This window comes from Nocardia sp., from assembly GCF_025465275.1.
In the GTDB taxonomy this organism is placed as follows: Bacteria; Actinomycetota; Actinomycetes; order Mycobacteriales; family Mycobacteriaceae; genus Nocardia.
Genome location: NZ_JAODNK010000043.1, coordinates 1 through 85,876, shown reverse-complemented (window position 1 = coordinate 85,876; position 85,876 = coordinate 1). Strand labels below are relative to the sequence as shown.

The 85,876-nt window shown below is 66.1% G+C and carries 71 protein-coding genes and 3 pseudogenes; 37 read left to right on the top strand and 37 right to left on the bottom strand.

Annotated elements, in window-relative coordinates; translation table 11 throughout:
* The coding region (locus tag JWN03_RS09825; RefSeq protein WP_297612913.1) for a TetR/AcrR family transcriptional regulator at nucleotides 1-729 on the bottom strand (729 nt) is incomplete at its 3' end.
* A gap of 45 nt (nucleotides 730-774) precedes the next feature.
* Between JWN03_RS09825 and JWN03_RS09820 the strand changes: the two genes are divergently transcribed.
* The gene (locus JWN03_RS09820) at nucleotides 775-2,361 is read left to right on the top strand and encodes an FAD-dependent oxidoreductase (protein WP_297612910.1); all 1,587 of its coding nucleotides are present in this window, start codon (nucleotides 775-777) and stop codon (nucleotides 2,359-2,361) included.
* Here JWN03_RS09820 and JWN03_RS09815 read toward each other — a convergent pair.
* Nucleotides 2,282-2,728 carry a YdeI/OmpD-associated family protein gene (locus tag JWN03_RS09815; RefSeq protein ID WP_297612906.1) on the bottom strand — a complete coding sequence of 149 codons (447 nt, stop codon included), beginning with the start codon at nucleotides 2,726-2,728 and terminating at the stop codon, nucleotides 2,282-2,284. The two genes, JWN03_RS09820 and JWN03_RS09815, sit on opposite strands and share 80 nt — an antisense overlap.
* Before the next feature lie 367 nt (nucleotides 2,729-3,095).
* On the opposite strand from JWN03_RS09815, the gene JWN03_RS09810 reads away from it, so the two are divergent.
* The 5 genes from JWN03_RS09810 (at nucleotide 3,096) to JWN03_RS09790 (ending at nucleotide 10,227) form a co-directional block, all read left to right on the top strand.
* Nucleotides 3,096-6,824 (top strand): nitrate reductase subunit alpha, encoded by a 3,729-nt coding sequence (locus JWN03_RS09810; protein WP_297612903.1) that lies wholly within the window; start codon nucleotides 3,096-3,098, stop codon nucleotides 6,822-6,824.
* A gap of 10 nt (nucleotides 6,825-6,834) precedes the next feature.
* Nucleotides 6,835-8,505 (top strand): nitrate reductase subunit beta, encoded by a 1,671-nt coding sequence (gene narH, locus JWN03_RS09805; RefSeq protein ID WP_297612950.1) that lies wholly within the window; start codon nucleotides 6,835-6,837, stop codon nucleotides 8,503-8,505.
* Entirely contained in the window at nucleotides 8,502-9,182 is a 681-nt protein-coding gene (narJ, locus tag JWN03_RS09800) for a nitrate reductase molybdenum cofactor assembly chaperone (protein WP_297612900.1), read from the top strand. The genes narH and narJ overlap by 4 nt, the downstream gene beginning before the upstream one ends.
* Nucleotides 9,179-9,913 carry a respiratory nitrate reductase subunit gamma gene (gene narI / locus JWN03_RS09795; protein ID WP_297612898.1) on the top strand — a complete coding sequence of 245 codons (735 nt, stop codon included), beginning with the start codon at nucleotides 9,179-9,181 and terminating at the stop codon, nucleotides 9,911-9,913. Before narJ ends, narI begins: the two co-directional genes overlap by 4 nt.
* A gap of 119 nt (nucleotides 9,914-10,032) precedes the next feature.
* On the top strand, nucleotides 10,033-10,227 hold the full coding sequence (locus tag JWN03_RS09790) for a hypothetical protein (RefSeq protein ID WP_297612895.1): 195 nt from the start codon (nucleotides 10,033-10,035) through the stop codon (nucleotides 10,225-10,227).
* Nucleotides 10,228-10,408: 181 nt separating this feature from the next.
* On the opposite strand, the gene JWN03_RS09785 is transcribed toward JWN03_RS09790, so the two are convergent.
* The 5 genes from JWN03_RS09785 to JWN03_RS09765 are packed head-to-tail and all read right to left on the bottom strand — an operon-like array spanning nucleotide 10,409 to nucleotide 17,153.
* Complete coding sequence (locus JWN03_RS09785) at nucleotides 10,409-11,188, bottom strand: SDR family NAD(P)-dependent oxidoreductase (protein WP_297612892.1); 780 nt, start codon at nucleotides 11,186-11,188, stop codon at nucleotides 10,409-10,411.
* Between the two features lie 15 nt (nucleotides 11,189-11,203).
* Nucleotides 11,204-12,949: an N-acyl-D-amino-acid deacylase family protein gene (locus JWN03_RS09780; RefSeq protein WP_297612947.1), complete on the bottom strand. Its 1,746-nt coding sequence runs from the start codon at nucleotides 12,947-12,949 to the stop codon at nucleotides 11,204-11,206.
* 5 nt (nucleotides 12,950-12,954) lie between these two features.
* Nucleotides 12,955-14,613 (bottom strand): class I adenylate-forming enzyme family protein, encoded by a 1,659-nt coding sequence (locus JWN03_RS09775; RefSeq protein ID WP_297612889.1) that lies wholly within the window; start codon nucleotides 14,611-14,613, stop codon nucleotides 12,955-12,957.
* 4 nt (nucleotides 14,614-14,617) lie between these two features.
* Entirely contained in the window at nucleotides 14,618-15,769 is a 1,152-nt protein-coding gene (locus JWN03_RS09770; protein ID WP_297612887.1) for a serine hydrolase domain-containing protein, read from the bottom strand.
* A 16-nt stretch (nucleotides 15,770-15,785) separates the two neighbouring features.
* Nucleotides 15,786-17,153, bottom strand: a complete 1,368-nt coding sequence (locus JWN03_RS09765) for a flavin-containing monooxygenase (protein ID WP_297612884.1) — start codon at nucleotides 17,151-17,153, stop codon at nucleotides 15,786-15,788.
* A gap of 205 nt (nucleotides 17,154-17,358) precedes the next feature.
* Here JWN03_RS09765 and JWN03_RS09760 point away from each other — a divergent pair, with 205 nt between their 5' ends.
* Complete coding sequence (locus tag JWN03_RS09760) at nucleotides 17,359-18,012, top strand: TetR/AcrR family transcriptional regulator (RefSeq protein ID WP_297612881.1); 654 nt, start codon at nucleotides 17,359-17,361, stop codon at nucleotides 18,010-18,012.
* A 36-nt stretch (nucleotides 18,013-18,048) separates the two neighbouring features.
* Here JWN03_RS09760 and JWN03_RS09755 read toward each other — a convergent pair whose 3' ends face one another.
* From JWN03_RS09755 to JWN03_RS09720, 8 genes and pseudogenes are all read right to left on the bottom strand, one after another.
* Nucleotides 18,049-18,459, bottom strand: a complete 411-nt coding sequence (locus JWN03_RS09755) for a nuclear transport factor 2 family protein (RefSeq protein ID WP_297612878.1) — start codon at nucleotides 18,457-18,459, stop codon at nucleotides 18,049-18,051.
* A 71-nt stretch (nucleotides 18,460-18,530) separates the two neighbouring features.
* The gene (locus tag JWN03_RS09750) at nucleotides 18,531-18,752 is read right to left on the bottom strand and encodes a hypothetical protein (protein WP_297612875.1); all 222 of its coding nucleotides are present in this window, start codon (nucleotides 18,750-18,752) and stop codon (nucleotides 18,531-18,533) included.
* 91 nt (nucleotides 18,753-18,843) lie between these two features.
* Nucleotides 18,844-19,683 (bottom strand): sirohydrochlorin chelatase, encoded by an 840-nt coding sequence (locus JWN03_RS09745; RefSeq protein ID WP_297612872.1) that lies wholly within the window; start codon nucleotides 19,681-19,683, stop codon nucleotides 18,844-18,846.
* A 383-nt stretch (nucleotides 19,684-20,066) separates the two neighbouring features.
* Nucleotides 20,067-21,212: pseudogene (locus tag JWN03_RS09740) on the bottom strand (uroporphyrinogen-III synthase); the annotation flags it as partial.
* The gene (nirD, locus tag JWN03_RS09735) at nucleotides 21,209-21,622 is read right to left on the bottom strand and encodes a nitrite reductase small subunit NirD (protein WP_297612869.1); all 414 of its coding nucleotides are present in this window, start codon (nucleotides 21,620-21,622) and stop codon (nucleotides 21,209-21,211) included. The gene nirD and the pseudogene JWN03_RS09740, both read right to left, overlap by 4 nt.
* Nucleotides 21,623-21,767: 145 nt before the next feature.
* Complete coding sequence (nirB, locus tag JWN03_RS09730; protein WP_297612867.1) at nucleotides 21,768-24,305, bottom strand: nitrite reductase large subunit NirB; 2,538 nt, start codon at nucleotides 24,303-24,305, stop codon at nucleotides 21,768-21,770.
* Nucleotides 24,306-24,330: 25 nt separating this feature from the next.
* Complete coding sequence (locus JWN03_RS09725) at nucleotides 24,331-25,800, bottom strand: nitrate/nitrite transporter (protein WP_297612864.1); 1,470 nt, start codon at nucleotides 25,798-25,800, stop codon at nucleotides 24,331-24,333.
* 275 nt (nucleotides 25,801-26,075) lie between these two features.
* Nucleotides 26,076-27,227: an MFS transporter gene (locus tag JWN03_RS09720; RefSeq protein WP_441342961.1), complete on the bottom strand. Its 1,152-nt coding sequence runs from the start codon at nucleotides 27,225-27,227 to the stop codon at nucleotides 26,076-26,078.
* 218 nt (nucleotides 27,228-27,445) lie between these two features.
* Between JWN03_RS09720 and JWN03_RS09715 the strand changes: the two genes are divergently transcribed.
* Both JWN03_RS09715 and JWN03_RS09710 read left to right on the top strand, forming a co-directional pair.
* On the top strand, nucleotides 27,446-28,117 hold the full coding sequence (locus tag JWN03_RS09715; protein WP_297612863.1) for a FadR/GntR family transcriptional regulator: 672 nt from the start codon (nucleotides 27,446-27,448) through the stop codon (nucleotides 28,115-28,117).
* Between the two features lie 191 nt (nucleotides 28,118-28,308).
* A complete protein-coding gene (locus JWN03_RS09710; RefSeq protein WP_297612860.1) occupies nucleotides 28,309-29,775 on the top strand; it encodes an MFS transporter in 1,467 nt (488 codons plus the stop codon).
* Between the two features lie 69 nt (nucleotides 29,776-29,844).
* On the opposite strand, the gene JWN03_RS09705 is transcribed toward JWN03_RS09710, so the two are convergent.
* The 3 genes from JWN03_RS09705 to JWN03_RS09695 all read right to left on the bottom strand — a co-directional run bounded on the left by JWN03_RS09705 (nucleotide 29,845) and on the right by JWN03_RS09695 (nucleotide 33,255).
* Entirely contained in the window at nucleotides 29,845-30,699 is an 855-nt protein-coding gene (locus tag JWN03_RS09705; protein WP_297612939.1) for a TIGR02569 family protein, read from the bottom strand.
* A gap of 228 nt (nucleotides 30,700-30,927) precedes the next feature.
* The gene (moeZ, locus tag JWN03_RS09700; protein ID WP_297612857.1) at nucleotides 30,928-32,115 is read right to left on the bottom strand and encodes an adenylyltransferase/sulfurtransferase MoeZ; all 1,188 of its coding nucleotides are present in this window, start codon (nucleotides 32,113-32,115) and stop codon (nucleotides 30,928-30,930) included.
* Nucleotides 32,116-32,283: 168 nt separating this feature from the next.
* Complete coding sequence (locus JWN03_RS09695) at nucleotides 32,284-33,255, bottom strand: DUF3152 domain-containing protein (RefSeq protein WP_297612938.1); 972 nt, start codon at nucleotides 33,253-33,255, stop codon at nucleotides 32,284-32,286.
* Between the two features lie 505 nt (nucleotides 33,256-33,760).
* On the opposite strand from JWN03_RS09695, the gene JWN03_RS09690 reads away from it, so the two are divergent.
* Together JWN03_RS09690 and JWN03_RS09685 are read left to right on the top strand one after the other, a co-directional pair.
* Complete coding sequence (locus JWN03_RS09690) at nucleotides 33,761-34,426, top strand: TetR/AcrR family transcriptional regulator (RefSeq protein WP_297612854.1); 666 nt, start codon at nucleotides 33,761-33,763, stop codon at nucleotides 34,424-34,426.
* Between the two features lie 120 nt (nucleotides 34,427-34,546).
* Nucleotides 34,547-34,774: a DUF3107 domain-containing protein gene (locus JWN03_RS09685; RefSeq protein ID WP_297612851.1), complete on the top strand. Its 228-nt coding sequence runs from the start codon at nucleotides 34,547-34,549 to the stop codon at nucleotides 34,772-34,774.
* A 194-nt stretch (nucleotides 34,775-34,968) separates the two neighbouring features.
* On the opposite strand, the gene JWN03_RS09680 is transcribed toward JWN03_RS09685, so the two are convergent.
* Nucleotides 34,969-35,670, bottom strand: coding sequence for a ferritin-like fold-containing protein (locus tag JWN03_RS09680; RefSeq protein WP_297612848.1), 702 nt, complete (start codon nucleotides 35,668-35,670; stop codon nucleotides 34,969-34,971).
* 106 nt (nucleotides 35,671-35,776) lie between these two features.
* Here JWN03_RS09680 and JWN03_RS09675 point away from each other — a divergent pair, with 106 nt between their 5' ends.
* Nucleotides 35,777-36,532, top strand: coding sequence for a hypothetical protein (locus tag JWN03_RS09675; protein ID WP_297612845.1), 756 nt, complete (start codon nucleotides 35,777-35,779; stop codon nucleotides 36,530-36,532).
* Here JWN03_RS09675 and JWN03_RS09670 read toward each other — a convergent pair.
* Nucleotides 36,529-37,587 carry an alpha/beta fold hydrolase gene (locus JWN03_RS09670; protein ID WP_297612842.1) on the bottom strand — a complete coding sequence of 353 codons (1,059 nt, stop codon included), beginning with the start codon at nucleotides 37,585-37,587 and terminating at the stop codon, nucleotides 36,529-36,531. The genes JWN03_RS09675 and JWN03_RS09670 overlap by 4 nt on opposite strands.
* A gap of 528 nt (nucleotides 37,588-38,115) precedes the next feature.
* Here JWN03_RS09670 and JWN03_RS09665 point away from each other — a divergent pair.
* From JWN03_RS09665 to JWN03_RS09650, 4 genes and pseudogenes are all read left to right on the top strand, one after another.
* A pseudogene (locus tag JWN03_RS09665) lies at nucleotides 38,116-39,660 on the top strand (DEAD/DEAH box helicase); the annotation flags it as partial.
* Between the two features lie 2,130 nt (nucleotides 39,661-41,790).
* Nucleotides 41,791-43,014 (top strand): Rv3212 family protein, encoded by a 1,224-nt coding sequence (locus JWN03_RS09660; RefSeq protein WP_297612840.1) that lies wholly within the window; start codon nucleotides 41,791-41,793, stop codon nucleotides 43,012-43,014.
* A gap of 96 nt (nucleotides 43,015-43,110) precedes the next feature.
* Nucleotides 43,111-43,719 carry an acid phosphatase gene (locus JWN03_RS09655; protein WP_297612837.1) on the top strand — a complete coding sequence of 203 codons (609 nt, stop codon included), beginning with the start codon at nucleotides 43,111-43,113 and terminating at the stop codon, nucleotides 43,717-43,719.
* A complete protein-coding gene (locus JWN03_RS09650) occupies nucleotides 43,716-44,201 on the top strand; it encodes a GNAT family N-acetyltransferase (RefSeq protein ID WP_297612834.1) in 486 nt (161 codons plus the stop codon). Before JWN03_RS09655 ends, JWN03_RS09650 begins: the two co-directional genes overlap by 4 nt.
* Before the next feature lie 89 nt (nucleotides 44,202-44,290).
* On the opposite strand, the gene JWN03_RS09645 is transcribed toward JWN03_RS09650, so the two are convergent.
* Nucleotides 44,291-44,728: a hypothetical protein gene (locus tag JWN03_RS09645; protein ID WP_441342958.1), complete on the bottom strand. Its 438-nt coding sequence runs from the start codon at nucleotides 44,726-44,728 to the stop codon at nucleotides 44,291-44,293.
* 206 nt (nucleotides 44,729-44,934) lie between these two features.
* Here JWN03_RS09645 and JWN03_RS09640 point away from each other — a divergent pair, with 206 nt between their 5' ends.
* Entirely contained in the window at nucleotides 44,935-45,873 is a 939-nt protein-coding gene (locus tag JWN03_RS09640) for a diacylglycerol/lipid kinase family protein (RefSeq protein WP_297612831.1), read from the top strand.
* Between the two features lie 259 nt (nucleotides 45,874-46,132).
* Nucleotides 46,133-46,387: a WhiB family transcriptional regulator gene (locus JWN03_RS09635; RefSeq protein WP_067659745.1), complete on the top strand. Its 255-nt coding sequence runs from the start codon at nucleotides 46,133-46,135 to the stop codon at nucleotides 46,385-46,387.
* 279 nt (nucleotides 46,388-46,666) lie between these two features.
* Here the strand turns inward: JWN03_RS09635 and JWN03_RS09630 are convergent, their stop codons facing one another.
* Nucleotides 46,667-48,181, bottom strand: a complete 1,515-nt coding sequence (locus JWN03_RS09630; RefSeq protein WP_297612823.1) for a sensor histidine kinase — start codon at nucleotides 48,179-48,181, stop codon at nucleotides 46,667-46,669.
* 178 nt (nucleotides 48,182-48,359) lie between these two features.
* Nucleotides 48,360-48,575 (bottom strand): biotin/lipoyl-binding carrier protein, encoded by a 216-nt coding sequence (locus JWN03_RS09625; RefSeq protein ID WP_297612820.1) that lies wholly within the window; start codon nucleotides 48,573-48,575, stop codon nucleotides 48,360-48,362.
* Nucleotides 48,576-48,664: 89 nt separating this feature from the next.
* On the opposite strand from JWN03_RS09625, the gene JWN03_RS45780 reads away from it, so the two are divergent.
* The gene (locus JWN03_RS45780) at nucleotides 48,665-48,739 is read left to right on the top strand and encodes a 50S ribosomal protein bL37 (protein ID WP_371865352.1); all 75 of its coding nucleotides are present in this window, start codon (nucleotides 48,665-48,667) and stop codon (nucleotides 48,737-48,739) included.
* A 180-nt stretch (nucleotides 48,740-48,919) separates the two neighbouring features.
* Here the strand turns inward: JWN03_RS45780 and rsrA are convergent, their stop codons facing one another.
* Together rsrA and JWN03_RS09615 are read right to left on the bottom strand one after the other, a co-directional pair.
* The gene (rsrA, locus tag JWN03_RS09620; RefSeq protein WP_297612932.1) at nucleotides 48,920-49,189 is read right to left on the bottom strand and encodes a mycothiol system anti-sigma-R factor; all 270 of its coding nucleotides are present in this window, start codon (nucleotides 49,187-49,189) and stop codon (nucleotides 48,920-48,922) included.
* Nucleotides 49,190-49,197: 8 nt separating this feature from the next.
* Nucleotides 49,198-49,890: a sigma-70 family RNA polymerase sigma factor gene (locus tag JWN03_RS09615; RefSeq protein WP_297612929.1), complete on the bottom strand. Its 693-nt coding sequence runs from the start codon at nucleotides 49,888-49,890 to the stop codon at nucleotides 49,198-49,200.
* A 257-nt stretch (nucleotides 49,891-50,147) separates the two neighbouring features.
* On the opposite strand from JWN03_RS09615, the gene ybaK reads away from it, so the two are divergent.
* The 4 genes from ybaK (at nucleotide 50,148) to JWN03_RS09595 (ending at nucleotide 53,472) form a co-directional block, all read left to right on the top strand.
* Entirely contained in the window at nucleotides 50,148-50,639 is a 492-nt protein-coding gene (gene ybaK / locus JWN03_RS09610) for a Cys-tRNA(Pro) deacylase (RefSeq protein ID WP_297612817.1), read from the top strand.
* A 125-nt stretch (nucleotides 50,640-50,764) separates the two neighbouring features.
* Nucleotides 50,765-51,316: a MarR family winged helix-turn-helix transcriptional regulator gene (locus JWN03_RS09605; protein ID WP_297612814.1), complete on the top strand. Its 552-nt coding sequence runs from the start codon at nucleotides 50,765-50,767 to the stop codon at nucleotides 51,314-51,316.
* A gap of 14 nt (nucleotides 51,317-51,330) precedes the next feature.
* Nucleotides 51,331-53,001, top strand: a complete 1,671-nt coding sequence (locus tag JWN03_RS09600; protein WP_297612926.1) for an MDR family MFS transporter — start codon at nucleotides 51,331-51,333, stop codon at nucleotides 52,999-53,001.
* A 159-nt stretch (nucleotides 53,002-53,160) separates the two neighbouring features.
* On the top strand, nucleotides 53,161-53,472 hold the full coding sequence (locus JWN03_RS09595; RefSeq protein ID WP_297612810.1) for a hypothetical protein: 312 nt from the start codon (nucleotides 53,161-53,163) through the stop codon (nucleotides 53,470-53,472).
* Nucleotides 53,473-53,494: 22 nt separating this feature from the next.
* Here the strand turns inward: JWN03_RS09595 and JWN03_RS09590 are convergent, their stop codons facing one another.
* Nucleotides 53,495-54,271, bottom strand: coding sequence for an SOS response-associated peptidase (locus tag JWN03_RS09590; protein WP_297612924.1), 777 nt, complete (start codon nucleotides 54,269-54,271; stop codon nucleotides 53,495-53,497).
* Between the two features lie 146 nt (nucleotides 54,272-54,417).
* Here JWN03_RS09590 and JWN03_RS09585 point away from each other — a divergent pair, with 146 nt between their 5' ends.
* Nucleotides 54,418-55,926 (top strand): aldehyde dehydrogenase family protein, encoded by a 1,509-nt coding sequence (locus JWN03_RS09585; protein ID WP_297612807.1) that lies wholly within the window; start codon nucleotides 54,418-54,420, stop codon nucleotides 55,924-55,926.
* Between the two features lie 49 nt (nucleotides 55,927-55,975).
* Here JWN03_RS09585 and JWN03_RS09580 read toward each other — a convergent pair whose 3' ends face one another.
* Nucleotides 55,976-56,275 carry a hypothetical protein gene (locus JWN03_RS09580; protein WP_297612805.1) on the bottom strand — a complete coding sequence of 100 codons (300 nt, stop codon included), beginning with the start codon at nucleotides 56,273-56,275 and terminating at the stop codon, nucleotides 55,976-55,978.
* 162 nt (nucleotides 56,276-56,437) lie between these two features.
* On the opposite strand from JWN03_RS09580, the gene aroA reads away from it, so the two are divergent.
* The 4 genes from aroA (at nucleotide 56,438) to JWN03_RS09560 (ending at nucleotide 59,800) form a co-directional block, all read left to right on the top strand.
* Nucleotides 56,438-57,721, top strand: a complete 1,284-nt coding sequence (aroA, locus tag JWN03_RS09575; RefSeq protein WP_297612802.1) for a 3-phosphoshikimate 1-carboxyvinyltransferase — start codon at nucleotides 56,438-56,440, stop codon at nucleotides 57,719-57,721.
* Nucleotides 57,682-58,731: a ribosome small subunit-dependent GTPase A gene (gene rsgA / locus JWN03_RS09570; RefSeq protein ID WP_297612800.1), complete on the top strand. Its 1,050-nt coding sequence runs from the start codon at nucleotides 57,682-57,684 to the stop codon at nucleotides 58,729-58,731. The genes aroA and rsgA overlap by 40 nt, the downstream gene beginning before the upstream one ends.
* Before the next feature lie 77 nt (nucleotides 58,732-58,808).
* On the top strand, nucleotides 58,809-59,270 hold the full coding sequence (locus JWN03_RS09565) for a YbaB/EbfC family nucleoid-associated protein (RefSeq protein ID WP_297612798.1): 462 nt from the start codon (nucleotides 58,809-58,811) through the stop codon (nucleotides 59,268-59,270).
* A 5-nt stretch (nucleotides 59,271-59,275) separates the two neighbouring features.
* Complete coding sequence (locus JWN03_RS09560) at nucleotides 59,276-59,800, top strand: nitroreductase family deazaflavin-dependent oxidoreductase (RefSeq protein WP_297612796.1); 525 nt, start codon at nucleotides 59,276-59,278, stop codon at nucleotides 59,798-59,800.
* Here the strand turns inward: JWN03_RS09560 and JWN03_RS09555 are convergent.
* Nucleotides 59,739-61,175 (bottom strand): hypothetical protein, encoded by a 1,437-nt coding sequence (locus JWN03_RS09555; RefSeq protein ID WP_297612794.1) that lies wholly within the window; start codon nucleotides 61,173-61,175, stop codon nucleotides 59,739-59,741. The genes JWN03_RS09560 and JWN03_RS09555 overlap by 62 nt on opposite strands.
* Before the next feature lie 148 nt (nucleotides 61,176-61,323).
* On the opposite strand from JWN03_RS09555, the gene JWN03_RS09550 reads away from it, so the two are divergent.
* Nucleotides 61,324-61,641, top strand: coding sequence for a hypothetical protein (locus JWN03_RS09550; RefSeq protein WP_297612792.1), 318 nt, complete (start codon nucleotides 61,324-61,326; stop codon nucleotides 61,639-61,641).
* 4 nt (nucleotides 61,642-61,645) lie between these two features.
* Here the strand turns inward: JWN03_RS09550 and JWN03_RS09545 are convergent, their stop codons facing one another.
* Nucleotides 61,646-64,312 (bottom strand): helix-turn-helix transcriptional regulator, encoded by a 2,667-nt coding sequence (locus JWN03_RS09545; RefSeq protein WP_297612790.1) that lies wholly within the window; start codon nucleotides 64,310-64,312, stop codon nucleotides 61,646-61,648.
* 730 nt (nucleotides 64,313-65,042) lie between these two features.
* A complete protein-coding gene (gene secA / locus JWN03_RS09540; RefSeq protein ID WP_297612787.1) occupies nucleotides 65,043-67,874 on the bottom strand; it encodes a preprotein translocase subunit SecA in 2,832 nt (943 codons plus the stop codon).
* A gap of 434 nt (nucleotides 67,875-68,308) precedes the next feature.
* On the opposite strand from secA, the gene JWN03_RS09535 reads away from it, so the two are divergent.
* The 6 genes from JWN03_RS09535 to bluB all read left to right on the top strand — a co-directional run bounded on the left by JWN03_RS09535 (nucleotide 68,309) and on the right by bluB (nucleotide 75,661).
* The gene (locus JWN03_RS09535) at nucleotides 68,309-69,724 is read left to right on the top strand and encodes a WS/DGAT/MGAT family O-acyltransferase (RefSeq protein ID WP_297612784.1); all 1,416 of its coding nucleotides are present in this window, start codon (nucleotides 68,309-68,311) and stop codon (nucleotides 69,722-69,724) included.
* 22 nt (nucleotides 69,725-69,746) lie between these two features.
* Nucleotides 69,747-70,295, top strand: coding sequence for a DUF6912 family protein (locus JWN03_RS09530; RefSeq protein WP_441342960.1), 549 nt, complete (start codon nucleotides 69,747-69,749; stop codon nucleotides 70,293-70,295).
* A 237-nt stretch (nucleotides 70,296-70,532) separates the two neighbouring features.
* The gene (locus JWN03_RS09525; RefSeq protein WP_297612781.1) at nucleotides 70,533-71,693 is read left to right on the top strand and encodes a ferredoxin reductase; all 1,161 of its coding nucleotides are present in this window, start codon (nucleotides 70,533-70,535) and stop codon (nucleotides 71,691-71,693) included.
* Nucleotides 71,694-71,920: 227 nt separating this feature from the next.
* Nucleotides 71,921-73,339 carry a fatty acid desaturase family protein gene (locus tag JWN03_RS09520; RefSeq protein WP_297612778.1) on the top strand — a complete coding sequence of 473 codons (1,419 nt, stop codon included), beginning with the start codon at nucleotides 71,921-71,923 and terminating at the stop codon, nucleotides 73,337-73,339.
* A 95-nt stretch (nucleotides 73,340-73,434) separates the two neighbouring features.
* Nucleotides 73,435-74,685, top strand: coding sequence for a fatty acid desaturase family protein (locus JWN03_RS09515; protein ID WP_297612775.1), 1,251 nt, complete (start codon nucleotides 73,435-73,437; stop codon nucleotides 74,683-74,685).
* A 340-nt stretch (nucleotides 74,686-75,025) separates the two neighbouring features.
* Nucleotides 75,026-75,661: a 5,6-dimethylbenzimidazole synthase gene (gene bluB / locus JWN03_RS09510; RefSeq protein ID WP_297612919.1), complete on the top strand. Its 636-nt coding sequence runs from the start codon at nucleotides 75,026-75,028 to the stop codon at nucleotides 75,659-75,661.
* 171 nt (nucleotides 75,662-75,832) lie between these two features.
* On the opposite strand, the gene JWN03_RS09505 is transcribed toward bluB, so the two are convergent.
* The 7 genes from JWN03_RS09505 to JWN03_RS09475 form a co-directional block, all read right to left on the bottom strand.
* Entirely contained in the window at nucleotides 75,833-77,125 is a 1,293-nt protein-coding gene (locus tag JWN03_RS09505; protein WP_297612773.1) for an acetyl-CoA C-acyltransferase, read from the bottom strand.
* A 236-nt stretch (nucleotides 77,126-77,361) separates the two neighbouring features.
* Nucleotides 77,362-78,042 carry a ribosome hibernation-promoting factor, HPF/YfiA family gene (hpf, locus tag JWN03_RS09500; protein WP_441342959.1) on the bottom strand — a complete coding sequence of 227 codons (681 nt, stop codon included), beginning with the start codon at nucleotides 78,040-78,042 and terminating at the stop codon, nucleotides 77,362-77,364.
* A gap of 232 nt (nucleotides 78,043-78,274) precedes the next feature.
* Nucleotides 78,275-78,919, bottom strand: a complete 645-nt coding sequence (locus JWN03_RS09495; RefSeq protein WP_297612767.1) for a ComF family protein — start codon at nucleotides 78,917-78,919, stop codon at nucleotides 78,275-78,277.
* 15 nt (nucleotides 78,920-78,934) lie between these two features.
* Complete coding sequence (lpqB, locus tag JWN03_RS09490; protein ID WP_366914381.1) at nucleotides 78,935-80,845, bottom strand: MtrAB system accessory lipoprotein LpqB; 1,911 nt, start codon at nucleotides 80,843-80,845, stop codon at nucleotides 78,935-78,937.
* A 161-nt stretch (nucleotides 80,846-81,006) separates the two neighbouring features.
* Nucleotides 81,007-82,932, bottom strand: coding sequence for an MtrAB system histidine kinase MtrB (gene mtrB, locus JWN03_RS09485; RefSeq protein ID WP_297612764.1), 1,926 nt, complete (start codon nucleotides 82,930-82,932; stop codon nucleotides 81,007-81,009).
* Nucleotides 82,929-83,606 carry an MtrAB system response regulator MtrA gene (mtrA, locus tag JWN03_RS09480; protein WP_029931579.1) on the bottom strand — a complete coding sequence of 226 codons (678 nt, stop codon included), beginning with the start codon at nucleotides 83,604-83,606 and terminating at the stop codon, nucleotides 82,929-82,931. The genes mtrB and mtrA overlap by 4 nt, the downstream gene beginning before the upstream one ends.
* Nucleotides 83,607-83,683: 77 nt before the next feature.
* Nucleotides 83,684-84,331 carry a dTMP kinase gene (locus JWN03_RS09475; RefSeq protein WP_297612753.1) on the bottom strand — a complete coding sequence of 216 codons (648 nt, stop codon included), beginning with the start codon at nucleotides 84,329-84,331 and terminating at the stop codon, nucleotides 83,684-83,686.
* Between the two features lie 107 nt (nucleotides 84,332-84,438).
* On the opposite strand from JWN03_RS09475, the gene JWN03_RS09470 reads away from it, so the two are divergent.
* Both JWN03_RS09470 and JWN03_RS09465 read left to right on the top strand, forming a co-directional pair.
* Nucleotides 84,439-85,542, top strand: a complete 1,104-nt coding sequence (locus JWN03_RS09470) for a glycerophosphodiester phosphodiesterase (RefSeq protein ID WP_297612751.1) — start codon at nucleotides 84,439-84,441, stop codon at nucleotides 85,540-85,542.
* Nucleotides 85,543-85,613: 71 nt separating this feature from the next.
* Nucleotides 85,614-85,876 (top strand): annotated as a pseudogene (locus JWN03_RS09465) (hypothetical protein); the annotation flags it as partial.

Below are 85,876 nucleotides of genomic sequence, written 5' to 3'. Positions count from 1 at the left end.
GGTGGGGAGGTTCAGGCGGGTGGTGATGCCGTCGAGTAGGCAGGTGAGGGTCCAGGCGACGGGGTCGGTGAGGTCGGTGAGGGTTCGGGCGGCTAGCCAGCGGGTGAAGGCGGGGTGGCGGTCGGCGGCGAGGATGGGCTGTAGGAGGGGGGCGGCGGCTTCGGCTAGTTGCTGGTCGGTGTGCAGGCCGGTGCGGGTGCGCATGCGTTGTTCTTCGGCGAGTTGCAGGGCGGTGCCTATGAGGTGGCCGTCGATGGCGGTGGTGATGCGGGTCATCTCGTCGGCGGTGATGCCGAGGGGTTCGAGCAGGGCGAAGCGGAAGTCGAAGTAGCGCAGGGCATTCGGGCCGAGCGGGGGGCGGGTGTGGACCAGGTGGCCGAACCACAGGTGGCGCCCGATGACGGTCCAGGTGTCCAGGGACAGCTTCTCCAAGGCGGTGCGCCAGGGGCCGGAAGGTGCTGTGGGGAGGGGGATTTCGCCGTAGACGGCATCGATCATGAGGTCGACCAGGCCGTCTTTACTGCCCACGTAGCGATAGAGGGACATGGGGGTCGACGCACCCACCGCGGTCGCCACCCGGCGCATGGTGAGGGCGTGCGCACCTTCGGCATCGGCGATGGTCAGCGCGGCTCGCAGGATATCGGCGCGGCTCAGCGTGGTGGTGGGGCGGCCCGGGGGTTCGGGCAGCGACCAGATCAGTGGGCCGGGTGCGGTCGTGTCGTCGTTCATGTCACCTCCTTGCGGGAGATTCAATCATTCGTGTACAACGTACACATGATGTACGACGTACACGAACAACGAGTAGTGGTGGTCGGGGGCGGATTGGCAGGACTGTGCGCGGCGCTGTTCCTGCGCCGGCACGGAGTCGAGGTGACGCTGGTGGAGCGGCGCACCACAACATCGCCGCAGCCCAAGGCGCGGCGCATCAATATCCGGACCATGGAGTTGTTCCGGCAGCTCGGCATCGCCGACGAGGTCCTGGACGCGGCACGCGACCTGGCGAGTTACCAGTTCATGGCCGCCGGACCGACCCTCGCCGAGGCCGAGCGGCTGCCGTTCACGCTGCCCGGCGGCCTGCCGGACTGGGATGCCATCACACCCGCGACAGCCTGCCTCTGCGCACAGGATCACCTCGAACCCGTGCTGCGCGGCCTGGCCGAGGCGCGCGGCGCCGACGTGCGATTCGGTGTGGAACTCATCGACTTCCACGACGACGGCACCGGAGTCGACGCCACCTTGCGTACCGCCGACGGCACCGTGCAGCAGTTGCACGCCGACTACCTGATCGCCGCCGACGGGTCCGGTAGCCCGATTCGGGAGCGGCTGGGCATTCCCCGCAGCGGTCGCGGCACCCTGGGCCGGGCGGTGAATGTCTACTTCCGCGCCGAGCTCGCGGAGCTGGTGCGCGGGCGCGAGTTCAATCTCTGCCAGATCGAGAACGACAGTGTGCCAGGCGCTTTCGCTTCCATCGACGGCTCGTCGCGATGGATATTCTCCAGTGCGACAGGCCTGGATCGCGCTGCCCGGGAGTGGCCGGACGCCCTGCGCACCGCCATCGGCGATCCCACGGTCGATATCGAGATCATGAGCGTAATGCCCTGGGAGCCCGGGATGTTCGTCGCCGATACCTATGGCCGCGGCCGCATCTTCCTGGCCGGGGACGCCGCCCATGTCATGCCGCCGTTCGCCGCAGCGGGCGCGAATACCGGAATCGAGGACGGACACAATCTCGCCTGGAAGCTGGCCCGCGTCCTGCACGGCACCGCGGACCCGGCGCTGCTGGACACCTATCAGTCCGAACGCCACCCGATCGGATGGTTCATCGCCGACCAATCGAGCATTCGAACCACCAACCTGCGCACCATGAATCGCAAGTCCATCGATGCCACACCGTTGGCCGATCCCCTCGCCCTCATACTCGGAAACCGCTATCCCACAGGCGCATTCGTCGACGATGCCAGCACACACAGCATGGATCACCTCGATATCGCAGGCCAGCCGGGAACTCGCCTGCCACATGCCTATCTCACACCAGGCCGATCGACCCTCGATCTCATCGACACCGACTTCGCACTGCTCGTCGGCCCCTCCGGAGCGGCGTGGCACGCGACCGCGACCGGCATTCCGGATTTGAGAGTTCATGAAATACCTGAGACTTATTGCAGGACAGCAAATCTCACACCAGATGGCGCACTACTGGTTCGCCCTGATCAGATAATCGCCTGGCGCGCACCGCAGCTGCCCACGGATCCCGCAGGCGCACTCCAGACTGCCCTGGCGCTCACCCTCGGCCCGGCAGCACGTCCTCGACTGCCTTGGCAATCCGGCGCGCACGAGTCTCCGGCCGCTTCGCATCGGTGATGGCCTTGACGGCCTCGCGGCGGCGAGAATAGGAGAGCGCGTCGAACGCCGCCCGCGCATCCGCGTCCGCCAGGGCCGCAGCCAGGTCATCAGGCACGTCGACGGCGCGCTCGGCGGCATCGCGCTCCACGGTCACCGACACCGCGTCGCCGGGCCCCTTCCCCAGATCGGCCCGAATGGACTTCAGCAGGCCCAGACAGGGGCCGCCGCCCATGGACATGATGGAACCGATGTACGGAATACCGTCGAAGGTGGCATGCACGGGGATGCGACCGCCGCCGCCGAGCGCTTCGAGGATCGCGGCGGGAACGGGGATATACGCGCCACCCCCGTCGGCGGAGTGAATCGAGCCCTCGAATCGATGCATGCGAGCACAATATTCGAACGATCCCGGAGTGATCCGGATATTCCTCCGCGATTTCCCGGCAATCCATATTGCCGGGAAAGTGTGTTAACAAATGTAAAGCGCGGGAGAACCGACCGTTTCCAAAGCATCACCGCGAGCGGCCCGGAAGTCCTCGAATGTAGCCTCCTTCACCGCGTGAAAGTGAATCACCGCAGGTCACGCCCGAATGCACAAGGTAGTGTCGCGACTAACCAGTGACCGGCAGGTTGCCGCGATCTCACAGCTCACAAACACCTCACGCGCACTGTGAGAGAAGCGTTTTGCTGCCCGCGTCCACGTCCTTACAGTCGAGCCAGCAGCCCAGTTCTTCTCTCTCGATGGGGGCGTCATGCCTGAAACGCACACCGGATCTTCCTCCGGCGATGCACTGCTTCGATTGGGAAAGTACTTCAATCGCGGTGAGGTTTCCGCAGACCTGCGCACGCTGCATCAGGTGGGCGGGCGCGAAGCGGACGAGTTCTACCGGGATCGGTGGTCGCACGACAAGGTGGTGCGCTCCACGCACGGTGTGAACTGCACCGGGTCGTGTTCGTGGAAGATCTACGTCAAAGACGGTGTGATCACCTGGGAGTCACAGCAGACCGATTACCCGTCGGTGGGCGCGGACAAGCCGGAGTACGAGCCGCGCGGCTGCCCGCGTGGTGCGTCGTTCTCCTGGTACACGTATTCGCCTGCCCGCATTCGGTATCCGTACGTGCGCGGCGTGCTGCTGGAGATGTACCGGGAGGCCAAGGAGCGGCTGAAGGATCCGGTGCTGGCGTGGGAGTCCATCGTCGAGGATCCGGAGCGGGCCAAGACCTACAAGTCCGCACGCGGCCGGGGCGGGTTCGTCCGGGCCGAGTGGTGGGAAGCGTCCGAAATCGCCGCTGCCGCACACGTTTACACCATCAAGCAGTACGGGCCGGATCGGGTCGCGGGCTTCTCCCCCATTCCCGCCATGTCGATGGTCAGCCATGCCGTCGGCGCGCGCTTCATCTCCCTCATCGGCGGCTCCATGCTGTCGTTCTACGACTGGTACGCCGACCTGCCGGTAGCCTCGCCGCAGGTGTTCGGCGACCAGACCGACGTACCGGAATCGGCGGACTGGTTCGATGCCGGCTACCTGATCATGTGGGGCTCCAATGTCCCGGTCACCCGAACCCCGGACGCCCACTACATGACCGAGGCCCGGTATCGCGGCCAGAAGGTCGTGGTGGTCTCCCCCGATTACGCCGACAACACCAAGTTCGCCGACGAATGGGTGCCCGCACGCCCGGGCACCGATGCCGCGCTCGCCATGGCCATGGGGCACGTGGTGCTCAAGGAATTCTTCGTCGACAAGTCGACCTCGTATTTCGACAACTACATCAAGCAGTACACCGACCTGCCCTACCTCGTCACCCTCGACGAGAACAACGGCGTCTGCGTACCCGGCAAGTTCCTCACCGCCGCCGACCTCGGCCACACCGCGGAAGCGGTGGAATTCCAGCCCGTACTACTCGATGCCGACGGAAATCCGCAGGTGCCCAATGGATCCCTGGGACATCGCTTCACCGAAGCGGGCAAGGGCCGCTGGAATCTGGACCTGGGAGGCGTCGATCCGCTGCTGACCCTGCACGGCCGCACCGATGATGCTGCGGCCGTGCAGTTTCCCCGCTTCGACGGAACGACCTCGGAGGTGCTCACCCGCGGCGTTCCCACGACTGTTGTTGCGGGCAAACGGGTGACGACGGTATTCGATCTATTGCTCGCCCAGTACGGCGTGGCACGTCCCGGCCTGCCCGGCAGCTGGCCGACGGGATACGACGACCCGAACGAGCCGTACACCCCGGCCTGGCAGGAGACGATCACCGGCGTTCCCGCCAAGCAGGCCGAACGCATCGGCCGCGAATTCGCCGACAATGCCGAACGTTCGAACGGCCGGTCCATGATTCTCATGGGCGCGGGCACCAACCACTGGTTCCACTCCGACCAGATCTACCGCGCCTTCTTCACTTTGACACTGCTCACCGGCTGTCAGGGCGTGAACGGCGGCGGCTGGGCGCATTACGTGGGCCAGGAGAAGTGCCGGCCGGTAACCGGTTGGTCCACACTGGCTTTCGCCGCCGACTGGCAGCGCAACCCGCGCCAGATGCAGGGCACCGTGTTCTGGTACCTCACCAATGATCAGTGGCGGTATGACCCGTTCACCTCGGAGACCTTCTCCTCACCGCTGGGCAAGGGCAGTTTCGCGGGACGGACGGCGGCCGACAATATCGCGCTCGCAACACGATTGGGCTGGATGCCGTCCTATCCGACGCTCGATCGCAACCCGCTCGATCTGGCCGATGAGGCGGAGGCCGCGGGCAGGAGCGCGGCCGACTACGTCGTCGACGGTCTCAAAACCGGCGCCCTGCGCTTCGCCTGCGAAGATCCGGACGCACCCGAGAACTTCCCGCGCGTACTGACGGTCTGGCGGGCCAATCTGCTCGGCTCGTCCGGCAAGGGCAATGAGTACTTCCACAAACATCTGCTGGGCGCGGATTCCAATCTGCAGACCGCCGAGGCCGCCGGGGTACGGCCGCAGGAGCTGGTGTGGCGCGATCAGGCCGCCACCGGAAAGCTGGATCTGCTGCTGTCCCTGGACTTCCGGATGACCAGCACCACCATGTTCTCCGATATCGTGCTGCCCGCCGCCACCTGGTACGAGAAGCACGATCTGTCCTCCACGGATATGCATCCGTTTGTGCACGCCTTCTCTCCGGCGATTTCGCCGCCGTGGGAGACCCGCACCGATTTCGAGGCATTCCATCGCATTGCCCGGGGATTCTCCTGGCTGGCGGAGAAGCATCTCGGTATCCGCAAGGACATCGTGATGGTGCCGCTGCAGCACGACACCGCCGATGCGCTGGCACAGGCGAGCGGCCGGGTACTCGACTGGAAGAAGGGCGAATGTGAGCCCATCCCCGGAAAGACGATGCCGAAAATCGTTGTGGTCGAACGTGATTATCCGAAGGTCGCGGAGAAGATGGCCGCACTCGGGCCGCTCGTCGAGCAGCTCGGCCTCACCACCAAGGGCGTCACCACCTATCCCGGTGCCGAGGTCGAGTATCTGAAGGGCATGAACGGGGCGGTGGTCTCGGGTATCGCGCAGGGGCGGCCGTCGCTGGCCAAGGACACTCATGCGGCGGAGGCCATTCTGGCGCTGTCCGGCACCACCAATGGCCGGCTCGCGGTGGAAGGTTTCGAGGCGCTGGAAAAGCGCACCGGTACCCGGCTGGCCGATCTGGCCGCCGAGCACGAGGGCAAACGAATCACGTTCGCCGACACCCAGGCTCGGCCCGTTCCAGTCATCACGTCCCCGGAATGGTCTGGCAGTGAGACCGGTGGACGCCGGTACTCCCCGTTCACCATCAATACCGAGCGGCTGAAGCCCTGGCACACGTTGACGGGGCGGCAGCACTTCTACCTCGATCACGATTGGATGATCGAACTCGGTGAGCAACTGCCGATTTATCGTCCCCCACTGGACATGTCGGCGCTGTTCAGCGAACCCGGTATCGGCAAGGTGACCGAGAACGGAGTGACGGTGCGGTATCTGACGCCGCACTCGAAGTGGTCGATCCACTCCGCGTACCAGGACAATCTGCACATGCTCACGCTCTCGCGCGGCGGCCAGGCCATCTGGATGTCGGAGGTCGATGCAGCCAAAATCGGTGTGGCCGACAATGATTGGATCGAGGCGGTGAACAGAAACGGTGTGGTCGTGGCGCGCGCCATCGTGTCACACCGCATGCCCGAGGGCACGGTGTTCATGTACCACGCCCAGGACCGCACGGTGAACGTGCCGCGCATCGAGGGACCGCCCGTCGCATCGAACGGCAAGAGCGGCAACGTGACCGACGCGCCCGACGACTTCAAGGGCCGGGGCAAACGCGGCGGTATCCACAATGCGCTGACTCGCATCATGATCAAGCCCTCGCACCTCATCGGCGGGTACGCCCAGCAGTCTTTCGCCCTGAACTACCACGGGCCCACCGGAAATCAGCGCGACGAGGTCACCACCATTCGTAAGCGCTCGCAGGAAGTGGAGTACTGACATGCGTGTCATGGCGCAACTGTCGATGGTCATGAACCTCGACAAATGCATCGGCTGCCACACCTGCAGCGTCACCTGCAAGCAGGCCTGGACCAATCGCGGCGGCACCGAGTACATGTGGTTCAACAATGTGGAAACCCGGCCGGGACAAGGGTATCCGCGGCAGTACGAGGATCAGGAGAAGTGGAAGGGCGGCTGGGTACGCAATCGGCGCGGCAAGCTGACGCTCAAATCCGGGTCGCGAATGAAGCGGCTGCTCAATATCTTCGCCAATCCGGACCTGCCCACCGTGTCGGACTATTACGACCCGTGGAGCTACGACTACGAAAACCTGCTGGCCGCACCACACATGGACACCAGCCCGGTAGCACGCCCCAAATCGCTGATCACCGGCAAGGACACCAAGGTCACCTGGGGGCCGAACTGGGACGACTCGCTCGGCTCCGGTCCCGAACAGGTCGGCAAGGATCCACTGCTGGCCAAGCTGTCCGAGCAGGTGAAGCTCGAATTCGAGCAGACGTTCATGTTCTACCTCCCACGCATCTGCGAACACTGCCTCAACCCCTCGTGCGCGGCGGCATGTCCGTCCGGGGCGATCTACAAGCGAGCCGAAGACGGCATCGTGCTGGTCGATCAGGACAAGTGCCGCGGCTGGCGGCAATGCGTCACCGGCTGCCCGTATAAGAAGATCTACTTCAACCACAAGACGGGCAAGGCGGAGAAGTGCACCTTCTGCTACCCGCGCATCGAGGTCGGCATTCCGACCGTGTGCTCGGAAACCTGTGTCGGGCGGCTGCGCTACATCGGGGTCATGCTCTACGACGCCGACGCGGTGCTGGAAGCGGCGTCGGTCGAGAACGACAAGGATCTGTACCCGGCGCAGCTGGGCGTGTTCCTCAACCCGCACGACCCACGCGTGATCGCCGAGGCGGAGCGTGCCGGGATCTCGCCGGAATGGATTGCCGCGGCACAGGATTCACCCTGCTACAAGCTCATCGTCGACTACAAGATCGCGCTGCCGCTGCATCCGGAATATCGGACCATGCCGATGGTCTGGTACGTGCCGCCGCTGTCGCCGGTGGTGGATGTGCTGTCGGAGACCGGGCACGACGGCGAAGACCACTCGAATCTGTTCGGCGCGATCGATGCGCTGCGTATTCCCCTGGAGTACCTGGCCGAACTGTTCACCGCCGGTGATGTAGGGCCGGTGCGGGATTCGCTGCAGCGACTGGCCGGGATGCGGTCGTTCATGCGCTCGATCAATCTCGGGCAGGAACCCGATATGCGTATCCCGGACTCGACCGGGCTGGCGCCGGAAGAGATCGAGGCGATGTACCGCCTGCTGGCCATCGCCAAATACGAGCACCGGTATGTGATTCCCTCCGGGGCGACCTCCCGTGCCCACGAACTCGATTCGCTCGCCACCGGATGCTCACTGGATACCGACGGTGGGCCCGGCATGACCGCCTTCGAGGTCGTGGCCGAGAAGTTCCACCTGACTGACTCCAATATTGCTGCGCCGGAAGAGAAATCGGCGCGCATCAATTTGCTGAACTGGGACGGAAAGAGCGCCGAGGGGCTCATCCCGACCCGCAATGGCAACGGTAATGGCGACGGCCACAACGGCGATGGCACAACAGCCGAGCCGGAAGCTCCCTTCCCCAGCGGGGCAGTGCGATGAGCCTGCTGAAGATCCGTAAACGCCCCGAACCCACGGTCCAGCTCTCGGACCGGGACCGCCGGCTGGTATGGCGGCTGGCCGCGCTGCTGCTGGACTATCCGAGCACCACCATGCTGGCCGCTCTCGACGATCTATCCAGTGCCACAGCGGAATTGCCCGATACCATGCGGCCGTTCCTCGAACCGATCCTCACCCACCTGCGCACCGGCAACCCGATCGCCCTGGCCCAGGAGTACGTCGAGACCTTCGATATGCGCCGCCGCGCCGCCCTGCACCTGACCTTCTACGCCTACGGTGACACCCGCAAACGCGGAATGGCCCTGCTGCGCTTCAAACACGCCTACCGGCACGGTGGCGTCGAACTCGGCGACGAGGAACTCCCCGACCACCTGCCGGTGCTGCTGGAATTCGCCGCCACCGTCGACCCCGTCGGCGGCGAACGCCTGCTCGGCGAACACGTCCCGGTGCTGGAACTACTGCGACTGTCGTTGTCCGACATCGATTCTCCCTACTCGGGCATACTCGCCGCCGTCACCGCCACCCTGTCCCCGCTCACCACCGCCGACCGCCGCCGCATTGCCGAACTGGCCGCCCAGGGCCCACCCGACGAGGAAGTCGGCTTGGACCCCTTCGCCATGGACCCGATCACCTTCGCCGAAACGGACAGCCGCCGATGACCTCCACGGTGTGGATGACACTCCCCTATATCGCCTGCACCTCGTTCCTGCTCGGCCACCTCTGGCGTTACCGCAACGACCAGTTCGGCTGGACCACCCGGTCCTCGCAGATCTACGAATCGCGGCTGCTGCGCCTGGGCAGCCCGCTGTTCCATTTCGGCATGCTCGGCGTCATCGGCGGTCATGTTCTGGGCGTGCTCATCCCCGAATCGTGGACCGCTGCCGTCGGCATCTCCGAACACCTCTATCACGTGGTTGCCGTGTCGGCAGGCACCGTCGCGGGCGTCGCCGTCATAGCGGGCATCGCCATCCTGCTGTACCGCCGCGTCACTGTCACCGCCGTCCGCATGGCGACCACCCGCAACGATTTGCTCATGTATGTGCTGCTCGCCGGCGCACTCGTCACCGGCCTGCTCAATACCATCGGCAGCAATCTGCTGTGGGGCACCTACAACTACCGCGAGACCGTCTCCCCGTGGTTCCGCAGCCTCTTCACCCTGCATCCCCACCCGGACCTCATGGTCGGCACGCCCTGGACCTTCCAGGTGCACGGCCTCATCGTGCTGACCCTGATCGGCATCTGGCCCTACACCCGCCTGGTCCATATGTTCAGCGCCCCTGTCGGCTACCTGGTCCGCCCCTACGTCGTTTATCGCAGCAAGGAGACCAACGCCACCGACAAACGCCGCTTCGCCCGGGCCTGGGAATCCCCCGCCCTCCCACCTCGCTGAATGCCGCCGCGCCCCCCATTTCATTTCTATAACCATCCTCACCCCGTAGGGTGAGGTATAGACGGAGTTGACCCGAGTCATTCGGATACGGCAACCCGACACACCCCGGGAAGTTTTCTATGACCTCGGCACGACAGACGATCCTTGTAGAAGAGCAGAGCGAATTCGGTGCCGCACGGGCCGCCGAAAAAGCCGCCACGATCAAGCAGAACGCCATGGCCACCCGGACAGTCGCAGGTCACGCCCTCGATGTAGCCGATTGCGAATACCTCCTCCAGATGCTCGGCCTCGACGCGGCCAGCAAAGAGGAATAACCCTCCCGCTCGACCTCCACCACTTCCGGATCGGCCGATGACCCTGCGGGCAGAATGCCCGCGCAGGTCGGCTCGAGCTGTGGGCAGGCCGCGTGGTGCGGTCTCTGTGAACCCTGGGGACCACGTCGGCCGGCCACCAGCTGTTGCTGACGACCGGCGTTGATGGGACGGGTGACGACGGTCAGCCGGCGAGCTTGGCCAGGTTGGGGAAGTTGCTGATTTCCCAGCCGCCGTCTACCACCAGTTCGGTGCCGGTGATGTACGAGGCATCGTCACTGGCCAGGAAGAGGCAGGGTGCCGCTATCTGTTCGGCGGTAGCGGCGGCGCCCATCGGGATTCGGTCGAGGAACATCTGCTTTGCCGGTTCGTAGCCCATGACGGCGGCGGTCAACGGGGTGTCGACCAGGCCGGGCAGGACCGAGTTCACTCGAATGCGGTACTGCGCGAGCTCGAGGGCTGCGTTCTTGCTGAACATGACCACACCCGCTTTGCCGGTGGAGTACGGGCTGCCACCGGGCATCGGGACACGGCCGTCCAGGGACGAGATATTGACGATGGCGCCGCCGCCGCTGTCGCGCATCAGGCGGGCTTCGTGTTTGGTGCACAGGAAAACACTCTTCTGCACCAGGTCGATGGTGAAGTCCCAATCGGCCTCCGCGAGATCGGTCACGGCGCCGATGCGGGAGCCGCCCGCCACATTGAAGGCCGCGTCGAGCCGGCCGAAACGTGCTGCGGCAACTTCGATTCCGGCGGCGACCTGAGCCTCCACCGTCACATCCGCCACCACCGGCACGAAGGCGTCGCCGAGTTCGGCGGCCTTCTTCTGCAAGCCGGCCTCGTCGATATCGAGACCTACCACATTCGCGCCCTCGGCGATCAGCGCATCGGCGATTGCCGCTGCGATACCGGAGGCCGCGCCCGTCACCACGGCGGTCTTGCCGCCGAATCTACCTGTGCTCATTACGAACTCCTCTTGTCAGCGTCGACCGGCGCGCAGGAACTGCCCGGTGCGCTCTTTGCCGAGGGCCGGGGATTTCTCACCCAGGCCGAATACGTATTCACCGTTCACCAGTACCGCGGTAATGGTGTCGTCATTGCGATTGACCATGCGGGAGAGATTGTCGAATTCCGGAATCGGGTTCTCCGCGTAGGCATCCAGGCTGTCGTCGAGATGCGCCGGATCGAGCACGACCACATCGGCGCGATCACCCACGCGCAGGTGCCCGGCATCCAGGTCGTACCAGTCGGCCAGTTCACCGGTGACGCGGTGCACGGCATGCTCCACGCTCATGAACGGCCGCCCGTCCTGCTGCGCGCGGTGCACGCGCTTCAACAGCCGCAGCCCGAAGTTGTAGAAGGCCATATTGCGCAAATGCGCTCCGGCATCCGAGAAGCCCAGTTGCACACTGGGATCGGCGGCCAGCTTGTCCAGCACCTCGGGCCGGTGGTTGGAGATGGTGGTGCGCCAGCGCACCTTCGGCCCGTACTCCACCACCAGGTCGAGGAAGGCGTCCACCGGGTGCACACCGCCGCGATCCACGCCGACCTGACCGAAGGTCTTGCCGATCACGCTCGCATCGGGGCATTCGGTGATCTCGGCATCGAAGAAGTCCCGATGCCAGACCCGCGGGCCCCACTTCTTGTCGTAGTCCTTGCGGAAGGAACGCCGGTAGCTCTCGTCGGCCAGCAGCTCACGCCGCTGCTCCAACTGGTTCGACAGGTGCAGAGCCGCTGCGCCGGAACCGAATTCCTCGAACACCGGCAGATCGATACCGTCGGAGTACACCTCGAACGGCACCGGCAGATGCTGCCAGCGGAAGTCACCGCCGAGCCGGTTGAGCACCTTGCCGATGAGCGGGAAGATCTGCACCACACCGGGAATCGCCTTGATATCGGCGGCCGAGAGCAGGCTCACCTTCAAATTCGGCCGGAAGATGCCGAGGCTGCTCGCGGCCATGGCGACCAGGCTCTGCGGCCGGGCCACATCGGGACCACCCTGCAGCGTCCGCTTGCGGTCGCGCAGAATCCGATTGAGCCGGCGCCGCTCCTTGGGCTTGGCATACGTCGAAGGCAGGGTGCGCGAACGGCATACCTCACCGTCGAGCTTGTCGAAGAGCAGCTGCTGCGAGGACATGCCGACGAAGCCGGCATCGAGGGCCTCACTCAGCTTGTGCTCCATGGCCTTCAGCTCGGATTCGGTGGGCGCCACATCCGGGCGGGTGGCGCGGTCCAGGCCCATCTGCGCGGCGCGAATATCCGAATGCCCGATGAAGGCAGCGAGATTCGCGCCCAGCGGCAGTGATTCCAGCGCGGCCACATAGCTGTGTGCGCTGTTCCACGTCTTCAGCCCGTCGATCGCCGCCACCACATGCTTGCGCGGAATCGCCTCCACCCGCCCGAACAGGTCGCCCGCATCCGTACCGCCCACATGCACGGTGGAGAGCGAGCAGGACCCCAGCAGAATGGTGGTGACGCCGTGCCGCAGCGATTCCGACAGCGTCGGATCCAGCAGCACCTCCACGTCGTAATGGGTATGGATATCGAGCATGCCCGGCAACACCCACTGCCCGGCGGCGTCGATCACCCGGGCGCACTCGGTTTCGTCGAGCGCCTCGGTGGTGACGGTCGCGATCCGGCCGTCACGAATACCGATATTGCGGATGGCCGACGGCGCACCGGTGCCGTCGAACCAGCGCCCGCCCTTGATGATGGTGTCGTACACGGTCTTCACTCCCCGAGGGATAGGTCGCGGCGCAGCACCTTGCCGGTCGCATTGCGCGGCAGCGCATCAGCGGTGATGAGCCAGCGGGCGGGCACCTTGAAATAGGCCAGCCGCTGCGCCACATGGTCGCGCAGCTCGTCCTCGGTGACCGAATCCGGGTCCGCGACAACAACAATGGCCGCCACCTCCTGACCCAGATCCTCGTGCGGAACCCCGATGATGGCCGATTCCTGGACCAGCGGATGCGCGTCGAGCGCATTCTCGATCTCGGTCGGGTAGACGTTCTCACCGCCGCGCAGAATGAGATCCGAACGGCGACCGGCCATTTGCAGGACACCGCCGGAGACGAATCCGAAGTCGCCGGTGCGCAGCCAGCGGTCCGCATCGATCGATGCGGCGGTGGCCACCTCGTCGTTCCAGTAGCCGAGCATGACGTACGGACTGCGAATGCAGATCTCGCCCTCCACGCCGTCGGGCACGACAGTGCCCTCCGGATCACGGATTTCGACGGAGACGGCAATGATCGGACGCCCCACCGCTTCCGGATTGGCCAGCAGATCCGCCGGCGCCGCGATGGTGGCGGCGGTGCCGCTCTCCGTGCATCCGTAGCTGGTGGTCAATGCCACCTGCGCCACCGGGAGCCGCTCGCGCAGTCGCTGCTGCAGAGCGGGCGAGGAGGGCGCGGCATTGAGCGAGAACCCCGACAGTGAGGACAGGTCGTACTTGGTGATATCCGCGTCGAGCAGGCGGCTGGCCATGGTCGGCACCGCACCCCAGTTGGTGATGCGCTCGGATTCGATGAGCCCCAGGATCTTGTCGGCGTCGAACCCGCCGGCCGGGAAGATCACCGCGTCACCGGTGTTCAGCCGCGGCACCGCGAGATTGTGCAGGCTCGCGATGTGGAAAAGCGGTGAGGTGGTGAGGAACCGGCGACTGGTCGGCGACCCGTCCCACGGCAGCCCGCGGAAGCCCGCCATCAGCGCATCGGTGAAACGGTGATAGTCGGCGACCGCCACCATGTTCCGGTGCGAATGCACCACACCCTTGGGCCGGCCGGTGGTGCCGCTGGTGTAGAGGATGCATGCCGGATCATCTTCTGCCACAGCGGTAACCGGGTACTCGCCCGCGTATTCCGCGACCAGGTCAGGAAGGTCTTTCTCCATGGTGAGGACCGGCACCCGGGCACCCGCATCGGCCAGCGCCTGCGCCCGCTTGGCGTCGGCGATCACCACCACCGGCTGGGTGTGCTCGAGACCGTAGGCGATCTCCAGCGGCGCCCACCAGGCGTTGTAGCCGACCGGAATCGCGCCCAGCCGCTGCGCCGCCCAGAAGGTCAGCACCCACTCCGGGGTATTGGCGGCCAGGATGCCGACCCGGTCGCCCTTGCCGATGCCGTAGCGCTGCTGCAGCGCCGCCGCCAGCGCACCCGCCGCCTCGTAGTGCTCGGCGAAGGTGATGTGCTTGTCGGCACTGACCAGGTAGTCCCGGTCGCCGAGGTCGCGGGAGGCCTCCAGCAGCTCCAGCAGGGAGCGGCGGCGAGTGCGGAAGACCGGAATCTGCGCGCCCAGCACCTCCTCGACCGTCATCTCGAACGGCCCGCCCGGACCGGTGAGTTTCGCGGCCACCTGCGCGGCAAGGGCCTGGAGGTCAACGGCTTGCGTCATAAATTCAAATCCTCGAATCTCGTACCGCTGCGAAGGCTGCCTTCAGATAGGCGTCGGCACGATCGGAGCCGATCAGGCCGGGCGCCATTCGGTTCATGGTGTAGGCGAAGGTGACCCGGTGATCCAGGTCGTTGACGACCATGGACCCACCCAGTCCACCCCACCAGCACACCCGGCCGTCCGGGACCTGCGGAGCCGTCTCCGGCTTCGGCAGACCGTAGCCGATGCCGAAGCGCAGCGGAAGCAGGATGGCCAGATCGACGCCGTCGATCTGCTGATCGAAGATCAGATCGATCGTCTTCTCCGACAAGTACTTCCGGCCGCTCAGCTCCCCGCCATTACTGATGAGCGACTGCACCCGGGCCACCGAGCGGGCATTGCCGTGGCCGTTCATGCCGCCCAGCTCCGCCTGCCGCCACCCGGGGGTGGAGCACATATCGAAGTCCAGCAGCGGCTGGAACAATGTCTTGAACATGACACTGTCCTGCGGCAGCAGCGACTGATCGAACTCCGGATACTCGGGCGGAACGATGGTGGCGATGCGATCGAAATGCTCTGCCCCGGTGCCGATATGGAAATCCGCGCCGAGCGGGCCGGCGAGCTCCTCGGCGAAGAAACGGCCCAGCGTGCGGCCGTCGATCCGGCGGATGAGCTCGCCGACCAGATGCCCGTAATTGAGCGCGTGATATCCCGAGGCCGTGCCCGGCTCCCACCAGGGCGCCTGCTGCGCCAGGCGTGCCGTCGAGGACTCGAGCTCGTAGATATCGGGAATCTCGATCGGCGCTTCCCAGCCGGAAACCCCGGAGGTGTGCGAAAGCAGGTGCCGCACTTCGATATCGGCCTTGCCATTGGCCGCGAACTCCGGCCAGTAGTGCGCCACCTTCTGGTAGACATCCAGGCCACCCTGGTCGACCAGCAGTAGCGCACTCAGCGCCGTCATGGTCTTGGTGATGGAGAAGCAGTTCACCAGGGTGTCCGCACGCCAGCGCGTGGTTTGCTCCGGATCGGCGTAACCGCCCCAGAGATCGACCACCGGATCGCCGTTCACCGTCACACAGAGTGCGCCGCCGAGTTCGGCCCCGGACTCCACCTGTTCGGTGAAAGCCGCCCGGACCGCGGCGAATTCGTCGGTACAGAATCCAGCCACATTGCTCATTCCGTTCCGCCCTTTCTCAGACTCTGGCCGAGGCGCGCGGCGGCACGGGCAGTGCGTGCCCGCGATCGGCGGCCCGCTTGGCTCCGCGCGCCATTTCGCGCTGCAGATCGCGGACGTACGGCTCGAATTCGATCTGAATGGTGTGCCGCGGCGAGTCGTAGAACGTCCCGCTGCGCAGCGCTTCCGCCGCGCGCATGGTCTCGGTCATCTCCGTCTCGGACGGCAGGGCGTAATTGCCGGACAGGTAGGCGGCGACCAGCTTCGACTGCTGCTCAGCGAAGTTCACCAGGGTCGGCATGGGCTGCGCCAGGCCCAGGTAGAAGAGATTGTCCACGCCGGGCTTGATCATCTGCCGGTACAGCGGGATCATATTGCGCGCATCGGGCAGCAACTCCGGATCGGAGAAGAACGGGAAGCTGATGTGATAGCCGGTGGCGCACACCACCACATCCACCTCCTCGACGCTGCCGTCGGCGAAATGCACATTCTTGCCGTCGAGACGGGTGATGGCGGGCTTGAACACCATGTCACCGCAACCGGCCCGGTGCAGGAACTCCTCACTGGCCGACGGATGCGCCTCGAACGGCAGATGATCCGGCTTCGGGAGGCCGTAATCCTCCATATAGCCGCGATTCTTGACCACGAAGCGCTGTTTGAGCTTGAGCCCCAGCTTCTTCGGCATCCAGGCGGGCATGGAGGCCTTGTCACCGACCTTGCCGTTCACATACTTCGGCAGCACCCACACACCGCGGCGGGCGGAGAGGAAGAACTTCGAGGCGATGAACTTCTGCGAGAGTTCGGAGGCGATATCCAGCCCCGAATTGCCCATGCCGACCACCACAATGCGCTTGCCGCGCATATCGATCGGATCGAACGGGTCGTTGTAGGCATGCGAATGCATGAGGACGCCGTCGAATTCACCCGGGTAGTCGGGGATGCGCGGGTCCCAGTGGTGACCGTTGCAGACCAGCAGCGCGTCATAGGTTTCGGTGCGGCCGGTATCGGTGGTGATCTCCCACAGGCCCTCGGCGTCGCGCTTGGCCGAGGTCACCTTGGTATTCAGGATGATTCGATCGCCGATGCCGAAGTGCTCGACATAGTCCTTGAAGTACTGGTGCAGCTGCGTGTGGTGCGGAAAGTCCGGCCACTCGTCGGGGGCCGGGAAGTCCTCGAACGCCAGCCGGAACTTCGACGTATCGATGTGCAGGCTCTGATAGCAGGCCGACATGCCGTTCGGGTTCTTGAAGTACCAATTGCCGCCCACCTGATCGGAGGCTTCGTAGCAATCGAAGGGGATGCCGTATTCGGCGAGGCGCTTTGCGGTGGTGATGCCGGACGGGCCGGCGCCGATGACGCACACCCTGGGCAACTCACGGGTTTCCAATTCACTCTCCTGCTTCGGCGGTGGGTCACATTGCCCGGCCGGACGTGATGTGACACACACGCTAGCATTCACTAGACACAGTGTCTAGTGAATGAACAAACGTCTATCATCGAAGCGAAAACCCCCGACAGACGTAGACTCGAGCATCGGAAAAGGCCGCCGCACGGGCGCCTTTCGCTCACCGGAACCAAGGCGGCCAGCACCCATGCAGACCGAACCGGCCACAGATCCCGCGCAGCCCGCGGAAGTGACCACCCGGCGCACCTCCCTGCGCGACGAGCAGAAACGACTCACCCGCAGCCGTCTGATCGAGGCCGCCAAGGGACTGTTCACCACCCAGGGATACGCACCGGTGCGAGTGGACGACATCGCCGCGGCGGTCGGTTGCAGCCGCGCGACCTTCTATCTGCATTTCACCGGCAAACCGGATGTGCTGCGCGCCATCGCCGAACAGGGGGCGCTGCCCAGCGTCCAGTACTTCTACGAAGACCTCGACCATGTGCTCGACACCGGATCACGCGAGGAGTTCGCGGCCTGGATGCGGCGGTCCATCGACTGGTTCCAGGAATACAAGGATCTACTGCCCGCCTGGGACGAGGCGACGGCATTGGAACCGGAGTTCCGTGAGGTGGCGCGCGAGGGCATTCTCGCGGTGCCGAATGTGATGACCTCGTATCTCTCGCGCTGGCCGGCCGATCAGCAGGACGAGGCGCGCTTGCGGATAGAACTGCTCGTCGCGCAGCTGGAGCGGTTCTTCACGCGCTGGGCCATGCAGGGGACGATCGATGTATCCGCGGATCAGGCCGCGACCGTGCTGACCGATATCTGGTTCCCGGCGCTGCAAACCCCGGGCGCCTGAACCGATTTCGACGAGTCCGGCAAATGTCGAGCGGGCTCAGTTCGGCAAGAATGTGGTGCGCGCCTGTTTCAATTCCCAGAAGGCGCGCAATGCCACGATTTTCCCGGCCGAGTTCACGCGATAGGTGAACACGCCGTCGACCTCGACGGCCCGGTCGCCGCGCTCACTGCGAATGGTTCCGACGAAGGCCACCTCGTCGCCGCAGGCATAGGAATCGGCGAGCCGGAAGTCGATGCGGCTGTCGGCAATCGCCATATCCCAGAACGCCGCTATGGCCTCGGGCCCGGCATGGCCATCCCCCACCGGGTCATACGGTGAGACGCCGATCGGGTCTTCCACCCGGGCCTCGGGCGCGAACAATGCCAGCCATTCGGCCTTACGCCTGCCGCGCACCGCGGCCTGCGAGGCGAGTCCGGCACGGCGAGCGGGATGTTCGGCATCGAGCATGCCGCCATCCTCGGCTCGCCGCGAATGATGGTCACCCATCAATTCCGGTCAGTGGTCACCCACCGGGTCGATCAGTGCGCCGCCGCGGAACCCGTCCAGCCGAAGCCGGTGCCGGGCGCCGCCGGATCATTGGCGTTGACCTGCTGGCTGCACGCTTCGTCCGAGAGGCCGGAAGCCTTGCACGCGGTCCACGGGTCGTACAGACCGGAAACGGCGGACGCGGTAGACGCGGTGGCGAAAGACCCTGCGGCACAGGCGACAATCAGACCGGCGGTGACGACAAGCTTCTTCAACAGAAAACCCTCCGAGCGCAATGGAATTTGATTTGCACATTGCCACGGCAATGCGGAAACCACCAAACACTCGGCAATTTCGGCGATTCGGTCAGGCGACGCGAACGGCCGCGAGAGTATCGGCTGCGGTGCGGTAGCGATCCACCAGCAAACGAACAATGGCGGGATGCACACCGATCGGCTCGGCCACCCCGTCCGCGCCCGCCGTATGCAGCCGCTCATGGAACAGACCGTGCGCCAGCAGGTACGAGGCAATGAATACGCGCCGCGCACCGGCCGCGCGGGCCTCGGCCACCATCTCCGGAACCCGGGGCTCACCGGTGGCGATGTACGCCAGCCGGACCGGCGCCGCGATCTGCTCCGCGAGCAGACCGGCCGCCCGCCGCACATCCTGTCGCGCACGGGGATCCGACGAACCGGCGGCAGCGAACACCACCGCATCGCCGCGGCGCCACCCCGCCGCCCGCAATCGCATGCGCATCACCGCGGCCAGCGCCGGATCCGGACCCATCGCCTGGGTGACCGCGACCGCCACATGGGCACTCGCGGCCACCTCTCGCGGCACATCCTGATACACGTGATAGCCCGAGGCCAGGAAGGCCGGAACCACCACGGCGGGAACAGCATTCAAATCCCGCAACACCTCTGCGGGCGAAGGCCCGAGCACATCCACGAATGCCGTGCGCACCCGCGGGCCGGACGCTACGTCCGGCTCGCCGACAGCACGCAACGATGCCGATGCGGCCCCGAACGCGGCACCGGCACCTGTCTCTGGGTGTGACGTAGCCACGGAATCAACTGCGCTGGAGCCGAAATCAGGCGCGGCCGCCCCCAGCTCCCGCGCAACAGCCTCAGCCAATGCGGCGATCATCTCCACGCCGCGTGTACTCCTGGTGCCGTGCGCCACCAGCACCAGCGCCGGGCTGGTCACCAGACCTCCGCAACGGGCGCGGGCCGACTGGGGCGCACCGGTACACCGGAACCGGTCGCCGGAGGCTGCGTACCGGCGTGCGGCACAGTCGCGGACCGTCCCGGAAAGCCCTGGCGGGCAACGGCAGTGGGAGCGGGAACAGGTTCGGCAGGACGCGGTGTGCTCACGGGTGCGGGCGGGAAGCCCGGGCGGCTACCGGAACCCACCGCAGGATCCGCAGAGGTGCGCGGCGGGAGGGCCGGGCGAGCGGAGCCGTTGAGCGGCGGGTCGGACGAGCGCACTGCTGCCGGGTAGCGGGAGGGGATGTCCTGGCGGGTGCCGAGGCCGGAGGTGCGGTTCGGGAACTGCTGGCGGACTGTGGGACTCGGGGCGACGGGGCGCGGGTTGTCGATGCATTCGGCCGGGTCCAGGGCGAGGCGGTAGCCGCGCTTCACCACGGTTTGGATGGCTTTGGGGCTGCCGAGGCCGGCGCGGAGACGAGCGATGGCGGTTTCCACGGCGTGGGTGTCGTCGCCACCGCCGGGGAGGGCGGCGAGCAGGTCTTCGCGGGACACGACGCGGCCGGGCTGGCGGGCCAGGGAACGCATGAGCGCCATAGGGGCGGGGGCCAGCTGGCGCACCGCACCGTCCACGACGACGCAGCTGCCACGGACGCTCAGAATGTGGCCGGCGGCCTGAATTCGATTGGCGCGGCGCGGAAGTTCTTCGGCCACGTGGCGAGCCAGCGCACCGAGGCGGGCGCGACCGGGCATGGTGGTGGCCACGCCGAGCTCTTCCAGGGGTGCGGCGGTGATGGGACCGACGCAGGCCGCGAGCACCCGGCCGCGCAGGGCGTGCAGCACGGCCTCGAGCAGTCCGGTTTCCTTGGCGCGCATGAGAAGTGATGCCACAGCGGGGGCGCTGGTGAAGGTGACGCAGTCGATGCCTGCGGTCACGATGGCCTCGATCATGCGGTCCATCGGAATGCGATCCTGCGGCGGAGTCCACCGGTAGACCGGTACCGGCACCACATCGGCTCCGGCGCAACGCAATACCTCGCAGAAGTCCGGCACCGGCTCCCACTCGGTGGTGGCGCCGTGCAGCTGCACGGCGATCCGCACACCCTCGACCCCTTCGGCGAGCAGATGATCCAGCACCTCCGCGGAGGATTCCGAGGCGGGCGACCACTCTTCGCGCAGTTCAGCGGCACGAATTGCGCCCTTGGCCTTCGGGCCTCGGGCCAGCATGCGGGTGGCTGCCAAGGTGGCACGCAGGTTTTCGGCCAGGCCCCAGCCCTCTGCCGCCTCCATCCAGCCCCGGAAACCGATACCCGTGGTGGCGACGGTAATCTGCGGCGGCTCGGCCACCAGCTGACGCGTCACGCGCTCCAGCTCATTGTCGTCGGCCAGTGGGATGATCCGAATAGCAGGAGCCATAACAACATTCGCGCCACGACGGGTGAGCAGCGTACCGAGCTCATCGGCCCGCCGCGCCGCCGTGATGCCCACCGTGAAACCGGCCAGTGGCGTGCCGGCGTCGGGCTCGGTCATGCCGTACCGCCGTCGAACGATCCAGGACCATCGGCGAAGAGCGTGGGCTCGTTGGACAGCGACACCACACCGTCCACCACCTGCACCCCGTACACCGGTAGCCAGACGCCCGAATCGTCCAGGCAGCTGCCGTCGATGAGCGAGAAACTCTGCTTGAGCAGCGGGGAGGCCACCACCGGCACGCCGCCGCGGTCACCGACGATGCCGCGTGACATCACTGCGGCCCGGCCGAACGGATCGATATTTCCCACGGCATACAGCGTGCCATCGGCGGTCAGGAACAGGGCGGCCTGGCGACCACCCTTCAGAAGCACCGCCACGCCGCGGCCGGGAATCAGGTAATCCAGTCGGCACGCTCGAGTCCAGCCGCTGAGGCTGGTCACGGTGCCGGGTGTGTCGATCACGGTCATCGGTACTCTCCTCCGAACGCCCTCACCTATTGGTACCGACGTCCTGTTTCCGTGCGGTTAAGCAGTCATTTCCCGTGCGTGGCGGCGGCAACGTCGCTGGTCACAGCGTTGATCAGCTGGTCACAGTAGCGATGCCACGCCATATTCAGAGCGCCTGGCGGGCCGGAAGCTCCGGAACACCCAGCAGCACGGGCACCTTGCGCTCGCCGCTGTCGTCGAAGCCGATGGTCGGGTCGGCCTCCTCCGGCGCATTGACGAAAGTGACGAAGCGCGAGAGCTTCTCCTCGTCGTCGAGCACCGCCGCCCACTCGTCGCGGTAGCCCGCGACATGGCGTTCCATGGCCGCTTCCAGATCCTCGGCAATGCCCAGGCTGTCTTCGCAGACCACCTGCTGGAGGTAGGTGATACCGCCCTCGAGGGCCTCCTGCCAGGGCGCGGTGCGCTGCAGACGGTCCGCGGTGCGGATGTAGAACATCAGGTAGCGGTCGATGTAGCGGATGAGCGTCTCGTCGTCCAGCGCGCCGGCCAGCAGCACCGCGTGCTTCGGAGTGAGACCGCCATTGCCGCCGACGTACAGGTTCCAGCCGTTCTCGGTGGCGATGACGCCGACATCCTTGCCACGCGCCTCCGCGCACTCCCGGGCGCACCCGGAAACGCCCAGCTTCAACTTGTGCGGGGACCGCAAGCCGCGGTAGCGCTTCTCCAGCAGCACTGCCATGCCGACCGAATCCTGCTGGCCGTAGCGGCACCAGGTGGAACCGACGCAGCTTTTCACGGTGCGCAGCGATTTGCCGTACGCGTGACCGGATTCCATGCCCACATCGACCAGGCGCTTCCAGATCAGCGGCAGCTGCTCCACCCGCGCGCCGAACAGGTCGATGCGCTGACCGCCGGTGACCTTCACGTACAGGCCGAAGTCCTTGGCGACCTGACCGATGGTGATGAGCTGATCGGCGGTGACCTCACCGCCGGGCATGCGCGGCACCACCGAATAGGTGCCGTTCTTCTGCAGATTCGCCAGGAAGTGGTCATTGGTGTCCTGCAGCGACGCCTGCTCGCCGTCGAGAATGTGATCGCTCGAGGTCGAGGCCAGGATGGACGCGACGGTCGGCTTGCAGATATCGCAGCCGGATCCGGTGCCGTACTTGGCAATCAGCGCCGAGAAGGTGCGGACGCCGGCGGACTGGACGATGTGGAAAAGCTCGGCCCGCGATTGGGTGAAGTGCTCACACAGCGCCTTCGACTGAGCTACACCGGACTGCTCCAGCAGCTTCTTGAGCATGGGAACACAACCGCCGCAGGAGGTTCCGGCATTGGTGCAGCTCTTGACGGCCGGCACATCGCAGGCGCCGTCGGCGATCGCGCCGCAGATGGCGCCCTTGGTCACATTGTTGCAGGAGCAGATCTGCGCATCGTCGGGCAGCGAATCCGCGCCCAATTCCGCACCGGCCGGGGAGATCAGCGCGGCAGGCTCGGCCGGGAGCGCGCGGCCCACCAGCGGACGCAGCGCCGAATACTGGGTGGCATCGCCGACCAGGATGCCGCCGAGCAGCGTCTTGGCATCATCGGAGACAACAAGTTTCGCGTAGGTGCCCTTGGCTGCATCGTGCAGCACCACCGAGAGCGCGCCCGCGGTCTTGGCGTGCGCGTCACCGAAGCTGGCCACATCCACACCGAGCAGCTTGAGTTTGGTGGACATATCCGCACCCGGGAATTCGCCTGCGCCACCGAGCAATCGGTCCGCGACGACCTCGGCGGTGCTGTAACCCGGTGCGACCAGGCCGTAGCAGACGCCCTCCACCGCGGCGACCTCACCGATGGCATAGATGCTGGGATCGGAGGTCTGCAACCCGAGATCGGTGATGACACCGCCGCGTGGCCCGACCTCCAGCCCGGACTCACGGGCGATCTCGTCACGCGGGCGGACACCGGCGGCGAAAACCACCAGCGCGGTGCGCAATTGGGTGCCGTCCGAGAGCGTGACGTTCAAGCGCTCGGAAAGCGGTGCGTCCACCATGGTTTCGATGGTCGAGGTGCCCACGCCGGTGTGCACGTGCAAGCCCAGCTCGGTGACCAGCTGCGCCAGGATCGCGCCGCCGCCCTCGTCGATCTGGGCGGGCATGAGCCAGTTGTTGTACTCGACGACGTGCGGGGTCATGCCCAGCAGCCGCAGCGCGTTGGCGGCCTCCAGACCGAGCAGACCACCGCCGACCACCACGCCGACCGCGCCCGGACCGGCCGCCTCGGCGGCGGCGCGAATGCCGTCCAGGTCCGCGAGCGTCCGATAGACGAAGCATTCGGGAGTGTCGTGGCCCGGCACCGGCGGCACCCAGGCATACGAACCCGTGGCGAGAACCAGTGCGTCGTAACCGATTACGTCACCGGTGGAGGTGGTGACCTTGCGTGCCGCCTTGTCCACGCTGTCGGCGCGCACGCCCAGGCGCACCTCCACCAGCGTGTCGCCCTCGTAGGCATTGCCCGGCAGCGCCAGCGCGGAGGTCTCCCACAGACCCACGTACGAGGAGAGCCCGACACGGTCGTAGGCCGCCAGCGGCTCCTCGCTCAGCACGACGATCTGCCAGGCATCGGCTTCGTCACGGGAGCGCAGTGCCTCCACGAAACGGTGTCCCACCATGCCGTGGCCGACGACAACCGCTGTCTTGCGTCCGACTGTGTGCGTCATGACAGTCCTTTCGAGAAGATGCGAGTCAGGCCCGGGCCGATGCGGTGGACGAGGAATCGGTCTCTGCGGCTTCGGCTTCCAGCACCAATGCCTCGGCCTCGACGACGACCCCGGTATCTGTGGGAGCCAGTGCCGGCAGGCTCGGACGGCGCATGAAGACCATCCAGCAGACCGCCCCGCAGAGCACGTAGAAGGCCATGAAAACCCAGAAGGCGGTGGTGGCGGACTGTGTGGAGGCGTAGGAGGAGCGCAGCACCAGATTGATGCCGACGCCGCCCAGCGCGCCGATGGCGCCGACAAAACCGATGAGTGCACCAGAGCTGTTCTGCGCCCAGGCCGCGCGGGTCGCCGAATCACCGGGCAGGCTACGGGATTTCGCCTCGAACACCGACGGGATGAGCTTGGTGACCGCGCCGTTGCCGAAACCGGAGATGACGAACAGTGCGGTGAAACCGATGATCAGCGCCACCAGCACGCCGCCCTTCGGGCTGCCGGTGCTGTCGCCCATGGTGCTGGCGACGGCCACCACCGCAGCCGCCGCGGTCATGGCGACGAAGGTGTAGAGCGTGACCTTGCTGCCGCCGACACGGTCGGCCCACTTACCGCCGTACGGACGAGCCAGCGAACCGAGCAGCGGTCCGACGAAGGCGATCTGCGCGGCATGCAGCGCGGCGGCAGCGGCGGTCGCCCCGCCCGCCTTGAAACTGATCTGCAGCACCTGGCCGAAGGCGAAGCTGTAGCCGATGAACGAGCCGAAGGTGCCGACGTACAGGAAAGCGATCGCCCACGACTGCGGTACCCGCAGCGCCTTGAGCATGTAGGACAGGTCGGCCTTCTGGTTCTTGACATTGTCCATGTTCAGCGCCGCGCCCAGGGCTGCCACCACGATCAGCGCCAGATACACCAGGCACACCGCCGAAGCATTGCCGTACGCGCTGCCGAGGGTCGCGATGACCACCAGCCCGACCACCTGAATGACCGGCACACCGATATTGCCGCCACCCGCGTTCATACCCAGCGCCCAGCCCTTGAGCCGCTGCGGGTAGAAGACATTGATATTGGACATCGACGAGGAGAAGTTCCCGCCGCCCAAGCCCGCGAAGGCCGCGATAACCAGGAACGTCGTGTACGAGGTGCCGGGCTTATTGATGAAATACAGGGTCAGCAGCACCGGCGCCAGCAGCGCCAGCGCGCTCACAATGGTCCAGTTGCGACCGCCGAATTTCGCAGTGGCGACGGTGTACGGAATCCGCATGATGCCGCCGACCAGCGTGGGCACCGCGCCCAGGAAGAACTTGCCCGCCGTATCGATATGGAAGACCGCGGTGGGCATGAACAGCACCATGACCGACCAGATCGACCACACCGAGAATCCCACGTGCTCGGCGAAGACCGACCAGATCAGATTGCGGCGCGCAATGTTCTTGCCACCGGCTTCCCAAGCATCGACATCCTCGGCATCCCAGTGTTCGATGTCGCGATTGCGCGTCAGCATCTGCACGGCCCTCCTGAAATCTGAATGACTTCAAGGTAGGAAACCGGTATTGCCGCGATGCTGCGCAGAATGACCGCTTGATCAACGGTTGCTCACGTTTCCCGGGACCACACGGTGAGAACCGAAGCTATGTTTCGGCTATATGACGCAACGGTTTCCGCGCGTCACGAATACCCCAACTCGGCGAATGCCGATCGTGAGGTGAGAGCGTCGCCACACAGCATGGCGAATAGCTCACCCGTCGGCAACTCGGGAAGTGAATTCGCCGAATTCGCTCAGTCCCAGGTGTCTTCGAGCATGCGCGGCTTGCACGCCAGCCAGGCGCCGGCGAGCAGCACCAGCACCGCGACCGACAGCAGCGCGAACGGCGCCAGCCAGCCGCCGGTCATCGAGTGCAGTGCACCGAAGAGCACTGGACCCAGGCAGGCCACGGCATAGCCGACGCCCTGGGTGAAGCCCGACAGCGCGGCCGAACCGACGGAGGTGCGGGTGCGCAGATTGATCAGGGTCAGCGCCATCGGGAAGGTCGACGGACCCAGGCCCAGCAGCAGCACCCACACCAGCGGCGCGGCCATCGGGGCGATCAGCAGCCCGGCGAAGCCCGCGAAAAAGAAGCCGGCACAGGCGATGACGACCGGGAACGGATTGACCATGCGGCCCACCACAATCGGTGCGCTGAGCGCCGCGACCAAGCCGATGAGCGCGAAGATGCCGACCATGCTGCCGCCGAAGGAGGCGGTCGCACCGGCATCGGAGAAGATCTTCGGCATCCAGGTGAACATGGAATAGGTGATCAGCGAGGTCATGCCGAACATCAGCGCCATGCCCCAGGCCAGCGAGGACTTCCACACCCTACCGGTGGATTCGACTGCTTCGGCGGGCATTTCGGTGCTGTCCGCGCGGGCGTGATCGCGGCGGATACGCAGCACACCCAGCCACGGCAGCATGGCGATGAGCGGCAGAATCGCCCACCACCCCAGCGAAATCCGCCAGCCGTGCGACTGCGCGATCGGCACGGCCACCAGCGCGGGGACCACCGTGCCCAGCTGCACCATAACGATGTAGACCGAGCTCAGCAGTGCCAGTCGATCGGAGAAATACCGCTTGACCAGCGGCGGAATCACGACATTGCCGATGCCCATACCGGTCAGCGCCAGCGCCGAGAAAACCAGCAGCTCCCAGGTCTCGGGGACCACCGCGCGAATCGCGGACCCGGCGGCGGTCATGCCCATCGCGACCAGGGCCGTGGTCTCCAGGCCGAGTCGCCGCGACAGGATCGGGGTGAGCAGGCCGGCGAGGGCGAACATGGCGGTCGGGATCATGCCGAAGACGCCGACGATGGCGGTCCCGTAGCCGATATCCGAGCCGATGCGGTCGGCCAGCGGGGTGAATGCGGTGACGGCGATACGCAGGGTGAGCGCGGACATGACGATCGCGGCGAGTACGAGCAGCCGGCCCTCGACGAGGGAGCGCTTGCGGATCGTGCGATCGACGACGGTCTCCTGCGGTTCCGCAGCGGAACGGCCCCGGGAGGGGGCCGTCTCGTCGTGCAGCGTCTCAGCACTCAGCGTCACAGTCACTACGAAATCATAGGATGACCCGATGATGTGATGCAAAGAATGTGAGGCACGGTACGCTGTCTCCCGTGCAACCAGTCCGGCGCACCAGCCTCATCGCCCAGGTAACCGAGCAGCTGCGTGCCGAAATCCGTTCCGGCCGTTGGTCCGTCGGCTCGCGTATCCCCACCGAGCCGGAGTTGACCGAACTCACCGGAACCGGCCGCAATACCGTCCGCGAGGCCGTCCAGGCACTCGTGCATGCGGGCATGCTCGAACGCCGCCAGGGCTCGGGGACCTATGTGATCTCCACCTCAACGCTCGGCGGCACCCTCGCCGAATATTTCGCCGATGCCCAGCAGCGCGACATTCTCGAATTGCGGCAGGCCCTGGACACCACGGCAGCGGCCCTCGCCGCCCAGCGCCGCGACGCCGGCGATATCGCCGACCTCGAACGACTGCTGGAGGATCGCCGCGCGACCTGGGACGACAATTTCGACGCCGCCATCGAGGCCGATGTGCAGTTGCACCGCGCCATCGTGGTCGCCAGCCACAATGCGGTGTACCTCGAGTTCTACGACTCGCTGCTGCCCATCATCGAGGCCGTCATCCGCTCCCGCTCCGAAAAGGCGGGGGCGGCCTACCATGACGAACACGCCGAACTGGTGCTGGCCGTCATCGACGGCGACCCGGAACGCGCTGCCCGCGCGGCCAATTGCTTCCTCAGCTCGCTGATCGCCGAATTTCCGGACGCCCGATAAATCCTCCGGGTAACCGGAAGGTCACCGTGTGCGGCACCGGAAGGTGAGCCGGAATTACCTCTGACGTCACCGAAAAACCCCTGCCCGTAACCAGTACTTCGTACGGTGAACGCGACCGCAGGGACCTTCTCCCGGAACACATTCGGAAGAACACGATGAGGGCGGTCGACAGTGCGAGAGGAACACTGCTGATGGCAACCGTAGAGGCGCCGGAGTCCACTTTCCGATATCAGCAACGAGGTCGGTGGATCGATCACTGGGAGCCGGACAATAATGAATTCTGGGAGAACGGCGGACAACAAACTGCCCGCAAGAATCTGATCTTCTCGGTATTCGCAGAAAATCTGGGGTTCAGCGTCTGGGTGCTGTGGGCCAGCGTCGTCACGGTCATGGGTTCGGCCGGATTCGACTTCCTCGCCGGACTCGGCAAGGGCAATCCCACCGCGGTGAGCAATGCCCTGCTGCTCACCTCCATGCCGACCCTAGTCGGTGCGGCACTGCGCATTCCGTACACCTTCGCCATCCCGCGCTTCGGCGGCCGCGCGTTCACGATCTTCAGCGCCGGCATGCTGCTGATCCCTACCCTCGGCCTGGCCTGGTTCATCAACCAGCCGCACACTCCCATGTGGGTGTTCGTGGTGCTGGCCGCGATCGCCGGTGTCGGCGGCGGCAACTTCTCCTCGTCGATGGCGAACATCAACTTCTTCTTCCCCGAGGGCAAGAAGGGTACGGCGCTGGGCATCAATGCCGCGGGCGGCAATCTCGGTGTCGCACAGACACAGCTGTTCGTACCGCTGATCATTACCCTCGGCACACACATCATGGCCAAGAACGCGGGCGGTTACCGGTTCGGCATCACGCTGGCGGTGCTGATGTGGATTCCGTTCATCCTCATCGCCATGGTCGGCGCGATGCGCTACATGGACTCCCTCTCCGGCGCCAAATCCGATGGGACGTCGTACAAACTGGCGCTCGTCAACCCGCACACCTGGGTGATGGCCGTGCTCTACGTCGGCACCTTCGGGTCCTTCATCGGCTACTCCTTCGCCTTCCCGACACTGCTCAAGTCCAATTTCCCGGACCTGGCCAAGATCGGCTGGATGGGAACGCTCGGCAATCTCGCCTTCCTGGGCGCGCTCGTCGGCTCCATGAGCCGGCCGTTCGGCGGCTGGGTCTCCGACAAGCTCAGCGGAGCGAAGATCACCCTCTACGTATTCGGCGGAATGGCGGTCGCGACCCTGCTCATTATGGCGTCGCTGTCGGCGAAAAGCTTTCCGCTGTTCCTGATTTCGTTCCTGTTGCTGTTCGCGCTCTCCGGGGTCGGCAATGGTTCCACCTATCGGATGATCCCGATGATCTTCACCGCGGAGGCTCGTCGCCGGGCCTCGGAGACCGGGCAGGACATCAGCGTCGCCCTGACCTCGGCCAAACGGCAGGCCGGCGCGGCCATCGGTGTCATCGGCGCGGTCGGGGCCGCGGGCGGCTGGGTACTGCAGCAGGCCCTGCGCCTGTCGGGCCTGCACTACGGCAATATGAACCCGGCCTTCTGGGGCTACGTTGTCGCCTATCTCGCCATGGGCGGGCTGACCTGGTGGTTCTACCTGCGCTCCTCCTTCGCCACCAGTCGCGCACCCTCGCTGGCACACGCCAACGTGTAGCACTTCGTCTGGAAATGACTGTCGCGCCGAGCAATTCGCTCGGCGCGACAGTCGTTTCGGCGGATTCGCCTACAGCAGCAGGCGGATTCGATCGGCGGTGCGGCCCAGGCCCGGGAAGGCCTCCGGGGTCGAGCGGGGGTGCAGCGCATGCACCGCGAGGCGGAACATGACCGCGCGCACCAGCATTTGCGGCCACTCGGGCAGACTCCCCCAGCGCTCCAGCAGTCCGTCGTCGGCGCCGCCCCACGACAGCGCGTCGACCACTATCACCGCCGCGGCCCAGGGGGCTGGCCGCCAGTACGGGGTGATATCGGTGAGACCGGGCGCGAGCCCGCCGCCGGCGAACAGCACGGTGCCGAAGAGATCGCCGTGCACCAGCTGCGGCGGCGTCGCCACCGGCTTGCGCAGGGTCGAGAGCTGAGTGATCAGGTGCAGGCTGCGGTCACCGTCGGGTGAGGTGGCGGGCAGCATGCCGCCGACCTTGAGGCTGCGCAGCGGCACCGCCTCCCAGGCGGCGCGATCGGCCGCGGCGAAGACATCGACATCCACCCACGGTGCGACCGGCGCCTGCGCCAGGAACCGCGGGCGTTCCAGCTGCTGCGTCACCTTGTGCAGTCGCAGCGACAGCGACACCACCTCGTCGTGCCGCGGCTCCGGCACGCCGTCCAGGTAAGTGTCACCACGCCAGCCGGAGACAACATATCGACCGTCGGTGGCTCGCACGGGGCGGGCCAAACGCAGCCCGTCCACCCGCAAGGTCTCACGCACCTTCGCCGACCATGCCGCACGCGCATGGTCGGTCACCGGGCTCAGCACCACATCGCCGCACCGCCAGCCGCCGTCCCAGTTCCCCAGCGGAACCGGCGCGACCTCACGCAACCCGAAGGTCGCGCGCACGTGCTCGGGAGGTTCCACAGCAGTCATGGTCACGCGCGTACGCTACCGCCGCAACACATACCGAATCGGATGCCGCGCCGGGCGACCGCTCGGTCTCATTGCCCGAGTGCCGGCAGCATCCGACGACGTTCTGCCCCTTCGCGATTCCGGCGCTGTTTCGGCCGAAATCTCCGGGTGACGCGGTTGGTCACCGTGGATCCCGGCCAAAAGCATGCCGGGATGACGGAGTGGGTCAGCACCGCAGGACGGGGCTGGTCAGTAGACGGGGAGCGAGGGATCTACCTGGTTGGCCCAGGCGATGATGCCGCCCTGCAGGTGGGTGGCGTCGGAGAAGCCCGCGTTCTTGAGTGCGGCAAGGGCTTCCGCGGAACGGATACCGGTCTTGCAGTGCAGCACGATCGGGCGGTTCTGCGGGAGCTCGGCCAGCGCCTCACCGGTGAGGATGCGGTCCTTCGGGATCAGGGTCGCGCCCTCGATGCGGACGATGTCCCACTCCACGGGCTCGCGCACGTCGATGATCGCCACATCCTTGCCCGCGTCGAGCATTTCCTTGAGCTCGCGGGCGGTGATGGTGGAACCGATGGCCGCCAGCTGACCTTCCTCGGACACCACGCCGCAGAAGGCGTCGTAGTCGATGAGTTCGGTGATCGGCTGCCGCTCGGGATCGCGGCGCAGCTTGATGGTCCGGTAGGTCATATCGAGTGCGTCGTAGACCATGAGGCGGCCCAGCAGCGGGTCACCGATACCGGTGAGCAGCTTGATCGCCTCGGTCACCATGATCGAGCCGATGGACGCGCACAGCACGCCCAGTACGCCGCCCTCGGCGCAGGACGGGACCATGCCCGGCGGCGGCGCTTCGGGGTACAGATCGCGGTAGTTGAGGCCACGACCGTCGGGGGCGTCCTCCCAGAACACCGATACCTGACCCTCGAACCGGTAGATCGAGCCCCACACGTACGGCTTGTGTGCGAGTACCGCGGCATCGTTGACCAGGTAGCGGGTGGCGAAATTATCGGTGCCGTCCACGATCAGGTCGTACTGCTCGAACAGCTCGATGGCGTTCTCGGGCTCGAGGCGAATCTTGTGCAGCCGCACGGTGATTCCGGAGTTGATCTCCAGAATCGAATCACGCGCGCTGTCGGCCTTGGAACGGCCGATATCGGATTCGCCGTGAATGATCTGCCGCTGCAGATTGGAGGCGTCCACCTCGTCGAACTCGACGATGCCGAGCGTGCCCACACCGGCGGCCGCCAGATACAGCAGGGCCGGGGAACCGAGGCCACCGGCGCCGATCACCAGCACCCGGGCGTTCTTCAAACGTTTCTGCCCATCCACCCCGAGATCGGGAATGATCAGATGGCGGCTGTAGCGGGCGACCTCGTCCTTGGTCAGCTCCGCGGCCGGTTCCACCAGGGGCGGCAGGGACTGATGCGATGCTGTCACGCTTGCGGACTCCTCAATCGAATTCGCCGACTACTCGCGGCCACACGTGCAACACCGAGGACCGGGCCGTTCTTCCCCAGCCTAGGTCGCACCTGCCGAGCCGATACTCCCGGGCCAGCCCTCCGCCTGATCTCTTTCAGTTCCCGAATGCGGCAGCGGGGACCGGGCCTAACCGCGCGGGTACGGCCAGGGGTTGAAGCGGCACTTCTTGCCGTCCATGGGCACGACGCCCGCGGGGTCCAGGGTCGCGATGTCGTTATTGCGGGTGCCGAAGGTCTGCTGCATCATCACCGGGGCCAAGCCGCCGTCGGTCTCACACGGCTGATGCTCGTGATAGCCGATGGCGTGGCCGACCTCGTGGTTGATCTGGTACTGCCGGTACGAGCCGACATCACCTTCGAAGGCCAGTGCGCCGCGCACCCAGCGCACCTCCGAGAGCACCACGCGACCGAGATCGGTGTTGTAGCAGGAGGAGTCGATGGGGATTTCGAATCCGCAGGCCTTGCGCGTGGTGTCGCGCGAGGTGAGTGAGACGCGGAAATCCGGATTGCCGTTGTCGATGCGGTGGAAGCCGAAGCGCGAATCATGGGTCCAGCTCTTGGGATTCGACAGCGTGGCATCGACCATATGGCCGATCGCATCGTCACCTCCGAGGCTGGAGGTGTCCACGCCGTCCTCGATCTCCACCGTGTAGGAGAAGACGTGCTCGGAACCGGTGCCCACCTGGCCGGTGCTGCCCGGCACCACATGCCAAGCGCCCGTACCGATATCGGTGTACGGGCCGCCGCCGGGCACCGCGCCGGTGGGCAGGTCGGCGGCGAACTTGCCGTCGCCCTTGGGCGCACCGCCGATGATCCCGGCGGGCTTGTCGGTGTGATCGCTCAGCCGGCCGAAACCGGGCAGATCCGCGACACTGTCCGGGCCGCTGCGGAAGGCGTCCACCGCCACCAGCACCGTGACCGCCAGCAGTACCGGCAGCGCGTAGGCACGCCAGCCGTAAGTGGAGACGAAGCGGCCGAGCCCGCTCTGCTTCTTGGCCTCACGGTCCGGGCGCTCACGGGTGCGGGCATCGTCGGGTGTCGCGGTCGGGTCCCAACTGGCCCGCAGCGGTTCGTGCGGGAGCGGCAGACGGTCGCCGATGGTCGCCGGAAGTCCGGATTGTCCGGGCTGCGGTTCGCCGCGCTCGGCGTACAAACCGAGCGGATCGTAAATCGGGCCGGTCGGTCTGCCTTTTCGTTTCGATGCACTCTTCGAGCCACCGGAAACCGCTGGGCGTGGCGCACCGGCTGCTACGGGTCGGCGTGAATCGCGCCCGCCGGAGTATCTGCCCCCATCGTCGGTCACGCTCACAGACTCTCACAGAGCGCGCGGACGCGGTCAGCTGCCGTCGCACGGACAGCGACAGATCTCACAAATCGGGACAAGTGCTTCACATTTGTGACCGGGCTCGCATAATCAATCCAGCACGCGCATTTGCCGGAGCAACGGCCACCACCGCGCGTATCGACAAATATCCGGTGCGGATCGCCAACATCCAGCACACCAATATTCGGAACCTGGATCAGCACGGACCCCTCGAGCGAGTATCGTTCGGGGGATACCCGGCGACATCCTTTCCGCCGGTAATCGACTGGGAGATCGGAAAATGACTGACCTCGTGGACCGGATGACCGCTCACCGCACGTCATCCGAGGCTACGGCGCCGACAAAGCGCGGCACCCGACTGCCCCGCGAGGCCCGTCGCGCACAGCTGCTGGCCGCTGCGGGTGAGGTTTTCGTACTCCGCGGCTACCACGCCGCCGGCATGGACGAGATCTCGCAATGTGCAGGCGTCAGCAAACCCGTGCTGTACCAGCACTTCTCGAGCAAACTCGAGCTGTACCTGGCCGTGCTGCAGAACTATGTCGACGCCCTCGTATCGAGCGTGCGCCAGGCGCTGCGCTCCACCACCGAGAACCGGTTCCGCGTCCGCGCGGCCGTGCAGGCGTACTTCGACTTCGTCGATCACGAAACCCAGGGTTTCCGACTGGTATTCGAATCGGACCTCACCAATGAGCCGCAGGTTCAGCGGCGCGTGGAACAGGCCACCGAAGCGTGTGTGGACGCGGTCTTCGACCTCGTCGCGCATGACTCCGGCCTGGATCCGTACCGCGCCCGCGTGCTCGCGGTCGGTCTGGTGGGCGCCAGCCAGTTCAGTGCCCGCTACTGGCTCGAGGCCGATCGGCCGATCCCCAAGGACGAGGCTGTGGACACCACGGTCGCGCTCTGCTGGGGTGGCCTCTCGCACATCCCGCTGCATCCGATCGACTGAGCATCCGATCGACTGAGCAGGCTCGTTCGCTCAGAGCGCAGGGCGGTGTCTGCCGGAGCTCCATGCGGCTGCACTAGCCTTGGCGTGGACAGCACAGGACTCTAGGTTCGGAGGTTGGCCGTGGAGGTCAAGATCGGTATTTCGGATAGCCCACGTGAGCTGATCATCAACAGCTCGCAGACGCCCGCCGAGGTGGAGGCACTGGTTTCCGGTGCACTGCAGGGCGAGACCGGCGTAGTGGCGCTGACCGACGAGAAGGGCCGCAAGTACCTGATCCAGGCCAACAAGGTCGCGTACGTCGAGATCGGCGCTGCGGCCGCCGGCCGGGTCGGCTTCGCCGCCGTCTGACGAGCACAAAGCAATTGCACTCCCCCGCCTCTCCGAACCTTTTGCCGACCGGATAGTGCCGGAAGACTTGCGTTGCGGACTGGCGGGTAGCGAGTGGGGCGCTTTTGCCCGTACCCGGGGAGTTACCCAGCCCTTGCGAAATAAGTTGCCCCGCTGAGAATCTCAGCGGGGCAACTTGTTTCGGGAGGGGGTCGCTAACCCAAACCCAGGACGCGCATGCGCTCGGCGTGGCTGTCCTGCATGTGCTCGAAGAGCACGGCGATGCCGTTCAAGTCTCCGGTCGCGGTGAGCACCAGTTCGGTCAGCTCGTCGCGCTGGGCCATGACGTACTGCGCCTGGGTGATGGCCTCACCGAGCAGGCGGCGTCCCCACAGGGTGAGCCGGTCGCGCTCGGAGCGATTCTGCTCGACCGCGGTGCGCACCTCTTCGATGACGAATTCCGAATGGCTGGTCTCGGCCAGCACATCGCGCACCACATCGGCGACCTCGGGAGCCAGGGCGCCGGCGATCTCGGTATAGAAGTCGGCGGCGATACCGTCACCGACATAGAACTTGACCATCGACTCCAACCAGGTGGAGGGGTCGGTGGAGGCGTGATAGGCGTCCAGGGCGCGGACGAACGGGGCCATGGCGTCGAATACTTCGGCGCCACGGGCGGCGAGTGCCAGTTCGAGCGTCTCGAAATGGCCCATTTCATTGGCGGCCATCTTGGCGACGGCGACCTTGCCGCGCAGTGAGGGCGAAAGTTTCGCCTCTTCGGCCAGACGATAGAAGGCGGAGATCTCACCGTAGGCGAGAACCGCGAAAAGGTCGGTGACTCCGGGGTGACTGGCGGCGACCCGGTCGTCGGCCGATTCCGACGCGGCGCCCAGCGCAGTAGACGAGTTTGCTCCCATGGCCCCCACCCTAGTCCGCGTTCCTGAACGCCAATCACCCATCGGCGAGACATTGCGCGGCGTACCCTCGAAATATTCGGAAGGCCTTGCGCCACTGGAGAACTCCATGCCATCCGCAATTCAGAACCTGGTAGTCCTCGGCGACTGCCTGGACGGCGAGAACTGGGCCGATTTCCTGGTCGAATGGATAGGCGGCGAACCGCAACGGAGCCGCACCGACGGCTCACCGGTGCTCGGCACCCACACCGCGAATCTCGCGCCCGTGCGCTATGCCAACTATGCCGTGGGCGGCGCCTTCGCGCTCTGCTGTTTGAAAGATCAAGTGGCCGAATACATCGCGGCCCGCCGGGCGTTGACGGCGAAAACGAAGGCGCGCACCGCGCAGCACCGGTTCACCGGGCAGACGCTGCACATCATCTGGATCGGACTCGATGATCTGATCACCGGTACCGGTGTCGGGCCGCTGATCGAGGACATCTATCGGCTGGTCAATTCCATTCCGAATTCTGTCCCGACGAATCCCGGGAACGAGCACTTCATCCTCATCGATCTGCCCAGTCCCATGGTGTCTGTGCCGGTGCCGGTGAAGAAGGTCTCCGAGTTCAACGATGCTCTCGGCCACTTGGCCACGCACTGGCCGCCGCCCGGCCCCGGCCCGGGAGACGGACCGGGCGCGACGCCGGCCAATATCTCGCTCGTGCGCATGTCCGACTGGATGCAGGTCGTCTCGGACAATGCGAAGACCTTCGAACTCATCGCCCGGCAGATCACCGATGTGCTGGTCGCCAAATACACCCTGGGCACACTGAATCGGCAGTCCTGGCCCGAAATACGGCCGTTCCCAACGATTCCCGGGATCTAGGACTGATCGCGGAGGAACTTGTCGAGGTAGGTCCAGGTGGTGTCGCGAGCCGAGAGCAGGCCGAGGTGGGAACCGGGTGCGGTCTCGTATCGCACCTCCGGCGATCCGGTCAGCGTGGTGCGGCCGTGCTCCACCGCCGCGGCGGGGGTGATCACATCGGCAGGTCCGCCGACCAGCAGCACCGGCACGGTGACATCGGCGAGGGCGATGCGACGATCGCCGAAGTGCACTACGCCCTTGCCGATATCGTTGTTCAACATGAACCGGCCCCACAGCTGGTTGTAGAACCGGCCCGGATAGCCGGGCAGCGAATTCTGGAAACGGTCGATGGTTTCCATGCGCGCCAGCGTCGCGGTATCGGCCAGATTGCTCGCAATGAAGAAGGGGCGCTTGAGTTCCCGGTCCCACGCGGTGGCGCGGTAGGCGATGCGGGTCAGCTGCGCGGAGACGCCGCCGGTGGCGCGAATGGCGGCGGTGGCGGTGCGGCCGCCGTCCAGCCGGGCCAGTGCGCGCAGTTCCCGCACGCCCACCATGTGGTCGTAGCTCAGCGGTGCGCCGACGGCGGTGATGGAACGGATCGGCAGCGTCTGATCCGCGGCGGCGGTCAGCAGCGCCAAGACGCCGCCGATGGACCAGCCCACCAGATCGACCGGGCGGCCGCCACGATCGGCGGAGACCTGCCGGATGGACTCGGGCAGGAGGTCGTCGATCCAGTCCTCGAAGCCCATGCGGCGGTCCTCGAAGCCGATATCGCCGTAATCGACCAGGTAGGTGGCCCGGCCGGTGTCGCGCAGGAAGCGCGCCATGCTCTGGTCGGGGCGCAGATCGAAGCAGAAGGCGGGCGCGGCCAGCGGCGGCACCAGCAGTACGGCCGGATCGTCCACCCCGGCACCGGCCGGAAAGTCCGCGTCGATACCGTCGTAGCGGCGCAACTCCCGATGCGGTGCGACCGATACCACCGTCGACGGGGTGGATTCGGGTTCACCGATGCCGGTGCCGAAGGTCAGGGCCCACGCATTGCGTGCGGCGGTGCTCACGGTGTCTGCCAAGCTCACTCGCACAACTTCGCACATACTGCTACAGCTTGTAACACCTATGTGAGCAATCCAACTGTCGACCAGGCCGGGTATACTGGACCTGCGGGCCAATTGTGGTGCGGCGCAATCCTTAACGCGGCTGCGAAGTTCCCTCGAGGCGGCGGCGATATGTCGCAATCGCGCCTACCAGCGTTATCCCGCCGGCCAATTGCGGTGGCGGAAAAAGGGGCGAAGACCGTATCACGCTACAATCTCCGCAGACAACGGAAATTTTCGCCCGAACGAGTTTGCCGGATACACCGTGAACCGGTGCTCGGGCGGCCGTAGTCCACGGAAAATGTGCGCGCACTCCGATCCGCAACAGTGTCCGCCGCGCCAGGTCGATGCCAGTCCGATCACCGGATGGGTATCCCGCAGCGGCGACAGAAACCCGGATCAAGTGGTCGTCGCGGACCGACCGGTCCGCCCCACCTCGTGCGCGCGAGACGCGATAAAACGAGGAAGGCACGAACCCTGAGCAAGATCACCGTAGAGCAGGAGCCGGGCGTGGCGGACACGCTACTGACGGCGGAGCTCGACGAAACCCACACTGCCCCCACTTTCGCCGAACTGAATGTCAACCCGGATATCGTTCGCGCGCTCAGCGAGATGGGCATCGAACGCACCTTCGCCATCCAGGAACTCACCCTGCCGCTCGCGCTGGCCGGTGAAGACCTCATCGGCCAGGCCCGCACCGGCATGGGCAAGACCTTCGGATTCGGTGTGCCGCTGCTGCATCGCATCGGCTCCGCCACGTCGGGGACCATTCCGCTGGACGGCACCCCGCGTGCGCTGGTCATCGTGCCGACGCGTGAGCTGTGCATGCAGGTCACCTCGGATCTGGAGAACGCCGCCAAGTACGCCACGTCGCAGGACGGTGTCCCGCTGCGGGTGACCTCCATCTACGGCGGCCGGCCCTACGACACCCAGATCGCGGCCCTGCGCGCCGGTGTCGATGTGGTCGTCGGCACCCCGGGCCGCCTGCTGGACCTCGCGGAACAGCAACACCTGATCCTCGGCAAGGTCCAGGTCCTGGTCCTGGACGAGGCCGATGAAATGCTCGATCTGGGCTTCCTGCCCGATATCGAGCGCATCCTCAATATGGTTCCGGACCAGCGGCAGACCATGCTGTTCTCGGCCACCATGCCGGGACCGATCATCACCCTGGCGCGCACGTTCCTCAACCGGCCGACCCACATCCGGGCCGAGGAGCCGCACGACTCCACGATCACCGACCGCATCACGCAGTTCGCCTACCGGGCGCACGCGCTCGACAAGAGCGAACTCGTCGCCCGCATCCTGCAGGCCGAAACCCGCGGTGCCACCATGATTTTCGCCCGCACCAAGCGCACCGCGCAGAAGGTGGCCGACGATCTGGCCGAGCGCGGATTCTCCGTCGGCGCCGTACACGGCGACCTCGGGCAGGTGCAGCGCGAGAAGGCGCTGAAGAAGTTCCGCGAGGGCAAGATCGACGTGCTCGTCGCCACCGATGTCGCCGCACGCGGTATCGATATCGACGACGTCACCCACGTGATCAACTACCAGTGCCCCGAGGACGAGAAGACCTACGTGCACCGGATCGGCCGTACCGGCCGCGCGGGGCGCAGCGGTGTCGCCGTCACCTTCGTCGATTGGGACGAGCTGCGGCGCTGGGCCTCTATCGATCAGGCGCTCAAGCTCGGCATACCCGAGCCGGTGGAGACGTACTCCAGCTCCAAGCACCTGTTCGAGGAACTCGGTATTCCTGCGGGCACCACCGGCATCGTGCGCAAGCGCCCGGTCGTCCGTGAAGAAGAGGCCGTGGTCGTGGAGCGCGAACCCCGCGCCCCGCGCAACCGCAATCGCAAGCGCACCCGTGGCGCTCACACCGGCGAGGCGGGCTTCGAGGTCAATACCGTCGAGACCGATTCGACTGCGCCCGAAGGCAATTCGGCCAATGCCGAGGGTTCCTCGGAGCGGCCGGGTCGTCGTCGCCGCCGTCGCGGACGCGGCGGCGCGGACACTGCCGCCGTGAACGGCGCCGGTAGTGGCGCCGTCACCGGTGATGGTGCGGCCCAGGCCGATACCGCCCGGGCAGTCACCGAAGCCGCTCCGCCTTCGGACACTGACGGGGTGCGGAGCGAAGGCCGCAGCCGCAAGCGCAACCGTCGTGGACGTGGGCGTGGGCAGGCCGATACCAATGGCTCGGGCAGCACCACCGAGGTTTCGGACAATAGCGGCACGGAGTCCGGCAGCGTGGTTTCCGACCACACCGCCGAGGTCCCTGCTGTCGCCGAAACCGCCGGCACCGCAATCGCTTTCAGCCATGCCACGGAGAGCCCGGCAGCTGTGACGGCCGACTCCACCGAGCCGGCCAAGCGCTCCGCCCGCACTCGCACGCGCCGCAGCGGCTCGGACGAGACCGTGCGCAGCACCGCGGACACCAACGGCGCGGCCGACGCCACCGCCGATGCCGCAACCGTCGCAGTCTCGGACGGCACCGCCGCTTCCGTTGCCGCCCCGGTGAATTCGACTGCCGCCACCAACGGTTCGGCCGAAGCCGCGGCGGAGCCCGCGAAGCGCACTCGCACCCGGCGCGCCAAGGGTTCGACCGGGACCGGAAACGGCTCGGCCGATGCGCTCGGCACGTCCACCGGTGATTCGCACGCTGCCGACGTCGTGGTGAATTCGACTGCTACCGCGGTCGATTCGGCCGAGGCGACAGCACCGGCGAAGCGCACCCGCCGCACCGCCAAGACCGCGGTCGACACGGCCGCCGTCGAAGCGACCGCGGCTGCCACCGCCGCCGAGGCACCCGTCGTCACAGCCCCCGCCGCGGGGGTCACGACAGCCGATGCGGGCGTCGTGACAGCTGATGTAGCGGCACCGGTGCAACGCGCCGGTCGCCGCCGGGCCAGCCGCCCGGCTTTGGCTCCGGGCGACGTCGCCACCGATACCGCAGCTGCCGCAAGCGATTCCACCATTGCGGCCGACACGGTGGAAGCAACCGCGAGCGAGCCGGTCAAGAGCACAGGCCGACGGCGCGCCAGCCGTCCGGCCCAGGCACCCAGCGATGCGGTGAGCGGATCCGCGACTGCCGCAGGCAGTTCCGTGGAATCCACTGCCGTGGTCGCCGGTGGCGAACCCGCCCCCGCCAAGGGTCGCCGTCGGTCCGCATCGACGCCTGCCACTGAATCTGCTGCTGCGGCAAATGGTTCCGGCGAGCTCGCGGCTGCCGCGATCGTGGAGAGTGCGGCTCCCAAGCGCACTCGCCAGAGCGCCAAGTCTGCCGCTGACTCGAATCCTGTTGCGGCCGAACCTGCGAAGCGGGCGGGACGTACCAAGTCCGCCGCTGCGGCCGACGTTTCCGAGACCGCTGCGGCCGAGACCGTTGCGGCCGAGACCGTTGCGGCCGAGACCGCGAAGGCCCCGGCACGCAAGAAGGCCGCCAAGGCCGCGGTCGAAGTTGTTGCGGCCGAACCGGTGAAGACTGCCGGACGTAAAAAGGCTGGCAAGGCGGCAGCCGAGGACAGCAGCACGGCCGAAGCTGTCGCCACCGTGCCTGCCAAGGCTGCCGGAGCCAAGAAGTCGGGCAAGGCCGCGATCGAGAGTGCTGCCGAGGTTGCTGCCGAACCGGTGAAGGCTGCCGGGCGCAAGAAGGCCGCCAAGACCGCCGAAGCTGTTGTGGCCGAACCGGTCAAGGCTCCGGCGCGCAAGAAGGCCGCCGCCGAAGCTCCGGCCGAGGTTGTCGTGGCCGAACCGGTCAAGGCTCCCGCACGGAAGAAGGCCGGTAAGGCTGCCGAGGCTCCGGCCGAGGCTGTTGTTGCCGAACCGGTCAAGGCTGTTCGCAAGCGGGCGACCAAGCCCGCCACGGAAGCTGCGGCGAGCCCTGCCGTGGTGGAGGCTGCCGAGCCGGTAAAGCGGGCCAAGCGCGCCACCAAGGTCGCGGCTGAGGTTGCCGTCGAGGCGGAGGCCGTCAAGGCTCCGGCGCGGAAGCGGGCCGCGCGCAAGGTCGCTACGGCGGATGTCGAGCCCGTGCATGCGGTGGCCGACTCGGCCGCTGCCGGCAACGGCTCCGGCGAGACCGCTGCCAAGCGGCCGCGACGGCGCAAGGCCGAGGTGAACGGCGAATCCTCCGGGGCCGCAACCGACACCGCTGTCGCCGCCTCGGCGTAGCGGCACGGATCGGCTAGTCTCGCTGTCGTGCTCGCACCAGAGCGGCGAACGCGCGCCGATATTCTGACCGCTGTCGCGATCGTCGCCCTGGTGGCGATCGCGACAGCGCTGGTCTGCTGGCGCAGTGATGTGCGTGGCACCGCATCGGCGACCACGAGTCAGACCCTCACCGCACCATCCACTCCCGAGCAGCTCCCCAAGGGAATGCGCGAGCTGTGGCATGCGCCGGATGCGGCGACCGCCCGCGCGATCGCCGTGGGCGGGGTCGCGGTCACCGCCGACGACGGCGATGTGACCGGTCGCGATCCGCAGACCGGGCAGCAGGTGTGGAAGTACCACCGCGATATGCCGCTGTGCGCAATGGAATCCCAGTTCGGCACGGTCATCGCCACCTATCGGGACCAGCGCGGCTGCAGCCAGACCACCATGCTCAATGCGGAGACCGGCACCCGGATCACCGCGCGGTCCAGCTATATGGACGAGTCGATCGAACTGTCCGTGGACGGCACCTACACCCTGGCGCAGGGCAGCGACCGGCTCGAGATGTGGCGTTCGGATCTGGTGCGCACCCTCGAATACGGCAAGGTCGACGCCCCGGTCAATCCGCGCACCCAGCCGCGCTCCGGCTGCACGCTGGTCTCGGCGTCCTCGGCGCCGAGCCGGCTCGCGGTCCTGGAGCGCTGTCCCAATGACGGTGCCGACCGGCTCACCGTTCTCAATCCCGCGCCCAAGGACTCCACCGTCCCCGAGGAATACAACACGCACGTGCTGACCGAGCCCGGCGGCGCGGTGGACGGTGCGCGCGTACTTGCGGTGTCCGACAGCCGAATCGCGCTCTACCTGCCCGGAAGCGGCACCACCGCACCGCAATTGGCGATCTACGATATGTCGGGTAATTCCATTGCCACCCACCAGCTTTCCGCGCCGCTCTCGAACCAGGCATTGGTCAGTCACCTGAGTTCCGCCTACTTCATCTATACCGGCGAGAATCTGATCGCACTGAATGCCACCACATTCGATCCGCTGTGGGGCGTGCAGCACGTACTCGGCACTCCCACACTCCTTTCCGGCCAGCTGCTGGTTCCGGTTCCGGACGGCCTGGTCGCATTGGATCCCGGCACGGGTGCGCAGACCAACCGGATCTCGGTGCAGCGCAGCGATTATCACAACGAACCCATTTCCCTGGCCGCTGTAGGTCCGACCATTCTCGAACAGCGCGGTACCGCGCTCTACGCGCTCGGCGCCGGTTAGCCGCGTACCGCCGTACGTCCTGGGCGCCGACTGCGCCGCGAGCCCTTTCCGTGCGCCGATGCCGGAGTCGCGAGGATTGTCAGGCATGATCGACTCGTGTCCGCACACGATTTTCGGCTGATATTGCTACGACATGGCGAAACGGAGTGGTCGGCTTCGCGCCAGCACACGGGGCGCACCGATATTCCGCTGACGCCCGCCGGGGAGGAACAGGCCCTCGCTGCCGGGAAATTGCTGGCCGGGCTGAACCTGCACGATCCGCTGGTGTTCAGCAGCCCTCGGCAACGCGCCACCCGCACCGCGGAATTGGCCGGTTTGACCGGAGTGCACATCGACAATGATCTGGCCGAATGGGACTACGGCGAATACGAGGGCCTGACCACGCTGGAGATCCAGCGCATGGCGCCCGACTGGACCATCTGGACCGGCGTCACCCCCGAAGGCGAAGACGCCGGGCAGGTGCGCACGCGCGCGGATCGGGTCCTGGCCTCGGTACTACCGGAACTCGCGAATCGCGATGTGGTGCTGGTCGGGCACGGGCATTTCTCGCGGGTGCTGATCGCCCGCTGGGCGGAATTCGATGTCATCGAGGGCCGCAGGTTCTTCCTGTCGACGGCCGCGATCACCGTGCTCGGCTACGACTACCACGCGCGAACAGTGCTCGCGCACAACCTGACCGCACAGTTGGAAGGGCCCCAGCGATGATCCGCCGCGCCACCCCCGCCGATATCCCCGCGCTGGTGGAGCTCGTCTACGACCTCGCCGACTACGAGAAGCTGCGCGAGGAGTGCACGCTCACCGCGCAGCAGCTCGAGACCGCGCTGTTCGGCCCGAACCCGGCCGTCTTCGCGCACGTCGCCGAGGGCCCGGGCGAGATGGGCGTGGCCGGCTGCGCCATCTGGTTCCTGAACTACAGCACCTGGACCGGCGTGCACGGCATCTATCTGGAGGACCTGTTCGTCAAGCCGGAGACACGGGGGCTCGGGCTCGGCCGCGATCTGCTCGCCGCCCTGGCGCGCGAGGCCGTCGAGCAGGGCTACAGCCGGGTCGACTGGTCCGTGCTGGACTGGAATACGCCGTCCATCGACTTCTACAAGGCCCTCGGCGCGGTGGCCCAGGACGAGTGGACCGGGTTCCGCCTCGCAGGCCACGCACTGAGCCGCCTGGCCGCGCACGCCGACGACTGAGCCGATCCGGAACTCGGCCAGGATCGGGCCGCCGCAAGCCCGCTATGGAGCGTTCAGCACGCTTTACGCACCGCCCCCGGACGCTCGTCCTACTCCGGGGGAAGGTCGTACCCCGCGGCCATCCACCGATTGGACGCGGGCGCGAACAGCAGCACCAGGCCGGCAATGGCGACCGCGCCGAACGGAACCGCGAGATCGAGGCGGTCCGAGGTGACCATGAACCAGGCGACGCCGAGCAGCAGCAGCTGTGTGATCACCGCGATGGCCCGGCCCCAGCGACGGCCGCGCCACAGCCCCAGCCCCGCCGCGAGCACCGCGCCGCCGACGATCACCGCGTAACCCGCGGTGAGATAGCTGTTCTTCGCATTGTGCGCGGCCCCGTCGACACCCATCACCACGAAAACGATCCCCGCCACCACGGCGGCCGCGCCCTGCACCGCCACCAGCGCACCCGCCGCTCGCACCGTCGTCGGCGCCACCTCGATTTCAAACGGCGCGTTCTTCTCGCCGGAGTTCTGCTCAGCCACACGCCAAGCCTACGACCGTGTGTCGTTCTCGAGCCCACCCGCACTCCCCCCATGAATTTCGAGAAACAGCACCCGAAGGTTCGTGGCCCGTCTCGTTCTGGACTGAGCGGAAGCAGGGAAGAACGAGACTCCAGGGCCACGAACCCGCCCGGAGCGAAGCGGAGGGCAAATAAACACAGCAGCGAAGCGGAGGCAAGATAGACACCGTGCGAACGCTGCTGATCGTGAATCCCAATGCCACCTCGACCACTCCGGCGACTCGCGATCTGCTCGCTCACGCACTGGAAAGTCGCACCGAGCTGACCGTTGTGCACACCGAACGGCGCGGGCACGCGGCGGAACTCGCAGAGTGGGCCGCCGATAATCGGATGGACCTGATCGTGGTGCACGGCGGCGACGGCACGGTGAACGAGACCATCAACGGCTTCCTGCCGCTGCCGGACGCGCCGCAGCGCGAATGGCTGCCGCGGCTGGGCATCATTCCGGGTGGTTCGGCGAATGTGTTCGCGCGCTCGCTCGGCATCGAACAGGATCCGGTGACCGCCACCAATCAGCTGATCGATCTGCTGGCGGCAGAGACGGATCGGCGCATCGGCCTCGGTCTCGCCGACGACCGCTGGTTCACCTTCAGCGCCGGCGTGGGCCTGGACGCCGATGTGTGCGAGGCCATCGATGCCAAGCGCGCCAACGGGAAAGCTGCTACACCCGCACGTTATCTGCGCACCACGGTCAGGCAGTTCTTCAAGGCCGCGCGCAGTCTTCCCCAAGTGCGCTTGGAGATTCCGGGTCACGAACCGGTCACGGATGTCCACTACGCATTCGTGACCAACACCAGTCCGTGGACCTACCTCGACAACACGCCCGTTCGCACCAACCCGGCGACGACCTTCGAATCCGGTCTCGGAGTGTTTGCCATGCGCACCATGGGGATCGTGCCCACCCTTCTGATTGCCCGCCAGTTGCTGGCAGTCGATGGAAACCCCAAGGGCCACAAATTGTTTCGCGAAGACGACGTGCCCGCGGTGCGTGTCGTGGCCACCGAGCCCCTCGGGCTGCAAATCGATGGCGACTTCATTGGTCGGCGCAACATGGTGAATTTCACAGCCGCAACGGATATCCTCGATGTGGTCGCGCCGAAGCCCTAGACGGCTCGACACACCTGAGAAACCTTGCGGTTGCGCTGCGAAAACCCGCACGACCGAGTACAAATGGTTCGGCAGGCCCGCCTTGCAGGGGCCTTACAGCGTGAGCTTCCCCACGGTGCACTAGGTATCTATTGACATCTACGGTGTTCGTGAAAGCATTCACAAGCAACCGTGCGGAAACATTCGAGACGCACAAGTGAACGGACCACAAACCCGAGGGGCAGAGCCATGCGGCATGCCCTAGCAAAGGAGCAGAGGAATGGACTGGCGCCACAATGCCATCTGTCGCGACGAGGACCCTGAGCTGTTTTTCCCGGTGGGTAACAGTGGTCCTGCGCTCGCGCAGATTGCTGATGCCAAGCTGGTCTGCGCTCGCTGCCCCGTCACCGCCGATTGCCTGTCCTGGGCCCTGAAGTCCGGGCAGGACGCTGGCGTGTGGGGTGGGATGAGCGAAGACGAACGTCGTGCACTGAAGCGTCGCAACGCTCGAACGCGTACCCGCACCGTCGTCTAATCAGCTAGACGACTGGCGCTACGGCCGATCAGCCTTACGGCCATAGCGCAATTCAGCCCGGCACCACATGGTGCCGGGCTTTCGTGTCTGTACCGCCTCTCCGAACCTTTAGCGCACGGCTGAGATCCGTTATCTGTTATGCACGCGTAGTGCGGTTGGGTACATACCCGATTTTGGGGGTACCCGGGGAGTTACCCGGATCTCACGAGATCAGTTGTTGCGTTCTTGGACAAGAACAATCCCGGTGAATAGGTTTCGGGCTTTATTCAGGACATATCTTCAGCGGGCCGAACGGCGGCCGAGGGGGACGCGCAGGACCGCGTCGGTGCCGATGTCGGCGCCGGGGTGCAGGCCGATGGAGCCGCCGAGTTCGGCGGTGACCAGGGTGCGGACAATTTGCAGGCCCAGGCGGTCCGAGGCTTCCAGACTGAAACCGTCGGGCAGGCCGCGGCCGTCATCGCTGATGATCACGTCCAGCCAGCGGGCGGAGCGCTCGGAACGGATGGTGACCGTACCGTTCTCGCCCGCATCGAAGGCGTGTTCGATGGCGTTCTGCACCAATTCGGTGAGCACCATGACCAGGGGGGTTGCACGTTCGGCGGAGAAGACCCCCAGCGAGCCGGCCCGGCGGACCTTGATGCGCGCGGTGTGCACCGTTGCCACATCGGCCATTATCGGCAGCAGGCGGTCGACCACCTCGTCGAGATCGACCTCCTCGTCGACCGACATGGACAGCATTTCGTGAACCGACGCAATGGAAGTCACACGCCGGACCGATTCGGTGAGCGCCAGTCTGGCCTCCTCGTTCTCGGTGCGGCGGGCCTGCAATCGCAGCAGCGCGGCGACCGTCTGCAGATTGTTCTTCACCCGGTGGTGGATCTCACGAATGGTCGCGTCCTTGGACAGCAGCGCGCGGTCGCGGCGCTTCACCTCGGTGACATCGCGGACCAGCACCGCCGCTCCGCCGAGATTGCCGTTCGGGCGCAGTACCAGGGTGCGCAGCAGTACCGTCGCCCCGCGCGCCTCGACTTCCATTCGGCGCCCGGCCTTTCCGGCCAGGGCGGCCTGGATATCGCCGACCACCTCCTGCGCGTCGAACGGATCGGTGATCAGCGACCGGGTGGTGAGCGCCAGATCCTGACCGACCAGATCGTTCTGCAGACCCATGCGGTGGTAGGCCGAGAGCGCGTTCGGGCTGGCGTAAACCACGATGCCGTCGGTGTCGAGACGGATGAAACCGTCACCGGCCCTTGGGCTGGAGTGCGAACCGGTGCGATCCTCCAGCGTCGGCCAGGTGCCGTCATTGACCATCTGGCACAGGTCGTCGGAGGCCGCCATGTACGCGATCTCCAAGCTGGAGCGCATCTTTCGGCGCTGCACATCGGTATCACGACCGAGAATGGCGATCACATCGTCGCCGACGCGCACCGGAATCGCCTCGCGAATCGCGTGCACCGGCTGCGGGTGATAGACGCCGGAGACCTCCGAATCGGTGTCCACCCGCACGATGTCATTCGTTTGCAGGGCCTCGAAGATCTGCGGGTGCATCTCCTTGGTCGCCTGCGAACCGACCAGATCTTCCGGGTGCACGGTGGGGGCGGTGGTGGGGCGGGCCTGTGCGACGCACACCACTTCGGCGCCCTCGGCTATCGGGCCGGTCCCCACCCAGAGCAGCAAATCCGCGAAGGAGAGGTCGGCAAGTAACTGCCAATCCCCCACCACACGTTGAAGATGATCGACGGCGGCACCCGGTAGGTCGGTGTGCTCAGCCAGTAGATCGCTCAGTGTCGACATTCACCCTCGCTCCTCTGATACCCACAACATTGGGTATCTTCCCACGCTCCCATGTTCGTGGCCCGTCTCGTTCTGGACTGAGTGGAGCGGGGGAGCGCAGCGGAGGAGCGGAGGGAGGGAAGAACGAGACTCCCAGGGCCACGAACCCGCCGGAGCGAAGCGGAGGCCGAAGATACCGTCAGCTGATGACGGCGATCAGGTCGTCCTTCTGGATCACATCGCCGGGCTTGACGTTGATGGAGGCAACAGTGCCGTCGATCTCGGCCACGACCGGGATCTCCATCTTCATCGACTCGAGGATTACCAGCGTGTCACCCTCCTTCACCTGATCGCCCACAGTGGCGACGATCTGGTAGACGGTGGACACCATCTCCGCGAGCACTTCCTCGGCCATGAGGCTCCTTGTTTCCGTTGACCCTGTATCCGATGAAGGTACAGACAACCACACATGAAAGAATGCCATGAACAGAAGGGAGACTACCCATGGGTAAGCGTGGCCGTAAGAAGCGCAGCCGGAAGAAGAACGCAGCCAACCACGGCAAGCGTCCGAACGCCTGAGTTGCAGTACCTAGCTCCAAAAGCACTGAGCGGCACCACTTCCCAGCGGGAAGAGTGCCGCTCAAGCTATTTCTACGGAACGTGACGACTGATTTCGTGAGGTCCGGGTAACTCCCCGGGTACCCCCAAAATCGGGGTGGCGCCTAACCGCCGGCACGCGTGTGTGACCGGCGACGGCACTCAGTCGGGCGCTGAAGTATCGGGGAGGCGGGGGAGCGTGAAGGTGGTCCGGATTTCCATGGTGAGACGGGCGCGCAGGGAGTCGGGGGCGCGCTCGCCGCCGCATTTGCGGTTGAGCAGGGATTTGAGCTTCTCCTCGAGGCCGTAGGCCTCGATGCAGGGCGAGCAGCGGTTGATGTGCTCTTGGAGACGGGCCTTGATGGTCTCGTCGCATTCGTTGTCCAGGAGCAGCCACACGTCGGCGAGCACCGCCGTGCAGTCCATGTCCATCTCGTCGCTCACTGGGTGACCTCCTGACGCGTATCGCTGCCCCGGTTGAATCCGCGTTCCCGGGCCACGTCGGCGAGCAGGCCCTTGAGCTGCTTACGGCCGCGGTGCAGGCGGGACATGACGGTTCCGATGGGGGTTCCCATGATCTCGGCGATTTCCTTGTAGGGGAAGCCCTCCACGTCGGCGTAATACACCGCCATCCGGAATTCCTCCGGCAGCTCCTGTAGAGCCCGCTTGATGTCGTCGTCGGGCAGGGCCTCGAGCGCCTCCATCTCGGCCGAGCGCAAACCCTGTGAGGTGTGCTCGGCGGTGGCGGCCAGCTGCCAGTCGCTGATCTCGTCGGTCGGATACTGCGCGGGCTGGCGCTGCTTCTTCCGATACGAGTTGATGTAGGTATTGGTGAGGATGCGGTACAGCCACGCCCGCAGATTGGTGCCCTCGCGGAAGGACCGGAAGCCCTGGTACGCCTTGGCGAAGGTCTCCTGGACCAGATCCTCGGCGTCGGCCGGATTGCGCGTCATGCGCAGGGCCGCGCCGTAGAGCTGATCGAGCAGCGGCAGTGCGTCGCGCTCGAATCGGCGCGTCAGTTCCTGGGGGGTCTCCGTGCTGCGCGCACGTTCCGTGCCGTCGTCGGTGCCGTTGTCGCCGGCCTGGATGGTCTCGGCAGTATCCGAGTCGTCATCGGGCAGGCGAACGACCATGTCGTCGTCGCTCGTCACGTTGTTCCCTTCGATCGCCGTAGCTGTCGAATCTACCGCGAGCGGGGTGAGCGCCGGGAAACCGGCAGGGTGCAGCACCAAGCGCACCGGGCGTTCCTGGACCAGAACGGTCACCGACTCCTCCTTCGTGATGGGAAACATAACGCGTATGGCATGCAACAGGCCGAGTGGTCGCCATGTTCCCCGAGGACGCGAAAAATCGGTATCTCGCGCGGTGGGCCGCTGTTTAGGGTGGGCGCATGGCAGCTTCGACCCCCGCGATCAAGGCACTGGTGCAGGCAGCAGTGGAGCACCGGGTGCACGCCTACCCGCACGATCCGCGCAGCGATTCCTACGGTGCGGAGGCGGTGGCTGCGCTTGCGGCGGAACTCGGGGTGAGCGCGGAACAGATCTTCAAGACGCTGGTCATCGAGCTCGGTTCGGGCGGGCTCGCGGTGGCGGTGCTGCCGGTTCCGGCCAAGCTTTCGCTCAAGGCGGCGGCCGCGGCGCTCGGTGACGGCAAGGCCGTCATGGCCGACAGGGCGAAGGTGGAACGCACGACAGGCTATGTGCTGGGCGGGATTTCGCCGCTCGGCCAGCGGAAGCGGCTGCCGACCGTCATCGACGAATCCGCACTCGGGTTCGATCGGGTGCTGTGCAGCGCCGGGCGGCGCGGGCTGGAAATCGAGCTCGATCCGGCCGAGCTGGTACGGCTGACCAGCGCCGTTACCGCCGCGGTCGCAGTGAGCTGAGACACCCCCGCCGAAAATAACTTGCCAAGGAACAACTATCTCCACATACTTGCTGAGTACAACTAGTTGATTGCTACAAGCAGTTGATAGACACAAGCAGTTGTTTGATGCAAGGAGGTGGACCCGTGACCGATGACCAGGCGCAACCCAGTTGCCCCGTCACCGACGACGTGGCCGACACCGTCGCCACCCAGATCATTCGTTTGAACAGACTGCGGGATCGCGCCAATGCGCAGATCGCCGCGGCCACCGACGGCGAGGTCGAACCCGCCGCGTTCGCCATCCTGTTCAAGCTGATCCACAACGGGCCGATGCGCTCCGGGGCCCTCGCCGAGGCGCTCTACTCGGACGCCTCGACCATCAGCCGGCAGGCGGCGAACCTGGTGAAACGCGGTTTCATCGAACGCCGTGCCGACCCCGCCGACGGCCGGGTCAGCGTGCTGGCGGTGACCGCCGCAGGGCACGACGTAGCCGCCGAGATCCGAGTACGGCGCAACGAGACACTGCGCGACATCATGGCCGACTGGACCCCTGACGAGCAGGAATCCTTCGTCACCCTGCTGAGCAGGTTCGTCGACGGCTACGAGCAGACCCGCAGTCTCAAGATGGCTGCCCTCTACCCCAAGGGCACATCCAAAATTCTTCCGAAAATCGAGTCCCCAGAGAGTAATTCGTGACGACTACAGCAGAAATGGAACCGCAGTCCACCGCCGGTTTCACACACAAACAAATCATGGTCGTGCTCAGCGGCCTGCTGCTCGGCATGCTGCTCGGCGCGCTCGACCAGACCATCGTGTCGACGTCGATCCGCACCATTGCCGATGACCTGCAGGGTTATTCGATGCAGGCGTGGGTCACCACCGCGTACCTGATCACCGCGACCCTCTCCACTCCCCTGTACGGCAAGCTCTCGGATATGTACGGCCGCAAGCCGTTCTATCTGGCGGCCATCTCGATCTTCGTGGCCGGTTCGCTGCTGTGCGCCTTCGCCTCGTCCATGTACGAGCTGGCGGCCTTCCGGGCCTTCCAGGGTCTGGGCGCGGGCGGTCTGATGTCGCTGGCGCTGACCATCCTCGGCGATATGGTCGGGCCGCGTGAGCGCGCTCGCTACCAGGGTTACTTCCTGGCCGTGTTCGGTACCTCCAGCGTGGCCGGCCCGGTCCTCGGCGGCATCATCTCCGGTCAGAACGAGATCCTCGGGATCACCGGCTGGCGCTGGGTGTTCCTGGTGAACGTGCCGCTGGGCATCATCGCGCTGGCCGTCGTGTCCCGCGTGCTGAAGCTGCCCAAGGTGCAGCGATCCAAGGCGACCGTCGACTGGTTCGGCGTGCTCACCATGGCCATCGGACTGGTGCCGCTGCTGGTCGTCGCCGAACAGGGCCGCATCTGGGGCTGGGGCAGTACCAACTCCATGGTCTGCTACGTGGTCGGTGCGCTCGGCTTGATCGGATTCATCGCGGTGCAGGCCAAACTCGGTGATGCCGCACTGATTCCGCTGCGCATGTTCAAGAACTCGACCTTCGCACTCGGCGTGGCCATTTCGATCGTGGTCGGCTCGGCCATGTTCGGTGGCATGACCATGCTGCCGCAGTACCTGCAGGTGGTGCGTGGTTCCAGCCCGACCCTCGCCGGTATGCAGATGCTGCCGCTGGTGGTCGGCATGATGACGGCCTCGATCTTCGCCGGTCAGACCATCTCTCGCACCGGCCGCTACAAGATCTTCCCGCCGCTGGGCGCGGGCCTGCTGGTGCTGGGTCTGTTCATGCTGCACTTCATCGGCGCGGACACCCCGCTGTACGTGGCCATGCTGTTCATGCTCATTGTGGGCCTCGGCCTGGGCAATCTGATGCAGCCGCTGACGCTGGCGATTCAGAACGCGCTGCCGCCGCAGGATATGGGCGTGTCCACCGCGGCCGCGACCTTCTTCCGGCAGATCGGCGGAACCCTGGGTGTCGCGGTCTTCCTGTCGATCATGTTCTCGCAGATCGGGCCGAATATCAGCACCGAATTGCAGTCCGCCGCAACAACATCGTCGTACCAGCAGGCGATCAGGGACGGCATGCAGAGCAGCAATCCGGCCGATGTGGCGCTGGCCACCGGTCTCGCTCAGCACGACCAGGCCGCCGCGGCGAAGGTGCTCGACGACAGCTCGATCATCCAGAAGGTGAATCCGACGCTGGCGCATCCGCTCAAGGTCGGCTTCGCCAACGCCATGGACACCGTGTTCCTCGTGGCTGCCGCGGTCGCGCTCATCGCGCTGATCCTGGTGATGTTCTGGAAGGAAGTGCCGCTGCGCACCTCCGGTGGTATCCAGGCCCGGCAGGAGAAGATCGAAGAGGCCGCCGCTGCGGCGATCGGCTAGCAATATGGGCACCTGACCAGTGCCTTGACACGCACAAAGTGGGCCGCGATCCCCGGATCGCGGCCCACTCTGTGCGTTACTTGTCTCAGTGCGTATTTGTCGTTTTTGTACGTTTCCCCCTCTCGCCAGGTTCGCCCGACTCGAGGATGTGATGCGTTTATGTCTCCCCATCAGCGATTTCGAACCAGCGTGGTAGCCGTCTCCGGCGCACTGCTCGTAGCGCTGGCGTCCGGCCCGCTGACGGCAGCCACCGCGACGGCGGCCCCCATCACCGTCGCTCCCCAAAATCCGAACTATCCGCTCGGACCCGATCCGTCGGCGCCCGGGCAGCAAGCGCCACAGAAGGACGAGAAGCCCGAAAAGGCCGGCAAGCTGGGCGGCACCATGACGACGAAGATCATCGATCTGGCCACCGGCGCGTTCAAGTGCGGGCTGAATATCGCCCTGCCTTCGGTGAAATGCGATCTCTAGCAGATTGATTCGTGCGGGCCGGTCAGATCAGACTGATCTGACCGGCCTGTTCGTCCACCTTGCTCAATAGCTCGGGCCCGTTATTGCGGACGCTGTTCACCAATAACGGCACCGGACGGATGAGGATGTCCGAAACATCCTCGGGGCGTGGGGTTTCCAGGAGTTCTTCCGGTGCGGGGTGGTCCGGGTCCAGCCAGGCGGCCCAGTGCTCGCGGGGCATGGGTAGTGGCATGCGGTCGTGGATCTTGGTGAGGTCGCCGACAGCGTCCGTGGTCAGGATGGTGCAGGACAGCAGGGGCTGCGCCTCGTCGCCCAGACTGCGGTCGCGCCAGACCGACCAGAGACCGGCCATATAGAGGCGCTCACCGTCCGCCCTGGACATGAAGAAGGGCTGTTTGACGGCCTTGCCCGAACCGCCCGGTTCGGTCACCCACTCGTACCAGCCGTCCATGGGGACCAGGCAGCGGCGCTTCTTCACGGCATCGCGGAAGGATGCGGTGGTGGCAGCCTTATCGGCACGGGCATTGAAGAGCGGTTTGCCCTTGGCCGGGATGCCGGGCTCGGAAGCCTTGCTCCAGGGCGGGATCAGACCCCAGCGCATGGCCCGGATGCGTAGTGTCGCCGGGTCCTGCGGGTGGTCGCGGTCGTGCCGCTCCACCACTGTGAGCACCTGATTCGTGGGCGCCACGTTGTAGTTCGGGTCGAAGCCCTTGCCGTTGCCGGCACTCGTCTCGTCGAGAGCATCGAGTTCGGCGGCCAGCGTGGCGGGATTCGTGGTTGTCGCGTACCTACCGCACATGGTCACCATGCTGCCACCGGACACCGACAGATTCGAGACTTCCCACACCTTGAAGCACTCGCGGGTAAAGTGAGGGCAATTGACTTCACTTGGAACGTATGAGACGTTCGTCGCATCACACTCTCGTAAAGGGACCGCTGCCAATCATGCCTGCTACCGACACCGCCCCGATCGATCAGGACGCCGTGCTGACCTCCGTCAACCCCGCCACCGGCGCGGTTCTCGCCACTTACAAGATCGATGACGAGGCCGCAGTGCACGCCGCCGTCGCCAAGGCCCGCACCGCCGCCGCCACCTGGGGCGCGCTGAGCTACGCCGAGCGCAAGCGGCATCTGCTGCGCTGGAACAGCAAGCTGGTCGCGAAATCCGACGAGCTGTGCGCGCTCATCCACGCCGAGAACGGCAAGCCGCTCGACGACGCCTACCTCGAGCTCATGCTGGTGCTCGAGCACATCAAGTGGGCGGCCTCCAATGCCGAGAAGGTGCTCAAGCCGAAGAAGGTCTCGCCGGGTGCGCTGATGTCGAACTTCTCCGCGCATGTGGAGCAGCGTCCGCTGGGCGTGGTCGGCATCATCGGGCCGTGGAACTACCCGATCTACACCCCCAACGGGTCCATTGCCTATGCGCTCGCCGCCGGTAATACGGTCGTGTTCAAGCCGAGCGAATTCTCCACGGGCATCGGCAATTTCGTCGCCGCCGCCTTCGCCGAGGCGAATCCGGACCTGCCGGACGGTGTCTTCGTCGCCATCAACGGCTTCGGCGCCACCGGTGCCGCGCTGGTGCGCGCGGGCGTGAACAAGCTGGCGTTCACCGGATCGACCGCGACCGGTAAGAAGATCATGGCCTCCGCGGCCGACTCGCTCACCCCGGTACTGCTGGAGTGCGGCGGCAAGGATGCGGTGATCGTGGCCGCAGACGCCGATATCAAGGCCGCGGCGGACGCGGTCGCGTGGGGCGCCACCTCCAACTCCGGGCAGACCTGCGCGGGCGTCGAGCGGGTCTACGTCGACAAGTCGATCGCTGAGCCGTTCATTGCCGAGGTCAAGCGAATTCTCACCGATATCAAGCCGGGCTCGGACGACAAGGCCTCCTACGGGCCGATGACCATGCCCAGCCAGATCGATATCGTGCGGCGGCATATCGAGGACGCGCTGAAGAACGGTGGCACCGCCGTGCTCGGCGGGCCCGAATCCATCAAGGGTCCGTTCATCGAGCCGGTCATCCTGGTCGATACCGACGAATCCTCGGATGCGGTGTGCGAGGAGACCTTCGGGCCGACCGTCACCATTCGCACCGTCAACGGCATCGACGAAGCGGTCGAGCTGACCAATAAGAGCAAGTACGGACTGGGCTCGGCGGTGTACTCGGCCAAGCACGGGCTGGAGATCGCGCGCCGCCTGAATGTCGGCTGCACCTCGGTGAATTCGGTGCTCAGCTACGCCGCCATCTCCGGACTGCCGTTCGGCGGCGTCGGCGATTCCGGTATCGGGCGCATCCACGGTGCACCGGGGCTGCTGGAATTCTCGCGGCCGCATTCGATCGCGGTGCAGCGCTTCACGATTCCGGGTATGGCGCTGCTGTCGTACTCGCGGACCGACAGCACCATGAAGCTGCTGCGCAAGATCGTGCCGTTCCTGCACGGGCGCAACAAGTAAACAGCGCCTAGGACGCCGGTTCCCTTGCAGGGGACCGGCGTTCGGCATTTCAGGGGGTCGGCGGCAGGGCCGGGGGGACGAAGAAATCTTCGATCGGGGTCGGGCCGGTGTAGCGCCGGCAGTTGCAGCTCGCCCACTCCTTGAGGCCGTGGCCGTTCTTGCGGAAGGTTTCGCCGTGACAGCGACTGCCCTCCCGATCGTGCACGGCGAGATCGTGGCCGCAGCCGCACAACGCGGTGGCTTGTGCGAGCTGCTTGGGCTGCTTGTTCCGGCGGGAACCGAAGCGGCCGAGCACCCAGCCACCGCCGACCAGTGCGGCGCCGAGGGTGAGGCTGATGGGATCGATCACTCGGCCAGTATACGTACTCATATACGTATATGGCTAGTCTGACGGGCATTCCAGGGTCCAGGACAGCCGATACGGTGGGAAAACCGCGGTTTTCCAGGTCCCGCACCGGACGAAAGGGGCGGGGAGCCCCGCAGGGCGTCGATCGTTTGGGAAGATGGACCTGTGACTTTCTGGCCCGCGCCCCATGTCCGAACTCCCGTGCACGCGACCGTGACCCTGCCCGGGTCCAAATCCATTACCAACCGGGCGCTGATCCTCGCCGCACTGGCGGATCGGCGGTCCACCCTCACCGGTGCGCTGCGCAGCCGCGACACCAACCTCATGATCGATGCGCTGCGGGCCATGGGCGTGGGAATCGAGGGTGACGCCGATACGCTCACCGTCACCCCGCCCGCGGAATTCACCAGTGCGGTCGTGGACTGCGGGCTCGCGGGCACCATCATGCGATTCCTGCCCTCGGTGGCCGCCCTGGCCACCGGTGATGTCGCCTTCGACGGCGACGAGCAGGCGCGGGTACGGCCGCTGGACACCATCCTGGACGCGCTGCGCAGCCTCGGCGTCGATATCGACGGCGCCACACTGCCTTTCGTGGTGCACGGAACGGGTGCGCTGCGCGGTGGGCCGGTCACCATCGACGCTTCCGGATCCTCGCAATTCGTGTCCGGACTGCTGCTGTCGGCGGCGCGGTTCGAACAGGGCGTCACCGTGAATCACGATGGCGCGCGGCTGCCTTCGATGCCGCACATCGAGATGACGGTGCAGATGCTGCGCCAGGCCGATGTGCAGGTGGAAGCTCCCACCGATCCGCGCAAGGCGCAGACCTGGACGGTAGCGCCCGGGCCGATCCGCGCCGTGGACTGGGAAGTGGAGCCGGATCTCTCCAATGCCACCCCGTTCCTGGCGGCGGCGGCCGTCACCGGCGGCACGGTGACCATTCCGCACTGGCCGCGCTACACCACGCAGCCCGGCGATGTGATCCGCGAAATCCTGGTGCGCATGGGCGCGGAATGTCGCAGCTTCGAGAATGTGCTCACGGTACACGGGCCGCAGCGCCTCGCCGGCATCGATATCGATCTGCACGACGTGGGTGAGCTGACCCCGACCGTCGCAGCCCTTGCGGCCCTTGCCGATTCGCCGTCCCGCCTGCGCGGTATCGCGCACCTGCGCGGCCACGAAACCGATCGGCTCGCGGCCCTTGCCGCCGAGATCAACCGGCTCGGCGGCAATGTCACCGAGACCGAGGACGGGCTGATCATCACCCCGGCGCCGCTGTCCGGCGGGCAGTGGCACTCCTACGCCGATCACCGAATGGCCACTGCCGGAGCGATTATCGGTCTCGTGGTGCCGGGCATCGAGATCGAGGACATCGGCACCACCGCCAAGACGCTCCCGAATTTCGTTGGGCTGTGGGAAAACATGCTCAGCGAATCGGAGGCAGGGAACTGAAGCGCCGCGAGTACGACGAGTCCGACGTCCGGATCCGTCCGGGCAAGGCCTCGCGTCCCCGCACCAAAACCCGTCCGCAGCATCTGGATGCGGAAGCGGCCATGGTCGTCGCGGTCGACCGTGGCCGGTGGGGTTGTGTGCTCGACGACGATCCGGAACACCGGATCGTCGCCATGCGCGCCCGCGAATTGGGCCGCACTCCCATAGTGGTCGGCGATCAGGTGGACCTGGTCGGCGATATCTCCGGTAAGCCGGACAGCCTGGCGCGCATCGTCCGGGTCGCGGAACGGCGAACGGTTCTGCGCCGCACCGCCGATGACACCGATCCGTTCGAACGGATCGTCGTCGCCAATGCCGGGCAGCTGTTCATCGTGGTCGCCCTGGCCGATCCCCCGCCCCGCACCGGATTCGTGGAGCGCGCCATGGTCGCGGCGTATGTCGGTGGGCTGCAACCCATTCTGTGCCTGACCAAACATGATCTCGCCGCAGAATCCGAATTCGCCGCCACCTTCGAGGATTTGGACCTCACCATCGTCTACGGCGGGGTCGACGATCCGCTCGAACCGGTGCTGGAACTGTTGAACGGCCGCCTCACCGCGCTCATCGGGCACTCCGGCGTGGGCAAGTCGACGCTGGTGAATCGCCTTGTCCCCGACGCGGATCGAGCCGTCGGCGTGGTATCCGGAGTGGGCAAGGGCCGGCACACCTCCACCCAATCCGTCGCCCTGCCCCTGGTGGAGGGCGGCTGGGTGGTGGACACCCCCGGCGTTCGCTCCTTCGGCCTGGCGCACATCACGCCCGACGATGTCATCGGCGCGTTCTCCGATCTCGCCGACGCCATCGAGGACTGCCCGCGCGGCTGCACCCACCTCGGCCCGCCCGCCGACCCCGAATGCGCCCTCGACAGCCTGCCGGGCAAACAGGCACGGGTAGCGGCCATCCGGCTACTCCTCAATGCCCTCAATACCAACGACCCCTGGTTCAAAGGCGGCCAGACCACCACCATCTGAGTTCGGCCGCAGCCCACACCTCTCGCAGCCCCCACCTCTCGCAGCCCACTGAAATTCCCCAACCCCTAGGGAGTTCCATGATCTCGAGCAATGCCGATACCGCACTGACCGAACTGATGCTGCACGCCGCGCATATCGGGCAGCAGGTGACCCGGATCCGCGGGCAGGGTGCGGCGGCGCAGGGGCAGGTGCGTGCCGAGGTCGATGCCGACGGGACGCTCACCGGGCTGTCCATCGCCGATTCGCTGCAGGGGACGGCGGTGCGGGACCTCGCGCACCTGGTGATCGAGGCGCAGCAGGCCGCGTGCGCCCAGGCGCGCGAGAGCGCCGCCGAGATGCGGCGCACCTTCACCGACCATCCCTATGCCGCTTCGCTGCTGCACCAGACCGCGGCGGCGGGACTGCGGGCCGCACAGTCGAAACCTCCACGCACACAACGGCCCTGTGCGGTCGATCCCTATGACGAGCCGTTGCCACCGGGCACGGTCGGCCCCAGCGATTGGCGGGACGACTGGGATCTCCCGCAGCGGGCCTGGTAGACGCCATGCGACAGCATCGACGGCAGCGCCGGCCCGGCGACGGGGCACGCTGGAATCCGCTGCCCGCGCTCGGACGGGCCATTGCTGCACGCCCGATCGTCATGCGCATGTCACCGGCGATCCTCGCGCTCGACCGGACCATCAGGCGGGTCACCCGGGGGCGCAAGGGCGTGCTCGATCTGGCCGGGCTGCCCTCCCTCGAACTGACCGTCCGCGGCCGCCGCACCGGACTGCCGCGCACGGTATCCCTGCTCTACGTGCCCGACCCGGACAACCGGAAAGTGTTCCTGCTCATCGGTTCCAATTGGGGACGTCCCGAACACCCCGCCTGGTCGGCCAATCTGAAAGCCGCCGAGCAGGCCGAATTGCACGTCGACGGTGAGCGATTCACCGTCGAGGTCCGCTGGCTCACCGGTGCCGACCGCTGCAACGCCTGGCAGCACGCAACCACGTTCTGGCGCGGCTACGTCATGGAGCAGCGCTTGGCCGGGGACCGGAAGTTCCGCCTGTTCGAACTGACCAGAGTCTGAGCAGAGCGGCGGCGAACAGGGCCACCGACAGCCAGGCGAACCAGTCGCCGAAGCGGGCGTAGAGGGTGCGGTCCGTGGGGAGGGGAAGATCGGCCAGCACGGATCGGGTGACGGTGATATCCGTTCTGACGGAGGCCGATATGTGGCCCCGGGAGTCGCTGGCCACCAGTTCGCCCAATTGCGGGGCGCGGGCTATGGCCATGCCGGATTCGATGCCGCGCAGGACCGCCATGCGGCTGTGCAACCAGTAGTCGTCGGTGAAATCCAGGGCGGGCACGAGCAGGAGTGTCGCGCCGAGGTGGCGGTTCTGCCGCACCAGGGCGGGGCGATCCAGGTCGAAACAGACTGCGAGAGACCAGGGCCGACCGGGAACCATGGCCCAGCCGGTGCCGGGGGTCAGGTCGTCCTCGAGGCCGGGGACGAGGTAGTGCTTGGCGTAGACGATGCGGGAGGGGTAATCGATGGCGGCATTGATGCTGCTGCCGTCCCGGGTGAGGACCAGCCCCGCCACCACGTGGATATTGCGGCGGGCCGCCACCTCCGACAGCGGATCGGAGAGCAGATGGAGTGTGGAATCGTCTGCACTCCAGGCTTTTTCGGGGAGCACTACGGCCTGCGCACCCCGGTCGGCCAGCGAATTGATTTCGGTGATCGCGCGCGCCACCATATCGCGGCCGTCGGTGGAGTCCACCGGAACATAATCGGGCGGTTGGGAAATCGCGAGCAGGCCGACGCGGACCGAATCGCCTTCCGCCGGGACCATCAATCGCCATGCGCCGAAAGCTGCTACGGCGAGCAGCGCGGCAGAGGAGGTGGCGGCAATCCGAATGCGCTGGGGACCAGTCGCATTCACCACCGCCGTGACTGCGGACGGCACCAGCAGAATCAGGAACGTAATTCCCCAGACGCCGGTGAGGGAGACCGACTGGACGAGGGGCAGTACACCAGCCTGGGTGTAGGCGAGACTCCACCACGCGCCGGTCGAACCGGCCAGTGACAGTAGGAATTCCAGGGTGACCCACCCCGTGGGCAGTGCGAGCGCTGCCCACCCGGGATGGCCCCGGTGCAGCAGCCCCCGCATCACCACGACCAATGCGCCGAACACGAGAGCCGATCCGCCAAGCACTGCCACGGTGAACGGGATCGGTTGTTCGACGGTGTCCGTGAAGTAGGACCACAGCTGCACTTCACCACCGAACCAGGAGAGCAGTCCGGCGAGGAATGCCGTCCAGGCCGAGACCCGTGGTGCGAGCAGCAGTACCGGCAGCGGGGCCAGGAAAGCCAAGCCTGGCAGCGGGCGCAATCCGGTGCCGAAATGCCAGAGCACTGCCGACAGCAGCACCGCGCCCGCCACGAGCAGTATGTGTCGTCTCATCTGCCAACTCCCCCAGCCGAATCCGCCGTCAGGCAATCACCTCATCCTGTGCACTCCGGGCGCGGCAGGCATCACTCCGCCGTACCCACTCGCAGTCACCCTCCCGTAGGGGGTGCGGGGTTTCCCGCGCGTGGTTTAGCCTGCCGAGGTGGAAGACCATGAGCGGAGCGAGTACTCGCCGCTCCTCGATGAGGATTTGGGGCCGGGTGCGCCGGTGACCCCGGAGGTGCGGATCGGCCGCAACGACGACAGCGTGGACTTGCCGGAGTGCGTCCGCTGCGGCAGGCCGGCCGCCCTGTATCTGCGCGCCGTCTGGCTCTCGGCGCGCGCCGTGCTCGGTGGTGACATCGATGTGGACAAGCTCATTCGAGTGGACGCGTGCGGGAGCTGCGCCGGAAGTGTGGCGGGCATGATCCTCATCAACTCGGATCCGCGCTACTGGGGCGAATCCGTGCCCCTGGACTGACGGTTCAGGTCTGCCGGCCGATCCGCAGGCCGTTGGCGAAATCGATATCGGCGAGTTCGGCTCTGCCGGTGAGGCCGAGCTTGCCGAAGGTCCGGGACAAGTGATGTCCGACGGTCCGCGGGCTGACGAACAGTTCGACGCCGATCTCGCGATTGGTCAGGCCCTGCGCGGCCAGGCGGGCGACCCGCAATTCCTGCGCCGTCAGCACCGAACCGGCGCCGGTCCCGGGTGCGAGCGCAGGACCGCGGCCGGTGAGATCCAGTTCCTGCTGGGCGCTCCTGATCCACGGGACGGCCCCCATGCGCTCGAAAGACTCCAGGGCCGTGCGCAATTGCTCGGCGGCGTCACCGCGGCGCCGGGCGCGACGCAACCACTTGCCGTACAGCAGACGGGTGCGCGCGTGATTCAGGTCGTGCCGGGTACGGCGGACCGCCAGGGCGCGGCGGAAGTAGTGGTCGGCCCGCTCGTCCTCGCTCAGCAGCGCCCGGCAGGTGTAGGCGGCGGCCATCGCCCAGTCGGCCCGGGAACGCAGCGCCCAGGCGCGGATGGTCTCGTAGTACTCGGCCGCTTCGCCGACCCGGCCGATCCGGCAGGCCGCCTCGACCATATCGGGGGCCGCGAGCCGGGCGTAGGTCGAATGCCGGGCATCGTGCCCGGGCTGAGCCAGGGCGCGCAGCCGCAGATACGCCGTCTCCGGATCACCGTTGCTCAAGGCATCGAAGCCGAGATGCCAATAGGACGAGGCGATGAGCGCATGCGCCCGATGCGGGCGGGCCAGCGCCAGCGCGCGCTCGATACTGTCGCCGACGACGTCGGAATCACCACGCAGCGCAGCGATTTTCGCGTTCAGGTTCCAGCAATGCGCAAGCACATTGTCGGTCCCGACGGATCGGGCCAGCTCGAACGCGTCGGCCAGCGTCGCCTCCGCGGCCGGTAAGCGGCCGTTCGCGAACTGCACGATCGCCAGCTGCGGCAGCATGAAAACCGCGGCCGGGCGGGCGCCGGCATCCCGCAGCTGCGTTGCCGCCCGGGTGAAGGGCTCGAGCGCCCGATCCGCCAACCCCCACAGCAGAACCAGTGGCGCGGGCGGCAACTGACAGATGCTCAGCGCCGGACCCGGCGCGAAAGCGGCCGTGTCGAAATGCATCGGAATCGACACGGCGTCATCGTGACCGGCGGCCCAGCGCGCCTGCGCGGCCAGCGCCCGCAGCTCGACGGCGGTCCCGGCATCCACCACGGCGGCGTCGTGCAGCAGCATGGCATTGGCTCGTTCCGGTTCGCCCGCAATGAATTCCAGGAGTCCGGCCAGTCCCCCGCCGGCGATGGCGGCCCGCTCGGTGCCGATCCGCTCGACGGCCCGATCCAGCAGCCGGCGCGCCGATTCGATATCCCCACCCGCCCAGGCGAAACGGGCGGCGGCCGCCATGCGCGCACCCGCGTCGACGGGATCGGGAGTGATCGCGGCGGCCCGGCGCAGCATGGCGGCGGCCACCAGCGATCCGTCGCGGGTGTGCTCGGCGCGCTCGGTCAGCGTCGCCGCCAGCTCTTCGTCCGCCAGATCCGTCGCGGCCGCCCGGTGCCAGGCACGCTGATCGATGTCGTCGGGTCCGGTCAGTACCGACGCGAGCGCGCGGTGCGCCGATCGGCGCTGCGCCGGTGTCGCGGCGTCGTACACAGCCGTGCACAGCAGGCGATTGCGCATCTCGACACGGCCGTCGCCGACCACCAGCAGTCCGGCCGATTCCGCCTGCTCCCAGGCACTCACGAGCTGAGCGCTGCCGAGATAGGCGGCGGCGAGGTGGGCGTCGGCATGCCCGAGGGCGGCCGCCGCGGCCAGCACCACGCGGAGCACACCGCGGTCCTCCGCCGCCACCACCCGCAGCAGCATCCGCACCGGATCGGGCAGTGCGGCGATCCGATCGTGATAGGCGCCGGCCAGTCGCGACCCCAGCGGCACCGGTCCGGCCGCGATACCGGCGAATTCCTCCGCCTGGACCGGTAATTCACGCAGGGCCAGCGGATTGCCGCCGGCCACGCGCAGCACCCGCGCCGCGCGCAAAGCTCCGACAACACCCCAGCGCTGTTCGAGCAGCCGGCGGGCGGCGGCATCGGACAATCCGCCGACCGGCAATGCGGGCAGCCGATTCCACCCGGTCTGCGAAGGATCGCCGGACAGGGCGCACAGCAGCACCACCGGTGAGGTGACCAGCCGCCGCATCGCGAACTGCAGGGCCCGGGCTGTCGCGGCATCCACCAGTTGCGCATCGCCGACAACGAGCAATACCGGCTGTTCCGCGGCGAGGGTCGAGAGCAGTGTGACCAGTGCGGCGCCGACGAGGAATCCATCGACGGGGCGGCCCCGGTGTTCGAACGCCGTCGCCAGCGCCTCGGCCTGGGGAGCGGGCAGTGCGGTCAGGCGATCGGCCAGCGGCAGCAGCAGTTCGTGCAGCGCCGCGAAATTCAGCTCCGATTCCGCGGGGTCGCCCTCACACCCGTGTACGCGGAAATCCGTTGCCCGGGCGATGGTGTCCCGCAGTAGTGCCGATTTACCCGCACCCGGTTCACCGTGCAACACAATGGCCGATCCGCGACCGGAGCGAGCCATAGCGAGCATTCGGCCCAATTGGACCTGTTCTTGTTCTCGCCCGTAGAGCCCCTCGATCTCGCGCACAATGCACTTTACCTCAGCTAACAGACCGCAACCAAATCCCCAATCCGGCCGTGCCGAATATCACCGGGCAATCACACATCTATAACAGACCGGCCGGTAAAGCATGACCGATACGGTGACCGATACAGCGGCCGATGCCACCGGCGCCCGCGCTGACTAGCATCACGACCAGTAGTAAGAGCAGCCGAGTCGGGGCGGCTCCTACAGGAGGGCAAGCAGTCACACGCGGGAGCTGGGGAACCCCCACCACACGCCGACAGTCCATCGGCATCATCACGAATACACCTTCGAACAAGGCCATACTCACAAGTTGAGTAGGGCCGATTCTTGGTACATGTAATTCTAAATATAAATCCCAGCAAACGGTGAATCTGTCCATTGATTTGCCGTACCGGAACATTGCGTGATAAATGTTCCAAGTCAGCGGATTACACCGCTGAATTGTTTCGCTCCCGGGAGAATCAATGCGCAGGATGCTCGCTTCGGTCCTGCGGAGCGGACAGCTCGGGGAGGTGCCAGGAAGGGGTTGGCATCTCCCCGGCCAGGGGAGCCGGAACACCCCCGGTGATGTCCACGGGGTGCAGGACAGCGGTCCACGTTGAAGGCGGTGCAGAGCTTCCAGCTGGCGCTGGGGAAACGAAGACGCCCCGGGTGATATCCACCCGGGGCGTCTTCTTACATATCCAGGCCGGACACCGGCGGTCCTGTTCGGACCGCGGCGGTACCGGAATCAGTGGCGGCGCTTGGACTTCGGCGCCTTGTCCTGCTTGGACTGGGTGCGAGCCGCCTCACGACGCTCGCGGCGGGTGCCGGAATCGGCATTGCCGTTGCCGTACTCGTCCTCATCGCTGTGGGCGACCGCGCGGCCGTCCTCATCCGGACCCGAGTAGCTCAGCGCGCGGGGCGCCGACTCGTCGATTCCCTTGGCACGCAAGGCGGCCGGGGCGCCGTTCGACGCCGGGACGACCTCATCGGTGGGCAGCGGGCGATTGCCGACGGGCGACTGCAGGCCCGCACCGACCGAAACACCGGCGGGCTGCGGCTGCTGCACCTCGACCTGCAGGTTGAACAGGAAGCCGACCGACTCCTCCTTCAGGCCCTCCAGCATGGCGGCGAACATATCGAAGCCCTCACGCTGGTACTCGACCAGCGGGTCGCGCTGGGCCATGGCACGCAGGCCGATGCCCTCCTTGAGATAGTCCATCTCGTAGAGGTGCTCACGCCACTTGCGGTCCAGCACCGACAGCAGGATCTGGCGTTCCAGATTGCGCATGCTGCCTTCGCCCGCGAGCGAATCGATTTCGTTCTCACGGTTCTCGTAGGAGCCGTGCGCATCATCCAGAACAGCCTCGAGCAGCTCCTCGCGGGAGAGCTCGCCGACGTCGCCGTCCGAGTTCTCGCCGGTGAGATTCTTGTAGTCGATGCCGATGGGGTACAGCGTCTTCAACGCGGTCCACAGCTTGGCGAGATCCCAGTCCTCCACATAGCCCTCGGCGGTGGCGCCGTTGACGTAGGCGGTGATCACATCGGTGATCATCTCCTGGACCTGACCCTCCATATCCTCACCATTGAGGATGCGGGCACGCTCGGCATAGATCACCGTGCGCTGCTGGTTCATGACCTCGTCGTACTTGAGGACGTTCTTGCGGATCTCGAAGTTCTGCTGCTCGACCTGGGTCTGCGCGGATTTGATCGCGCGCGAGACCATCTTGGCCTCGATCGGCACATCGTCGGGCAGGTTCAGGCGGGTCATGATCGACTCGAGGGCCGCGCCGTTGAAGCGCCGCATGAGCTCATCGCCCAGCGACAGGTAGAAGCGGGACTCACCCGGGTCACCCTGACGGCCGGAACGACCGCGCAGCTGGTTGTCGATACGCCGCGACTCGTGCCGCTCGGTGCCGAGCACGTACAGGCCGCCGGCCTCGATCACCGTCTCGGCGTCCTCCGCCGTCTGCTCCTTGACGCGCTCGAGTGCGGGCAGCCAGGCCGCCTCGTACTCCTCGGGCGTCTCGACCGGGTCCAGACCCTGACGGCGCAGCAGGATGTCGGCGATGATGTCGGCATTGCCGCCGAGCACGATATCGGTACCACGACCGGCCATATTGGTGGCGACGGTGACCGCGCCGGGCCGGCCGGCCTCGGCGATGATCTGGGCTTCCTGCTCGTGGAACTTGGCGTTCAGCACCGAGTGCGGGATACCGCGCTTGGTGAGCTGCTTGGACAGGTACTCCGAGCGCTCGACCGAGGTGGTGCCGATCAGCACCGGCTGGCCCTTCTCGTGCCGCTCTTCGATGTCGTCGGCGACGGCCGCGTACTTGGCCTCTTCGGTCTTGTAGATGAGGTCGGACTGGTCGGCACGGACCATTTCCCGATTGGTCGGGATCTGCACCACACCCAGGCCATAGGTCTGGTGCAGCTCGGCCGCCTCGGTCTCGGCGGTACCGGTCATACCGGACAGCTTGTCGTAGAGCCGGAAGTAGTTCTGCAGCGTGATGGTGGCCAGCGTCTGGTTCTCCGGCTGGATCTCCACGGCTTCTTTGGCCTCGATGGCCTGGTGCATGCCCTCGTTGTAGCGGCGTCCCACCAGGATTCGGCCGGTGAACTCGTCGACGATGATGACCTCACCGTCGCGAACGATGTAGTCCTTGTCCTTGTTGTACAACTCCTTGGCCTTGATGGAGTTGTTCAGGTAGCTGACCAGGGGCGAGTTCGCCGCCTCGTACAGATTGTCGATACCGAGCTGATCCTCGACGAATTCGACGCCCGCCTCGTGCACGCCGATGGTGCGCTTCTTGATATCGACCTCGTAGTGCAGGTCCTTCTTCAGCAGCGGGGAGATGCGCGCGAACTCGGCGTACCACTTCGAGGAGGCGTCTGCCGGGCCCGAAATGATGAGCGGGGTGCGGGCCTCGTCGATGAGGATCGAGTCGACCTCGTCGACAATGGCGAAGCTGTGCCCGCGCTGCACCAGATCGTCCAGCGAGTGGGTCATATTGTCGCGCAGGTAGTCGAAGCCGAACTCGTTGTTCGTGCCGTAGGTGATGTCGGCCTTGTAGGCCACCTTGCGCTCGGCCGGGGTCATACCGCCGAGGATCACATCGACGTCGAGGCCGAGGAAGCGGTGCACCCGGCCCATCCACTCGGAGTCGCGCTTGGCAAGGTAGTCGTTGACCGTGACCACGTGCACGCCGTCGCCGCCGATGGCATTGAGGTAGGCGGGCAGCACACAGGTCAGGGTCTTGCCCTCACCGGTCTTCATCTCGGACACATTGCCGATGTGCAGGGCGGCGCCACCCATGATCTGCACCTTGTAGTGCTTCTGGTTGAGCACTCGCCAGGACGCTTCCCGGGCGGTCGCGAAGGCCTCGAGGAGCAGCTCGTCGAGGGATTCCCCGTCGGCGTAGCGCTCCCGCAACTCAGCGGTCTTGGCTTGCAACTCGGAGTCGGACAGCGCCGCGAACTCCTCGTCCAGGGCGATGACTTCATCCGCCAGGTTCGCAAGGCGCTTGACCGTGCGACCTTCACCAATCCGTAGCAACCTCGAAAGCGACAGCGCAGGCACGGGTCTTTTCAGTCCTCTGGTCGGTGGTCTATCGGTACGCCCCCCAGGCGGGAAAGCAGTGCGCGTAGGACGCGCGCACTGCCATGGTAATGCGCGCATCTGTGGGGAGCCCGTGTGGACATGTCTCAGGCTTCCATACCTCCGCGAACCCGCCGCAGCGAAGCGGCGGCAGAAAATCCGATTGCTTTGTCGCGGAACTTGTTTCGGGGGGCTGGCGTACGATGTACAAAGGTCCGGCGCGCGGAGGCTTGCGCCTGCACCCGGACCGGGGGCCGTCGGCGACGACGCGAGCACACGGGCAGTGGCGCCCGGATCGTTCCCCCAGGTCATCGGATTGCGATAGCTTGCCACTCAACCGGCGCGCGCCGCCGATGTCTCGGCGGGGGGACACCATTGCGGGCGCAGGCAGGGATTCTCAGGGAGTAGCGGGCAGCGTGATCACGAGACTGACGCCACAGGACACAGCGTTCTACCGGCTCGAATCGACCAGCAACCCGATGCACATCGGTTCCCTCGCCATCCTGCGCAATCCGGTTGCCGCCGGGAACTCCGGCCACCCGCCGCTCGATTACGAGGGCCTGGTGTCGCTGGTGGAATCGCGATTGCCGATGGTGCCGCTCTACCGGCGCAAAGTGCGCGAAATCCCGTTCACGCTGGGCCGCCCGGTCTGGGTGGACGATGCGCATTTCGACATCACCTATCACGTCCGCCGGTCCGCGCTGCCCGAACCGGGCAGCGACGAACAGCTGCTCGATCTGGTCGCCCGGCTGGCCTCGCGCCCGCTCGACCACACCCGGCCACTGTGGGAGATGTACCTCGTCGAAGGTCTCTCGCAGGGCCGTTCGGCGCTGTTCACCAAAACGCATTCGGCGCTGGTGGACGGTGATTCCGCCCTGGAAATCGGGCATGTGATCCTGGACACCTCGGCCGCACCCCGCGAGGTCGCCGACGATGCCTGGATCGCACATCGCGAGCCCGCCGATCTGGAGCTGCTCATCGGCGCGGTCCTGCACCTGGCCACCCAGCCGCGCGAGGCCCTCGAGGTCATGCGCCATCACGGCGCCGAGGCGTTCGCGGTGGTCGACGCCACCGGCAAGGCCGTGCAGAAGATGGTGTCCATGCTGCGGACCGCGGCCCTGGGCGCACCGGACAGCCCGCTGAACACCCGGACCTCCCGCAATCGCCGGGTGGAGGTGGTGCGCACCGATCTGGAGGACTACCGCAAGATCCGCAAGCGGTTCGACTGCTCCACCAATGACGTGATTCTCGCCGTGGTCACCGGGGCGCTGCGCAATTGGCTGCTCTCGCGCGGCCAGGTGCTCACCGAGGCCGATACGCTGCGGGCCGTCGTGCCCATGTCGGTGTACGCCGACGGCGCGGCGCTGAAACCGGCGGGCGAGATCACCTCACTGCTGGTGGATCTGCCCGTGGGCGAACCGAATCCGGTGATCAGGCTGTCGCACATCAAGCACGCCACCGAGGCGCACTCCCGGCATCAGCTGGGTGTGCAGGCCCGGACGCTCGTGCATATGGCCGGTTTCGCTCCGGCGAGCCTGCATGCCATGAGCGTGCGGGCGGCGAGTACTTTTGCAGAGCACACGTTCAATCTGGTGATCACCAACGCGCCGGGTCCGCAGCAGCCCATGTACATCGGCGGCGCGCGGATGCTGGAGATGTACCCGGTGTCGCCACTGCTGCGCTTCCAGGCTTTGAGTATCGGGCTCACCTCCTATGACGGGCGGGTCTTCTACGGACTCACCGCCGACCGCGACGCAATGGCCGATATCGCGGTGTTGACCGCTTCGGTGCACGAGTCGATGGAGGAGATGCTCGGTGCCTGCGTCCAGTGAGTCGTCCGGCGTGTCGAAGAAATTGCGGGTGTACGTGCCGGCCACTGTGCCGATGCTGCGGGAACTGGTCGCGGACCGGGAGATCCGGGTCATCAACGACACCGCCTTCGCGGTGACTCCGGCGCTGCGCGAGGCCTACGCCTCGGGCGACGACGACGAACTCGCCGAGGTCGCCATGGCCGAAGCCGCCCGCGCCTCACTGCGGCTGCTGGCCGAGGATCAGGCCGCGGCCGACAATGACAGCGATTCCGCCGACGATTCCGATGCGGCGCCCGCGCGCGGTCCCATCTTCCGGCGCGCGGTCATCGCCGCCGATGTGGACGATGCGACGCTGCGGCCCGATCTCGACGATGCCGTGGTGCGGCTATCGAGTGCCATCCCGTACGACCGCATCGCGTCGGTGCATGTGGATCTGGCCGAGGCCGAACCGGAGGTTGCCAAGGCGGTGGATGTCATCGACGCCGCCGATCTGGGTGACGCGGATGCCGAATTCGTGCTCGGTGATGCCGAGGACCACCAATTGGCCTGGTACGCGGCACAGGAACTGCCGTTCCTGCTCGACCTGCTGTAGCTCACCGTCATCGTTCATGGGCGGAGATCCCGGCCGAAAACATGCCCGGATGACGGATTCTTGTCGCCGACGGCACCGTAACCTACGATGCCGTAACCTTGCTGTGACACCGTGCGGTAAGCCACACGCGAAGCACCCGGGCAGCGACGAAGCTGCGCCACGGAGCCTGTGACCCGGTTCGGGTCGCGCATGAAGACACTGCGCCACGAGCGCACGACGAACAGGAACGTCCGGAAAATGGCATCGAAGACTGGGGGATTCTCCGTGCGGGGACTCCGGGAATGGCTGGAGGCGCCCGTCGCCGAAGGCGCGACCGCGGGACGCACCAAGATGAACGCACTGCGCGGCGCTGCCGCGCGGATCACCACTCCCCTGCTGCCGGACGACTATCTGCACCTGGTGAATCCGCTGTGGTCGGCGCGCGAACTGCGCGGCCGGATCGTCGCGGTACGCAAGGAGACCTCGGATTCGGTCACGCTGGTGATCAAGCCGGGCTGGGGTTTCGACTTCAAGTTCTCGCCGGGTCAGTACATCGGCATCGGCGTGCTGGTCGAAGGCCGCTGGCATTGGCGGTCGTATTCGCTGACCTGCCCGCCGGATTGGACCGATCCTGAGCACAAGGCCAAACGGCTCATCTCGATTGCGGTGAAGGCCATGCCGGAGGGCTTCCTCTCCAGCCATCTGGTCAACGGTGTCGCGGTGGGCAGTGTGGTGCGCCTGGCCGCACCGCAGGGCGGATTCGTGCTGCCGGAGCCGCCGCCGGCGAAGGTGCTGTTCCTGACCGCGGGCTCGGGCATCACTCCGGTGATGGCCATGCTGCGCACCATGGACCGGCGCGGTGTGGTGCCGGATGTGGTGCACGTGCACTCCTCGCGCACCTCCGACGACGTCATGTTCGGCGATGAACTGCGCGAATTGCACTCCAAGCACCCGAGTTTCACCGCCGACCTGCACTTCACCGGAGAGCACGGCAAGTTCGCACTGGCCGAGCTGGACGAGCGGGTGCCGGATTGGCGCGAGCGTGACACCTGGGCCTGCGGCCCGATCGGCATGCTCGACGAGATCGAAAAGCATTGGGCAGCGGCCGGAATCCCGGACCAGCTGCATGTGGAGCGTTTCGAGATCGAGCGTTCGGCCACCGGCGAGGGCGGCACCGTCACCTTCGCCCGCGCGGGCCGCAGCGTCGAAATCGACGGCGCCACCACCCTGTTGCAGGCGGGCGAAAGCGCGGGCGTGCAAATGCCGTTCGGCTGCCGAATGGGCATTTGCCAGACCTGTGTGGTGACCGTCACAGAAGGTCACGTACGCGATCTTCGCAACGGCAATGAGCGCCGTTCGGGCGACAAAGTGCAGACCTGCATCTCGGCCGCGGCGGGCGATTGCACCCTCGATGTATGAAGCGCGTATGAACAACGAATCGTCCGGCACCCTCGCGCCGAAGAGCCGCTACCCTCGGTAGCAGGTCCCCTTCTGAAGCAAAACCCTCCCGGTTCGCGGCCCGTCTCGTTCTGGACCGAGTGGAGCGGAGGAGCGAAGCGGAGGAGCGGAAGGAGGGAAGAACGAGACTCCAGGGCCGCGAACCCGCCGCAGCGAAGCGGAGGCAATTAGACACGGAAGGATCGCCGGTGGCAATCACCGACATCAAGGCGTTCGCCCATCTCACCGAGGCGGATATCGAGACCCTGGGTCAGGAGCTCGACACCATTCGACGCGACGTGGAGCTGTCCCTCGGGGAACGCGACGCGAAGTACATCCGTCGCGTCATCCGCGCCCAGCGCGTGCTGGAGGCGGCGGGCCGCGCCACCCTGTTCGCGAGCAAGAACCGCTGGGCCTGGCTCGCGGGCACCGGCCTGCTCTCGGTCGCCAAGATCATCGAGAACATGGAGCTCGGGCACAACATCAGTCACGGGCAATGGGATTGGATGAACGATCCGGAAATCCACTCCACCAGTTGGGAGTGGGATATGACGGGTGCGTCGTCCCAGTGGAAGCGGGCGCACAACTACTCGCACCACACCTATACCAACATCCTCGATATGGACGAGGATCTGGGCTTCGGCATTCTGCGCATGACGCGCGACGAGGAATGGAAGCCGATCAATCTCGCCCAGCCGTTCGCGAATCTGGTGCTGGCGGCATTGTTCGAGTGGGGCATCGCACTGCACGATCTCGATGCGGCCAAGCGGCAGTTGGGGATTCCGGAGGACGAATGGTTCTCCGCGCCGACCAAGGACTTCATGCGCAAGGCCGGCAAGCAGGTCGTCAAGGACTTCGTGATCTACCCGGCGCTCACCGGTCCGGCGTGGAAGTCGACGCTGAAGGCGAATGCCACCGCGAACCTGATTCGCAATCTCTGGGCGTACGCGGTGATCTTCTGCGGCCACTTCCCGGACGGCGCACAGAAATTCACCGAAGAGCAGTTCGAGAACGAGACGCAGGGCGAGTGGTACCTGCGGCAGATGCTGGGCAGCGCCAATTTCGAGGCGGGCCCGGCCATGGCGTTGATGAGCGGCAATCTCAGCTTCCAGATCGAGCATCACCTGTTCCCGGACATTCCGAGCAATCGGTACGCCCAGGTGTCGGTCAAGGTGAAGGAGCTGTGCGACAAATACGACCTGCCGTACACCACCGGCTCGATCGGTAAGCAATACCTGTTGGCGTTCCGCACGATTCACAAGCTGGCATTGCCGGATCAATTCCTGAAGCGCACCTCCGACGATGCGCCGGAGACCTCTTCGGAACGCAAGTTCGCGGGCGTCACCCTGCCTGCGCTGCCCTCCATGCCGTCGCTGCCGAACAGCAGCGAGTGGCTGGCCGAGCACAATTGGGCGGGCGTGGACCCGATCACGGGTGAGCGGCGCGGGCTGCGTTCGGCGCTGCAGGAGGCCAAGGTGGCGCTCAAGGAGAAGGCGCTGCACGAGAAGGCGGTGCTCCGCGAGGCCAAGGCGTCGCTGCAGGAAAAGGCCAGGCAGGAAAAGGATTTGCTGCAGACGAAGGCGGGCCGCGAGCGCCGGCTGTCGCGCATCCTGCGACGTAACCGCTAGCAGATGCACATGTCGAACGCAATGCGGCGTTCGACACGTTACGGATTCAACTGTAGGAAACCTACGGAGCCGTAACCTTCGGTACAGTAACTTGCATGGCGATCTCGGATGTCAAGGAATACGCACACCTCACCCCGGAGGATGTCGAAGCAATCGGCGCGGAGTTGGATGCCATCCGCCGCGAAATCGAATCTTCCCGGGGTGATAGCGATGCCCGCTACATCCGAAATGTGATTCGCCTGCAGCGCGGCCTCGAAATCACCGGCCGCGGCGCGCTTTTCTTCAGCCTCTTCCCGCCGGCCTGGTTCGCGGGCGCGGCACTGCTCGGCACGGCCAAGATCATCGAGAATATGGAGATCGGCCACAACGTCATGCACGGCCAGTGGGACTGGATGAACGATCCGGAAATCCACTCCACCCAGTGGGAATGGGATAACGCCGGCCCGTCCGAGCACTGGAAGATCACGCACAACTTCCTGCACCACAAGTACACCAATGTGCTGGGCATGGACGACGATATCGGCTACGGCCTGCTGCGCGTCACCCGCGATCAGCGCTGGAGCCCGTTCTACCTCGGCCAGCCGCTGTACAACCTGCTGCTGCAGAGCTTCTTCGAATACGGCGTCGCCATCCAGCATTTGGAGCTCGGCAAGATCGCCAAGAAGAAGTGGGCCAAGGACAGCCCCGAATGGAAGCAGTTCGAAGCGGACCGCACGCTGGTGCTCAAGAAGATCGGTAAGCAGGCGGGCAAGGATTACCTGCTGTTCCCGCTGCTCACCGGTCCGGCCTTCTTCGGCACGCTGACCGCGAACCTGACCGCCAATGTGATCCGCAATGTGTGGACCAATGCGATCATCTTCTGCGGCCATTTCCCCGACGGCGCCGAGAAGTTCACCCGGGGCGATGTGCTGAACGAGACCCAGGGCGAGTGGTACCTGCGGCAGATGCTCGGCAGCGCCAATATCTCCGGCGGCAAGCTGCTGCACTTCATGAGCGGCAATCTCAGCCACCAGATCGAGCACCACCTGTTCCCGGATCTGCCGTCCAATCGGCTGAAGGACATCGCGGTGCGAGTACGGGCCATGTGCGACAAGTACGACCTGCCGTACACCACCGGTTCGCTGCCGGTGCAGTACTTCAAGTCGTGGCGCACCATCATGAAGCTGTCGCTGCCCAACAAGTACCTGAGCCGCAGCACCGACGATGCTCCGGAAACCAAGTCGGAGAAGGTCTTCGGTGGCCAGGCCAGCATCGATCCGACCACCGGCGCGCGTCGCGGCCTGCGCACCGCCCTCGCGGAGGGCCGTCGCCGCATCACCCGCCGCGAGCCCGCCCTGGTCGGCTGATCACCCCGAACCATTCGAAGCGCCCCCGCTGAATTCAGCGGGGGCGCTTCGGCGTACCGGGCAGCATTAACCCGGAGTCGCCCCGTCATCCCGGCATGCTTTCGGCCGGGATCCACCGAAACCGCTGGAGAGCAGCCGGTGTGGATCCCGGCCGAAAGCGCGCCGGGATGACAGGAGGTGGTGGTCGCGTAGCTATGACAGGAAGTGGTCGTGCCACGACCACGCCCGACGAGGAGAAACGGCACCGCGTCTATAGGGCGGGCTGCCCGGTAAGGCCGCGGCGGGGCCTGGTTGACTGGGGGGCGTGTGTGCTGAAGGTCCGATCGCCCCTGATGAATGTCTGAGCGTCTACGACGCCATCCGCCTGCGCCGCGATGTGCGCGCGGAGTTCACCGGAGAGGTCGTAGACGACTCCACGCTCTTGCGCATCCTCGACGCGGCCCATCGCGCGCCCAGTGTCGGCAACTCCATGCCGTGGGATTTCATCGTGATTCGCGATCCGGCCATGCTGTCGAAGTTCGCCGATCATGTCGCCGACAAGCGCCGCGAATTCCATGACGCACTGCCCTCGGATCGCTCCGAGACCTTCAATCCCATCAAGATCGAAGGAATTACCGAGTCCGGCACCGGGATCGTGGTCACCCACAATCAGGCGCGCGGCGGCAGCCATGTGCTGGGCCGCGCGACGGTCCCCGAGACCGGCATCTACTCCACCATCCTGGCGATTCAGAACCTCTGGCTGGCCGCGACCGCCGAGGGTGTGGGCGTCGGCTGGGTGAGCTTCTACGACACCCCGATCCTGGCCGACCTGCTCGACCTCCCCGATCACATCAAGCCGGTCGCCTGGCTCTGTGTCGGCCCCGTCGACGAATTCCAGCAGATCCCCGATCTGGAACGCTTCGGCTGGCGCACCCGCCGCCCCCTCGACTCCGCCATTCACTGGGAGCGCTTCACCCCCCAAACCTCCGCCGAATAGCCGGACTCCCGCGGCGAAACACGCCTCAATTCGGAACCGAACAGCCCGTCTCTCGACCGCACAGTCCTTGTATGCGCTGTGCGATCCAGAGACGGGCTGTTCGGTCCGCTATCCGGCATACCCGGATGCGGCAGGCCTTTTCGCAGGGGCGGGACGGGGATTCGGAGTGGGCTAGACGCGCTCGAGCACCGCCGAGGCTCCGATGCCGCCGGCGGCGCAGATGCCGAGCAAGGCGGTGGATTTGCCGGTGCGGGCGAGTTCATTGGCCATGGTGGTGACCATGCGGGCGCCGGTCGCACCGAAGGGGTGGCCGAGCGAGACCGAGCCGCCGTGCACATTCAGAATCGCGGGGTCGATGTCGCCGACGGCGGTGTCCCGGTCGAGGCGGGTCTTGGCCCAGTCGTCACTGGCCAGGGCCGAGACGACGGACAGGGTCTGCGCGGCGAAGGCCTCGTGGATATCGACGAAATCGATATCGGCCAAGGACAATCCGGCCTTGTCCAGGGCGCGCGGCATGGAGATGGCCGGGCCGATGAGGACCTGGTCACGCGGGTCGACGCTGACAAAACTCCAGGAGCGGAAGGCTGCCAGGGGTTCGAAGCCGAGCGCGCGGGCCTTCTCCTCGCTCATGAGCAGGACCGCCGACGCACCGTCGGTGAGCGGGCTGGCATTGCCCGCGGTGACGGTGCCGCCCTTGGCGAAAACCGGTGCGAGCGTGGACAGTTTCTCGACGCTGGTGCCGGGGCGCACCAGCCCGTCGCGATCGACGACCTTGCCCTCGGGGGTGGTCACCGAGAGCACTTCGCTGTCGAACCGCCCGGATTCGATGGCCGCGGCGGCGCGGTGGTGCGAGCGGGCCGCGAACTCGTCCTGCGCGGCGCGCGAAATACCGTGGATGCGCGCCATTTTCTCGGCGGATTCCCCCATGACCTCGCCGGTGGTCCGCTCCTCGATCTTCGGCCGGCGCGGCACCAGGTCGAAGAAGGGCGCCAATTGCGCTGCGGCGGTGAGATAGTCCTTGGCCTTCGGCTTGCCCAGCGCCAGCGGTGCGGCGGCGTGCACCACCTTCTGCGGCAGCTTCACCTCGGCATTACTGGTGGAGTCACTGCCGCCGGCGATCATGATGTCGTATTCGCCGCGCTCGATGGCGGCGACCGCAGAGGTGATGGCCTGCAATCCGGAAGCACAGGCACGGGTGACGGTGTAACCCTCACAGCCCGGGTCCAATTGGAGATCCAGCGCGATCTCACGCGCGATATTCGGTGCGGCACTGGGGAGAATCACCCCGCCCCAGACGATCGCCTGCACCTCACCCTTCGGCAACCCGGTCCGCTCGAGCAATCCGCGCACGGCCGTATCAGCAAGGTCGATGGAATCCATCCGCGTGTAGTCACCGAACGCTCTAACGAACGGCGTCCGCACACCGGACACGATGACAGCACGGCGAGCACCTTTGGTAGCCACGGGGGTTTCCTTTCGAGAAAAGCCTGAGGCACCAAACTTACCGTGAGGTAAGAAAGAAAGCGATACACCCCGTATCAGATAGTAACCAACTGATCTCGCAAGTTGCGGGTAACTCCCCAGCCACCCCAGAACTAAGCCAACTTGCCAGCCGCCGGCCCGGAACGGCGATCTTCACGCTCCCCACGACCGGCAAAAGTCGCGGGGAGGCGGGGCAGTGTTCTAGCGACTTGCCACTCTTATGCGAGACGGATGATGCCGTAGTCGAAGGCGTGGCGACGGTAGACGACCGACGGTCGGTCGGTCTCCTTGTCCTGGAACAGGAAGAAATCGTGACCGACGAGCTCCATCTGGTAGAGGGCGTCGTCGATCGTCATGGGGATGGCGGGATGGGTCTTGGTGCGGACGACGTGACCCGGTCCGGCGCTATCGCCGTCCAGTTCCTCGCCCGCGTGATCATGTGCGCCGGACGACCCGTTCGGTGACATGAACAGCGAATCGTCGATCAGTCCTGCCGTCGCTTGCGACACCGAGATCGGTGTCTTGTCCCCATGATGTACGCGACGACGGTCCTTGAGCCGGCGTAACCGGCCCTCCAGCCTCTCGATCGCCAGTTCCAAGGCGCCGTAGAAGCTGTCCGCGCAGGCTTCGGCCCGGACGACCGGACCCTTGCCGCGAGCGGTGATCTCTATCCGCTGGCAGTTCTTGCGTTGACGACGGTTGCGCTCGTGCGTGAGTTCCACGTCGAACAGGTAGATGGTGGGATCGAAGCGCTCCAGTCGGGAAAGCTTCTCCGACACGTGGTTTCGGAAATGTTCTGGAACGCCACCCTCGCCGAGGGTTCGTCCCTTGACCACGATTTCCGCCGCCTGGCCGAGCGCGGTGGACTGGTCGTCGGGGATGAATTCATCATCCAGCAGCACCGAGGTGTCTGCAGACTTCGCTGAAGGTCGTGAAGAAGTCGTCACGCGTACCTCCCGGATCTGGCCGCACAAACCGCTCGTGCGGCGGGATTGAAACGGGTGCCGATCGAAGAGATCGCCCGGCACTGATGTCCGAGGCGCCACCTCCAAACTCTTAGTTCGGGTGTCTGGAAACCGACGCTAATACGCCAGCGACCTGTCCGCCAGTGTTCACGCAAATTTCGAAGAATCAAGCGTGGCACGTAACCAGCGCGGCACGAACCGTCACTCGGGCACCGCGTAGCGCACGCACCGATTCACACACCGTGGCCCCCGTGGTCAACACGTCGTCAATAAGGACTACCTCGGCATTTGCCGGAAACAGGGCAGGTTCGGGGCAGCCCGGACCCACGATGATCCGCCCACGCAGATTGTGCTGGCGGTCGCTCCTGCCGAGGCCGACCGAATCGCGCACACCAGGGCGCATGGCCAGTATTCGCACCAGTCGGCAATCGGGCAGGCAACTCGCCGCGACGTGCGCGGCACGCACCACCGGGTCACCGCCACGGCGTCGCGCCGCCACTCTACGGCTCGGTGCGGGAACCAGAATCAGCGGCCGCGAGGTGTCCCGCAAATGATCCAGCCCCCTGGCCAGGGCCACCCCTATCGAGGGTGCCAGGTCGGCGCGTCGCTGTTCCTTGGCGGCCAGCACCGCGCGCCGCGGCGCACCTCGGTAGGGCGCGAGCGCCCAGCACGGCACTCCGGGATCGGCGCGCGGGCGAATACGAACGGGTGGACCGGACAGCGCGTCGGCGCAGTCGGCACACCAACTGGTGCCGCTCGTTCCGCACCCGCCGCAGACGCGCGGCAGGATCAGATCCAGCAACTCCCCCATCGATCCAGTGTGCGCCTAGCCGGGCAGTACCGGCACGGCATTGCCGCCGAGACCGGGAACTTCGCGCCAGTAGTACTCGCCGCCTTCGGGATTGCGGGTCAGTTCGAGGACCGCGCGGGAGTCGGCGATGTATTCGTGGTCCGGCGAAACGCTGACAACACGCACCGGCGGAGTGAGGTTCTGCGTGGTCTGCGGCTGGAACCCGGAGCCGTCCACCAGGACGCCCGCAACGGGGTCCACATTGCCCTCTCGCGTGACAATGACACGCTCATCGCTCTGCCAGTCCACCGACACCGCGGCGGTGCTCAGACCGACAGCCAGGGGCAGTGGTGAGCTCAGCGAAAACTTGCCGCTGCCACCGGCCTGCGGGGCCACGACCACCACGTACACCTTGCCGTTGGCGATCAGCGCCGCCCGCGCTCCGGACGGCGAGATGCGCAGTTCGGTAATGGGCCCGCGCGGCGGCTGGGCGGAATTCGAACTCGAATTGGCCGCGGCCGCCTGCAGTTCGGCGATGTCCACATCCTGGACGGACACATTGCCGGTGCTGCGGTCGTGCACGGCCCGGATCACCCGGTCCCCGTCGACCACCGCCCAGGCGGAGGTGCCGTCGGCGGGCCAGGACGGGCGGGTGAAGGTGCCGCCGGTGGCGACCGGGAAGCCCTGGCCGTCGTAGGTGCCGATGATGAGGGTGCGTTCCGGTTCCGGTGCGGGCCGGCCGGAGTTGGCGACCGCGGCGACCAGTTGCCCGTCCGGGGACAGCGCCACCGATTGCAGGGTGTGGGTACTGCCGAAGAAGCCGGGCGCCGCGGTGATGCCGGTGTCGGTGACGGCCACCAGTGAGCCGTCGCGCACCGCGTGCAGTCCGGTTTTGTTCTGCGCGATGACGTCCGGGCTCATGGCTTCCACATCGGACCGGTTCCAGCCGGTGGCGGCGTAGCGGTCGTCGAGGGGTTTGCCGTCGGCCAGCAGCATGTACGGTCCGAGGATTTCGGCGCCGGCGAGGGTGAGCACCACCTGGGTCGCCAAGAGCTCCTTGGACTTCGGGTCCAGTCCGGACGCCCCCGCGAAGTCGACCTGGACGCCGCCCGCGCCGACGCCCACATTGTCGGTCTCGCCATTGGCCTTGGTGATGGGCCCGCGCAGGGTCACGCCGCCGGAGAGCGGATTGCGCACGGCGGAGGCGAGCGCCTGCTGGGTGCCCTCGCCGAGCATGCCCAGTAGTCGTTGCGGCAGTTGATCCTTGCGCGCGGAGACCCAGCGCAGATCGGGGACCATGGCCATACCGGCCAGGTTGGGGAAGAACAGCGAGTACCGCTTGTAGGACTTGGCGAAGGCGGTCTGTTCGATGAGGACGCCGGCCGGGAGATCGTCGACGCGCCACTCGCCGTCGACCTTCACCATTTCGACCTTGTTCTCCAGGGTGCCGTCGGTGGCGCGGTAGGCGCCGTCGGCGGCGAGCTCGCCGATCTTGCGGGCCCGGATCACATAGGTGGCGGTATCGGCGGTGCGCGATTCCCGCAGCGTGTCCGGACGGTCGACGATGGTGGTTCCGGCCGCGTCATCCCAGCGCACGTTGGCGGCGGGCGAAAGGTACTGCCGCGCGGTCTGATGCCGATTGGTGGGATCGGAGGTCGCCTGCAGGAAGTCGCGCAGCAGCTGATCGGGTTCGCGCCCCGAAATGGGCGGGGTCGGACCGGAACTGCTGGGCTGGTGGTCCAGGGTGCCCAGCGCCTGCGGCGCCGACGAATCCGGCAGATTCGCGCAGCCCGTGAGGCCCAATAGGCAGCCGACAACCACAATCGCCCGGGCCAGGCGGCCCGCCTCTCCGAACCTTTTGCCGGACGTCGGGCGCGGCGAGACCGCCGTCGCGGACCGGCGGTCAGGAATCGGGCCCCGTCGCGAGGTGGCTGGGGAGTTACCCACATCTCGCGAAATCAGTGGGTACTCTTCCGCCTCCCCGAACCTTTTGCCGGACGTCGGGCGCGGCGAGACCGCCGTCGCGGACCGGCGGTCGGGAATCGGGCCCCGTCGCGAGGTGGCTGGGGAGTTACCCACATCTCGCGAAATCAGTGGGTTCCGTTTCCTCACGACCCTCCGTCCCGTGAATCGGTGCGCGCGGGGTGATCAGGATCTTCGGGATTCTCGGAATCCGGTGCGCTGGGCTCGGATTCGGCGGGCGGCGGATCCACGGTCGCCAGCTTGTATTGGCCAGAGGGGGGATCGGCGACGGCGAGCTCGTACTCCGTCACTCCCGCAGGCGGATCGGCAACGGCCAGCTCGTATTCCGTCACCCCGGCCGGGGGTTCCGCGACGGCGAGTTCGTATTCGGTGGTGAGGGGATCGGTTTCGGCCGAGCCGGATTCGGCGGTGCCGATATCGAGGGCGAGCTGTTCGGCCGTGACGCCGCCGCGCGTCTTGGGCGGTTCCAGGGGCAGTGGGCTCTGGCCCAGTTTCCGGGTGCGCACCAGCGGCAGGGTCAGCCGGAAGCTGGCGCCGACGCCGATCTCGCCCCAGGCCTCGAGCTTGCCCTCGTGCAGGTTGGCGTCCTCGACGCTGATGGACAGGCCCAAACCCGTTCCGCCGCTGCGCCGCATGCGCGAGGGGTCCGAACGCCAGAACCGGTTGAAGACCAGTTTCTCTTCGCCCGGCCGCAGCCCCACACCCTGATCGCGCACGATGATGGCGACGGCATTGGCATCACTGTCGCCACGCATGCGCATGAGGACCGGTTTGCCCTCACTGTGGTCGATGGCATTGGCGAGCAGATTGCGCAGCACCCGCTCGACCCGGCGCGGATCCACCTCGGCGACAAGGGGTTCCTCGGGCATGTCGACAACCAGCTCGACACCCGATTCCTTGGCCAGGTGCCGCACGGTGGACACGGCCGCCCGCGCGCACATGCGCACATCGAGCGATTCCACCTGCAGCTCAGCCACACCCGCGTCGTGGCGGCTGATCTCGAGCAGATCGTTGAGCAGTCCCTCGAACCGGTCGAGTTCGTTCACCAGCAGTTCGGCCGAGCGCGCGAGCGCCGGATCCAGGTCATCGCTGGAGCCGTGGATGAGATCGGCGGCCATGCGGACCGTGGTCAATGGCGTGCGCAGCTCATGGCTGACGTCGGAGGTGAAGCGGCGCTGCAGATTTCCGAACTCTTCGAGTTGGGTGATCTGGTTGGACAGACTTTCGGCCATCTCATTGAACGACATGGCCAGCCTGGCCATGTCGTCTTCACCGCGCACGAGCATGCGCTCTTTGAGTCGTCCGTCGGCGAAGCGCGAGGCGATGCGCGCCGCGGATCGAATGGGCAGCACCACCTGTCGCGTCACCAGGGCGGTAATGGCGGCGAGCAGGACCAGCAGCACGATGCCGCCGATGAGCATGGTGCCGCGCATAAGACCCAGCGAGCGTTGCTCATTGGTGAGCGGGAAGATCAGATAGATCTCCAGCGTGGGTATGTCGGCGGCGGGGCTGCCGATGATCAGCGCCGAGCCGCGATAGCCGTCCGGATCGGACACCGTCGCGAACTGGTAGCTGACCTGGCGCTCCTGCACGAAATGCCGCAACTCCGGCGGGATTTCCTGGATCGGCCCGGCATTGAGCTCGGATTGGCTGTCGCCGATCATGGCCAGCGCGGAGTCGTAACTGCCCGCGGCGCCGCCGGATTGGGAGCCGCCGCCCCCGGCCAGGGCGCGGCGGGCATCCTCCAGTCGAGCCAGCTGGGTGCTGGAATCGTGCACGCCCGTCAAGGTGGCCTGCACCGTATTACGGGCACGACCCATCTCCTCGACGGCCGCATTGATCTTCGCGTCCAAGAGCCTGTCGGTGATCTGCGATGTGAGCACGACTCCGAGAATCGTGATCACGATCAACGACAGGGTCAGGGTGGACACGACAACGCGCAGTTGCAGAGAACCACGCCAGACGTGGCCCAGTCGCTCACCTACGGTGCGAAACCAGGCCACCATCACTGCCAGCGACCGCTGAACGCGGTTTCTGGAACCAGCGATCACGGCGGTCCGGCCTTGTAACCCACCCCTCGCACGGTGAGCACGATCTCCGGGTTCTCGGGATCCTTCTCCACCTTGGCGCGCAACCGCTGCACGTGCACATTGACCAGGCGGGTATCGGCGGCATGCCGGTAACCCCAGACCTGTTCGAGGAGCACCTCACGGGTGAACACCTGACGCGGCTTGCGAGCAAGCGCGACCAGCAGATCGAATTCCAAAGGAGTCAGCGAGATCTGCTGACCGCCGCGGGTCACCTTGTGCGCAGGCACGTCGATGACGATGTCCGCGATGGACAGCAGTTCCTGTGGCTCTTCCTCGGTGCGGCGCAGGCGGGCCCGCACGCGAGCAACGAGTTCTTTCGGCTTGAACGGCTTGACGATGTAATCGTCAGCGCCAGACTCCAACCCCAGGACGACGTCGACCGTGTCGGTCTTCGCCGTCAGCATTACGATGGGCACTCCCGAATCGGCTCGCAGCACCCGGCATACATCGATACCGTTCATGCCGGGCAGCATGAGATCCAGCAACACGAGATCCGGGCGCAGCTCCCGGACCGCGGTCAGCGCCTGCGTGCCGTCACCGACGACGTGAGGGTCGAATCCCTCACCCCGCAAGACGATCGTGAGCATCTCAGCGAGAGCCATATCGTCGTCGACGACCAGAATCTTGGGCTTCATAAGACTATGTTGTCACCTCTCCGGCTCCAATCAGGCCGCCACGCCTACACTCGTGACCTGTCGGCGCACATCCAACCCTATCCAGCAACGTATTCCGCGAGCCGCGCGGCAAGTGTTGCCGGATCGTCACCGCTCCGATGCACCCACCACGGTCCATGCCAGTCGGTTTCGGCAAGTTCACGGTAGACGGTCCCGGTGCGCCTTTGCAGTCCGCCGTCTTTTTCGTACGCATCGAGTGCGCGAGACGAATCGGATTCGCCGCGCAGCCGGGCGCGTTCCGCCGCCACATCAACTGGGACATCCAGGAGAATCTGCACATTCGGGACAGGCAGCTCGAAACGCGCGAACTCCAATTCGGCTATCCAGGCCACGATTTCGCCGCGGGCATCCTGATGCAGGCGCGCCGCGGAATAGGCGGCATTGGAGGCGACGTAGCGGTCCAGTAGCACGATGTCGTTGTCCGCCAGCAATTTCGAGAGTTCGTCGCGGGCATCGGCCCGATCGAGCGCGAACAGCAGCGCCATGGCATTCACCGAGGCGGCCAAATCGCCGTGCCCGCCGCGCAGCGCCTCGGCGGCGAGATCCGCGTGCACGGAGACGCCGTAGCGCGGGAAGGCGAGGGTGGCGATGCGCAGGCCGCGGGCGCGCAGATCGGTGACGACGGCATCGGTCAGCGTGCGTTTACCCGCACCGTCGAGCCCTTCTACCGGAATCAGCGCACCCATGGTCGCGAGAGTACCGAATGCGGCCGACCGCAGGCTCGGCCGGTGAGTACGGCGCCACCCGATTTCACTCGATCGACGTTAACTAATTGATTGCTATGCTCCGCGCCATGACCTTCTTCGTAGAGCGCTCGAAGCACGTCAGAAGGACTATTGCGGTCACCGGGGTGGCGGTTGCCGCCCTCGGATTGACCGCCTGCGGCAGTAGTTCCGACACCGGCGGCTCCACCTCGAGTAGCGCCGGCACGCATGCCGACGCACAGCGCGCCTTCGATCTGCAGGCCCATCGCGGCGGGCGCGGAATGACCGTCGAGGAGTCGCTGCCCGGGTTCGCCAAGGCCGTCGAACTGGGTGTTTCGACCCTCGAACTCGATATCGTGCTGACGAAGGACAGCGTCCCGCTCGTCTGGCACGACCCGAAGATCCTGCCGGAGAAGTGCGCCGACACCGCCCCCGCGTTTCCGGACGATCCGGAGTATCCGTACGTCGGCAAGGTGGTGCACGATCTGACCTTCGATCAGGTGCACACCCTCGACTGCGGTAAGAAGCTGGCGGGTTTCCCCGAGGCGCAGGAACTTCCGGGCAACAAGATCGCCAAGCTGCCCGAGGTCTTCGATCTGGTCAAGAGCTACCCCGGCGCATTCGACAAGCTGCGCTACAACATCGAGACCAAGATCGAAGCCGAGCACCCCGAACAGTCCGCCACACCGGACGAATTCGTCGATGTCATCCTCGGCGCGATCCAGGCGGCCGGCGCCACCGACAAGGTCGAGATCCAGAGTTTCGACTGGCGCAGCCTGCCCATCGTGAAGGCGAAGAACCCCACCATCCCGACCGTCGCGCTCTACGACGACTCCACCTTCAAGCCGGAGAGCATGTGGCTCAGCCCCATTCGCTACGCGGACCATGCCGACGACCCGCTGTCCGCGATCAAAGCCCTCGGCGCCGACATCTCCTCCCCCAGCTACATCAACCCGTCGGACAGCGAAGCCAAGGCGGGCGACCCCGGCTTCACATTGACCACCACCGAGGCCTATGTCGCCCGCGCACATGCCCTCGGCATCAAGGTGATCCCGTGGACGGTCAATGACAAGCAGGCGATCGCCCTGGTGCTCGACCAGGGCGTGGACGGCATCATCACCGACTACCCCGACCGGGCACGTGCGGTCATGACGGAGAAGGGCTACCCGCTGCCCGTTTCATTCCATAAGTGACCAAAACTGAAACAGTCACGATTCATCTCTTGTAGGGTCCGACGCACTGTCACCTGCAAGGAGCACACCTGATGAAAAACCCCCTCGCCCACGCGATCCCGCGCGCAGCCGTCGGCGCCTTCGCCATCACCGCCGCGATCGCCGCGGCAGGCACCGCCACCGCCGCCCCGGTCACCGTGGAGCCCGCCACCCCCGTGGCGTCGTCCCCGGCCGATTCCGGCTCCGGCGGATCGGGTTCCAGCAATGTCGGCGGCACCGGATCGAGCGCGAGCGAGCTGATCAACGCGGCCCTGTGCACCCTCAAGGGCGGCAAGTGGGTCCCCCTGATCGACAT

Excerpts from the sequence above, each read along its gene's own strand:
- JWN03_RS09820 (WP_297612910.1), top strand. The coding sequence starts at position 775 with ATGATGTACGACGTACACGAACAACGAGTAGTGGTGGTCGGGGGCGGA.
- JWN03_RS09815 (WP_297612906.1), bottom strand. The coding sequence starts at position 2,728 with ATGCATCGATTCGAGGGCTCGATTCACTCCGCCGACGGGGGTGGCGCG.
- JWN03_RS09810 (WP_297612903.1), top strand. The coding sequence starts at position 3,096 with ATGCCTGAAACGCACACCGGATCTTCCTCCGGCGATGCACTGCTTCGA.
- narH (WP_297612950.1), top strand. The coding sequence starts at position 6,835 with ATGGCGCAACTGTCGATGGTCATGAACCTCGACAAATGCATCGGCTGC.
- narJ (WP_297612900.1), top strand. The coding sequence starts at position 8,502 with ATGAGCCTGCTGAAGATCCGTAAACGCCCCGAACCCACGGTCCAGCTC.
- narI (WP_297612898.1), top strand. The coding sequence starts at position 9,179 with ATGACCTCCACGGTGTGGATGACACTCCCCTATATCGCCTGCACCTCG.
- JWN03_RS09790 (WP_297612895.1), top strand. The coding sequence starts at position 10,033 with ATGACCTCGGCACGACAGACGATCCTTGTAGAAGAGCAGAGCGAATTC.
- JWN03_RS09785 (WP_297612892.1), bottom strand. The coding sequence starts at position 11,188 with ATGAGCACAGGTAGATTCGGCGGCAAGACCGCCGTGGTGACGGGCGCG.
- JWN03_RS09775 (WP_297612889.1), bottom strand. The coding sequence starts at position 14,613 with ATGACGCAAGCCGTTGACCTCCAGGCCCTTGCCGCGCAGGTGGCCGCG.
- JWN03_RS09770 (WP_297612887.1), bottom strand. The coding sequence starts at position 15,769 with ATGAGCAATGTGGCTGGATTCTGTACCGACGAATTCGCCGCGGTCCGG.
- JWN03_RS09760 (WP_297612881.1), top strand. The coding sequence starts at position 17,359 with ATGCAGACCGAACCGGCCACAGATCCCGCGCAGCCCGCGGAAGTGACC.
- JWN03_RS09755 (WP_297612878.1), bottom strand. The coding sequence starts at position 18,459 with ATGCTCGATGCCGAACATCCCGCTCGCCGTGCCGGACTCGCCTCGCAG.
- nirD (WP_297612869.1), bottom strand. The coding sequence starts at position 21,622 with ATGACCGTGATCGACACACCCGGCACCGTGACCAGCCTCAGCGGCTGG.
- nirB (WP_297612867.1), bottom strand. The coding sequence starts at position 24,305 with ATGACGCACACAGTCGGACGCAAGACAGCGGTTGTCGTCGGCCACGGC.
- JWN03_RS09725 (WP_297612864.1), bottom strand. The coding sequence starts at position 25,800 with ATGCTGACGCGCAATCGCGACATCGAACACTGGGATGCCGAGGATGTC.
- JWN03_RS09720 (WP_441342961.1), bottom strand. The coding sequence starts at position 27,227 with ATGTCCGCGCTCACCCTGCGTATCGCCGTCACCGCATTCACCCCGCTG.
- JWN03_RS09710 (WP_297612860.1), top strand. The coding sequence starts at position 28,309 with ATGGCAACCGTAGAGGCGCCGGAGTCCACTTTCCGATATCAGCAACGA.
- JWN03_RS09705 (WP_297612939.1), bottom strand. The coding sequence starts at position 30,699 with ATGACTGCTGTGGAACCTCCCGAGCACGTGCGCGCGACCTTCGGGTTG.
- JWN03_RS09690 (WP_297612854.1), top strand. The coding sequence starts at position 33,761 with ATGACTGACCTCGTGGACCGGATGACCGCTCACCGCACGTCATCCGAG.
- JWN03_RS09680 (WP_297612848.1), bottom strand. The coding sequence starts at position 35,670 with ATGGGAGCAAACTCGTCTACTGCGCTGGGCGCCGCGTCGGAATCGGCC.
- JWN03_RS09675 (WP_297612845.1), top strand. The coding sequence starts at position 35,777 with ATGCCATCCGCAATTCAGAACCTGGTAGTCCTCGGCGACTGCCTGGAC.
- JWN03_RS09650 (WP_297612834.1), top strand. The coding sequence starts at position 43,716 with ATGATCCGCCGCGCCACCCCCGCCGATATCCCCGCGCTGGTGGAGCTC.
- JWN03_RS09635 (WP_067659745.1), top strand. The coding sequence starts at position 46,133 with ATGGACTGGCGCCACAATGCCATCTGTCGCGACGAGGACCCTGAGCTG.
- JWN03_RS09630 (WP_297612823.1), bottom strand. The coding sequence starts at position 48,181 with ATGTCGACACTGAGCGATCTACTGGCTGAGCACACCGACCTACCGGGT.
- JWN03_RS09625 (WP_297612820.1), bottom strand. The coding sequence starts at position 48,575 with ATGGCCGAGGAAGTGCTCGCGGAGATGGTGTCCACCGTCTACCAGATC.
- rsrA (WP_297612932.1), bottom strand. The coding sequence starts at position 49,189 with ATGGACATGGACTGCACGGCGGTGCTCGCCGACGTGTGGCTGCTCCTG.
- JWN03_RS09615 (WP_297612929.1), bottom strand. The coding sequence starts at position 49,890 with ATGGTCGTTCGCCTGCCCGATGACGACTCGGATACTGCCGAGACCATC.
- ybaK (WP_297612817.1), top strand. The coding sequence starts at position 50,148 with ATGGCAGCTTCGACCCCCGCGATCAAGGCACTGGTGCAGGCAGCAGTG.
- JWN03_RS09600 (WP_297612926.1), top strand. The coding sequence starts at position 51,331 with ATGGAACCGCAGTCCACCGCCGGTTTCACACACAAACAAATCATGGTC.
- JWN03_RS09595 (WP_297612810.1), top strand. The coding sequence starts at position 53,161 with ATGTCTCCCCATCAGCGATTTCGAACCAGCGTGGTAGCCGTCTCCGGC.
- JWN03_RS09590 (WP_297612924.1), bottom strand. The coding sequence starts at position 54,271 with ATGTGCGGTAGGTACGCGACAACCACGAATCCCGCCACGCTGGCCGCC.
- JWN03_RS09585 (WP_297612807.1), top strand. The coding sequence starts at position 54,418 with ATGCCTGCTACCGACACCGCCCCGATCGATCAGGACGCCGTGCTGACC.
- JWN03_RS09565 (WP_297612798.1), top strand. The coding sequence starts at position 58,809 with ATGATCTCGAGCAATGCCGATACCGCACTGACCGAACTGATGCTGCAC.
- JWN03_RS09560 (WP_297612796.1), top strand. The coding sequence starts at position 59,276 with ATGCGACAGCATCGACGGCAGCGCCGGCCCGGCGACGGGGCACGCTGG.
- JWN03_RS09555 (WP_297612794.1), bottom strand. The coding sequence starts at position 61,175 with ATGAGACGACACATACTGCTCGTGGCGGGCGCGGTGCTGCTGTCGGCA.
- JWN03_RS09525 (WP_297612781.1), top strand. The coding sequence starts at position 70,533 with ATGGCATCGAAGACTGGGGGATTCTCCGTGCGGGGACTCCGGGAATGG.
- JWN03_RS09515 (WP_297612775.1), top strand. The coding sequence starts at position 73,435 with ATGGCGATCTCGGATGTCAAGGAATACGCACACCTCACCCCGGAGGAT.
- JWN03_RS09495 (WP_297612767.1), bottom strand. The coding sequence starts at position 78,919 with ATGGGGGAGTTGCTGGATCTGATCCTGCCGCGCGTCTGCGGCGGGTGC.
- mtrA (WP_029931579.1), bottom strand. The coding sequence starts at position 83,606 with ATGAAGCCCAAGATTCTGGTCGTCGACGACGATATGGCTCTCGCTGAG.
- JWN03_RS09475 (WP_297612753.1), bottom strand. The coding sequence starts at position 84,331 with ATGGGTGCGCTGATTCCGGTAGAAGGGCTCGACGGTGCGGGTAAACGC.
- JWN03_RS09470 (WP_297612751.1), top strand. The coding sequence starts at position 84,439 with ATGACCTTCTTCGTAGAGCGCTCGAAGCACGTCAGAAGGACTATTGCG.